This is a genomic window from Pseudidiomarina woesei (assembly GCF_001418345.1).
In the GTDB taxonomy this organism is placed as follows: Bacteria; Pseudomonadota; Gammaproteobacteria; order Enterobacterales; family Alteromonadaceae; genus Pseudidiomarina; species Pseudidiomarina woesei.
The window spans coordinates 1-115,343 of sequence record NZ_LIPW01000001.1 but is presented as its reverse complement, the minus strand read 5'-3'; the positions used below and the strand labels follow the sequence as shown (position 1 = coordinate 115,343).

Annotated in this window: 111 protein-coding genes, 1 tRNA gene and 3 pseudogenes (1 of these 115 running past the window's edge); 47 read left to right on the top strand and 68 right to left on the bottom strand. The window is 47.5% G+C overall.

The window, feature by feature from the left end:
* From cmk to gyrA, 5 genes are all read right to left on the bottom strand, one after another.
* On the bottom strand, positions 1–548 hold the 5' portion of the coding sequence (cmk, locus tag ASC40_RS00575; RefSeq protein WP_055437854.1) for a (d)CMP kinase. 160 nt of this gene lie to the left of the window's left edge; the window shows 548 of its 708 coding nt (coding positions 1–548); it begins with the start codon at positions 546–548; the stop codon falls past the left edge of the window.
* An 87-nt stretch (positions 549–635) separates the two neighbouring features.
* Positions 636–1,937, bottom strand: coding sequence for a 3-phosphoshikimate 1-carboxyvinyltransferase (gene aroA, locus ASC40_RS00570; RefSeq protein ID WP_055437853.1), 1,302 nt, complete (start codon positions 1,935–1,937; stop codon positions 636–638).
* A complete protein-coding gene (hisC, locus tag ASC40_RS00565) occupies positions 1,934–3,037 on the bottom strand; it encodes a histidinol-phosphate transaminase (protein ID WP_055437852.1) in 1,104 nt (367 codons plus the stop codon). Before hisC ends, aroA begins: the two co-directional genes overlap by 4 nt.
* Before the next feature lie 401 nt (positions 3,038–3,438).
* Positions 3,439–4,521, bottom strand: a complete 1,083-nt coding sequence (serC, locus tag ASC40_RS00560; RefSeq protein ID WP_055437851.1) for a 3-phosphoserine/phosphohydroxythreonine transaminase — start codon at positions 4,519–4,521, stop codon at positions 3,439–3,441.
* A gap of 4 nt (positions 4,522–4,525) precedes the next feature.
* Positions 4,526–7,177 (bottom strand): DNA topoisomerase (ATP-hydrolyzing) subunit A, encoded by a 2,652-nt coding sequence (gene gyrA / locus ASC40_RS00555; protein ID WP_055437850.1) that lies wholly within the window; start codon positions 7,175–7,177, stop codon positions 4,526–4,528.
* Positions 7,178–7,319: 142 nt separating this feature from the next.
* On the opposite strand from gyrA, the gene ubiG reads away from it, so the two are divergent.
* From ubiG to ASC40_RS00525, 6 genes are all read left to right on the top strand, one after another.
* Positions 7,320–8,030, top strand: coding sequence for a bifunctional 2-polyprenyl-6-hydroxyphenol methylase/3-demethylubiquinol 3-O-methyltransferase UbiG (gene ubiG / locus ASC40_RS00550; protein ID WP_055437849.1), 711 nt, complete (start codon positions 7,320–7,322; stop codon positions 8,028–8,030).
* Positions 8,027–8,689, top strand: a complete 663-nt coding sequence (locus tag ASC40_RS00545; RefSeq protein WP_055437848.1) for an HAD family hydrolase — start codon at positions 8,027–8,029, stop codon at positions 8,687–8,689. The genes ubiG and ASC40_RS00545 overlap by 4 nt, the downstream gene beginning before the upstream one ends.
* Before the next feature lie 379 nt (positions 8,690–9,068).
* Positions 9,069–11,408: a class 1a ribonucleoside-diphosphate reductase subunit alpha gene (nrdA, locus tag ASC40_RS00540; RefSeq protein ID WP_055438489.1), complete on the top strand. Its 2,340-nt coding sequence runs from the start codon at positions 9,069–9,071 to the stop codon at positions 11,406–11,408.
* An 89-nt stretch (positions 11,409–11,497) separates the two neighbouring features.
* Positions 11,498–12,628: a class Ia ribonucleoside-diphosphate reductase subunit beta gene (gene nrdB, locus ASC40_RS00535; RefSeq protein WP_055437847.1), complete on the top strand. Its 1,131-nt coding sequence runs from the start codon at positions 11,498–11,500 to the stop codon at positions 12,626–12,628.
* Positions 12,629–12,646: 18 nt separating this feature from the next.
* Complete coding sequence (gene yfaE / locus ASC40_RS00530) at positions 12,647–12,910, top strand: class I ribonucleotide reductase maintenance protein YfaE (RefSeq protein WP_055437846.1); 264 nt, start codon at positions 12,647–12,649, stop codon at positions 12,908–12,910.
* Positions 12,911–13,025: 115 nt separating this feature from the next.
* Positions 13,026–13,292 carry a GrxA family glutaredoxin gene (locus tag ASC40_RS00525; RefSeq protein WP_055437845.1) on the top strand — a complete coding sequence of 89 codons (267 nt, stop codon included), beginning with the start codon at positions 13,026–13,028 and terminating at the stop codon, positions 13,290–13,292.
* Here the strand turns inward: ASC40_RS00525 and hrpA are convergent.
* The 3 genes from hrpA to ASC40_RS00510 all read right to left on the bottom strand — a co-directional run bounded on the left by hrpA (position 13,278) and on the right by ASC40_RS00510 (position 18,547).
* Complete coding sequence (hrpA, locus tag ASC40_RS00520; RefSeq protein WP_245622148.1) at positions 13,278–17,012, bottom strand: ATP-dependent RNA helicase HrpA; 3,735 nt, start codon at positions 17,010–17,012, stop codon at positions 13,278–13,280. The genes ASC40_RS00525 and hrpA overlap by 15 nt on opposite strands.
* Positions 17,013–17,086: 74 nt before the next feature.
* Complete coding sequence (locus tag ASC40_RS00515; protein ID WP_055437843.1) at positions 17,087–17,506, bottom strand: CBS domain-containing protein; 420 nt, start codon at positions 17,504–17,506, stop codon at positions 17,087–17,089.
* 39 nt (positions 17,507–17,545) lie between these two features.
* Positions 17,546–18,547, bottom strand: a complete 1,002-nt coding sequence (locus ASC40_RS00510) for an isoaspartyl peptidase/L-asparaginase family protein (RefSeq protein WP_055437842.1) — start codon at positions 18,545–18,547, stop codon at positions 17,546–17,548.
* A gap of 320 nt (positions 18,548–18,867) precedes the next feature.
* Between ASC40_RS00510 and sbcB the strand changes: the two genes are divergently transcribed.
* Positions 18,868–20,301, top strand: a complete 1,434-nt coding sequence (gene sbcB / locus ASC40_RS00505) for an exodeoxyribonuclease I (RefSeq protein WP_055437841.1) — start codon at positions 18,868–18,870, stop codon at positions 20,299–20,301.
* Entirely contained in the window at positions 20,270–21,919 is a 1,650-nt protein-coding gene (locus tag ASC40_RS00500) for a GMC family oxidoreductase (protein WP_141656082.1), read from the top strand. Before sbcB ends, ASC40_RS00500 begins: the two co-directional genes overlap by 32 nt.
* On the opposite strand, the gene ASC40_RS00495 is transcribed toward ASC40_RS00500, so the two are convergent.
* On the bottom strand, positions 21,920–24,253 hold the full coding sequence (locus ASC40_RS00495) for an efflux RND transporter permease subunit (RefSeq protein ID WP_055437840.1): 2,334 nt from the start codon (positions 24,251–24,253) through the stop codon (positions 21,920–21,922).
* Positions 24,254–24,268: 15 nt separating this feature from the next.
* Positions 24,269–25,435, bottom strand: a complete 1,167-nt coding sequence (locus tag ASC40_RS00490; RefSeq protein WP_055437839.1) for a WD40/YVTN/BNR-like repeat-containing protein — start codon at positions 25,433–25,435, stop codon at positions 24,269–24,271.
* Between the two features lie 222 nt (positions 25,436–25,657).
* Between ASC40_RS00490 and ASC40_RS00485 the strand changes: the two genes are divergently transcribed.
* Positions 25,658–27,013: a DUF1329 domain-containing protein gene (locus ASC40_RS00485; RefSeq protein ID WP_055437838.1), complete on the top strand. Its 1,356-nt coding sequence runs from the start codon at positions 25,658–25,660 to the stop codon at positions 27,011–27,013.
* 63 nt (positions 27,014–27,076) lie between these two features.
* Here the strand turns inward: ASC40_RS00485 and ASC40_RS00480 are convergent, their stop codons facing one another.
* From ASC40_RS00480 to ASC40_RS00465, 4 genes are read right to left on the bottom strand one after another with little or no spacing between them, the layout of a single operon-like run.
* Positions 27,077–27,946, bottom strand: coding sequence for an NAD(P)-dependent oxidoreductase (locus ASC40_RS00480; RefSeq protein WP_055437837.1), 870 nt, complete (start codon positions 27,944–27,946; stop codon positions 27,077–27,079).
* A gap of 11 nt (positions 27,947–27,957) precedes the next feature.
* On the bottom strand, positions 27,958–28,851 hold the full coding sequence (locus ASC40_RS00475; protein WP_055437836.1) for a diacylglycerol/lipid kinase family protein: 894 nt from the start codon (positions 28,849–28,851) through the stop codon (positions 27,958–27,960).
* Complete coding sequence (locus ASC40_RS00470) at positions 28,844–29,626, bottom strand: methyltransferase domain-containing protein (RefSeq protein WP_055437835.1); 783 nt, start codon at positions 29,624–29,626, stop codon at positions 28,844–28,846. Before ASC40_RS00470 ends, ASC40_RS00475 begins: the two co-directional genes overlap by 8 nt.
* 26 nt (positions 29,627–29,652) lie before the next feature.
* Positions 29,653–30,408 (bottom strand): Nif3-like dinuclear metal center hexameric protein, encoded by a 756-nt coding sequence (locus ASC40_RS00465; protein ID WP_055437834.1) that lies wholly within the window; start codon positions 30,406–30,408, stop codon positions 29,653–29,655.
* A gap of 190 nt (positions 30,409–30,598) precedes the next feature.
* On the opposite strand from ASC40_RS00465, the gene ASC40_RS00460 reads away from it, so the two are divergent.
* The gene (locus ASC40_RS00460; RefSeq protein WP_055437833.1) at positions 30,599–30,985 is read left to right on the top strand and encodes a hypothetical protein; all 387 of its coding nucleotides are present in this window, start codon (positions 30,599–30,601) and stop codon (positions 30,983–30,985) included.
* A 62-nt stretch (positions 30,986–31,047) separates the two neighbouring features.
* Here ASC40_RS00460 and ASC40_RS00455 read toward each other — a convergent pair whose 3' ends face one another.
* From ASC40_RS00455 to ASC40_RS00410, 10 genes are read right to left on the bottom strand one after another with little or no spacing between them, the layout of a single operon-like run.
* Positions 31,048–31,584 carry a DUF3833 domain-containing protein gene (locus ASC40_RS00455; RefSeq protein WP_055437832.1) on the bottom strand — a complete coding sequence of 179 codons (537 nt, stop codon included), beginning with the start codon at positions 31,582–31,584 and terminating at the stop codon, positions 31,048–31,050.
* Entirely contained in the window at positions 31,584–32,132 is a 549-nt protein-coding gene (locus tag ASC40_RS00450; RefSeq protein ID WP_055437831.1) for a chalcone isomerase family protein, read from the bottom strand. Before ASC40_RS00450 ends, ASC40_RS00455 begins: the two co-directional genes overlap by 1 nt.
* Positions 32,132–32,659: a DUF2878 domain-containing protein gene (locus ASC40_RS00445; RefSeq protein ID WP_055437830.1), complete on the bottom strand. Its 528-nt coding sequence runs from the start codon at positions 32,657–32,659 to the stop codon at positions 32,132–32,134. The genes ASC40_RS00450 and ASC40_RS00445 overlap by 1 nt, the downstream gene beginning before the upstream one ends.
* A gap of 4 nt (positions 32,660–32,663) precedes the next feature.
* The gene (locus tag ASC40_RS00440; protein ID WP_245622147.1) at positions 32,664–33,914 is read right to left on the bottom strand and encodes an SAM-dependent methyltransferase; all 1,251 of its coding nucleotides are present in this window, start codon (positions 33,912–33,914) and stop codon (positions 32,664–32,666) included.
* An 11-nt stretch (positions 33,915–33,925) separates the two neighbouring features.
* On the bottom strand, positions 33,926–34,669 hold the full coding sequence (locus ASC40_RS00435) for a DUF1365 domain-containing protein (protein WP_055437829.1): 744 nt from the start codon (positions 34,667–34,669) through the stop codon (positions 33,926–33,928).
* Entirely contained in the window at positions 34,659–35,936 is a 1,278-nt protein-coding gene (locus tag ASC40_RS00430; protein ID WP_055437828.1) for an NAD(P)/FAD-dependent oxidoreductase, read from the bottom strand. The genes ASC40_RS00435 and ASC40_RS00430 overlap by 11 nt, the downstream gene beginning before the upstream one ends.
* Positions 35,937–35,949: 13 nt before the next feature.
* Positions 35,950–36,663 carry an SDR family NAD(P)-dependent oxidoreductase gene (locus ASC40_RS00425; RefSeq protein WP_055437827.1) on the bottom strand — a complete coding sequence of 238 codons (714 nt, stop codon included), beginning with the start codon at positions 36,661–36,663 and terminating at the stop codon, positions 35,950–35,952.
* Positions 36,660–37,100 (bottom strand): nuclear transport factor 2 family protein, encoded by a 441-nt coding sequence (locus ASC40_RS00420; protein WP_055437826.1) that lies wholly within the window; start codon positions 37,098–37,100, stop codon positions 36,660–36,662. Before ASC40_RS00420 ends, ASC40_RS00425 begins: the two co-directional genes overlap by 4 nt.
* A gap of 22 nt (positions 37,101–37,122) precedes the next feature.
* Positions 37,123–38,532 (bottom strand): deoxyribodipyrimidine photo-lyase, encoded by a 1,410-nt coding sequence (gene phrB, locus ASC40_RS00415; RefSeq protein WP_055437825.1) that lies wholly within the window; start codon positions 38,530–38,532, stop codon positions 37,123–37,125.
* A complete protein-coding gene (locus ASC40_RS00410) occupies positions 38,529–39,491 on the bottom strand; it encodes a YbgA family protein (RefSeq protein WP_055437824.1) in 963 nt (320 codons plus the stop codon). Before ASC40_RS00410 ends, phrB begins: the two co-directional genes overlap by 4 nt.
* A gap of 132 nt (positions 39,492–39,623) precedes the next feature.
* Between ASC40_RS00410 and ASC40_RS00405 the strand changes: the two genes are divergently transcribed.
* The 3 genes from ASC40_RS00405 to ASC40_RS00395 all read left to right on the top strand — a co-directional run bounded on the left by ASC40_RS00405 (position 39,624) and on the right by ASC40_RS00395 (position 41,605).
* Complete coding sequence (locus tag ASC40_RS00405; RefSeq protein ID WP_072243344.1) at positions 39,624–40,235, top strand: LON peptidase substrate-binding domain-containing protein; 612 nt, start codon at positions 39,624–39,626, stop codon at positions 40,233–40,235.
* 118 nt (positions 40,236–40,353) lie between these two features.
* Positions 40,354–40,935, top strand: coding sequence for a sigma-70 family RNA polymerase sigma factor (locus ASC40_RS00400; protein WP_245622146.1), 582 nt, complete (start codon positions 40,354–40,356; stop codon positions 40,933–40,935).
* Positions 40,928–41,605 carry a ChrR family anti-sigma-E factor gene (locus tag ASC40_RS00395; protein WP_055437822.1) on the top strand — a complete coding sequence of 226 codons (678 nt, stop codon included), beginning with the start codon at positions 40,928–40,930 and terminating at the stop codon, positions 41,603–41,605. The genes ASC40_RS00400 and ASC40_RS00395 overlap by 8 nt, the downstream gene beginning before the upstream one ends.
* A 45-nt stretch (positions 41,606–41,650) precedes the next feature.
* On the opposite strand, the gene ASC40_RS00390 is transcribed toward ASC40_RS00395, so the two are convergent.
* The 7 genes from ASC40_RS00390 to thrS all read right to left on the bottom strand — a co-directional run bounded on the left by ASC40_RS00390 (position 41,651) and on the right by thrS (position 48,582).
* A complete protein-coding gene (locus ASC40_RS00390) occupies positions 41,651–41,947 on the bottom strand; it encodes an integration host factor subunit alpha (RefSeq protein ID WP_055437821.1) in 297 nt (98 codons plus the stop codon).
* Between the two features lie 3 nt (positions 41,948–41,950).
* A complete protein-coding gene (gene pheT / locus ASC40_RS00385; protein ID WP_055437820.1) occupies positions 41,951–44,338 on the bottom strand; it encodes a phenylalanine--tRNA ligase subunit beta in 2,388 nt (795 codons plus the stop codon).
* Between the two features lie 17 nt (positions 44,339–44,355).
* Positions 44,356–45,336 (bottom strand): phenylalanine--tRNA ligase subunit alpha, encoded by a 981-nt coding sequence (gene pheS, locus ASC40_RS00380; protein ID WP_055437819.1) that lies wholly within the window; start codon positions 45,334–45,336, stop codon positions 44,356–44,358.
* Between the two features lie 115 nt (positions 45,337–45,451).
* Positions 45,452–45,805, bottom strand: a complete 354-nt coding sequence (gene rplT, locus ASC40_RS00375) for a 50S ribosomal protein L20 (RefSeq protein WP_055437818.1) — start codon at positions 45,803–45,805, stop codon at positions 45,452–45,454.
* Positions 45,806–45,821: 16 nt separating this feature from the next.
* Entirely contained in the window at positions 45,822–46,019 is a 198-nt protein-coding gene (gene rpmI / locus ASC40_RS00370) for a 50S ribosomal protein L35 (protein ID WP_055437817.1), read from the bottom strand.
* Between the two features lie 84 nt (positions 46,020–46,103).
* Positions 46,104–46,646, bottom strand: a complete 543-nt coding sequence (gene infC / locus ASC40_RS00365; protein WP_072243343.1) for a translation initiation factor IF-3 — start codon at positions 46,644–46,646, stop codon at positions 46,104–46,106.
* Positions 46,647–46,665: 19 nt separating this feature from the next.
* Positions 46,666–48,582 (bottom strand): threonine--tRNA ligase, encoded by a 1,917-nt coding sequence (gene thrS / locus ASC40_RS00360; RefSeq protein WP_055437815.1) that lies wholly within the window; start codon positions 48,580–48,582, stop codon positions 46,666–46,668.
* 84 nt (positions 48,583–48,666) lie between these two features.
* Between thrS and ASC40_RS00355 the strand changes: the two genes are divergently transcribed.
* Both ASC40_RS00355 and ASC40_RS00350 read left to right on the top strand, forming a co-directional pair.
* The gene (locus ASC40_RS00355; RefSeq protein ID WP_055438485.1) at positions 48,667–49,572 is read left to right on the top strand and encodes a DMT family transporter; all 906 of its coding nucleotides are present in this window, start codon (positions 48,667–48,669) and stop codon (positions 49,570–49,572) included.
* Positions 49,573–49,679: 107 nt separating this feature from the next.
* Positions 49,680–49,889, top strand: a complete 210-nt coding sequence (locus ASC40_RS00350; RefSeq protein WP_055437814.1) for a CPXCG motif-containing cysteine-rich protein — start codon at positions 49,680–49,682, stop codon at positions 49,887–49,889.
* Here ASC40_RS00350 and ASC40_RS00345 read toward each other — a convergent pair.
* A complete protein-coding gene (locus ASC40_RS00345) occupies positions 49,886–50,482 on the bottom strand; it encodes a riboflavin synthase (RefSeq protein WP_055437813.1) in 597 nt (198 codons plus the stop codon). The two genes, ASC40_RS00350 and ASC40_RS00345, sit on opposite strands and share 4 nt — an antisense overlap.
* A gap of 42 nt (positions 50,483–50,524) precedes the next feature.
* Here ASC40_RS00345 and ASC40_RS00340 point away from each other — a divergent pair, with 42 nt between their 5' ends.
* The 4 genes from ASC40_RS00340 to ASC40_RS00325 all read left to right on the top strand — a co-directional run bounded on the left by ASC40_RS00340 (position 50,525) and on the right by ASC40_RS00325 (position 54,183).
* A complete protein-coding gene (locus tag ASC40_RS00340; protein ID WP_082432414.1) occupies positions 50,525–51,580 on the top strand; it encodes a DUF3080 family protein in 1,056 nt (351 codons plus the stop codon).
* Positions 51,581–51,719: 139 nt separating this feature from the next.
* Complete coding sequence (locus ASC40_RS00335) at positions 51,720–52,097, top strand: DUF6746 family protein (RefSeq protein WP_055437811.1); 378 nt, start codon at positions 51,720–51,722, stop codon at positions 52,095–52,097.
* A 22-nt stretch (positions 52,098–52,119) separates the two neighbouring features.
* Positions 52,120–52,956 carry an AAA family ATPase gene (locus ASC40_RS00330; protein WP_055437810.1) on the top strand — a complete coding sequence of 279 codons (837 nt, stop codon included), beginning with the start codon at positions 52,120–52,122 and terminating at the stop codon, positions 52,954–52,956.
* Positions 52,957–52,971: 15 nt separating this feature from the next.
* Positions 52,972–54,183, top strand: coding sequence for a vWA domain-containing protein (locus ASC40_RS00325; RefSeq protein WP_055437809.1), 1,212 nt, complete (start codon positions 52,972–52,974; stop codon positions 54,181–54,183).
* Here the strand turns inward: ASC40_RS00325 and ASC40_RS00320 are convergent.
* Positions 54,125–54,574, bottom strand: a complete 450-nt coding sequence (locus ASC40_RS00320; RefSeq protein WP_055437808.1) for an RrF2 family transcriptional regulator — start codon at positions 54,572–54,574, stop codon at positions 54,125–54,127. The genes ASC40_RS00325 and ASC40_RS00320 overlap by 59 nt on opposite strands.
* A gap of 133 nt (positions 54,575–54,707) precedes the next feature.
* Here ASC40_RS00320 and ASC40_RS00315 point away from each other — a divergent pair, with 133 nt between their 5' ends.
* Positions 54,708–54,941, top strand: coding sequence for a hypothetical protein (locus tag ASC40_RS00315; RefSeq protein WP_055437807.1), 234 nt, complete (start codon positions 54,708–54,710; stop codon positions 54,939–54,941).
* 34 nt (positions 54,942–54,975) lie between these two features.
* Here ASC40_RS00315 and ASC40_RS00310 read toward each other — a convergent pair whose 3' ends face one another.
* Positions 54,976–55,263, bottom strand: coding sequence for a hypothetical protein (locus ASC40_RS00310; RefSeq protein WP_055437806.1), 288 nt, complete (start codon positions 55,261–55,263; stop codon positions 54,976–54,978).
* A 203-nt stretch (positions 55,264–55,466) separates the two neighbouring features.
* Between ASC40_RS00310 and ASC40_RS00305 the strand changes: the two genes are divergently transcribed.
* The 6 genes from ASC40_RS00305 (at position 55,467) to ASC40_RS00280 (ending at position 62,297) form a co-directional block, all read left to right on the top strand.
* Entirely contained in the window at positions 55,467–56,438 is a 972-nt protein-coding gene (locus ASC40_RS00305; protein ID WP_055437805.1) for a cytochrome P450, read from the top strand.
* 129 nt (positions 56,439–56,567) lie between these two features.
* Positions 56,568–57,188 (top strand): TetR/AcrR family transcriptional regulator, encoded by a 621-nt coding sequence (locus ASC40_RS00300; protein WP_072243342.1) that lies wholly within the window; start codon positions 56,568–56,570, stop codon positions 57,186–57,188.
* Positions 57,189–57,210: 22 nt separating this feature from the next.
* Entirely contained in the window at positions 57,211–58,872 is a 1,662-nt protein-coding gene (locus ASC40_RS00295; RefSeq protein WP_055437804.1) for an isovaleryl-CoA dehydrogenase, read from the top strand.
* Entirely contained in the window at positions 58,869–60,356 is a 1,488-nt protein-coding gene (locus ASC40_RS00290) for a class I adenylate-forming enzyme family protein (RefSeq protein WP_055437803.1), read from the top strand. The genes ASC40_RS00295 and ASC40_RS00290 overlap by 4 nt, the downstream gene beginning before the upstream one ends.
* A 191-nt stretch (positions 60,357–60,547) precedes the next feature.
* Positions 60,548–62,104, top strand: a complete 1,557-nt coding sequence (locus ASC40_RS00285) for an AbgT family transporter (protein ID WP_055437802.1) — start codon at positions 60,548–60,550, stop codon at positions 62,102–62,104.
* A gap of 116 nt (positions 62,105–62,220) precedes the next feature.
* Positions 62,221–62,297: transfer RNA gene (locus tag ASC40_RS00280), tRNA-Val, on the top strand.
* A gap of 235 nt (positions 62,298–62,532) precedes the next feature.
* Here the strand turns inward: ASC40_RS00280 and ASC40_RS00275 are convergent.
* Positions 62,533–63,150, bottom strand: a complete 618-nt coding sequence (locus ASC40_RS00275; RefSeq protein WP_141656081.1) for a hypothetical protein — start codon at positions 63,148–63,150, stop codon at positions 62,533–62,535.
* Between the two features lie 177 nt (positions 63,151–63,327).
* Between ASC40_RS00275 and ASC40_RS12070 the strand changes: the two genes are divergently transcribed.
* Positions 63,328–63,735, top strand: coding sequence for a DDE-type integrase/transposase/recombinase (locus ASC40_RS12070; protein WP_342666837.1), 408 nt, complete (start codon positions 63,328–63,330; stop codon positions 63,733–63,735).
* A gap of 18 nt (positions 63,736–63,753) precedes the next feature.
* Complete coding sequence (locus ASC40_RS11710; RefSeq protein ID WP_082432412.1) at positions 63,754–63,969, top strand: integrase core domain-containing protein; 216 nt, start codon at positions 63,754–63,756, stop codon at positions 63,967–63,969.
* A 217-nt stretch (positions 63,970–64,186) separates the two neighbouring features.
* On the opposite strand, the gene ASC40_RS00260 is transcribed toward ASC40_RS11710, so the two are convergent.
* The 10 genes and pseudogenes from ASC40_RS00260 to cadR all read right to left on the bottom strand — a co-directional run bounded on the left by ASC40_RS00260 (position 64,187) and on the right by cadR (position 76,454).
* Positions 64,187–66,520, bottom strand: a complete 2,334-nt coding sequence (locus ASC40_RS00260; protein WP_072243341.1) for a heavy metal translocating P-type ATPase — start codon at positions 66,518–66,520, stop codon at positions 64,187–64,189.
* A gap of 113 nt (positions 66,521–66,633) precedes the next feature.
* Positions 66,634–67,527: pseudogene (locus ASC40_RS00255) on the bottom strand (IS3 family transposase); the annotation flags it as partial.
* Between the two features lie 12 nt (positions 67,528–67,539).
* A pseudogene (locus tag ASC40_RS00250) lies at positions 67,540–67,920 on the bottom strand (IS30 family transposase); the annotation flags it as partial.
* Between the two features lie 45 nt (positions 67,921–67,965).
* Positions 67,966–68,424 carry a hypothetical protein gene (locus ASC40_RS00245; RefSeq protein WP_055437797.1) on the bottom strand — a complete coding sequence of 153 codons (459 nt, stop codon included), beginning with the start codon at positions 68,422–68,424 and terminating at the stop codon, positions 67,966–67,968.
* A 27-nt stretch (positions 68,425–68,451) separates the two neighbouring features.
* Positions 68,452–68,823, bottom strand: a complete 372-nt coding sequence (locus tag ASC40_RS00240; protein ID WP_055437796.1) for a cation transporter — start codon at positions 68,821–68,823, stop codon at positions 68,452–68,454.
* Positions 68,824–68,920: 97 nt separating this feature from the next.
* Positions 68,921–69,286 (bottom strand): hypothetical protein, encoded by a 366-nt coding sequence (locus ASC40_RS11945; protein WP_055437795.1) that lies wholly within the window; start codon positions 69,284–69,286, stop codon positions 68,921–68,923.
* Between the two features lie 99 nt (positions 69,287–69,385).
* Positions 69,386–72,511: an efflux RND transporter permease subunit gene (locus tag ASC40_RS00230; protein WP_055437794.1), complete on the bottom strand. Its 3,126-nt coding sequence runs from the start codon at positions 72,509–72,511 to the stop codon at positions 69,386–69,388.
* On the bottom strand, positions 72,504–74,030 hold the full coding sequence (locus ASC40_RS00225) for an efflux RND transporter periplasmic adaptor subunit (RefSeq protein WP_055437793.1): 1,527 nt from the start codon (positions 74,028–74,030) through the stop codon (positions 72,504–72,506). The genes ASC40_RS00230 and ASC40_RS00225 overlap by 8 nt, the downstream gene beginning before the upstream one ends.
* A 1-nt stretch (position 74,031) precedes the next feature.
* The gene (locus ASC40_RS00220) at positions 74,032–75,321 is read right to left on the bottom strand and encodes a TolC family protein (RefSeq protein WP_072243340.1); all 1,290 of its coding nucleotides are present in this window, start codon (positions 75,319–75,321) and stop codon (positions 74,032–74,034) included.
* Positions 75,322–76,046: 725 nt separating this feature from the next.
* A complete protein-coding gene (cadR, locus tag ASC40_RS00215) occupies positions 76,047–76,454 on the bottom strand; it encodes a Cd(II)/Pb(II)-responsive transcriptional regulator (protein WP_004364961.1) in 408 nt (135 codons plus the stop codon).
* 95 nt (positions 76,455–76,549) lie between these two features.
* Between cadR and ASC40_RS00210 the strand changes: the two genes are divergently transcribed.
* From ASC40_RS00210 to ASC40_RS00195, 4 genes and pseudogenes are all read left to right on the top strand, one after another.
* Positions 76,550–77,446 (top strand): cation efflux transmembrane domain-containing protein, encoded by an 897-nt coding sequence (locus ASC40_RS00210; RefSeq protein WP_055437792.1) that lies wholly within the window; start codon positions 76,550–76,552, stop codon positions 77,444–77,446.
* A gap of 3 nt (positions 77,447–77,449) precedes the next feature.
* Positions 77,450–77,962 carry a signal peptidase II gene (lspA, locus tag ASC40_RS00205; protein ID WP_004863699.1) on the top strand — a complete coding sequence of 171 codons (513 nt, stop codon included), beginning with the start codon at positions 77,450–77,452 and terminating at the stop codon, positions 77,960–77,962.
* Positions 77,963–77,983: 21 nt separating this feature from the next.
* A pseudogene (locus ASC40_RS00200) lies at positions 77,984–78,804 on the top strand (transposase).
* A gap of 328 nt (positions 78,805–79,132) precedes the next feature.
* Positions 79,133–79,879: a MauE/DoxX family redox-associated membrane protein gene (locus tag ASC40_RS00195; protein ID WP_055437791.1), complete on the top strand. Its 747-nt coding sequence runs from the start codon at positions 79,133–79,135 to the stop codon at positions 79,877–79,879.
* A 26-nt stretch (positions 79,880–79,905) separates the two neighbouring features.
* On the opposite strand, the gene ASC40_RS00190 is transcribed toward ASC40_RS00195, so the two are convergent.
* From ASC40_RS00190 to ASC40_RS00150, 9 genes are all read right to left on the bottom strand, one after another.
* A complete protein-coding gene (locus tag ASC40_RS00190) occupies positions 79,906–81,216 on the bottom strand; it encodes an APC family permease (RefSeq protein WP_055437790.1) in 1,311 nt (436 codons plus the stop codon).
* Positions 81,217–81,237: 21 nt separating this feature from the next.
* The gene (locus ASC40_RS00185; protein WP_055437789.1) at positions 81,238–81,672 is read right to left on the bottom strand and encodes a YybH family protein; all 435 of its coding nucleotides are present in this window, start codon (positions 81,670–81,672) and stop codon (positions 81,238–81,240) included.
* A 17-nt stretch (positions 81,673–81,689) separates the two neighbouring features.
* Positions 81,690–82,538 carry a copper resistance D family protein gene (locus tag ASC40_RS00180; protein WP_245622144.1) on the bottom strand — a complete coding sequence of 283 codons (849 nt, stop codon included), beginning with the start codon at positions 82,536–82,538 and terminating at the stop codon, positions 81,690–81,692.
* Positions 82,535–82,885 carry a copper resistance CopC family protein gene (locus tag ASC40_RS00175; protein WP_055437787.1) on the bottom strand — a complete coding sequence of 117 codons (351 nt, stop codon included), beginning with the start codon at positions 82,883–82,885 and terminating at the stop codon, positions 82,535–82,537. The genes ASC40_RS00180 and ASC40_RS00175 overlap by 4 nt, the downstream gene beginning before the upstream one ends.
* Positions 82,886–82,911: 26 nt before the next feature.
* Complete coding sequence (locus ASC40_RS00170) at positions 82,912–83,655, bottom strand: copper resistance protein B (protein WP_055437786.1); 744 nt, start codon at positions 83,653–83,655, stop codon at positions 82,912–82,914.
* A gap of 11 nt (positions 83,656–83,666) precedes the next feature.
* Positions 83,667–85,430 (bottom strand): copper resistance system multicopper oxidase, encoded by a 1,764-nt coding sequence (locus tag ASC40_RS00165; RefSeq protein ID WP_055437785.1) that lies wholly within the window; start codon positions 85,428–85,430, stop codon positions 83,667–83,669.
* Complete coding sequence (gene tatA, locus ASC40_RS00160) at positions 85,420–85,638, bottom strand: twin-arginine translocase TatA/TatE family subunit (RefSeq protein WP_055437784.1); 219 nt, start codon at positions 85,636–85,638, stop codon at positions 85,420–85,422. Before tatA ends, ASC40_RS00165 begins: the two co-directional genes overlap by 11 nt.
* Positions 85,639–85,640: 2 nt before the next feature.
* Positions 85,641–86,132, bottom strand: a complete 492-nt coding sequence (locus tag ASC40_RS00155; RefSeq protein ID WP_034732809.1) for a DUF411 domain-containing protein — start codon at positions 86,130–86,132, stop codon at positions 85,641–85,643.
* Between the two features lie 66 nt (positions 86,133–86,198).
* Entirely contained in the window at positions 86,199–86,543 is a 345-nt protein-coding gene (locus ASC40_RS00150) for a hypothetical protein (protein WP_055437783.1), read from the bottom strand.
* 75 nt (positions 86,544–86,618) lie between these two features.
* Here ASC40_RS00150 and ASC40_RS00145 point away from each other — a divergent pair, with 75 nt between their 5' ends.
* The gene (locus ASC40_RS00145; protein WP_006956255.1) at positions 86,619–86,819 is read left to right on the top strand and encodes a hypothetical protein; all 201 of its coding nucleotides are present in this window, start codon (positions 86,619–86,621) and stop codon (positions 86,817–86,819) included.
* Positions 86,820–87,057: 238 nt separating this feature from the next.
* Here ASC40_RS00145 and ASC40_RS00140 read toward each other — a convergent pair whose 3' ends face one another.
* Complete coding sequence (locus ASC40_RS00140) at positions 87,058–87,645, bottom strand: hypothetical protein (protein ID WP_055437782.1); 588 nt, start codon at positions 87,643–87,645, stop codon at positions 87,058–87,060.
* A 720-nt stretch (positions 87,646–88,365) separates the two neighbouring features.
* Positions 88,366–88,551: a hypothetical protein gene (locus ASC40_RS00135; protein WP_055437781.1), complete on the bottom strand. Its 186-nt coding sequence runs from the start codon at positions 88,549–88,551 to the stop codon at positions 88,366–88,368.
* A gap of 210 nt (positions 88,552–88,761) precedes the next feature.
* Here ASC40_RS00135 and ASC40_RS00130 point away from each other — a divergent pair, with 210 nt between their 5' ends.
* Genes ASC40_RS00130 through ASC40_RS00110 form a run of 5 tightly spaced genes read left to right on the top strand, consistent with a single transcriptional unit; the run spans position 88,762 to position 95,655 of the window.
* Positions 88,762–90,012, top strand: a complete 1,251-nt coding sequence (locus ASC40_RS00130) for a TolC family protein (protein WP_055437780.1) — start codon at positions 88,762–88,764, stop codon at positions 90,010–90,012.
* 3 nt (positions 90,013–90,015) lie between these two features.
* Positions 90,016–91,161: an efflux RND transporter periplasmic adaptor subunit gene (locus tag ASC40_RS00125; protein ID WP_055437779.1), complete on the top strand. Its 1,146-nt coding sequence runs from the start codon at positions 90,016–90,018 to the stop codon at positions 91,159–91,161.
* Positions 91,162–91,172: 11 nt separating this feature from the next.
* A complete protein-coding gene (locus ASC40_RS00120) occupies positions 91,173–94,370 on the top strand; it encodes an efflux RND transporter permease subunit (protein WP_055437778.1) in 3,198 nt (1,065 codons plus the stop codon).
* A 59-nt stretch (positions 94,371–94,429) separates the two neighbouring features.
* On the top strand, positions 94,430–95,317 hold the full coding sequence (locus tag ASC40_RS00115) for a cation diffusion facilitator family transporter (protein WP_055437777.1): 888 nt from the start codon (positions 94,430–94,432) through the stop codon (positions 95,315–95,317).
* 2 nt (positions 95,318–95,319) lie between these two features.
* Entirely contained in the window at positions 95,320–95,655 is a 336-nt protein-coding gene (locus tag ASC40_RS00110) for a YnfA family protein (RefSeq protein ID WP_055437776.1), read from the top strand.
* A 250-nt stretch (positions 95,656–95,905) separates the two neighbouring features.
* On the opposite strand, the gene ASC40_RS11940 is transcribed toward ASC40_RS00110, so the two are convergent.
* Positions 95,906–96,343, bottom strand: coding sequence for a site-specific integrase (locus ASC40_RS11940; RefSeq protein ID WP_281175469.1), 438 nt, complete (start codon positions 96,341–96,343; stop codon positions 95,906–95,908).
* A gap of 423 nt (positions 96,344–96,766) precedes the next feature.
* On the bottom strand, positions 96,767–97,306 hold the full coding sequence (locus tag ASC40_RS00095; protein WP_055437773.1) for a DUF7010 family protein: 540 nt from the start codon (positions 97,304–97,306) through the stop codon (positions 96,767–96,769).
* 172 nt (positions 97,307–97,478) lie between these two features.
* On the opposite strand from ASC40_RS00095, the gene ASC40_RS00090 reads away from it, so the two are divergent.
* The 3 genes from ASC40_RS00090 to ASC40_RS11975 all read left to right on the top strand — a co-directional run bounded on the left by ASC40_RS00090 (position 97,479) and on the right by ASC40_RS11975 (position 98,514).
* Positions 97,479–97,856: a MerR family transcriptional regulator gene (locus tag ASC40_RS00090; RefSeq protein ID WP_008950466.1), complete on the top strand. Its 378-nt coding sequence runs from the start codon at positions 97,479–97,481 to the stop codon at positions 97,854–97,856.
* Between the two features lie 65 nt (positions 97,857–97,921).
* Positions 97,922–98,311, top strand: coding sequence for an organomercurial transporter MerC (merC, locus tag ASC40_RS00085; protein ID WP_034823179.1), 390 nt, complete (start codon positions 97,922–97,924; stop codon positions 98,309–98,311).
* Complete coding sequence (locus ASC40_RS11975; RefSeq protein WP_072243337.1) at positions 98,299–98,514, top strand: GDCCVxC domain-containing (seleno)protein; 216 nt, start codon at positions 98,299–98,301, stop codon at positions 98,512–98,514. Before merC ends, ASC40_RS11975 begins: the two co-directional genes overlap by 13 nt.
* A gap of 1,067 nt (positions 98,515–99,581) precedes the next feature.
* On the opposite strand, the gene tehB is transcribed toward ASC40_RS11975, so the two are convergent.
* Complete coding sequence (gene tehB, locus ASC40_RS00080) at positions 99,582–100,151, bottom strand: tellurite resistance methyltransferase TehB (protein WP_055437772.1); 570 nt, start codon at positions 100,149–100,151, stop codon at positions 99,582–99,584.
* 118 nt (positions 100,152–100,269) lie between these two features.
* On the opposite strand from tehB, the gene ASC40_RS00075 reads away from it, so the two are divergent.
* Complete coding sequence (locus tag ASC40_RS00075) at positions 100,270–100,572, top strand: hexameric tyrosine-coordinated heme protein (RefSeq protein ID WP_082432410.1); 303 nt, start codon at positions 100,270–100,272, stop codon at positions 100,570–100,572.
* Positions 100,573–100,591: 19 nt separating this feature from the next.
* Here ASC40_RS00075 and ASC40_RS00070 read toward each other — a convergent pair whose 3' ends face one another.
* The 6 genes from ASC40_RS00070 to ASC40_RS00045 all read right to left on the bottom strand — a co-directional run bounded on the left by ASC40_RS00070 (position 100,592) and on the right by ASC40_RS00045 (position 108,162).
* A complete protein-coding gene (locus ASC40_RS00070; protein ID WP_055437771.1) occupies positions 100,592–101,485 on the bottom strand; it encodes a DUF7281 domain-containing protein in 894 nt (297 codons plus the stop codon).
* Positions 101,482–102,753: a hypothetical protein gene (locus ASC40_RS00065; protein ID WP_055437770.1), complete on the bottom strand. Its 1,272-nt coding sequence runs from the start codon at positions 102,751–102,753 to the stop codon at positions 101,482–101,484. The genes ASC40_RS00070 and ASC40_RS00065 overlap by 4 nt, the downstream gene beginning before the upstream one ends.
* On the bottom strand, positions 102,753–103,400 hold the full coding sequence (locus tag ASC40_RS00060) for a DUF4194 domain-containing protein (protein WP_245622142.1): 648 nt from the start codon (positions 103,398–103,400) through the stop codon (positions 102,753–102,755). Before ASC40_RS00060 ends, ASC40_RS00065 begins: the two co-directional genes overlap by 1 nt.
* On the bottom strand, positions 103,397–107,110 hold the full coding sequence (locus tag ASC40_RS00055) for an ATP-binding protein (protein WP_055437769.1): 3,714 nt from the start codon (positions 107,108–107,110) through the stop codon (positions 103,397–103,399). The genes ASC40_RS00060 and ASC40_RS00055 overlap by 4 nt, the downstream gene beginning before the upstream one ends.
* 100 nt (positions 107,111–107,210) lie before the next feature.
* Positions 107,211–107,717: an alpha/beta hydrolase gene (locus tag ASC40_RS00050; protein ID WP_055437768.1), complete on the bottom strand. Its 507-nt coding sequence runs from the start codon at positions 107,715–107,717 to the stop codon at positions 107,211–107,213.
* 28 nt (positions 107,718–107,745) lie between these two features.
* Entirely contained in the window at positions 107,746–108,162 is a 417-nt protein-coding gene (locus ASC40_RS00045; protein WP_055437767.1) for a hypothetical protein, read from the bottom strand.
* Positions 108,163–108,435: 273 nt separating this feature from the next.
* On the opposite strand from ASC40_RS00045, the gene ASC40_RS00040 reads away from it, so the two are divergent.
* From ASC40_RS00040 to ASC40_RS00030, 3 genes are all read left to right on the top strand, one after another.
* Positions 108,436–108,735, top strand: coding sequence for a type II toxin-antitoxin system HigB family toxin (locus tag ASC40_RS00040; protein ID WP_055437766.1), 300 nt, complete (start codon positions 108,436–108,438; stop codon positions 108,733–108,735).
* A 10-nt stretch (positions 108,736–108,745) separates the two neighbouring features.
* Positions 108,746–109,114 carry a helix-turn-helix domain-containing protein gene (locus tag ASC40_RS00035; RefSeq protein WP_055437765.1) on the top strand — a complete coding sequence of 123 codons (369 nt, stop codon included), beginning with the start codon at positions 108,746–108,748 and terminating at the stop codon, positions 109,112–109,114.
* Positions 109,115–109,247: 133 nt separating this feature from the next.
* On the top strand, positions 109,248–111,092 hold the full coding sequence (locus tag ASC40_RS00030; protein WP_055437764.1) for a hypothetical protein: 1,845 nt from the start codon (positions 109,248–109,250) through the stop codon (positions 111,090–111,092).
* A gap of 80 nt (positions 111,093–111,172) precedes the next feature.
* Here the strand turns inward: ASC40_RS00030 and ASC40_RS00025 are convergent, their stop codons facing one another.
* The 3 genes from ASC40_RS00025 to ASC40_RS00015 all read right to left on the bottom strand — a co-directional run bounded on the left by ASC40_RS00025 (position 111,173) and on the right by ASC40_RS00015 (position 113,406).
* A complete protein-coding gene (locus ASC40_RS00025; protein WP_055437763.1) occupies positions 111,173–111,595 on the bottom strand; it encodes a hypothetical protein in 423 nt (140 codons plus the stop codon).
* An 88-nt stretch (positions 111,596–111,683) separates the two neighbouring features.
* Positions 111,684–112,277, bottom strand: a complete 594-nt coding sequence (locus ASC40_RS00020; protein ID WP_055437762.1) for a hypothetical protein — start codon at positions 112,275–112,277, stop codon at positions 111,684–111,686.
* A 67-nt stretch (positions 112,278–112,344) separates the two neighbouring features.
* Positions 112,345–113,406, bottom strand: a complete 1,062-nt coding sequence (locus ASC40_RS00015; RefSeq protein ID WP_141656079.1) for an AbiV family abortive infection protein — start codon at positions 113,404–113,406, stop codon at positions 112,345–112,347.
* A 919-nt stretch (positions 113,407–114,325) separates the two neighbouring features.
* Between ASC40_RS00015 and ASC40_RS00010 the strand changes: the two genes are divergently transcribed.
* The gene (locus ASC40_RS00010) at positions 114,326–115,048 is read left to right on the top strand and encodes a hypothetical protein (RefSeq protein ID WP_055437760.1); all 723 of its coding nucleotides are present in this window, start codon (positions 114,326–114,328) and stop codon (positions 115,046–115,048) included.
* A 34-nt stretch (positions 115,049–115,082) separates the two neighbouring features.
* On the top strand, positions 115,083–115,343 hold a 261-nt coding region (locus ASC40_RS00005), incomplete at its 3' end, for a transposase (protein ID WP_055437759.1).

Below are 115,343 nucleotides of genomic sequence, written 5' to 3'. Positions count from 1 at the left end.
CGTTCACGAATCTCGGTGATTAATTGGTCAATTTTAGCATCAATTCCTTTTTCTCGCAATTGCTCAAAGCGACGACGGGCGCGCTCTTCAGGGCTTGCCGTCAAAAAGACTTTGGCAGCTGCGTCAGTAAACACCACAGTGCCCATATCACGGCCATCTGCCACCAAGCCTGGCAGCTCTTTAAAGGCCCGTTGGCGGCGCAATAACGCTTCGCGAACACGCGGCAATGCGGCCACTTTAGAGGCCATATTCGCCACCTCTTGGGTACGAATCGTCATGGTGACATCTTCGCCTTCCAAAATAATATGGGTTAGCTCTGGGTCTTCCTCTACGTCAAACTTAACGTCAAGCGCACCGGCTAATGCCACCAAACTTTCTTCATCGTCTGCAGCAAAGCCATGGTGAATGGCAGCTAAGGCTAACACACGATAAATAGCACCACTGTCAAGCAAGTGCCAACCGAGTTTGTCCGCTAAAATACGGCTTACGGTGCCTTTGCCTGAGCCGCTTGGGCCATCAATAGTGATTACGGGTGTGTTTTTGCTCATGCTATCCTCTACCAAAATAAAAGCGCCGCAATTATACGGATCTGGCAGAAAATTGCACCCTAAATTGCTGATCGTTCCATGATCTGTTCATGAATTTTGTGTGATATTACAAAACTCAGCAAAGAAATTGGGGTAGGTTTTGCTGGTACATTCAGGGTTTAAAATAGACACCCCAACATCGCTGAAGCCAAGTAATGCGAAGCTCATGGCCATACGATGATCATTGTATGTGGCAATCTGTGCATGGGTGAGTTGTTCCGGCGGCGTCACCGAAATAGCGTCTTCCGTTTCAACCACATGCGCCCCAACTTTGCGCAGTTCGGCTGCCATTGCGGTTAATCTATCGGTTTCTTTAATGCGCCAATTGGCGATGTTGCGAATATGCGTTGTGCCTTTTGCAAATAACGCCAGTGTCGCAAATGTCATCGCCGCATCCGGAATTGCATTTAAATCGGCATCAAGCGCTTTTAATGGCCCTTTACTGACGGTGATCGCATGCTTATCAACACGAACTTGGGCGCCCATTTGCGTCAAATAATCAGCAAACTGCACGTCACCTTGAATACTCTCACTACCTACGCCGTTTATGGTGAGTGGTCCATCGGCAATTGCCGCTGCCGCCATCCAATATGACGCTGCACTGGCATCGCCTTCCACCCAGTACTCGCCTGGACTTTGGTAATTTTGGTTGCCAGGAATCATAAACTCTTGGCGACAAATACGATGTATTTCAATACCAAAACGCTGCAACATAGACAACGTCAGTTCAATATATGGCCAGCTAACCACCTGCCCAGTTAACTGCAAAACACTATCACCTTGCAGCAACGGCAATGCCATTAATAACGCTGAAACATACTGGCTTGAAGCGCTTCCATCAATGCTTATCATGCCATGGCTCATTCCCCCACGAATTTCAACGGGCGGATAGCCTTCATGTTGCAAACAACTTAGATGAGCACCTGCCTGACGTAAGGTATCAATAAGCGCTGCCGCTGGACGCTCTTGCATTCGCGCGTCGCCAGTGAGCACACAATGCGGGTCATCATCGCGCTCGGCAAAGCTAGCGGCAAGCACAGCAATTAGTGGTCGCATAGCCGTTCCGGCATTACCTAAATCAAGTGCGCGCGGAATAGTTGCCCACTGCCCACCACAGCCAGTAACGGTTATGGTGGTCGCCTGTTCATCACTAACGTCAACTTGCACACCAAGGGCTTGCAAAGCTTCCAGCATGCGCTCGGTATCATCGCTACGAAGCACATTGGTGAGTTGAGTTTGCTGCCCAGGTTGGCACAACGCAGCCATGAGTAAAGCGCGGTTCGCAATACTCTTCGAGCCCGGTAAAGTGACTTCACCGCGGCAACTGCGTAGGCCTTGTAAAGTGATCATTTTAGTAACTTAGCCATAGCATCAATAAATGCTTGGTTTTCGGCGGGCAAACCAATACTCACCCGCAAATGATGCGGCAACTGATAACCCGCAACTGGGCGAACAATAACGCCCGCGCGCAATAACTGTTGGTAAATTTCCGCCGCTTCAGAGCCCACTTCAATCGTTAAAAAGTTGCCGTGAGACGGAATGTAATTTAAACCACTTTGTTCACAGAACCGCACCAATTGCGCCATGCCTTCTTGATTCACGCGAACCGATTCAGCAAGATATTCTTCGTCATCTAAGACCACTTCGGCGGCGCGTAAACTCAGGCTATTCATATTGAACGGCTGACGCACACGGTTCATTAAATCGGCGATATCTGGGTGGGTAATGGCATAACCTGCACGCAAACCTGCTAAACCGTAAGCTTTCGAGAAAGTACGGCTGACAATTAAGTTTGGATACTGCGCTACCCATTCAACCGACGGCGCGCGTTCGGCTTCACTCACGTACTCGTAGTAGGCTTCATCAAGCACCACCAACACATTCTGCGGCACCTGCGCAATAAACTCAGCCAGCTCTTCTTTGGTTAAGAAAGTACCGGTTGGGTTATTCGGGTTAGCAATAAAAATCATCCGTGTTTTCGGCGTAATCGCCGCTAACATCGCCGGTAAGTCGTGGCCGTAGTTCTTTGCCGGCACCGCGACCCCTTTCGCACCAATGGCTTGAGTTACCAGCGGGTACACAACAAACGCATGCTGCGCAAAGATAACTTCATGAGTTTCATTAACGAAGGTACGTGCCAATAGCTCTAACACGTCGTTAGAGCCATTACCTAAAGTGATTTGATTGGTGTGAACGCCAAACTTTTCCGCCAATTTGGTTTTCAAATAAAACCCATTGGCATCTGGATAGCGAGCGAGTCCACTCAGTGCATCTTGCAACGCACCTTTTACCTTAGCACTTAAACCAAGTGGGTTTTCATTTGACGCTAATTTCACAATATTTTTAATACCCAGTTCACGTTCAACTTCTTCTATTGGCTTCCCCGCTTGATACGGGCTTAACGTTCGAATACCTGGGTTCGCAAGTGCTTTCGCATTAAATTCAGTCATAGTTAAGTTCAAATTCGATATTAGTTATTAGATATTCGATATTAGTTAAAAGACTTCCAAGATATCGCATATGGTAACGCCCATATCTAATATCCAATATCTAATAGCTAATATCGCTCTTGTTGTTTGTATACGAGATATTAGCTAAAAGACTTCCGCGATATCGAATATGGTGACGCCGATATCCAATATCTAATAGCTAATATCGCTCTTGTTGTTTGTATACGAGATATTAGCTAAAAGACTTCCGCGATATCGAATACGGTGACACCGATATCCAATATCTAATAGCTAATATCGCTCTTGTTGTTTGTATACGAGATATTAGCTAAAAGACTTCCGCGATATCGAATACGGTGACACCGATATCCAATATCTAATAGCTAATATCGCTCTTGTTGTTAGGCTTTGCGCTCGAATTCGCGCATAAAATCGACTAACGCCTCAACCCCAGCCAGCGGCATCGCATTATAAATACTCGCACGCATACCGCCCACAAAGCGGTGCCCTTTCAAACCAATCAAACCGGCCTGTTCCGCTTGTTTCAAAAAGTCACCGTCAAGGCGTTCATCAGCAAGCAAGAATGGTACGTTCATTCGCGAACGATAGTTAGGGTGCACTGGGTTACGGTAGAAGTCAGAACTGTCAATAAAATCGTACAGCTTTGCTGCTTTGGCACGATTCACCTCGCCCATCGCAGCCACCCCACCTTGGCGTTTTAACCACTGAAACACTAACGCTGATAAATACCAAGCGAAGGTGTTTGGGGTGTTGTACATTGAACGCTCTTTGGCTTGTACGGTGTAATCCATAATGGTTGAGGTGTTGCCTTGCGCATGCCCAAGCAAATCGTCCCGAACAATGGTAATAGCAAAGCCTGAAGGCCCAATGTTCTTCTGCGCACCGGCGTAAATCACGCCAAACCGGCTTACATCAAGCGGTTCAGAAAGTATATTCGACGACATGTCGGCAACAATAGGCACCTGCACATCTGGAATGTCATGCAAGGCAATACCATCGACAGTTTCATTGGGGCAGTAATGAAAATACGCCGCATTGTCAGATAGCTGCCAGCGTTCACGCGGGACTAATGCTTTGCCCTGCTCAGTTTGCTCCGCAGCACCGACTACATTCACATGCTTGACGTATTTTTGCGCTTCGCGAATGGCAAACTCCGACCAAATGCCGCAGTTTAAATAGTCCACAGTGGCGTTAGGGCCCGCTATATTTTGCGGTACCGCACTAAACTGTCCCCGACCACCGCCGTGCATAAATAGCACTTGATAATTGTCGGGAACAGCCATTAACTCACGTAAGTCCTGCTCGGCCTGCTCAGCAAGGCGAATAAAAGCGGGATCACGATGGCTAATTTCCATCACCGAAATGCCCAGATTATTCCAGTTCAAGAATTCCTCTTGGGCTTGCTTCATCACCTCTGCCGGCAGCATTGCCGGCCCCGCAGAAAAGTTAAACGGGGCGCTCATGCAATTATTCCTCAGTTACGTCATCAACCGATGCGTCATCCGCATCATCGTCTAAAGGTTCGTTGTTATCTTCGCCTTCTACTGGCTCGTTAAGCAACGCATCTGTTTCATCGTCTTCATCCACTTCGTCAATGCGCTGCATACCAACTACTTTTTCGTCAGCGCCGGTGCGAATTAAACGAACGCCTTGGGTGTTACGTCCTACCACCGATACTTCATTAACACGGGTACGTACTAAGGTACCTTTGTTGCTAATAAGCATAATTTGGTTGGCATCGACAACTTCCATCGCACCGACAACCAGGCCATTGCGTTCACTCACTTTGATCGACACAACGCCTTTAGTCGCACGACTTTTCGCTGGATAATCAGTAATTGGTGTGCGTTTGCCGTAGCCGTTTTCAGTCACCGTTAATATAGTTGGCACTTCTTCTTCAATGGTACGCGGCACAATCAGTGACACCACGCGCTGCCCTTCTTCTAGGCGAATACCACGTACACCTGTGGCGGTGCGGCCCATTGAGCGAATTTGCTCTTCACTAAAGCGAACCACTTTGCCGGCATCAGAGAACAGCATGACTTCGTCACCCGCGGTGGTGACGTCAACACCAATTAACTCGTCGCCATCGTTCAGGTTCAACGCAATAATACCGCCGCTACGTGGGCGTGAATAAGCCTCCATTGGGGTCTTTTTCACGGTACCGTTACGAGTCGCCATGACAATATATTTATCGTCTGGGTAGTCACGCGTCGGCAAGATAGCGGTAATACGCTCATCGGCCTCAAGCGGCAACAAGTTCACAATCGGGCGGCCGCGCGAGGTGCGCGTTGCCAACGGCAATTGATACACCTTCATCCAGTAAATACGGCCGCGGGTTGAGAAGCACAAAATAGTGTCATGCGTGTTAGCAACCCATAACCGCTCAATGAAGTCTTCATCTTTCATCTTAGTGGCTGATTTACCCTTACCACCGCGACGCTGCGCTTCATATTCGGTTAATGGTTGATACTTCACATAGCCGTGATGCGACAATGTCACGACCACGTCTTCTTCGTTAATTAAGTCTTCCATGCTGATGTCGTGCGCAGCTGCAGTAATTTCTGTGCGACGCGCATCGCCATATTCAGCCTTAATTTTTTCCAGCTCTTCGCGAATCACTTCCATCAAGCGTTCTGCATTGTTCAAAATGTGCAGTAGCTCTTCAATGACTTGCAGAAGGTTCTTGTATTCTTCAAGAATTTTCTCGTGCTCAAGGCCAGTTAACTTATGCAAACGCAAGTCCAAAATGGCCTGAGCTTGTTCTTCAGTTAAGTAATATTGGCCGTCACGAATGCCAAACTCAGCGCTCAAGTGATCAGGGCGTGCTGCATCAACCCCAGCGCGTTCAAGCATGGCTGCAACGTCACCTAACTGCCATGCACGGCTGGTTAAGCCCGCTTTCGCGTCGGCGGCAGTTTGTGAGCGACGAATTAACTCAATAATTTCATCAATGTTAGCTAGCGCAATCGCTAGACCTTCTAAGATGTGCGCACGTTCACGTGCTTTGCGTAATTCATAAACCGAGCGACGTGTGACCACTTCACGGCGGTGCAAAATAAAGCACTCAAGCATGTCGCGCAGATTAAATAAACGTGGTTGGTTTTTATCCAAAGCAACCATGTTAATACCAAACACCACTTGCATTTGGGTGTTAGCATACAAATGGTTCAGAATAACTTCGGCAACTTCACCGCGTTTAATTTCAATAACAATGCGCATACCGTCTTTGTCAGACTCATCGCGCAGACCGCTTATCCCTTCAAGGCGTTTTTCTTTCACCAGCTCAGCAATTTTTTCAATCAGCTTGGCTTTATTCACCTGATAAGGAATTTCGGTCACGATAATGGCTTCGCGGCCATTGCTGTCTGTTTCTACTTCCGCTTTGGCGCGTAAATGAATACGGCCACGGCCGGTTTTGTAGGCTTCAATAATGCCTGCGCGGCCAGAAATAGAAGCCGCCGTTGGAAAGTCAGGGCCAGGAATGTATTCCATCAATTCATCAATTTGAATGTCTGGATTATCAATCATTGCCAAACAGCCGTTAACCACTTCCGTTAAGTTGTGTGGCGGAATATTGGTTGCCATACCTACGGCAATACCCGAAGAACCGTTAACCAATAGGTTCGGTACCCGGGTTGGCAATACTTCTGGAATTTGTTCAGTGCCGTCATAGTTAGGCACAAAATCGACCGTTTCTTTATCCAGGTCGGAAAGTAATTCGCTGGCAATCTTAGCCATGCGAATTTCGGTGTAACGCATTGCTGCAGCTGAGTCGCCATCAACGGAACCGAAGTTACCTTGGCCATCAACTAACATGTAGCGTAATGAGAATGGTTGCGCCATACGTACAATAGTGTCGTACACTGCGCTGTCACCATGTGGGTGGTATTTACCGATAACGTCACCGACAATACGTGCCGACTTTTTGTAAGGCTTGTTAAAGTCGTTACGCAATTCATTCATCGCAAATAATACGCGACGGTGAACCGGTTTTAGACCATCACGAACGTCCGGTAACGCCCGCCCTACAATAACGCTCATGGCGTAATCAAGGTAAGAGCTCTTTAATTCATCTTCAATATTGACCGGAACGACTTCTCTGGCGAGATCACTCATAATAGTTATATCCCTAAACGATCTGTCTTTCTTATAATTCGTACGATTGCGCATTGTACCCGTAGCGAGGCGCTATCGCATCTTTTTTTATCCCTGTAGGTTGAGTACACTGTACCGACTTTTAAGCCGTAGCAGAAGCCCTATGAACCCAAATTCGAACGTTGATCCAGCAGAAATTGAAAAATTTAGTGCCATTGCCTCACGGTGGTGGGACCCCGAAGGCGAATTCAAGCCACTTCATTTAATCAACCCGTTACGCCTTGACTATATTTTGCAGCATTGCAACGGCGTGTTTGAACAGCAGGTACTTGATATTGGCTGCGGTGGCGGTTTATTGGCTGAAGGCTTAGCTCGCGCGGGTGCACGGGTTACTGGCATAGATATGGCTGAACAGTCGCTGCAAGTTGCACGCTTGCACGCCTTAGAAAGCAAGCTCGACATTACCTACGAGTTTGTGCCAGCAGAACAATTTGCGGCCGAGCACTCAGAACAGTTTGACGTGGTTACCTGCCTTGAAATGTTAGAACACGTGCCAAACCCAGCCGCCATTGTAAAAGCCGCCGCACAAGCGGTGAAACCGGGTGGCTACGTATTTTTTTCAACCCTTAATCGCAATGCCAAGTCATGGTTGCTTGGTATTGTAGCGGCTGAATATGTTCTGGGTTGGGTGCCTAAAGGAACTCATGAACATGCCAAATTTATTCAGCCGGCCGAACTGCTGCGCATGACCGATGCGGCCAAGCTAGAAGCCGAAGCCATGACCGGCATGCATTACTTACCGTGGCGCGGCTTTTATCTTGATGATAGCAATGTCGACGTCAACTACATTGTCTGTCTGCGCAAACCGCTATGACGAATCCAATTCCACAGGCCGTCCTGTTTGATTTAGACGGAACACTACTCGATACCGCACCCGATTTAGGTGCGGCATTAAACCAGGTGTTAGCTAGCGAAAAGCGCCCACTGGTTAGTGCCGAGGAATATACCCCGTTGGCTTCCCATGGTTCCGCTGGCCTTTTGCGTTATGCCTATGGCGACGAATTTGATCAGCGCCGCGATGAACTGCGCAGCGCTTTTCTTTCGGCTTATGCGGCTAATATTGCTGCAAATACAAAACCATTTCATGGAGTGCGTGAATTACTCCAGCAATTACAACAGCGCTCCATACCAGTGGCCATTGTTACCAATAAGCCGCACGCATTAACGGCGCAATTGGTGCCGTTTTATCAAGAGTTTGCTCATATACAGGTGGTGATTAGTGGCGATACCTTAGCTGTCGCGAAGCCAAACCCCGAACCCTTATTGCACGCCGCCAACCTATTGCGAGTAGACGCTTCGAGTTGTTGGTACATTGGCGATGCGGAACGCGACATTGAAGCTGGACGACGTGCCAACATGTTCACGGTGCTCGCTCGATATGGCTATATAAGTGCCACCGACCAACCCGAAATTTGGGGCGCAAATGCCATGATTGACCATCCAGCTGAATTGCTCGAATTGTGGTCTGACTAACCTTTAACCACAAGATGTTGTGGCGAATGTCAAAATTTGCTGAACATCTTGTGAAACCCTTGTTAATCAACGCTTATAAATTAGTTATCTGAACATGTCGGTTAAAAGACAAAAAAATAATAAGAAAATTTTTTTCTGCTATTGATTTTCCTAAGCTGCTTTAATGGCAAGCGTTTTAGCGAAAGCCCCTACTTGCATTCACGTTTTTTCACCAATTTCGAGCGGTAAATTCTCTTGATCAGTGTGCGATAAGTGCTAGGATACAGGTCATTCGATTAACCCAAGATATTGTGTAAAAAACGCACGAGTAGCCCCCTGCTGCACCATATCTTGTGGCTACACAAATATTACATAACAACAACGAATATGGATGCGCCTCATGAATCAACAGCTCTTCGTAACTAAACGTAGCGGCGAACGTGAACCTCTGAATTTGGATAAAATCCACCGCGTTATCAGCTGGGCCGCCGAAGGCCTCAACGACGTTTCAGTCTCACAAGTTGAAATCAAATCTCACATTCAGTTTTATGACGGCATTAAAACTGAAGATATTCATGAAACCATTATCAAAGCAGCCGCTGATCTAATTTCAGAAGAAGTACCTGATTATCAGTACATGGCCGCTCGTTTGGCGATTTTCCATTTACGTAAACTTGCCTACAACCAGTTTGAGCCGCCACACTTGTATGACCAAGTTACCAAAATGGTGGCTGCGGGCCGTTACGACAAGCACTTGCTCGAAGACTATAGCCAAGAAGAATTTGAACAAATGAATGATTTTATTGATCATTCTCGTGACTTAAACTTCTCATACGCAGCAGTAAAACAGCTTGAAGGCAAATATTTAGTTCAAAACCGTGTCACCGGTGAAATTTACGAAAGCGCGCAGTTTTTATATGTTCTTGTCGCGGCCTGTTTGTTCGCAAACTACCCGAAAGACACGCGTATGGACTACATCAAGCGTTTTTACGACGCAACCTCAGAGTTCAAAATTTCATTACCGACACCAATTATGTCAGGTGTACGTACCCCGACGCGTCAGTTCAGCTCCTGTGTACTCATTGAAGCCGGCGACAGCCTTGACTCAATTAACGCCACTGCAAGCGCCATTGTGAAATATGTATCACAGCGCGCGGGCATCGGCATAAACGCGGGGCGTATTCGTGCACTGGGTAGCCCAATTCGCGGCGGCGAAGCCTTCCACACCGGTTGTATTCCGTTTTACAAATATTTCCAAACAGCGGTGAAGAGCTGCTCACAAGGCGGTGTTCGTGGTGGTGCCGCCACCCTATTCTATCCGCTGTGGCACCTAGAAGTAGAAAGCTTATTAGTATTAAAGAACAACCGCGGCGTCGAAGAAAACCGAGTTCGTCACCTCGACTATGGCGTGCAGTTTAACCGTGTTATGTACCAGCGTTTGATCAAGGACGATTACATCACACTGTTTAGCCCGTCTGACGTACCTGGTTTGTATGACGCATTCTTTGCCGACCAAGACGAATTTGAGCGTTTATACAAACAATACGAAGCTGATGACAACATTCGTAAAAAGCGCATCAAGGCTATCGAATTGTTTAGCTTGTTTATGCAAGAACGTGCCAGCACAGGCCGTATTTACTTGCAAAACGTTGACCACTGTAATACCCACAGCCCGTTTGATCCGAAAGTGGCGCCGATTCGCCAGAGCAACTTATGCTTGGAAATCGCCCTGCCAACCAAGCCGTTGGCACATGTAAATGACGAAGAAGGTGAAATTGCCCTTTGCACGCTGTCCGCCTTTAACTTAGGCGCGATTAACTCACTGGATGACCTTGACGAGATGGCCGAATTAGCCGTGCGCGCGCTTGATAGCCTACTCGATTACCAAGAATATCCAGTGCCGGCAGCGCGTAACGCCACCATGGGGCGCCGTACCTTAGGCATAGGTGTTATTAACTACGCTTATTACCTGGCGAAAAACGGTGTACGTTATTCAGATGGCTCTGCCAATGGTCTTACGCATCGTACCTTTGAAGCCATTCAGTATTACCTCATGAAAGCTTCAATGAATTTAGCCAAAGAAAAAGGCGCGTGCCCTAAATTTAATGAAACCACGTATTCAAAAGGCATTATGCCAATTGATACCTATAAGAAAGATCTCGACACCATATGCAGCGAACCATTGCAGTTGGATTGGGATAAATTACGTGAAGACATTAAGAAATACGGCATGCGTAACTCTACTCTGTCAGCATTGATGCCTTCAGAAACGTCGTCGCAAATTTCTAACGCGACCAATGGTATCGAGCCACCTCGTGGCCATATCAGTGTGAAAGCGTCAAAAGACGGTATTACTAAGCAAGTGGTGCCAGAGTACGAAACACTCAAAAACGCCTATGAATTGCTATGGCAAATTCCAAGCAATAAAGGCTACTTAGAGCTCGTTGGTATTATGCAAAAGTTTGTTGATCAAACGATTTCAGCTAACACCAACTATGACCCGAACAAATTTGAAGCTGGCAAAGTACCCATGAAGCAACTGCTACAAGACTTGCTGTATGCCTATAAACTTGGCGTAAAAACGCTTTACTACCACAACACGCGTGACGGTGCTTCAGACAATCAAGTCGATTTACGTGACAAAGTTGAAGCGAAAACTCGCGAACAAGAAAACCAACAAGCGACTGTTGCAGTCGTTGAAGAAGATGATGATTGCGCCGGCGGTGCTTGTAAAATCTAGTGAGGCCGTGCGAACTGAACTGTCGAACTATACGCCCGAGCTCAGCAACAGAGTTCGGGCAGTCCATTCAATACATGGTGCGCTAAATTATGAGTTATTCAACCTTTAATAAAAATCAGATTAACCCGTTAAAAGAGCCGATGTTTTTTGGCAACTCGGTGAACGTAGCGCGGTACGATCAACAAAAACATAGTGTTTTTGAAAAGCTCATTGAAAAACAAATCAGCTTCTTTTGGCGTCCAGAAGAAGTTGACGTTAGCCGTGATCGGGTTGATTTCCAGGCATTAACTGAAAGTGAAAAGCACATTTTTATTTCAAACTTGAAATATCAAACGCTGCTTGACTCGGTACAAGGCCGCAGCCCAAATATCGCGCTGTTACCTATTGTGTCAATTCCAGAGCTAGAAACCTGGATAGAAACATGGTCGTTCTTTGAAACCATTCACTCGCGCTCATACACGCACATTTTGCGTAACCTATTTACCGACCCGAGCGAAGTATTTGAAGACATCGTCATTAACGAAGAAATTCAAAAGCGCGCCAATGACATTTCGCAATACTACGACGACCTCATTTTCTATACCCAGCTGTGGCAAACCCATGGTGAAGGTGAATGGGAAGTTGATGGCGAAATGCACACCGTGAATATGCGCGAACTGAAAAAGAAATTATTCTTGTGCATTAACTCAGTGAATGCCCTCGAAGCGGTTCGTTTTTATGTCAGCTTTGCATGTACATTTGCCTTCGCTGAGCGTGACTTAATGGAAGGTAACTCAAAAATCATTCGTCTTATTGCACGTGACGAAAACCTTCACTTAGTGTCTACCCAGCAAATCATCAACTTATGGCAATACGGTCAAGACGACCCAGAAATGAAAGAAATTGCCGAAGAGTTGCGCGAAGAAGCACTGCAAATTTTCATGAATGCGGTTGAGCAAGAAAAACAATGGGCGCACTACTTGTTCCGCAACGGTTCAATGATTGGCCTCAATGAAGAAATGCTCTGCCAATATGTTGAATACATTGCCAACATGCGCATGGAAGCCATTGGCTTTGACGCGCCATTTAAGCAACGTAGCAACCCATTACCCTGGATGAACAAGTATTTGGTGTCTGACAACGTACAGGTAGCGCCGCAAGAAGCAGAAATTACCTCATACCTTGTTGGTCAAATCGATAGCGAAGTAAGCGCCTCCGATTTGGGAGACTTCGAGCTATAACTTGCCCTATGAGCGACAATGAGCCAAGTCTTTAAAGTTAAAGTCAACGGTCAGCACCAGCTGACCGTTGACGCTTCACAAGGTAACACTTTACTTGAAGCGCTCGAGCAAGCAGGCCTTGAGCCGCACTACCATTGCCGCAATGGTTTTTGCGGTGCCTGTCGGGTGCAACTTACCTCTGGCGATGTTACCTACATAAATGACCCACTTGCGTTTATTCGCCCCGGTGACTGCTTAGCCTGTTGCTGTGTGCCCGCTTCCGACATTGAAATTAATCAATAATCGACCAAATCGATAAGCGATATTAAACAAACCCATTGGAAACTCGCGCCTGTTTGTAGGAAAATACGCGGCAATTATTGTTCTTAAAAAGTATTTTCAAAAACAGGAGTTATTCATGTTTACTGTTATTTTTGGTCGCCCAGGCTGCCCATATTGCGTGCGCGCAAAGCAAATCGCTGAAAAACTGGCAGAAGATCGTGACGATTTTGAATTCCGCTATGTCGACATGCACGAGGAAGGCATTACCAAAGCTGACCTTGAAAAAACCGTTGGCGCCCCCGTACTCACCGTGCCACAAATTTTCGTTGACGAAACACACATCGGCGGCTGTACTGAATTTGAAGCCTACGCGCGCGAAAACTTGAATTTATACGCTAGTTAACGCTTGTCGCACCCGCTTTTCCGAAATGGGGTAGCGGGTGCCTAAGGTTTGCGCAAAAAAGCTCACGCGAAGCTCTTCAAACATCCATCGAATCTCGCTAATCTCTGCAGAAATAGGCTGCCCTTTTGGTATTTTAGCTAACAGTTTCTGGTAATCGCTCTGTAAATCAGTCAATACCAAGGTGTGTAACCGATCTTTGTTTGGATCAACCGGTAGCTTTTCTAAACGCCGCTCAATGGCTTGCAAATAACGCGGAATATCGCGCAATCGCTCAGCCCCAATATCGCTCACAAAACCTCGATACACCAAATGATCTAACTGATCTTTAATGTCGCCGTGGGCCTGAATTTGATCCAAGCTTACTTTGCCCTTTAAACGCTTACGAATGGCTTGGCTTTGCACTAAACAAGGCTCTACCTGTTGCGCAATGGTACTAACTCGTTCGTTTAATTCAGCGCGTGCATGCTCAAAAAGCTGTTTGAAGGCTTCGCTCGTTCGCGCTGGGTTGGCCGCTATAAACTCATCCAAAGCGGCCATAATGCAGTCGTGAATCAAGTCGTCAACTTTGCCCCACGGGTTGTAATACATGGCTAATTTGGCTTTATTTGACAGTGATTGCTGCAAATAACGTACCGGAGATGGTAATTGCGCCAGCAATAAATGACGCAGGCCCTGGCGGTGTGCCTCCTCAGCTTGAATGGCGGTATCAAACAACTCCTTGCGAACGCCTTCACCTTCAGGCACCAAGGCTGGATATGCCTTAATTGCATAACCGCGTTGTTGCTGCTCTAAAGTATGCGGTAACTCGCCAAACACCCACTCGGTTGCTGCTTGCGGTAGTTCGTCTGCTTGCTTCACGGCTTGGCTTAAAGCCTGCTTAACTTGCCCTTGCATGCTTTGCTGTAAAAACTCAAGGTCACGACTACTGCGCACCCGCACACCCTGCTCATTCACAGCAGCAAAATTCATTTGTAAATGGCGTGGAACTTGAGTGCTGTCCCATGCATCCGCGGGTATTGTCACACCTGTCATACGCCGCAGTTTACTTGCTAAGGCGTCTAATAGCGGTGTAGAAGCGATCAATTCAGCACTGCAGTCGGCCAAAAACGCCTCGGCGTAATTCGGGGCGGGGACAAAGTTACGGCGTAAGGTTTTCGGCAATGATTTAATCCACGCCACCACTAAGTCGTGGCGCAGAGCAGGAATCAGCCAATCAAAACCATCGGCTGTCACTTGGTTCAACAAAGCCAAGGGTATTTCAACCGTCACACCGTCGTCTTCTGCTGTAGGCTCAAATACGTAGCTAAGCTGCAGACGTATATTGCACTGCTGCCAGGTGTTTGGGTAATCCAACGCGGTCACATGGCTTGCATCTTGTGCCATTAAATCGTCACGCTCAAAGCGCAACAGCTTGGGCTGTTGTTTAACCGCTTTGTGCCACCAACCCGCTAATAATTGTTCGTTGTATATGCCTGCTGGAATATCGCGATCGTAAGCCGCATACAAGGCCTCGTCGTCTATCAAAATATCACGACGCCGTGACTTTTCTTCCAGCTCACGAACTTGCTCAATCAGCGCCAAGTTATGCGCGACAAAAGGTAACGGACGCTTCAGCTGGCCCTGCACGAGAGCTTCGCGTATGAAAATCTCACGCGCAGCAACAGGATCAACAGGACCAAACTGTACCTTGCGCCGCGGTACAATAATCAAGCCAAACAACGTAACCTGTTCGTCGGCCACAACCGAGCCTTGCTTTTTTGAAAAGTGCGGCTCGTAATAATTGCGTTTCACTAAATGTTCGGCCGCCGGTTCAATCCATTCAGGCTCTATACGCGCGTTGGTGCGCGCAAACAGCCGCGAAGTTTCCACCAATTCGGCCGCCATGACCCACTTCGGTGATTTTTTAAACAAACCAGAGCCCGGAAAAATAAAGAACTTACGATTGCGAGCACCAAGAAACTCATGGCCCTCTTGCTTTTGCCCAAGTTGCGACAACATACCCGTAAGCAACGCCCGGTGCACCGCTTCATAGCTAGCTGGCTCTTGATTAATACGAAAACCCAAACCACGTACAGTCTGCCGTACTTGGGTGTACACGTCCTGCCATTCTCGCACCCGCAAAAAGTGCAAAAACTCTTGTTTTAAGCGCTTTCTAAATTGCGTTTTCGATAAGTCGTGTTGCAGTTCGTTTAAATACGCCCATAGTTTGAGGTAGGCCGCAAAGTCAGAATCTTTGTCGTGAAAGCGCTGATGCAACTCATCGGCTTTCTGGGTGCCTTGCTGCGGCCGCTCCCGTGGGTCTTGTATACTCAGCGCGGCCACAATGACCATGACTTCTTGCATACAACCAAATTGGTTCGCCGCCAAAACCATTCGCGCCAACCGAGGGTCGAGTGGTAACTGGGCAAGCTGCCGCCCTATCGTTGTTAATTGTGGGCCATTGTAGCCCCGGCGTTTTTTTGCTTGCCCTTTGCGCTGGGGCGCAAGCGCGTGCAATTCTTGCAGTAAGTTTAAGCCGTCATTAATGTAGCGCTCATCGGGGCGCTCAATAAACGGGAACTTACGAATATCACCCAACTTAGCTGAAGTCATTTGCAGAATAACCGCCGCCAAATTGGTTCGTAAAATTTCCGGATCGGTATATTTGGGGCGCGCTAAATAATCGTCTTCACTATATAAACGAATACAAATGCCAGGCGCGACACGACCACAACGCCCCGCGCGCTGATTGGCGCTGGCTTGCGATATTTTTTCAATAGGTAGGCGCTGCACTTTAGTACGGTAGCTATACCGACTGATCCGCGCGGTACCGGGGTCAATAACATAACGAATACCCGGCACGGTAAGCGAGGTTTCCGCAACGTTGGTGGCAATAACCACGCGCCGCGAACTGTGGCTTTGAAAAATACGGTTTTGTTCGGCCGCAGATAGCCGCGCAAATAACGGTAAAATTTCAGTATTGGTTAGCTTTAAATCGCCAATGGCTTCAGCAAAGTCACGAATTTCTCGCTCGCCACTAGCAAATATCAACACATCGCCCGGCGCTTCGCGTTGCAGTTCAGTTAATGCATCACACACGCCTTGTACGACGTCTAAGTCGTCATTATCGGTGTCTGCGTCTTGCAGCGCGCGATAACGTATTTCAACAGGGTAAGTACGCCCACTCACGGTAATAATTGGGGCATTGCTGAAATGCTTAGAAAAACGCTCGGTTTCAATGGTGGCCGAGGTAATAATTAACTTCAGCTCTGGCCGCTTCGGCAAAATACTCGCCAACACGCCAAGCAAAAAATCGATGTTTAGGCTGCGCTCATGCGCTTCATCAATAATTAATGCGTCATAGCGGCTGAGCAAACGGTCGTTTTGTAGCTCGGCCAATAACATGCCGTCTGTCACTAACTTAATACGGGTGCCAGGCGCTGTTTCATCTTGAAAACGGACTTTATACCCCACCACACTACCAAGTTCGGTTTGTAATTCTTGGGCAATACGTGCGGCCACGCTGCGCGCTGCCAAGCGCCGCGGCTGGGTGTGACCAATCATGCGCCCTTGCTCTGGGTTGCCATAACCGAGCTCAAGCAACATTTTGGGTAATTGGGTGGTTTTACCTGAGCCCGTTTCACCCGCAACAATCACCACCTGGTGCTTGTTAATGGCGTTTTGAATGGTCTGTTTTTCTTGAACAACCGGCAATTCGGCTGGAAATTGAATGGCGTGCACGACAATCCTAATGGCAATAAAAAAGCTGACACTAGTTTAACAGCGTCAGCTTAGGTTGTTAACGGCATTTAACTCTAGTTATGACTATAGTTATCACCTAGGTGTGCATCTATAGCGCGTAATACATCGGTACGGGTAATCACACCAACAACTTGCTTGTCAGCGTCGATAACCGGGTAAATTTTAGGCCGGTTATTAGTCATATGCTGCGCTAAGTCGGTAATATTAGATTCAGCGTCAACGGTAACCACCTCGCCGCGGTACATACAGTCAGCTACGCTTGCCCCCTGCTCGTTGTGGTAGGTGTCACGCAACATTGCGGCTAAACAGTCTTGCTCCGATAAAAAGCCAACTAGTTTGCGCTCAGCATCAACCACAGGCCCGCCGCGTTGCCCCGTTTGCAGCAACAAATCAACCGCAGCTTCAATGGTCATCTCTGGCTTGAAACTCACAGGGTGACGATTCATATAATCAACAACTTTTAACGACTGCATAGACACCTCACAAGTTTTGAATCCATACAGTAATTATAGTCAATCTTTATAAATCGCAACTTCCGCTTGGCCGCCAGCTTGGCGTTTTGCTCGGTACATACCTTCCGTATTAAACGGCATATGAACATTGCCATCTTTATCGACAATAATCACACCGCCCGTACCGCCAGCCGGTAACAACACGTCATGAATCACCGTATCACCAGCTTTTACCACGTCTAATTGCTGATACTTCATGCGTGAACAGACATCCGCAGCCACATGGTAGCGAATAAAATACTCACCATGCCCAGTGGCAGACACGGCACAACTATCGTTGTCAGCCCAAGTACCGGCACCAATAATCGGCGCATCACCAATTCGGCCCCAACGCTTACCCGTCATGCCGCCAGTAGATGTGCCGGCGGCCAAGTTACCGTGTTTATCAAGCGCAACAGCACCAACGGTACCGTACTTAAAGTTATCATCCATGTGCGCCCACGCAGTTTTATCTTGCGGGTTGCCCACTTGTTTTTTCATGCGCTGCAGGGCTTTGAAGCGCGCGTCGGTGTTAAAATAACTGTTATCCACCAACTCAAGCCCTTGCTGCTTACCAAAAGCTTCCGCCCCTTCGCCGCTGAGCATAACGTGCACCGACTCTTCCATGACCTCTCGCGCCAACGCAATTGGGCTTTTAACGGTTTTAACGCTTGCCACAGCACCGGCTTCACGCGTCGCACCGTTCATAATAGAGGCGTCTAATTCATGGTGCCCTTCCCAGGTATACACGGCGCCACGACCGGCATTGAATAACGGTGAGTCTTCCAAAATTTGAATAGCCACAACAATGGCGTCCATACTGTCGCCACCTTTTTCCAACACGGCATAGCCGGCGTTTACAGCTTCTTGCAGTTTGGCTTCATACTGGGCTTCACGCTCTGGCGTCATGCTGTCACGGGTAATGGTTCCGGCACCACCGTGAATGGCGATGGCGAAATTATCTGCGGCAACGGCTTGCCCTGTGGCTAGTGCTAGTGCGGCTGTTAATAGTAATCGTTTCATTAAGTACCTCGTTGTTCGTTATTCGTGCGCTTCGCTGTTCGTCCGTGCTGCGCACTGTTCGTGGTTCGTGGTTCGTTATTCGTTATTGGTTAGCCTTGTTTTAGTTTGAATTGTTTTTCGAATAACGACAAGCGCAGCGGTCGACACACACATAACGTTCATCGTAACCACGAGCAACGAACAGCGAAGCGCGCGAACAGCGGAGCGGACGAACAGCGCAGCGGACGAACAGCGCAGCGCACGAATAACGCCTTTGCTCTAACCGCAAGATTCAGTTAAATTGAGAACATAATTTAACATACCGGAATCACGGACAATTCATGACTCAGCCAACGTTTTACTGGCACGATTACGAAACCTGGGGTGCAAATCCGCAAATTGACCGCCCCGCCCAGTTCGCAGGGCTTCGAACCACCCTTGATTTTGAACCGGTTGGCCGCCCGCTAACCATTTATAGCCAGCCAACGCCTGACTTTTTGCCACATCCACAAGCCGTGCTCATTACCGGTATTACGCCGCAACATGCCTTGGCACAGGGTATGTGTGAAGCGGCATTTGCTGAAAAAATTGTGGCGCAAATGAGTGAACCAGAAACCGTGATTGTGGGCTACAACAATATTGCCTTTGACGATGAAGTAACACGCAATTTGTTCTACCGCAATTTTATTCACCCTTATGCGCACACCTGGCAAAACAATAACAGCCGCTGGGACTTAATTGACTTAATGCGAGCCTGTTATGCATTGCGTCCCGAGGGTATCGAATGGCCCTTTCACGACGATGGCCGGGTGAGCATGAAACTTGAAGATTTAACCCGTGCCAACGGTATTGAGCATGGTCAAGCGCACGACGCGATGTCTGACGTTTACGCCACTATGGCGGTTGCAAAGAAAGTTAAAGAAGCTCAACCACGGCTATTTGATTACGCGTTCGGGCTACGACGCAAACAAGCAGTAAGCCAACAAATTCAATTAACCCAATTTACACCACTGGCGCATATCAGCCCATTTTATGGCGCCCATAATGGCTACCTTAGCGTGATTATGCCATTGGCATACCACCCGGAGCAGCCAAATACTGTGGTGTATTGGGATTTGCGCTGTGATCCAAGTACTATCGCTTCGCTCGACGACGCGCAGCTCATCGAACGGCGATTTACCCGCCGCAGCGAACTTGCCGACCAAGGCATAGAACCTTTCGGAGGCGGCCAATTTGCGGTAAACAAATGCCCGTTTGTTGCTCCCATCAAAGTAATAGACGAAGCTGCGCAACAGCGTTGGGCCATTGACTTTGAACAGTGCGAACGCCATCGCCAGCAATTAATAGCTGACCCAAACTTGCGTGAACGCATCATTAATGCGGCCTGTCATGCCCGAGAGTTTGAACCCAACCACGACCCCGATTTAATGCTCTATAGCGGTGACTTCTTCAGTGATCAAGACCGGTCTAACATGGCAATCATTCGTGCCACAGAGCCCGATCAACTAGCTGGTTTAGAACTTAATTTTGCCGACAAACGCGTACCCGAAATGCTATTCCGCTACCGCGCGCGCAACTACCCTGCCACCTTGAATGATAGCGAGTTACAGCGCTGGCGTAGCTTCTGCCAACAACGATTAATGTCACCACCAGCGAAAGCTCTCAGCGCCGAGCAGTTTATGCTTGAGCTTGAAAATGCTAGTGTCATGAACGCCGAAAACACCAAAGCCATGCGCTTGCTCAATGACCTGTACCGCTATGTTCAAAGCCTCTAACCTACATTTTGACTATGTCATTGTCGGCGGCGGTAGTGCCGGCTGCGTACTCGCTAATCGGCTTAGTGAGTGTGGTAATTATCGCGTAGCGCTTATTGAAGCTGGCGGTAACGGGCAATCATTTTTTAGCGACATGCCAGGTGGCGTCATTCGCTTTATGCATAGCCGCAAGTTTAATTGGCTATTTCGTAGCAAAGACCCCGCACCGCTGCGTTCTGGTAAGGGGTTTTATACCCCACGCGGCAAAGGCCTGGGCGGTAGTAGTATGATCAACGCCATGATTTATACCCGCGGTTTACCGAGTGACTATGACCATTGGGCGGCTGTTAGTTCGGCTGACTGGGCTTGGCAAAATATTCTGCCGCGCTTTAAAAAGCTTGAGAACAATCAGCGCGGGGCAAACGCATTTCATGGTGCTGAGGGGCCGCTGCATGTTAGTGACGTACCTACCCACTTTGCTGCCGCACGCTTGTTTGTTGACGCCGGCGTTGCTGCTGGCATTCCCTACAACGCCGACTTTAACGGTGAAACTCTAGAGGGCGTGGGCCCTTTTCAATTTACCATTCACAACAACCAACGTTGGAGTGTGCGAAAGGCTTTCTTACAACCTGCATTAGCACGTAAAAACTTAACCGTATTGACCAACAGCTTAGTAGAGCGAGTTGTGTTTGAACATCATGGCCAACGCCCGAAAGCCTGCGGCGTTCAATTCCGCCACAAAAACCGTAGCTATATTGCCACGGCTCGCCATGAAGTGATTCTTAGTGGCGGTGCCATCAATTCGCCACAGCTGTTAATGCTGTCGGGGGTTGGCCCAGCCAGCCACTTAGCTGAGTTTGGTATTCCTCTTGTTGCCGATAGCCCACAAGTTGGGCAAAACTTACAAGAGCATGTAGACGTGATGGTGCACTATAAAAACCGTAAGAAAGACGGTATTAGTCTGGCGCCTATTGGTTTAGCCAAAATGAGCGCCGCGCTGTGGCAATATGCGTTTAAAAAGCGCGGCGCGCTTGCGGTTCCCCCAGCCGAAACAGGCGGCTTTATTCGTAGCTCTGAGCAGGTAAAAGAACCCGACTTGCAACTGCATTTTGTATCTACACGGTTTAACGATAGCGGCTGGGATATTGGGCCTGCGCTAACCAACGGCTATGCATGCCATGTATGCGTACTGCGCCCACAAGCGCGTGGTGAACTTAAACTAAATAGCGCTGATGCCGCCGATAAACCTTACTTTACCTATAACTTTTTAGACAATGAAGCCGACCGCACTGCACTCTTAAACGGTGTAAAAAAAGTACGGGAAATTATGGCGCAGGCACCGTTGGCAGAACACAATGGTGGCGAAATTTGGCCTGGTCCAACGGCGAATGATGACGAGCTTTTGCAAAAAATAGAGCAGAACCTAGGCTTAATTTATCACCCCACCAGCACCTGCCGAATGGGTAATGACACAGACGCTGTCGTTGATCCTCAGCTACGCGTTAACGGTGTAGAAAGTTTGCGTGTTATTGATGCATCTATTATGCCGACGGTTCTTAGCGGCAATACCAACGCACCAACCATGGTGATAGCAGATGTGGGCGCCGACTTTATTTTAGCCGACGCCCAACAACACTAATTAGTGAATTTGCTTGCCAAAGCGCGCGAAAAAGCGCGCAAAGGCTGGAATCAGTATCATAGCTCCTAACATGTTCCATAAGAACATAAAGGTCAGCAAAATACCCATATCCGCTTGGAATTTAATTGGCGAGAAGATCCAGGTTGCCACCCCAATAGCTAGCGTTAAACCGGTGAAACCAACCGCTTTACCGGTATTTTCTAAGGCGTACTTATAGCTGTCGTTTAAGTGCATTCCCTGGGCTAGGCCTTCGCGAATTTTGGTGTAAATATAAATACCATAGTCCACGCCAATACCCACACCAAGTGCAATAACCGGCAAGGTCGCAACTTTCACACCAATACCCAATACGGCCATTAAGCCTTGGCTCATTACCGTAGTGAGCATTAGCGGCAATATAATGCAGGTTACCGTACGAATGCTGCGGAAGGTAATTAAACACAGCACAATAACTACGCCGTAAACCCACAACAACATTTTGGTTTGCGCGCCTTCAATAACCGAATTGGTGGCCGCTTCAATACCCGAGTTACCCGCTGCCATAAGCAGTTCTAGGCCCTCTTGTTGGTATTGCTGATTAAACGCATTTACTGAAGCAACCACAGTTTGCAGCGTTTCAGCTTTATGGTCATTCAGGTAAATAATAATCGGCGCCATTGAACAATCAGGGTTAATCAACCCTGGCGGCGTACGATTGGTATTTGCATTCAGCACGTATTGATTACGGTTTAAGCTAAACCATTTCAAGTTGCCTTCGTTCAAGCCGTAAGAGCCCATTTTCGCCACATAAACCACAGACTTCACGTCTTGTACGCCTGGGGTGTTTTCCATATGCCAACTAAAACGGTCCATGACTTCTAGATTGTCATAAGCAATACACTGGCTAGGCGCGGTTTCCGCCATAACAACAAAGATATCAGTACTTGAACTGTAATTATCAACAATGAATTTATTATCCAGGTTGTAACGGCTGTCTGGGCGCAACTCAGGCGCACCAGCGTCTAGGTCACCAATTTTCATTTGTTGGCTGTAGACCAAGCCCCAAGTTAAACCGATTAACGCCACAATAATGGCGCTATAGGCCCATTTAGGCTGCGAAAAACGACCAAAGAAAGCCAATACGGGGTGTTGCTCGCCACGAGCCTCGCCTGTGTAGGCAACGCCTTTGGCTGAAACGCCAGTATAAGACATTAAAATTGGCAACAGCCCCAAGTTGGTTAATACCACAACGGCAACACCAATACTGGCTGCAATGGCGAGCTCTTGAATAACTTCAATGTCGATAACCATCAGGGTAGTAAAGCCAATAGCATCAGAAACCAACGCGGTTAAACCGGCAATATAAAGCGAACGAAACGCTAAACGGCTAGCTGCAAATTTGTCATGGCCATCAACGCGGTTGTTACTAATCGCGTTGATGATCTGTACGCCATGGCTAACACCAATAGCGAACACCAAAAACGGCACCAGCATTGAGTACGGGTTAATACCTGAGCCAATTAGCTCAATAATACCCAACTGCCAAACAACGGCGATAATAGAGCACGACAATACCGCAAAAGCACTACGCCAGCAGCGGCTGTACCAAAACAGCATCAACAACGTAATGACAATCGCGATAACGAAAAATAAACCGACCTGGTAAGCACCTTCAATGAGGTCGCCAATAACTTTAGCGAAACCGGTAATATGAACTTTTACCGAGTCAGACTGATACTTGTCGCGAATTCGCTCTTCAAGCTGTTGTGAAAATTGCTGGTAGTCAAGCGCTTCACCCGTGTCTGGGTTCACTTCATTCAGTGGCACTAAAATAAGTGCTGACTTGAAGTTATTCGCCACCAAGTTCCCCACTTCGCCTGAACGCAGCACGTTGGTGCGTAGTTGTTCTAGAGAGCGCTCAGAAGCGTCCCAGTTGTCCGGTATGACAGGCCCGCCGACAAATCCCTCTTCGGTAACTTCGCTCCAGCGGACATTTGGCGTCCAAATACTTTTCAAACCGCTGCGGTTTACGCCCGGAATAAAGAACACTTCGTCGGTTATTTCTTGCAAGGTTTTTTGAAACTCAGCGGTAAAAATATCCCCTTCGGTGGTTTCAACCGCAATACGAACCACGTTACCTAAGCTGGCCAAGTCTTCTTGGTGCTTAAAATAATTTTGAATAAATTCATGCTGAGTTGGAATCATTTTGGTGAAGCTTGCTTCAGGACGCACCTGGCTTGCATGCCATGCCAAAAACGCAGTTAATGCTGCGAATATAACAAACCACAACGGGCGGAAGTTGAATAGCGCGCGCTCTAACCACACGCTGTTTGACTCAATCGACTTATCAGTCATACGGCTATAATTCCTTTATTCTTGAGCTTGTGCAGCTGCTTCGGTGGCAAAATCGGCAATTTCAAGCACACCACGTTGGCCAACCAACGTTAAACGGCCGTCGCCATGAGCAACTAGGTCAGTTAACGCGGCGCCAGAGCTATGGGTCATTTGTTCGATGTTGCCATTGGCATCAACCCAACCGATAACACCTGCGTTGCCAACCAAGTAGACGCCACCATTTGGCGCATCAACAATTGCGTTGATATTCACCGCGTCGTCTAACTTAATTTGAGTAAAGCTGTCACCTTGATCCGAGCTGACAAAGATATTACCGCGCAAACCAACCACCCATAAACGCTCGCTCGCATCTATGTGCAAACCGAAAAACGAGCCATTATATGGCGAGTCCATTAGCTCCCAGCTGTCACCTTGATCGGCACTACGAAAAATTTGCCCTGATTCACCTGCGATATAAACAAATTCGCCATCACTAGCTAACGCATTTAAATGGAAACCATCTGGATTTTCGACACGTTCATCAAGAATTTGCCAGCTCTCGCCACCATCGACTGAACGGATTAAAGTGCCATATGCTCCCACCGCCAGAATGACATCTTTACTTAATGCGCGAATATCTAGAAATGGTTTAGTTGGGCCATCTTCTTTAGCAAATGTTGCGGTATCCAATAAAAACAGAGCGTTGTCTAAAGCATACAGAATGTCATCTTCTGCGTCAGGGTCTGACCCATCAAACTGCTCTTGCTTGGCTGTGAGTTCGTCTACAAGTTGCTGAAAGTGTGCAATTTGTAAGTCAATAAACTGAAATCCATCTAATTGCAGTTGCCAAGTTTTACCGCCATCCGTTGTCCCGGCGATCACGCCATGGTGCCCTGCGGTCCAACCATGTTGGTCGTCAATAAAATCAACGGAGGTAAATAGTACGCTAGTTGGCACATCAGCTTGTTGCCAATCACTACTAGCATTATCGCGGTATAGAACCACGCCATAGTCACCCACGGCTATGGTAGAGCTAGATGTTTGGGTAATTTCAGTAAGCACTGTACGTGGTGCTTTTGCGGCTTTCATTGCCGGCGCATAAATCACCTCATAATCAGTGATTGTGTCGCTATTTGCGAGTGCCGGAGCGCCGTGCAAGGCAGCTACGACAAGTGCACCAGCGCAAGCTGTCGCTTTTATCATGGAACCCTCGTAAAAATTCTGAGTCTTATATCTTGTAAATAGTTGCAAATTTCCAATTCGCGATACATGCTATGGAAAAATAACTAGAGGTCAAACCAGCTGATACCTTACAACGAACAAGGTTGTAAGGCTAGTGTCAGATGGTGATTTAAATTTGTTTCGTTTTGATGTAGCTTTATGCAAGTAAAGCATGCATATGAAGAACAACAAGGAAAAAGCACAATGAATAAAATGATGCTAAAAGCCGGTATTTTTGCGCTATCGGTCGTGTCTGCAAGTGTCATGGCGAAAGTTAGCCCTGAAGAAGCAGCACGATTAGGAAATGATTTAACGCCTGTTGGCGCGGTTACCGCCGGTAACGCCGATGGCACTATTCCTGCTTGGACAGGTGGTTACAGCAAGCAAGCCGAAGGCGAAATCCCTGAGCGCCCTGCTGACCCATTTGCAGATGAAAAGCCGCTGTACACCATTACAGCTGCAAACCTAGAAGAATATAAAGATCTTCTTTCTGCTGGCCAAATGGCTATGTTTAAGAAGTATCCAGATTACAAAATGCACGTTTATCCAACGCATCGTACCGCTGCTTACCCACAAGAAGTGTATGACGTGATTGCAAAGAACGCCGTCAACGCTGAAATGGTTGCGGGTGGTAATGGCTTATCTAATTTTGATAAACACATTCCATTCCCAGTACCACAAAACGGCTTGGAAGTTATCTGGAACCACATTACTCGCTATCGTGGTGGTGCTGTACAGCGCTTAGTAAACCAGTTCCCAGTGCTAGAAAACGGTGACTTTGTACCGGTATTACTGCGCGAATCACTGGTATTCCCTGAGTACTTAAAAACTGGCCGTGAGTCTGCCGACGACAACGTGTTGTTCTATTTCTTACAAGAAGTATTAGCACCAGCGCGTATGACCGGTACCGTGTTATTGGTTCACGAAACGATTGACCAAGTCAAAGAAGCGCGTCGTGCATGGTTATACAACGCCGGTCAGCGTCGTGTTCGTAAAGCACCATCGGTTGCTTATGACGGTCCAGGTACAGCATCAGACGGTTTGCGTACTTCTGACGGCTTAGACATGTTCAACGGTGCCCCAGACAAATACAACTGGGAACTGGTTGGCAAAAAAGAAATGTTAATTCCGTACAACAACTACAAGTTGATGGACACTAACCTTTCGTATGACGACATCATTGGCCCTGGCCACATGAACCAAGACTATGTGCGTTACGAGAAACACCGCGTTTGGGAAGTAAAAGGCACATTAAAAGATGGCGAACGCCACATTTACGCAACTCGTCATATGTTTATTGATGAAGATACTTGGACAGCCTCAGTGATTGACCATTATGACGGTCGTGGCGAATTGTGGCGTGTAGCAGAAGCCTACAACACCCAGTTCTACTACCACGATACTCCGTGGATGGCTGCTGAAGCACTGTACGACTTAAACTCTGGTCGTTACATTTTGCTTGGCTTAGCTAACGAAGAAAGTGAATACATGGACTTCGACATTGAGCCAGAGCGTAGCGATTTCTCAACCGGTGCTCTGCGCCGTATGGGTATTCGTTAATCGTTTAATGAAAACAAAAAAAACCGGCTGTTAAAGCCGGTTTTTTTATGCTTAAAGATTAAGTTACTTCTCTAAGCGAGCCAACAAACTTGACGTGTCCCAGCGTGCCCCACCCATTTTTTGCACCTCAGCATAAAACTGATCAACCAACGCAGTAAGTGGCATACTCAAACCTTGGCGCTCGGCTTCGGTTAAGGCGATTTTCAGGTCTTTGCGCATCCAATCTACCGCAAAACCGTGCTCATAGTGTTGTTCCCACATTGTTTTGTAACGATTTTTCATTTGCCATGAACCGGCAGCGCCTTGGCTAATTGCATTAATTAACGTGTCTGGGTCTAAACCTACTTTGCGCGCAAGCTGCAGGCCTTCCGCTAAGCCTTGTACCACCCCGGCTATGCAAATTTGGTTGACCATTTTGGCCAACTGCCCGTGCCCTGCTGGCCCCATATACTCGCGCGTTTTGGCATAACAAGCTAACACGGCATCGGTGCGCTCAAGCGCCTCGCGATCACCACCGATCATAGCCGTTAATACACCATTTTCAGCCCCCTGCTGCCCACCAGAAACGGGCGCATCTAAAAAGCCAATCCCCTTTTCTTGCGCAGCTTGAGCTAATTCTTTGGCTAACTCAGCAGAAGCCGTGGTGTGATCAATCAATACACTGCCTTCGCGCATGGCTGCAAGCACACCATGCTCGCCAAACACCACTTGGCGAACATCATCATCGTTGCCGACACACAGCATTACAACGTCAGCATGTGCGGCCGCTTGCGCGGGCGTTTCAGCATACTTACCAGCAAATTGCTGTGCCCATTTTTCTGCTTTTGTGGTGGTGCGGTTATACACTGTGGTGGTAAACCCATTGCTTTGCAAGTGGCCTGCCATGGGGTAGCCCATCACGCCCAAACCAATAAAAGCACATGCTTGACTCATAACTTCGCCCTCTAACTTTTTTGCGCTGCAACCACTGGCAGCGTGACAACTAAGGCATTTGCAACAGCGCTAACTGTTGCTGGCCCATGAAAGTAAATATCGCCGTCTAATTCAATACGGTGCTCGGCATCACCCAAGCTAAACTGCTGGCCAATGGCATACTTTAAGTCGGATACCCTATCAACGTGACCACGCCACACATTAAATAAGGCTTTCAGTTGGCACCAACGTGGCATTTTCGGAATACCAATCCAGGCTAACTGCGTGTGTTGCCGTGTGGCCTGTGGGTACACCGTAATACCACCGCCAATACAGCGCCCTAATGCGACAATTTGGCCGTCATCCCAATGTGACGCGTGCCGTATGCGCGAGCGTAATGACTCACGGCCAAATAAATAGCGCAATAACGCGATTGAATAGCTTAATTTGCCAACCGATTGTTTCAGCCAACGTGGCTGCAAAGCCATGAGATCAACACTTAATCCGCACCCCACATGGTTAACAAAGTACTGCTCTTTCATGTGCGAGTTTGCGGGTTGCACACGACCTATTGCTTGTGTCTGCTGTATAACCTCATTGCGCATGCGCCAGCGCCAGTGTGTCAGCCCCTGACTGTATGCAAAGTCATTGCCGGTACCCATAGGAATGGCGCTTAGGGCGGTTGCCGTATGCGCCAACACATTGGCTGCAATATTCATACTGCCGTCACCGCCAATCACCACACACTCAGTGGCGTGTTTGCAGTGCTGACGTAGCTGTTTGATGTCGTGATGACGGCTAGCAGTGCTGGCAAGTGTTGTTACCTTATATTGCTGATGGTTAAAAAACCGTTCATAGGCCTGTGCATAACGCTTGGCAGGCTGGCACAACACATTGTAATAAATAACCACGTGCAACTTAGGCATGCCTGATCTGCCAGTGTAAATACCGACCGATATCGACAAATGGCGCTTGGCGGTTGTACTTCAATTCAAGTGCCAACAACTCATCAAAACGCTGTTGATCGCTGCGATTTCGAAGATAGTCATGAAAACAACGAACGCCGGTTTTGTCTGTAATCGTTAACCCCGTCGCGGTAATCCACTGTTCAACCTGCTGCGGCGACAACGGCTGCTGAGGGCTCATACGAACGGTTTTCTTCACAGTTAAGTCGGCTTGTACGTAATCAAAATTACCAAAAATAATATTGGCTAAAATTTTTGCGTCTCTGTTATAAAACATCAACGACAAATGCCCTTCAGGACTCATCAGTTGTTTCAAGGTAGCTAAAGCCTGCTGCGGCTCAATAAGCCACTCTAAAACCGCATGGCACAACACCAAGTCATAGGTTTGCTTAAGCCTTTCGGGCAGCTCTTGCAGCGGCGCCACCAAATAACGGTAGCGCTCGGCTACGCCGGATTGCTGGTGTGCTTGTTGCGCCGCCTCAACAATTTCATCGGAAATATCGGTGTGGGTTATCTCGCAACCTAATTTGGCAAAATGCATCGACAATTGCCCTAGCCCACCACCAACGTCGAGCACTCGCAACTTTCGCTGCTTAGCCACTTCAAATAAGGGTTGTAAATCACGTTCGAGTACCGCTAAACGCAATTTCCCCTTAGTGGTGGCATAAATATTCTTGGAAAACTTTTGCGTACGACCATCGAAACTGGTGTCTTTGCGCGCTTGTTTTTTCAACATGGGTTCTGCAGCCTAGAAAGCCCAGACTACGCTGGGTTGTCAATATCAATAAAATGATGTGTCACACCAAATTTTTCAGCCAGGTGCTCACCTAAAGCTTTAATGCCATAGCGCTCGGTCGCGTGGTGGCCCGCAGCAAAGTAAGCCATACCTTGTTCTACAGCGCTATGGGTTGTTTGCTCGGAAATCTCGCCACTTAAAAATGCATCGCAGCCAGCAAGTGCGGCTTGATCTATATAGCCTTGCCCGCCCCCAGTACACCAAGCAATGCGTTGAATAGGCTGTGGTGCGTCAATGCGAACGGTTAAAGGTCGCGCCAAACAAGCAGCAATATGCTCGCCCAGCTGCTGTGAGGTTACCGGCTTGGGTAATTCACACTGCATAACCACACCTTGGGGCTCAACACTAGCGAGTATTTGCGGTTGTGGCCAACCAAATACTTTTGCTAATTGTGCGTTATTACCAAGTTCGGAATGAACATCAAGCGGCAAATGGTAGCCAAATAAATTGATATCTGCTTGCAGTAACGCCTTTATACGACGCTGTTTCATGCCAGTGATAACTTCTGGTTCGTTCTTCCAAAAATAACCGTGATGAACCAATATAGCGTCAGCCTTCAGCGCTATCGCTTTATCAATGAGCGCTCGGCTGGCGGTAACACCGGTAACAATAGTATTAATTTGTTGACGCCCCTCAATTTGCAGCCCATTCGGACAATAATCACGAATACGCTCAACCTGCAGTAATTCATTGAGATACTGTTGTAATTCTGTACGTCGCACAATGCCCTCTTTTGTTCTATAAAATGCTAATTTCAGCCACCGTTTTAGCACATTTTGTGACTAATTTGCGCATAAAAGTGTCAGCGATTAGACAATGCTCATAAAAAACGGTATAAATTTGAAACACCTTAATTAAAACGCGTTCATTGTAACGCATTCTTTGTAACGCATGGCCGATAGGATTATATCCATGAGCAAACTTGATAAAGACCAAGTGCTTGCTGATTTTACTGCAGCGTACCAGCAAGCTCACGGTAAAAAGCCGACTATTGAAGCAAAAGGTGGTTGGTACAGTGTTAATGGCGGAAAGAATGTTCGCCTTGCCCAGTTAGCCGAGGAAGCCGAAGTGCTTGCCGGTGGCAAGTCGGCTGAAAAAGCAAAACCAGCTAAAAAAGCTGAGTCTGCCCCCAAAGCCGCCAAAAAAGCTGCACCAGCTAAAAAAGCTGCGCCAGCGAAAAAAACAGCGGCAAAAGCTAAAGTGGCTAAGTCTGGTGGCGGTTTAACCGCAAAAGAGCTTTGGCGCCAACGCCTAGAGCAAGACACGACATTGTCTCGTTTACCGCGCGGCTACGACTAACTTTAGTCGCTATTGAATAATAAAAAGGGAACCGTCTCACGGACCGTTCCCTTTTTTAATGGCTATTTTTTGCCAATGTACAAGGTGATTTCACCCACTTCGATACCAAATTTGTACATTTTGGTGCGATTGATCATGTTGCTTTCATCAACCAAGTACAGCCAGTCATCAAGTTTCACCTCAAAAGGCTCGCCGTCACGCTGAATTATCAGGGTGTAACTCCAGTTTAAAACATTGCCTGCTGTCGTTCCTACAGCCACATCAGCAACATCATCGGCACGACCTTCGTAGGTGTTTTCACCAGTTTTAGTAATGCGCCAAATGCGCTCTTGGGTGGTGCCGTCTGCGTAGTAAAACTGCTCGTCTAATACGCCATTATTACCGTCCCAGCTGCCTTGTAAGTCGGCTTTGAAGCGCTGAATAACTTTACCGCTATAATCTTGGACCATGCCGTAGGCAACCAATTCACCATTGAAAAACTCTTCAAGCTTTAACTCAGGCTGCTCACCTTGGTAGTCTTCTATTTGCGTAGAACACCCAACAAGCACAACGCTTGCAAGGCCAATAAGTAATCCTTTGAACCAAGTTGCCGCGGTCATTATTGTGCTCCTATTAGTTCGTTTCGTTCGCTTTTAAAGCGTGAGTTCTTGTCTAGCCAAATAGCTAGAAAATCATCGGTAAATTGCGCCGATTCAATAACGCCTAACTCGCCTTCTGGCCCAAAAAACTGGGCATGTCCCTCGTTGGTTTCTACCAGAGTAATACAGTCACCTTCAGTCACGTTAGGCCACATTTCCTGTAAGCGGTTTAGCCATTGTTGGTGGTCTGCAGTAATAGTTATTTGCAAGCGTTCCCACTCTTCTGCAGTAGTATCTACTAGATCTTTGGCTTTTATGTCGCGCAGATAGCTTAACTGCAACGCTCGTTGTTGCGCCTCATCAGTATAGGCTCCGGTTTCGGTGCGAAGCTCTGCATCGTAGACATCCCAAAACCATACTTGCAAGCGTGTTTTCCCTACAGGTTTTAGCTCGTTAAAAGGTGCCACTGCTGCGCATTGCGAAGCAAACGATGCCGCGGTGACTATCATAAAAAAGCCGGCGACAACAACTGTCAGCATAGTTTGAGTAATACGTTTCATGGTGTTCATTAAGCCTCCGAGCGAGTAAATCGCGGCATAACTAACGCGAATATCACCATATATACGGCCCAAAGCGCCGCATAGATTACCCAGAGTAACCATTCTTTTTCTAACAGCTCAGCAGCGCCTAAACGAATACCAATAGCATAAGTTAATGGCCCCGAGGCAACCCCCAATAAAGCAGCCCAAACGGGTCGTCCGGCTAAGTCGGCAAGGGTATTCATGAGCATAGCCACAAACCCTAACCACAGCATAATAAGCCACCAGGGTAAAAAACCGCCGTCGAAACGTAATATACCTAAACCAACGACGCTGGCTTCCAAAGCCATGCCCAACAGCACGAACAAGCCATAAACACGCCACGAAAACGGCCCGCTACGCAACGCTACTAGCACTTGTGCTGCAACCAATATGGCAGTAGCCCACAGCCACTCGCCGCGCCCAGCAACCGCACTAAACCAAACTAAATCAAACAAAAATAGGCCCACCAACTTGGGGGCCCATTTCTTCCATTGCGCGGGGTTCAAAAAACGCATACAACTAGCGACACTGCGGTTTGGTTGCAACCAACTGCACTGCAGAGACTGTCCGCTCTAAAAAACCACCTTCGCAATAGCACAGGTAGTAATTCCACAGGCGGCCAAAACGTTCGTCATAGCCGTATTGTTTCAGCTGTGGGTGTGCTCTGTTAAAGTTTATCCGCCAGTCTTCAAGGGTTTTTGCATAGTCAAAACCAATATCATCCACGTGGCGTACCACCATGTCCGTGTGCTTGGTAAACATTTCGGTCATCATGGTTAACGAGGGCAAAAAACCACCCGGGAAGATATATTTTTGAATAAAATCGACCGAGTTCGCGTAGCTACGCATACGTTGGTCGGCAATCGTAATCGCCTGTAACGCCATCTTGCCCTGCGGTTTTAACAACCGACTACAGGTTTTAAAGAAGGTCGCCATGTATTTACGGCCTACCGCTTCAATCATTTCTACTGAAACCAACTTATCAAATTGCCCTTCGAGATCGCGATAGTCTTTCTTCAGCAGGGTTATTTTGTCGCTCAAGCCTTCACGCTCTACAAGCTCTTTGGTGTAGGCATGCTGCTCTTCTGAAATAGTCGTAGTGGTGACTCGACAACCGTAATGTTTCGCGGCAAACACGGCAAGCCCGCCCCACCCTGTGCCAATTTCCAATAAATGGTCGTTTTCATTCAGCTCAAGGCTGTCACACAAGCGCTTCAGTTTATATTGTTGCGCTTCCGCCAAGCTTGCTTGCGCATTTGGGTAAACGGCACTTGAATATTGTAGGGCTGGGTCTAAAAACGCCTTGTAGAGTTCGTTGCCTAAATCATAATGCGCAGAAATATTTTCTTTCGCTTGGCGTTTTGAATTATTGCGACGCCAGTGCTGAAACTTTTGAATAGGCAGCAATATCCAACTTAACTTGGCTTCGGCCGCATCAAGCGCGGGTAGATTGCGCGCAAAAACTTGTATAACGTGGGTTAAGTTCGGCGTGATCCAGCTTTCATCCAGAAATAGCTCGGCGGCACCAATACTGCCCCCGAACAAAAAACGACGGAAGAAGCCTGGCTTTTGAATATCAATTTCGGCTGTCAACTCACTGTCGGGTTGCCCAAAACGGCCAACAACTTGGCCGCGCTCTTTCACCACCAAACAGCCCTCTTGCAGTTGTTTCAATAACCCCAAAACAATATTTCGAAATAGTTTATCCATGGTTGATAAATCACGACGTAAATCGCTTTGCATACCCGTTAACGCATTTTCTTCGTACATAACCCTTGTTCTCACTTATCAGTATTGGGATGCGAATACAGCGGCGTCCGTTTCAAAAATAGGCGTAAAGCTTGCCAATAAATCGCTGCCACGGTACCGAGTGTATTCACAGGATATCTAAGTAATACGTGACGAATGCTTTTCGAGTTCAATTCAACGCGGGTTAATTTCATGGTAGCGCTAAAGTCACGCTTATCACTGTGGCAATCCAAGTGCACTAAGCATTTGTGCCCAGGTTTCTGACGCGGTGGCCGCAACTGCCAATGGTAGGTCATGTCCATGGGGTTAAACGGCGACACATGAAATGCTTTGTCGTTAATCAATGCTTGTTGTAAATCCAACACATAATAATGCCGTTCATTCCAAGGTGTGTTGCTTACTTCTGCGAGCATATAGCGGTAGTCGCCCGCATTATCCGTTTGTATGAAGTAGCAATTAATCGGGCTAAAATACAACCCAAACGTGCGCAACGCGCCTAAGAAAAACACCCGACCATGAATCGGTGTCCCGACCAACTGCGAGGTTTTGTCAAGCACGGCGGTGGCGAGATCGCCAGTGGTACCGCGCATATAATCAGCGCGGCGGAACCACAGTGGCGCAAACCGCTTCAATGAAAACCAACGGCTCTGTGCCGCCACGTCTTCTACTTCGTCTAGCGCTAGCCACCACTGCGCTATGCTATATTCAAAAGCATGCTGGGTGGGCCGATAACGGGCGTGATGCACACGCCCGCGCAGAATTGCACTAGCTAACATGCCAGTTTGCTCCTAAACGGTTAGCAACATCCACCGCGCTGCGCACACCGTCTTCATGAAACCCGTTATACCAATAGGCTCCACAAAAATGGGTATGGTTGAGGCCGCAAATCGCTTCACGCTGAGCGCGCGCACGCATGGACTCTACGCTGTACACTGGGTGGGCATACTTGAAGCTGCGTAGAATTTTGTCGGGCTGAATAGCCGTCGTGTTGTTTAGCGTCACACAGAACACTTCAGGGGCCTCAAGTCGTTGCAGAATATTCATATTATAGCTAACCGAACTTGGCCTGGTGCGCGCCGCATGGTCATTGTGCAATAAATAATTCCAACTGGCCCATGCGCGTTTATTACGCGGCAACAACCGCACATCGGTGTGCAATACCACGTCATTCATTTGGTATGGAATCGCCCCCAACACTGCTTGTTCGGCAGCTGTTGGCTGTGCTAACAGCGCCAGTGATTCGTCGCTATGGCAAGCAAAAATAACTTCATCAAAGGCTTGGCTTGGGCCATCTTCAAACTCAATTAAAATGGCACCTTCTTCATGCTCGCGGCGATGAACTGCTTTAATCTTAGTTTGCGTATGAATGCGCTCAGCAAAACCTTGGGTTAACGGTTTAATGTAGGCACTGGAACCGCCATCAATGGTCGCCCACTGCGGCCGGTCGGCAACATTCAACAACCCATGGTTTTCAAAAAAGCGTAAGAAAAAACCGAGCGGAAACGCTTCCGCCTCTTGCAAACTCGCACTCCAAATAGCCGCAACCATTGGCAACAAGTAAAAGTCACTAACTAACGGCGATATGTGCTGTTCGCGCAGAAACTCACCTAATGTTAATTCGTCTAGGTTTGCCCCGCTTTGGTGCGCGTTCTTGGCGGCTTTATTAAATTTCAAAATGCCTCGAATTAAGCGATGAAAACGCGGTGAAAATAGATTTTTGCGCTGCGCGAATAGCGTGTTTAAGTTGTGCCCGTTGTACTCTAGCCCAGTGTCTGGGTCGCGTACGCTGAAGCTCATTTCGGTGTCTTGCCAGGTTACGCCTATTTCACGCATTAATGCACGAAATTTCGGGTAAGTGCGGTCGTTAAATACAATAAAACCGGTATCGACATTATAGGTCTGCCCATGCACCTCAACGGCGACAGTGTGCGTGTGGCCCCCCACGTAATCGTTCTTTTCAAACACGGTGACATCATGATTTTTGTGCAACAAATAGGCCGATGTTAAGCCTGCAATACCTGAGCCAATAATGGCTATTTTCATGCCGGTTACTCCGCTAAAAACGCTTAGAAATAGCCACTTGCCACGACTGTGGCAAACGCGACAGAAACTTCAAAAACAAACCAAAAGTGGTGGGAAAGGTAATGTCCGTCGATTTTTTCTGAATGCCTTTGATAATTCGCTCGGCAGCAAATTCAACCGTGACACGCATTGGCATTTCAAAATCGTTCGCGTCGGTCATCGGCGTTTCGACAAAACCTGGTGATACGGTTTGCACCACGATGCCACGCGGCGCTAGGTCAACCTGCAAACTACGCGCGATATATTGAATAGCAGCTTTAGAGCCGCCGTATGCTTCTGCCCGTGTAAAGGGCAGTAACCGCGCCGTACTGCCAACGAACACCAGTTGTGAGCCACTTTTCAAATTCGGCAATACCGCTTCAACGCAGCGCATCATGCCAAACACATTGACGTCGAAGACACGTTCAAACATCGCAGCTTCAAAGCGCTCTATGTCGACATACTCGCACACGCCTGCCGAGAGAATCACCAGATCTAAGTTGGTGAACGTACTTAACGTCTGCTGCGTTTGATCGGCGTCGCTAACATCGAGGCGTACGCCAGCAATCTGCTTTGGATACAACGCTTCAAGTTCGGCCAACGCGTCGGAATTTCGCCCACAGGCGATGACCGTATGGCCTTGCTGGGCATAACTTAACGCGACTTGCTTGCCAATACCTGATGTCGCGCCGGTAATTAAAATATTCATGACGATTTAACTCGCGTTTTGATTTTTTCAATCACATAGCCAAGTACCGGCACATGTTCGTACAACATTGCACCGGCGTCGTAATAATCGGTTTGCTGGTAAATTTTGTCTTCGGCAAGTTTTAAATGGCTGGTGCCCGGCACGATTATTTCGCGCCCCTGTGCGAGCTTCGGATGCTTTAAGCGCATTTGCCAAGTCACAAACACATCATCGCCCTGCCGAGCGCGCTCCGCAAACGCAAAGTGACAATAATCAATGCCCTTGATGGTGTTTAAAAAGTACTGTTTTAGGTTATCTAACCCTTCAACATGATGCAGAGGGTCAGTAAAGGTCACATCATCGGTATAGAGATCACCGAGTGCTTCAATACTTTGTTGGTCAAGATTGTCATACAACCGAATTAACTCATCTACAATATCTGCAACGTGACTTGACATGATTCCCTCCGGACAAATTCAGCTAAAGCGCCTTAAAGGCTGCTAATACGCGTTCTCGTGCCTGTTTATGGTCGACCATAGGCTGCGGGTAGTCCGTTCGTCCCTGTTGTTTTAACCAATTGCCCGGCGCATGAATGTGTTTCGTCGGACAGTCTTTTAACTCTTTGACCCATTTACGAATATAACTTCCGTCAGGATCAAACTTTTCGCTCTGCAAAGTCGGGTTAAACACCCGAAAATACGGCGCGGCGTCGGTTCCCGTTGACGCACTCCACTGCCAACCACCGTTGTTTGCAGCAAAACTACCGTCAATTAGGTTTTGCATAAAAAAGCGTTCGCCCCAGCGCCAATCAATGAGTAAGTCTTTCACCAAAAAATGCGCAACAATCATGCGCACGCGATTATGCATCCAGCCTTCCGCGGCTAACTGTCGCATACCCGCATCCACTATAGGAAACCCGGTGTTTCCCTCGCACCAGCGTTGAAAGCCGTCATCGTCTTGACGCCATTGCAGTGCATCTGTGTGGCGTAAAAATGCATGGCCATAACTTAAGCGTGGCACATGGTGCATAAGGTGCAAGTAAAACTCGCGCCAAATAAGCTCGGTAAGCCAAGTATCAGCGCCTTTGTCCAAGCCATAGGGAAAGGTTGGGCTTAACTCAGATAACACGGCAGCGGCCTGCCACGGCGACAACAGCCCTATTTCCCAATACGCTGACAAACGCGAGGTACTGTCTAAGGCCGGCATATCGCGTTCCGCTGCATAGTGCGAGCTTTGGTTGTTTATGTAATCGCGCAGTATTTGCTGGGCATTGGCTTCACCTACTGCCCAAGCTGATGAGTCACGACGCGGGTAGTCAATTTCAGGAATGACTGCCGGCGCAGCGGCCGCGCGCTTCGGTAATGGTGCGCAGCGCGGCACCCCATGCTGCGCCACATAATCGCGCCAAGCCCGAGCAAACGGCGTAAACTTCTGATAAACCTGACCGCTTTGGGTGGTCACCACCGGCGGCACAATGACACTACCATGATGCACCTTCAGGGCCACCTGCATAAGCTGTAATACGCCCTGCACAGCGCGATCGCGCCGTTGCTCATGCACTGGGTATTCAGCATTAATATGCACTTGGGTGAGTCCGTGCTGCTCAGCAAAACGTTTCACCGATTTACCGGCGGTACGCCAACTATCAATGACCTCTATGTGCAGCAGAACGCCCTGCTCGGCGGCTTCCGTCACAAAAGCTTCTAACTGGCGTAAATATAAATCCCATTTTATTGGCGCCCAGTCATGCTCATGCATTTGGGCCGGACAAATAAGCAACAAAGCTGGAACACAACGTTGTTCGCCATTTACTTCACTGGCCGCCGCCAAAGCGGGGTTTGCGCTAAGGCGTAAATCATTGCGTAACCAAACACCGGCGTAGTTACTCATAGTGCATACCTTAATTTCAAGTCAGCGGGGTATGGATTCAAATAGCGCTGGCCCTGCAAATAATCATTCGGAAACTCGCGCAAATAATGGCGCAGCAAAGTTAGCGGCGCCAACAAAGGCTGCACGCCGTCGTGGTAGTCCATAATAAGAGTGCTTAGTTCGGCTTTTTGGTCTTTGTTTAAATGGTTACCAAAGTAGCCTTGAATATGCTGTAGCACGTTGGTGTGATTCGCCCTAGTGGCGGGCTGACCTAACGCGGCCATAATGCCTTCTATGTATTGCTTAGCGAAGCCTTCATCAAGCTGCTGCTGGTCTGCCAGTTGCCGCCCAAGTGCGCGATATTGCGCCTGATTATGCGCCAGTAATAACAGTTTCAGTTCTGTATGAAACGCCAAAACATCAGCTTTTTTCAACGGCCGCGGTAATTGCTTCCAGCTATGGTAAACAAATACCCGCATAACAAAGTTTTCGCGCAACGGCGCGTCATTCAAACGCCCATCTTCTTCTAACGGCAACGCTGGGTGTAACTCACGCAGCCGACGCACAAAAATACCTTGGGCTTCTTTTTTGGCATGGCCAGTTGCGGGATTATAAAGTTTCACGCGCTCCATACCGCAACTGGGCGACTTGGCGCAAAGAACGTAACCACTTAATTGGCGTAAATGCGGTTGCGCCTTGTCGGCAAACTGGCTTAATTGCTCGGTAACATCCGCGCCCGTTTTGGGCACCACTGCGCGCACCTCACCCGCATGATTCTCTAAACGGATAGTTGGCCGCGGCACAGACATACCAATGCCAACCTCTGGGCACAATTTCACGAATTCAACATGCCGTATCAACTCATCAGCACAAAACGCTGAGCGTTTATGCCCTCCGTCAAAGCGTACTTCATCGCCCAATAAACACGCGCTAATTCCTACTTTTATGGTCACCGCTTTGCTCCTTTTAACTCGTTCCATTTAATTACGTTGTCTATTGCAGTTTAGATTGACGAAAAATCAAAGAATTTTCCATAAATCTGATTATGTATTAATCCGTTTCAGTTGCCACCGCGTAAACTCTAGCATGATGATTCAATAGGTACGTCAAACATGACTGATCGGCTAACAGATGCCCACTTAAATATGCCGTTATTCCCGCTGTCTGGGCACGTTTTACCGGGCGGCACCATGCGTTTACGCATATTCGAGCCACGCTATATTCGTATGGTAAAAGAAGCCTGTAACGGTACTTCGTGTAACCCAATTGGTATGTGCATGTTGAATGACCAGGGCCAAGTTGACAACAATACCCACATTCATCCTATTGGCACCGCAGCTACTATTGTTGACTTTGAACAACTTAAAGACGGTTTACTGGGTATTACAGTAGCTGGCCAAGGCCTATTTAAAGTGCAGCAAATTAACGTGCAAGAAGACGGTCTGCGTGTCGGTCACGTGTGTCGCTTAAGTGGCTGGGCGCCGCAACCCTTAGCCGCAGACGACCAGTTTTTAGCTTCTCAACTTGAAGAAATTTATAAAGCTTACCCCGAGCTAGCTGTTGAGCATTGTGCAGAAAATCTGCAACAAGCTGATTGGGTGTGTTTGCGGTGGTTAGAAATACTGCCAATTTCTGCCAATACGAAACAAGAACTGCTGCAACACGATGACTGCACCCCAGTGCTCGAATTTTTACGAAATTTAGTTCTCGAAAGTAAACAATGATCCGTTTCAACTTATGCTTCGTAATCAAGCTTAAGTATCGGAAAGTTCAGGTTGTATAACTCGGTGAGTATAGACTACTATGCAAACAGTAATAACACAGACTAAAAAACGAGAAACTATGCCCCCTGCGCAGCCGGATAATGCCGAACATGCTGCCGAATTACTCGCGAAAGTAGCTTCAGAGCAATCGCGGGCCGCTTTTAGCGAGTTATTTCGCTATTTTGCGCCACGTTTGCAAGCCTATGCCACGCGCCAATTTGGTAACGAACAAACCGCCATGGACTTGGTACAAGAAACCATGAGCAATGTGTGGCACAAAGCTCACTTATTTAAACCCGATCGCGGCTCTGCTGCGACCTGGATTTTTACCATTGCCAGAAATATTCGGTTTGATTTTTTACGCAAGAACAAATATCGCCAGTACGACTTAAGCGCTGACGACTTGTGGCCTGTTCTTGCCGAAACCAATGACTCGCTCGACGACGATTATGCATTGGACGACGATTTATTGATGCAGCAGCTGTCTGTTTTTTGTGAACAGCTGCCAGCAGCTCAGCGAACCGTTATTGAACTTATTTATATTGAAGGGAAATCTCAACAAGAAGTCGCGGATGCACTTCAGATTCCGTTGGGTACTGTGAAATCACGTACCCGCTTAGCCTTACAGAAGTTGAAAGAGTTGATAAAGCACGATGATTAAATTCCATCCTTCAGAGCAGCACTTGGTGCTATATACCGCTGGTGAATTGAGTCCTGCCATGTTGATGATGGTAGGTACCCACGTTGATATGTGCTCACATTGCCAAGCCCATGTACGCGATATTGAACAGCAATTAGCGCGTAAACTGTTGGGCGATGTCGAACCGCAGCCTTTAGCGCGCAATGCGGCGCTTGATGAGCAAGCCATGCTACAAGCCATTTTCAACTCGCAGCCAACCCCACAAACGGCCGCTGTTGCAGCCAATGACAGCTTATATCTGGAAGGCAATCATTTTAAATTGCCAGCAACCCTTGCACGCAATTCGCACCGCATTGGCGACTGGAGCCGCTTGCCAGGCAAATTGTGGCGTGCACCGGTAACTGTTGGCGGCGAAGAAATGCTTAACTTCATCTACATGGCGGAAAACGCGAGCTTACCTGAGCACACCCACAAAGGTAACGAAGCAACCTTAGTGGTCAACGGTGTGTTTAACGATGAGAATAACGAGTATCGTGACGGTGACTTTGTGTTGCTAGATAACCACCACAAGCACTCGCCAGCAACGCAAAACGAAGATTGTTTAACGCTTGCAGCACTTGAAGGCCCGCTACACTTTACCTCAGGCCTTAGCCGATTGCTGAACCCGTTTAGTAGCTTATTCTTTAAATAGAAAGCTTAAATGATAAAAAAGCCGCTCAATGAGCGGCTTTTTTGATTAATCAGCAACTTTTGCGTGACTAACGCGTTGTTTCAGCTTTTGCCCTGGACGGAATGTCACCACCCGTCGCGCAGAAATTGGAATATCTTCGCCGGTTTTAGGATTACGGCCTGGACGTTGGTTTTTAGTTCGTAATTCAAAATTACCGAAACCCGAAAGTTTCACTTCCTCACCACTTTCCAGTGCTCGTCGAATTTCCTCAAAGAAGTTTTCGACCAGATCTTTCGCATCGCGTTTATTTAAGCCAAATTTCTCAAACAAATGCTCTGCCATTTCTGCTTTGGTCAGCGCCATAGCTTACTCCCTTAGGGTTGCCCCGAACTCAGATGTTAGCATGTCAACAACCGCTGCAACGGCTGTATTAATTTCACTGTCTTCAAGTGTGCGCTCTGGGTTTTGTAGAATTAACGACAACGCTAAACTACGATGACCTTCAGTAACGCCAGCCCCTTGATATACATCGAATAAGTTTAGGCTAACTAAGTTATTTACGCCAATATTTTCAATTGCCGCCATAATTTCGCCTGCCGCAATGGTGTCTTTCACCACAATGGCTAGGTCACGACGAATTGACGGATACTTTGATACCGGCTGTGCTTGCGGTACCGCTCGTGCCGAAATAGCAGCCAGTTCAAGTTCAAATACAAAGGTACGACCGTTTAAGCCGAGCTTTTTCTCAAACTGCGGATGCACAGCACCTACATAACCAACCCGCTTGTTACCGCGGAAAATAGCTGCCGATTGGCCTGGGTGCAGCGCTGGGTGCTGATCAGCTACAAAACGGAACTCGTGTGCTGCACCGGTCAGTGCCAATATGGCTTCAACGTCACCTTTAATGTCGTAAAAATCAACCGCGCGCTCACCGTCCGACCAATGTTCTGGGGCCGCTTTACCAGCGCGAATACCAGCTATCATAGGTTGCTGCACCACACCATTTTCCGCGTTTTCGTCAGGTAGGAACCGTAACCCGGTTTCACAAAACGCAAGGCTCTGCTGCTGGCGTTTCTGGTTATGCGCCACCGCACTAATTAACCCCGGCCATAAGCTAACGCGCATTGACGACATTTCTACCGAAATTGGGAACGGCAACGTCAATGCAGCGGTTTCGTCAAATAACAGCGCTTGGTGTTTAGGGTCAACAAAGCTATAGGTAATTGCTTCTTGATAGCCACGGTCAAGCAAGGTGCGTTTGAAACTTGTGGTAGTTAGCTGTGCTTCCTGACGCGGAATCATACGCAGCTGTGCAGCTGGCGCCGCCGCTTGAATACGGTGGTAACCGTAAATACGCGCTACTTCTTCAATTAAGTCTTCTTCAATACTGATATCAAAACGGAACGTCGGCACGGTTACCTGCCAGCCTTCTGCCGTTTGCGTAACAGCAAAGCCTAAGCGCTGCAAAATTTCAGTGACTTCGTCGGCGGCAATAGTAATACCCAAAACGCGAGCCAAACGCTCAGCACGTAAGGTCACTTGCGCAGCTTGTGGCAACGCAGTGTCATCTTTCGCTTCAACAATTGGGCCCGCCTCGCCACCACAAATGTCTAGCAATAGCGCGGTTGCACGCTCCATGGCTGTGCGCTGCAGTTCAGGGTCAACACCACGCTCATAACGGTGCGAAGCATCGGTGTGTAAGCCGAAACGACGTGCACGACCAGCGATAGCGTCAGGGCTGAAAAACGCACTTTCTAAAAATACATTGGTGGTCGCCTCTGTAACACCACTGCCCTCACCGCCGAAAATACCGGCCATGGCTAATGGCTTTTGCTCGTCGGCAATCACCAATACGTCATTTTGCAACGTCACTTCGGTGCCATCTAGCAGCGTAAGCTTTTCTTCGGTATTGGCCATGCGCACATGCACGGCACCTTCTAGCTTGTCGTTGTCAAACGCATGCATGGGGTGGCCAAGTTCAAGCAGCACATAGTTGGTAATATCAACCACAGGGTCAATGCTACGAATACCGCTGCGGCGCAAGCGCTCTTGCAACCACAGTGGCGAGTCTGCCTTCACATTAACGTTGCGCACCACGCGGCCTAAATAGCGTGGGCACGCTGCTGGTGCATCAAGCACCACGGCACGTTGTTCGTCAGTTGTTGGTACGACAGCCTCAAACACTGGCTCGGTCACTTCAATACGGTTTAACACACCCACTTCACGGGCAATACCACGAATACCAAGGCAGTCAGCACGGTTTGGCGTTAAATCAACATCTAAAACTACGTCGTTTAAGTCTAAATACTCACGGTAGTCCATGCCCACAGGTGCGTCGGCTGGTAGTTCAATAATACCATCGTGGTCCTCGCTTAAACCCAATTCAGAGTTTGAGCACAGCATGCCGTGTGAAGGCTGGCCACGTAACTTAGCTTTCTTAATTTTGAAATCGCCAGGCAGCACAGCGCCAACCGTGGCAACAGCTACTTTTAGGCCTTGGCGACAGTTCGGCGCGCCACACACAATGGTGGTCGGCTCGTCGGTGCCTAAGTTTACTTCAGTCACTTGCAGTTTATCGGCATCTGGGTGCTGCCAGCACTTCACTACTTCACCCACAACCACGCCTGAAAACACCTCAGCAACCGGCTCAATGCCGTCAACTTCAAGGCCTGCCATGCTTAATTGCTCTGACAACGCCACGCTATCTAATGTTGGATTAACCCAGGTACGTAACCACTGTTCACTAAATTTCATTTGCTTACCTGCGGCTGTTAGTTAAATTGTTTCAAGAAACGCACGTCGTTCTCAAAGAACGCACGTAAGTCATTCACGCCGTAGCGGAGCATGGTTAAACGCTCAACGCCCATACCAAACGCGAAGCCAGTGTATTTTTCGCTATCAATACCAACTGCTTGCAATACGCTTGGGTGCACCATGCCGCAACCTAACACTTCAAGCCATTTGCCGTCTTTACGACGCACGTCTACTTCGGCTGAAGGCTCGGTAAACGGGAAATATGACGGACGGAAGCGTACTTCGAGTTCTTCTTCAAAGAAGTTCACCAAGAAGTCTTCCAAAATACCTTTCAGTTGCGTGAAGCTAACGTCGGTATCCACCATTAAGCCTTCTACCTGATGGAACATTGGCGTGTGAGTTTGATCGTAATCGTTTCGATACACGCGGCCCGGTGAGATAATACGCAGCGGCGGCTGCTCTTGTTCCATGGTACGAATTTGTACACCCGACGTTTGCGTACGCAACATGGTGGTTGGGGTAAAATAAAACGTATCGTGGTCAGCACGGGCTGGATGATTCGCTGGAATATTTAACGCATCAAAGTTATGAAAATCGTCTTCGACTTCCGGCCCTTCCACAGTGCGAAAGCCTAAGTCACCAAAAAATGCTTCAATACGTTGAATGGTTTTAGTTACCGGATGAAAGCCGCCTACTTGCGCTTTGCGCCCTGGCAAGCTCACATCAATACGCTCAGCGGCGAGTTTTTCAGCCAGCTCAGCTTGTTTTAATTCGTTGTTGCGCGCGTTAATAAGCTCTTGCACACGTTGCTTAGCTTCGTTTATCGCTTGTCCTGCCGCCGGACGTTCTTCGGGGCTTAACTTGCCGAGGCTTTTAAGTTGTTCAGTTAATTGGCCTTTTTTGCCCATATACTCAACGCGAACTGCGTCAAGTTGTTGTGGAGTCGTTGCCTCAGCAACGGCTGCTTGTGCGGCAGCAACAATGTCAGATAACGCCATGATCGTCCTCAGTTATGACTCACGCGAATGATTACTAAAAGAAAGTGCTCAATGATACCGAAAAAGCATAAAAAAAGGGAGCAGTTACGCTCCCTTTTTCGACATTTCAACTCGCTTACAGAGAGCCTTTCGCTTTCTCTACCAGCGCAGCAAAACCGTTTTGGTCGTGAACTGCGATGTCAGCAAGGATTTTACGATCGATTTCTACAGATGCTTTTTTCAAGCCATTGATAAAGCGGCTGTATGACAAACCGTTTTGACGCGCTGCAGCGTTGATACGAACAATCCACAATTGACGGAATTGACGTTTCTTCGCACGGCGGTCACGGTATGCATATTGACCAGCTTTGATAACGGCTTGCTTCGCTACGCGATAAACACGTGAACGAGCACCATAATAACCTTTCGCCTGCTTCAGGACTTTCTTGTGACGCGCACGCGCGATCACACCACGTTTTACTCGTGCCATTTGCTATCTCCTTCCCTTACGCGAATGGTAACATGCGCTGAATTAAGCCAACATCGGCCTCGTGCACCATGCTCTTAGCGCGCAGGTGACGTTTCCGCTTTGAACTCTTTTTGGTCAGGATGTGACGCAAATGAGACTGTTTACATTTGTAGCCGCCTGAAGCGGTTTTCTTAAAGCGCTTTGACGCGCTCTTTCTGGATTTCATTTTCGGCATGAAAATTACTCCGCATTGTTAATAAAAGTGTAACAGGGTGAGTTTGGTGTTGTTGCCAACAGCCGCCCTACTTGCAAACCACAGTTACTTCTTAGCAGGGGCCAGAACCATAATCATCTGGCGACCCTCAGCACGTCTTGGGAACGATTCGCAAGTTGAGATTTCTTCTAGATCGGTTTTAATGCGCTCTAGCAATTCAATACCCAACTCTTGATGTGCCATTTCCCGGCCACGGAAACGAATAGTGACTTTAGTTTTGTCACCTCCCTCCAGAAAGCGAGTCAGGTTGCGTAGTTTTACCTGATAATCGCCTTCGTCAGTTCCAGGACGGAATTTAACTTCCTTAACCTGGATCTGTTTCTGGTTTTTCTTTTGCTCTTTCGCGTTCTTAGCTTTCTCGTAGAGGAACTTGCCATAATCCATCAGACGACAAACCGGTGGCTCCGCATTCGGGCTTATTTCCACCAGATCAACACCAGCCTCTTCGGCTGCAGTAAGAGCTTCTTGAATACCTACGACGCCAATCTGTTCACCCTCGACACCAATGAGTCGTACTTCATTAACGCGAATTTCTTCGTTGATCCGATTTTTGTCACCAGCTTTCTGAGTTCTTTTTCCGCCTTTAATGGGTCATTCCTCCAATCAATTAACTAATCTTGCGGCTGTTTACTTCGTCGGTAAGTTCAGTGATAAATTGCTGTAGCCCTTTAACACCGTGGTCTTCACCGCGACGAGTACGCACCGCAACCGCTTGGTTTTCGACTTCTTTGTCGCCAACAACAAGCAAGTATGGTACACGTTTTAGAGTGTGCTCGCGAATTTTAAAGCCTATTTTCTCATTTCTCAAGTCAGCAATGGCTCTAAATCCAAGTTTATTCAATTCTTTTACCGTTTTAATGGCATAATCGCGCTGATTATCGGTAATATTCATCACCACAACCTGCGTTGGTGCCAACCAAGTTGGGAAATAACCCGCGTATTCTTCAATAATGATGCCCATAAAGCGTTCAAGTGAGCCCAAAATCGCACGGTGAATCATCACTGGCGTATGGCGCTCATTGTCTTCGCCCACATAGGTTGCACCGAGGCGGCCAGGTAAAGCAAAGTCAAGCTGTACGGTGCCACACTGCCATGCACGACCTAAGCAATCATGCAGGGTAAATTCAATTTTCGGGCCATAAAACGCGCCCTCGCCCGGCAAATATTCAAATTCAATGCCGTTATTTTTCAACGCATCAGCCAATGCTTGCTCAGCATGATCCCAAGTGGCATCGTCGCCTAAACGCTTTTCTGGGCGGGTTGATAATTTCACCACAATGTCATCGAAACCAAAGGTTTTATAGGTTTCGTACACCATTTTAATGCAACCGCTTACTTCTTCTTGTACTTGTGCGTCGGTACAGAAGATATGCGCGTCGTCTTGAGTAAAGCCACGCACACGCATCAAGCCGTGCAACGCACCAGAAGGCTCATTACGGTGACACGAGCCAAATTCAGCCATACGCAGCGGCAAATCACGGTAAGACTTCAAACCCTGATTAAAAATTTGCACGTGGCCAGGGCAGTTCATTGGCTTAATGGCATATTCACGGTTTTCAGACGCTGTTGTGAACATGAGGTCTGAGAACTTCTCCCAGTGGCCAGAACGCTCCCACAACACACGGTCCATCATCAATGGGCCTTTCACTTCTTGATACTGGTATTCACGCAGTTTTTCACGAATAAAGCGCTCAAGCTCTAAGAACACCGTCCAACCATTGTTGTGCCAAAACACCATACCTGGTGCTTCTTCCTGCCAATGGAATAAGTCTTGGGTTTTACCAATTTTACGGTGGTCACGCTTCTCGGCTTCTTCTAAGCGCTGCAAGTAAGCTTTTAGTTGCTTCTTGTCAGCCCAAGCGGTGCCATAAACCCGTTGCAACATTTTGTTGTCAGACTTACCACGCCAATAAGCACCCGCCACTTTCATAATTTTGAAATGCTGGCAAAAGCGCATATTCGGTACGTGCGGGCCACGACACATGTCGATATATTCTTCATGGTGATACAAGCCCGGACGGTCGTCACGGCTAATGTCGTCGTCTAAAATTTCAACTTTGTACGGTTCATGGCGGCTCACGAAGGTTTCGCGAGCTTCGGCCCAGCTGACCTTCTTTTTCACCACGTTGTATTCGGTTTTTGCCAACTCAAGCATACGTTTTTCAAGCGCTTGCAAGTCATCTGCAGTTAACGTGTGCTCCATATCAACATCGTAATAAAAACCGTTGTCGATAACCGGACCAATCGCCATTTTAACGTCTGGGAACATTTGCTTCAGCGCATGGCCTAGCAAGTGCGCACAGCTATGACGAATAATGTGTACACCGTCGTCATCTTTAGGCGTAATGATCTGAACCGAGGCATCATCGGTAATTAAGTCACAAGCATCTGCAAGCTCGCCATTAATACGCCCAGCAACCGTGGCTTTGGCTAAACCAGGGCCAATATCTTGGGCAACGTCGAGAATAGAAACAGGCTTGTCGAAACTACGTTTACTTCCGTCGGGGAGTGTTACTACAGGCATTTTTTTGTCCTTTTTACAGTGGTGGCACCTACCAAGTGTCACTTGTTATTTTGAAAGGCCACACTATAGCGTATGATGCCCGCCATGGAAACCCTAGCAACCACATTCATTGGGCCTTTGGCCGCTCTCACCGCTGCGCTTTTTTGGGCGCTGGCGACGTTGTTATATAGCCAAGCAGGCAGCTATTTGTCTGCTGCTCAACTAAACCTGGTAAAAGGCATTGTTGCATGCCCATTATTGCTGCTTGCTGGTTGGTTTAGTGGGCAGTTATTGCAGCTACAAGGCAACCTCGCCACCTACTTGCTATTAGCCAGTGGCGTTATTGGCATTACCCTTGGTGACACGCTTTATTTTGCCGCGCTGCGACGCTTAGGCCCTTGGCACACCATGTTGTTAGAGTACTTAGCACCGCCGTTTGCGGCGTTATTGGCGTGGATATTACTCGCGCAAGGCATGCACTGGTACGAAGTAGCCGCAGCCTTAGTGATTATTGCGGGTATTTTTGTGGTGATTAGCGAAAAACCACGCAGCGCCGAACGCGTTCAGCTTAGCGTAAGTGGTGTAGCTGCTGGAATTGGCGCGGCTTTGTGCCAAGCCTTGGGGTTGGTGATGTCATTTCATGCCCTGCAAGAATTCGACATGAATCCGCTCAATGCAGCCCTGCTGCGATTGCTCGCCGGTACTTTGGCTCTTAACATTGCGTTAGTTCTACTCAAACCCAGCTTAATCAAATCAACGCGCGCAGCACTGCGTCACACGTCAATTCCTTGGCTGCTCACGGCCATTGTCATGGGCACCTTTTTGGCCATATGGCTGCAGCAAACCGCCATTGCGTATATCAACCCGGGCCTTGCGCAAACACTTCTTGCTACCGCGCCGTTATGGTTAATCCCCATTCAGTGGTTACGCGGCCAACCACTTTCTGCGCGCAGCATCATCGGTGCCCTTATTGCGGTTAGCGGCATCGCGCTGTTATTTGGAATTCAATAAGTTAGCGGCCGGGGCGAATTAAAGCGTTAAATTCAGGTGAACCAACAGGCAAAATTTTGAATCTAAGCCATACTAAACTTAGTTACAAACAGCACTTGGAGGTTTTCATGAATGCCGACAAACTGTACGACGCCGGCTTACGCTGCCCACATTGCGGGCACCACATTCACGTGAGTATTGACGCCTCAGCGGGTGATCAAGACTACCAAGACGAATGCCGTGCCTGTGGTGCCGACATTCATCTGTTAGTTAAATTAGACCAAGTTAACGACAAGATATTTGTGCGCGTCGCAAGCGACGACGAAAACTTTTATTAACGTTGCGCAAGTACGCGTTCAACCGTTTCCACAATGGTCATGGTTTGCTGATCGAACTCTAGGTTCACCACATCGGCCGTCTCAATGTTGGTTAACCGCAAGGTTTCTGGAATTAAATGTAAGCTAAAACGGTTACTTTCTACCTGCCCCACCGTTAAACTAGCGCCATTAACGCTAATAAAGCCTTTGGCGAGTACATAGGCTTTGAATTGCTCTGGAAACTCAATCCATAAGGCCAAATTGTCAGCACTGCGCTCACGCTTTACTACCGAACCTGTACAGTGAATATGACCGGATACATAGTGCCCGCCCATTTCATCGCCCACTTTGAGCGAACGTTCAAAGTTCACGTTATCACCTGTGGTTAATGCACCAAGGTTGGTTAAGCGTAGCGTTTCGTCAATAATGTCAAAACTAACCGTATCAGCCGTAAAAGCCACCACGGTTAAACAACAGCCATTAATTGCAATACTTGCGCCTAGCGCCACGTGCTGCAAATATTCAGGGGCAACCTGCACGGTTAATTGACGAAATTGCTCGCGATCATTCAATTGGGCAACGCGAGCTTGGGTTTGTACAATACCTGTAAACATAATGTCTCTTTATGTCGGGGCCTTTCAGTGGCAAAACTTTCAATGGGAAAAATTGTAACGTTAAACGCTAAGTTTGACCATAGCTGTGCAGTGCTCAGGCAATGCTTGGCGCTGTGCTGCGTGGCACTCGTCATGCTCAGTGCCTGCAGCCCTGCCCCAGAAGGTTTAAGCCACCTGCATGACTATCAACAACGGGTGGCCAACACGCTAAATCAACCCGCAGTCAATTATCAGCCTGTGCCTCGCATTCAGCCCCCAAGCGCTCGTGATTTGCGTTTGTTGATTGAGCGCATTGAAATTTCATTACTCGACGCCATGCGCCTAGATGCCTGCGCCGCAGGGCCATTGATTGCTGAACGCAATAGCTCGCTAGGGCGCCTGCAACAAGGCGTGCTGCGATATTTTTATGATCGCCAATTAACCGAAGCTTTGCAGTTATGTGCGAAGCAATTGCACAACGAAAACCCAGAGCTCGCAAAACGCGTTCAACAACAGGCCGAAGCAAAACGCAAGCTCATGCCACAGCTACGCACTCAAGCGATCACTCAAGATTACGCTATACGAAATATCATCAGCATGGCTGACAGGCCGCTTGCCAAGCCCGACAGTAGTACTCTGGCGCCACTATTTAGCGCCATGAATACCCTTTTACAGGTTCTCGATGATCAAGCCCCATTACCTACTGAACCTGAATTAATCGCAGCTCTCGAGCGCTTAGACAAAGACGCCTACATTGCTCAGCTATGGCGAGCCTTGCATGACAACCATGCCTATATTCAACAGCTTGAACCGCTGGTAAGCAACCTCAGCCACAACGCTGGCTGTTTATCGGCTGGTGTTCCCAAACGTGCTCAGGTGTTGCGCCAGGTATTTATTGCGCGTTTTAGCGGGCCGGTGCAGCGCCACTTAAATGCATTAACCCACCAAGCTGCACAACTGGAGCCCTATATTCAAGCGTTAGACACGCCGCTTCCTGCTTGGCAAACGCATTTGCGACATATTGTCGCACTAGATGATCAGGTAAAAGCAATAACCCGTAATCATGTGCAGTATTGGCAACAGTTTTTCCGTGATTGTGAATTTACGCCGGGCGCTTAACTTAAGCTATGTATGGATAAAATTAAGCTTAAAAGTATGCGTAAAACCAAACGCCTATTGTACTTGGCTAAATGAACATTTAATGATACCTTATTGATAATAATTCTCATTTGTAAAAGTAATTCTTTTGGAGAACCCTATGAAAAAGTTATCTGTTATTTCTGCCGCCCTCGCTTTGGTTTTAGTTGCAGCGCCTTCATACGCAAGTGACGACAAACGCCCTGATCATTTCAAAGGCAAAAAGTCAGAAACTCTGCAACAAGCGCTTGATAACATGCGTGAATACAATAAAAAACTTGAAGAGCTTATGCATGGCGAGTTAACACCACAAAAAATGGCTGAAATTCACCAGCTCACCTACACCCTTGAAGAAGCCTTGCAAAAACTTGACGACGAAGTTGACGATTTACAAGAAGTACTGGAAGAAGTGCACTTAGGCTCTGAGCACATGGATTTTGGTAAAGTGAAGTCAAACGGGAGGAAATACCTCGAAAATTCTGGCAAAATCGTCAAATAAATCGACTACCCCAGAGGAATACATGAGCTTTACAAGTACCGATAATTACATCGTGGCCGATGACCTCGGCCTAGCTGTTAACGCCGCAGTAACCCTTGAAAAGCCCCTGTTACTTAAGGGCGAGCCCGGCACCGGCAAAACCCGTTTAGCTGAAGAGCTCGCCACTTCACTTGGCGTACCGCTTATTCGCTGGCAAATAAAGTCAACCACCAAAGCCCAACAAGGTTTGTACGAATATGACGCGGTGTCGCGCCTGCGTGACAGCCAGTTAGGCAGCGACAAAGTTCACGACATTGCCAACTACATTAAGCCAGGCAAGCTATGGCAAGCCTTCACGGCGCCTGAACGCCCGGTGCTACTCATTGATGAAATAGACAAAGCCGACATTGAGTTCCCCAATGACTTGCTGCACGAGCTTGATCAAATGGAGTTTCATGTTTACGAAACCGGCGAACAGGTGCGTGCCGAACACCGCCCTATTGTGATCATTACCTCTAATAACGAAAAAGAACTGCCCGATGCATTTCTACGTCGTTGTTTTTTCCATTACATTAAGTTTCCAGATGCCGATACCCTGGCGCAAATTGTGCAAGTACATTACCCAGATATTCGCAAAAACTTATTGAGCACCGCCCTTGAAGTGTTCTTTGACTTGCGCGCGGTACCTAACTTAAAGAAAAAACCCTCAACCTCTGAGCTTATTGACTGGTTAAAGCTACTGCTAGCCGAAGAAATTGCACCAGCTGAGCTACAAAAAGGCAACGGCCTTATGCCTATGTTTGGGGCCTTATTAAAAAACGAACAAGACGTGCAACTAGTTGAAAAACTAGCTTTTATGTCACGCCGCCAATCGTCTTAAGCGCATTGAGTTACTATGCTCATTGAATTTTTTCTATGCCTGCGCAAGCATGGTCTTAACACCAGCCTCACCGAGCTACTTGATTTGCTCGGTGCGCTTGAGCGCGGCATGGTGTTCGCTAATGTTGATGATTTTTACACTTTAGCGCGCTTGGTTTTGGTAAAAGACGAAAGCCAGTACGACCGCTTCGACCGGGCCTTCGCTGAATACTTTGAGGGGGTTGAGCAAGTCGACCTAGCCAGCGCAATACCAGCCGACTGGTTAGAGCGCAGCCTGCAACGGCAACTTAGTGACGAAGATAAAGCCAAATTACAAGCCCTAGGCGGCCTAGACGAACTACTAAAAACTTTCCGTGAACGTTTAGCTGAGCAGCAAAAACGCCATGCCGGCGGCAATAAGTGGATTGGCACCGGCGGCACCTCGCCCTTTGGCGCTTATGGCTACCACCCAGAAGGCATACGTATTGGGCAAGAAGGCAGCAATGCTCGCCGCGCAGTAAAAGTATGGGACAAGCGTGAGTTTCGTGATCTCGATGGTGACAGCGAGCTTAGCAACCGTAACTTACAGTTGGCCTTGCGGAAGCTACGTAAGTTCGCCCGCACCGGCGCCGCCGATGAGCTTGATTTAAACGCCACCATTCGCGCCACCTCACAAAAAGCAGGCTTGCTTGATCTGCAATGGCAGGCCGAGCGTCACAACGCGGTGAAAGTGCTGCTGTTGTTTGACGTAGGCGGTTCAATGGATGACTACATTTACGAGTGCGAACAGCTTTTTGCTGCCGCCCGCAATGAATTTAAGCACTTAGAGTTTTTCTATTTTCACAACTGTGTGTATGAGCACGTGTGGAAGGACAACAGCCGCCGCTTTGCTGAAAAAATACCGTTATTAGAAATAATTAACCGCTACGGCCGCGACTACAAATTAATTTTTGTCGGCGATGCCACCATGGGCCCTTACGAAATAGCCTACCCTGGCGGCAGTGTTGAGCACTGGAACGAAGAGCCCGGAGCGGTATGGATGCAGCGTTTGCTAAATCATTTTACCGACGCAGTATGGCTTAACCCGCAACCGACAGAACACTGGCGCTATTACCAGTCAATTGACTTAATGCGTCAACTGGTGAGCCAACGCATGTACCCCTTAACCGTTGACGGCATTAGCCAAGCTATTACGACGCTGTTGAAAAAATCTGCCGTAGCTGCGGTGCCTTCACCATCAAACTCTTAAGCGTGTATTGGCTTAAGTAATCGTAAAATAACTCTTTGCCGCGAGCGACAATGCCTTTTAGCTCGCACGCCGGCATAGCCACGCAGTATGGATTCTCACATTCAATCCATTTCTCATCGCCCTCTAACTGGCGAATAACAAAAGCAAGCGATATATCCTCCGGCTGTTTGGCCAATAAAAAACCGCCATTTTTGCCACGCCGCGTTTCTATAAGCTGCAGCCGACCAAGGTGGTGTACCACTTTATTCACATGGTTCGCAGAAAGATCAAAAGTGTCACAAATTTCCCGAATAGTTGCGAGCTTTGGCTCAGCACACTTGTCATCGGCGTCAAAACTGGCCAGATACATCAAGATTCGTAAGCCATAATCAGTATATTTTTTAAGCTGCATAACTATCTCAGTAGAATCTTAAGAGAATTCCAAAAGGTACATTTACAACGCATTATAGTACAGCAAACCTTGATCTCGCTCAAACATACATTCATAATGCATTTATTATAAACATGCATTGAGGATGTTTCTTATGAGCAACCCGCAACCCGGTCACAAATTACTCAAAGGCGCCAATTTGGCCATGGTGGTATTTTTGCTGCTGTTCTTGGTGGTGGCCTATTTAGCTTGGGGCTTAGAAGCCCAGTTTCCGCTTATGGTGATAGCGGTATTGCATTTTCTGCAAATATTGCTGGCAGGCTTATTTAAACTGTCTTATGTGGTCAGATTGATAGCGCAGCACCAGCTTGGCCAGCCACTGCGCTAAGGTCGGCTAAAGTTAGTTAGGCGAATAAAGTGCGCTAATACCCGCCGCTTTCAAGGGCTGCCATACCAATGCCACCAATAATCGCCATTAAGAAGAACAGTACGAATGCAACAAGCATCCAAATCAACATGGCTCGTGCCCAGTTGCGTTTGCTCAATGGCGTTGAGTGGCTAAACGCCCAAACCAGTAACAAAATGAAGTTCACCAACGGAATACTGGTTAAGAAAATGGTTAAAAACCAACTACCGGTACTCGTGTGCTCTTGATTAACATACGGCGCTTGCGGTTGGACGCTTTGGCCATTCACTGTTGTCTGCTCCATGGAATTATCCTTGTTGTTCTAATAAATACTTTGTTTGTTATGCAATTTGTTGTTGCTCGTTAAGATTATGATAACAAGCTTAAAAAGCAACCCCTTTGTAACTAAATACTACTTCTGGGCAATTGGTTTGACCAATATCAAAGAAATTGACAACCAAGGTGGTACCCTAATCCTGCCTAAATTTCTCAATACGGGAGGTTGTTATGTCCCCTGTCATTCGCAAACATGCCGATGTTATCGCCATTCTTCATGCGCCAGAAACATGGAGTAACCAGGTGTCTTCGCACCTGAACGTACCCAATGGTATGGATGCGCCAGAGCATACGCTGTACCGCAAGCTCATTGAACCATTTTTCGATGCACAAACACTGCACCGGTTTGAGCCGGTTCTTAAAGCTATCGTCGCCAGATTATTCCGTGAACTGCCGGAAGAGTTTAATGTTGAAAGCGATCTTGCTTACCCCTTTGCGTTGCAAGCGCAGTGTGCATTTATGGGCTGGCCGCGCAACCTTGAAGCGGCTTTACTGCAGTGGATACAGCGCCAGAAAAAAGCCAGTGCAGCAGGCGACAGAGAAACCATGCACCAATTAGCCGCTGAGTTTAGCCAACTGATGGTGGCCGAATTTGATCGCGCTCGTGCCGGTGAATACCCAGTTGATAGTGTAACTTCAAGGCTGGTTCATCTGCGTATTGAAGGCGAGCCGTTAACCGACGAATACCTAGTCAGCATTGTGCGTAATTGGACTGTTGGCGAACTTGGCACTATTGCCAATGCAGTGAAAGCCATTGTGAACTTCTTAAACACTAATCAAGTTGTACGTAAACAGCTCACCCAAGCACCTGAGCATATTGACCATGCCGTAGACGAAATACTTCGTTTTAACGCACCGCTAGCAAGTAACCGCCGCCGCGCTGTGTGCCCCATGCACATCAACGGCCAAGCGGTAAAAGCCGACACCGTGGTTACGCTTGACTGGGGCGCAGCCAACACCGACCCCGAGGTATTCGAGCAACCACACCAGTTTCGTTGGGATCGCGACCCGCGCGACAACTTATTGTACGGCGCCGGCATTCACGTCTGCCCCGGCGCACCGCTCGCGCGCTTAGAACTGCGCGCCTTTACTCAAGCCCTGCTCACCCACACAGCCCATAGCCCGGCCCACGCATCACCGTAGCCCGGCGTTTCACGCCGGGTAGCGCGCAGCGCTGTAACCCATCACCGTAGCCCTAAAAAAATAATCATTGATCCAAAAAATGAATCATGGTTCACTTCTTGCTATCGATAATTAGATAGCAAGAACACCATGGCCTATCGCGAAACAACTCAAATACGCCAGCGTAAGCAGGCAACCCAAGAAAACATTCTTAGCAATGCACTCACGTTGCTGAACGAAGTAGGATTCAGTGGCTTGCAAATGGCCTCTTTGGCCAAGCGCTGTAACCTAGCTACAGGCACCCTGTATCGCTACTTTGCCAACAAAGAAGCCTTATGTACCGCCGTATTTGAACACGCCACAAATATTGAGGTAATCCAAGTTCAGCGGCAGCTTAGCGCCCCCGAAAAACCGATACCCGAGCGCATTGCTAACGCATTAACCACATTTGCAAAACGTGCCCTTCGCGCACCTGTCACTGCATGGGCTTTAATTGCAGAACCCGTTGAGCCCGCAGTTATTGCCGCACGCTTAAAATATCGAGAACGCTACGCCGACTTATTCGCCCAAGCTATTGAACACGGCATTAGCGAACAAAGCTTACCACCACAAAATAGTGCGTTGAGCAGCCGCGCTTTAGTTGGAGCCATTGCTGAAGCTTTAATTGGCCCATTAGCCCATCAGCATGAGCTCGAACCGAATAGCGCAATTTTGGAAAGTGTACGCTTTTGTCTTCAAGCAATAACAGCGCGGCCTCACTCGTGTGTGTAAAACAAACATATGGAGAACAAAAATGACTATTCCAGACCAGTATCTCGCTCAAACCCACACGGTAGAAAACCAACCACCAGAGCTTGAAAACTATAACTTGTACGCCGAAGATAAAGCATTGCAAGAGGCAGTAAAGCGCGAAGGTGCAAGCTGGGCTGAACAAGACATTGCGCGCTTTGGTGCTGAATGCGGGCTACCTGAGCGCATAGCGCTGGGTTTTGCGGCTAACGTCAATAAGCCGCAGCTTGTTACCCACGACCGTTTTGGCAACCGCGTTGATCAAATCGACTTTCATCCCAGCTATCACCAGCTAATGGATATTGCGATAACTGAAGGTTTACATGCCAGCCCATGGGCTGCTCCCAAACCGGGAGCCCATGTCGCGCGTGCCGCCAAATACTACTTGCACACCCAAGTAGAGGCTGCTCATGGCTGCCCTATCACTATGACCTTTGCCGCCATTCCTGCCTTGCAACATCAACCCGATTTACTGGCTAAATTTGGTCCTAAAATAATGGCGCCCGAATACGATAGCCGAAACGTACCCGACAGCGTGAAACGCGGGCTCACCATTGGAATGGCAATGACTGAAAAGCAAGGCGGCTCAGACGTGCGCAGCAATAGCACGCGCGCCTACCCTATTGCAGCCGAAGGTTCTGGCGAAGCATATGAGTTAGTGGGTCATAAGTGGTTTGTTTCAGCACCAATGTGCGATGCCTTCTTAGTTCTGGCGCAAACAAACAAGGGCCTATCATGCTTTTTACTGCCACGCTGGCGCCCAGACGGCACCAAAAATGCACTACAAATTCAGCAATTAAAAAACAAGATGGGCAACGTCGCTAATGCCTCCAGTGAGTGCGAATTACGTGGCGCGTTGGCGTGGATGGTTGGCGAAGAAGGCCGTGGCGTCCGCACAATTATAGAAATGGTTTCTATGACCCGCTATGACTGCATGATTGGTTCATCGTCAGGCATGCGTCAAGCCACTGTGCAAGCTATTCACCACGCTAGGCATCGCCAAGCCTTTGGCGCTCACCTGGTTGACCAACCCCTCATGCAAAATGTGTTGGCCGACTTAGCGCTGGAAAGTGAAGCTGCCATGACCTTAACCATGCGCATGGCTCGCGCAATGGACCAGCAAAGCAATGAGCACGAGCGCTTACTAGCACGCATTGCCACACCTATCGGCAAATACTGGATTTGCAAACGAACACCGCAACATGCCTACGAGGCCATGGAAGTTATTGGCGGTATGGGCGTGATGGAAAATACCATGATGCCGCGACTATTCCGCGAATCACCCGTCAACGCGATTTGGGAAGGCAGCGGCAATGTGCAATGCCTTGATATGCTTAGAGCTATTCAAAAAGAACCTGAAGTGCTTGAAGCGTACTTTAATGAACTGGCGCGCGCCGGCAGTACCGATCAGCGCTTTGACGCCTTTGTAAATAACCTTAAAGCCAGCTTTAGCCGAACTCCGGCAGACCAATGGCAATATCAAGCACGTCATTTCGCCGACCATATGGCCTTGGCATTGCAAGGTGCGCTGCTGTTACAGCACGCACCGAACGAGGTTGCCGATGCGTTTTGTGCCAGCCGACTTAGCGCTCATACCACCGCCAATTACGGTTGCTTGCCTAGCGGCCTAAACTTAACAAATATTATTAACCGGAGCTTCGCATGATTATTCCAGCCTACGTTGCCCGCAATGCGCGCAAATACCCAAAGCATGAAGCCGTGATTGATGGCTCATTACGCGCTACTTGGCAACAACTTGAGCAACACGTCAATCAGTTTGCCGAGCATCTTGCCTGCGACCATCATATAAAAGCTGGTGATCGGGTATGTTTGGTATTGCCCAACAGCTACACCTTTATTGTGGCGCATTTCGCAGTTCAACGGCTAGGCGCTATCGTATCGCCGATAAACGTTAAATTAACCGCCTCTGAACTGGCATACATATTTGAAAATGCTGACGCAAGTTTGGTGATTACCTGCGATTTAACGAGTAGCCATGCGCTTAAAGCCTGCTCCGAGCTTAAACTAACTAGCCTGGTTATTAACAACATCATTGACCATGTAGCGCAATACAGCAGCGGTCGAACGTTTACTCAACTCGATCAGCAAGCATTGTTTGAACCAGCAACGCTGCTTTACACGTCAGGCACTACCGGGCGACCAAAAGGCGTATTGTTCAATCACAAAGCACTATTATTTGTCGGGATGATGTTTGCCACCGAAATGCACTACCGCCCGGAGAGCCGATTACTATCGTTAATGCCATTTACCCATTCAGCCCCATTAAACTTGACCTTAGTTGGCGGTACGCTAATTGGCAGCACGCATATAGTCGCCCCCACATTTACCCCTGATCTTTTGCTAAACCTAGTGCAACAAGAACGCGCCACCCACTTTTTTGGCGCACCTGTAGCCTACTTGCTCACCGCCCAACACCCTGCCATACAAAAAACTAATTTAAGCAGCATGACCCACTGGATTTATGGAGGTGGACCATTGGCCGGCGACCACGCCCGACGCGTACAGCAGGCATTCGGCAGCGACCAATTTTACTGCGTATATGGCCTAACCGAAGCGGGCCCAACCGGCAGTCTGTTGCTACCTAATGAGCATGCAGAAAAAGCCGGTTCTGTCGGCCAACGAGCGGCTGCTTTTACCGAGATACGGGTGGTCAACAAAAATGGTGACATTTGTGCTAACAACGAGCCTGGGGAAATTCACATTGGTGGTGAAGGTGTCATGACCGAATATTGGCGCAATGAGCAAGCCACTCAAGACATATTTACTAACGACGGATGGATACGTACCGGCGATATTGGTCTGCGCGACGATGACGGATTTTATTGGGTTAAAGATCGTATTAAAGATCTGATCATTAGCGGCGGCGTTAACGTGTACCCTCGTGAAGTTGAGGACGCTTTAGCAAGCCACCCTGCTGTGCTTGAAGCCGCTGTCATTGGCGTACCGCACGACGAATGGGGAGAAACCGTTAAAGCATGCGTGGTCTTGCGCGAAGCCATTGAAGAAGAAGCCTTGCGCGCGCACGTAGCTGAACGCCTCGCCGACTACAAATGCCCACGCGTATACGCATTTATGGACGAGCTGCCCCATAACGCCAACGGCAAAGTCCTCAAACACCAACTGCGCTAACCCGTAACCCGGCCCACGCATCACCGTAGCCCATCCCTCCATCACCGTAGCCCATCCCTCCATCACCGTAGCCCGGCGTTTCACGCCGGGTAGCGCGCAGCGCTGTAACCCTCGACACCACCACCAATCTTTAATACCATCCATAACCGATAACTAATAACTAATAACTAATAACCAACGAGGAAGTACTCGTGTCATCCAAACCAACCCCAGCCAACGAAACTGGCGGCTTTATCGCTTTTGTCGAACGCGCCGGCAAGCGTATTCCCGACCCCGTTATTATTTTTATCTATTTCTTAGCAGCAGCCCTCCTGCTCACCTGGGCCATTGGCGGCTTAAGCTTCACCACCTACGGCGGCGACGGCCAACCCATTGAATACGAAATTCGCAACATGCTGGCCACCGAAAACGTGGTGTGGCTTTTCGACAACGCGCTACTGGCTAACTGGCTTGGCTTTGGCGGCGGCGTCCTCGGCGTTATTTTAATTGTTATGCTTGGTGTCGGCGTTGCTGAAAACTCCGGTTTATTCGCCGCGATTTTGAAAAAAGTATCGCGCGGATTACCGCTAAATTGGTTGCCGCTGTTCCTCGTATTTATTGGCATTATGAGTTCAATCGCAACCGACGCCGGCTATCTCATTCTGATCCCATTGGCCGGCCTGTTATACGCCGGGCTTGGTAAAAACCCATTGATTGGTATGGCTGCCGCTTTCGCCGGCGTTTCTGCCGGCTTCAGTGCCAACTTAATTCCGGCCACGCCAATTGATGTCATTATTGGCGTAAACGCCAAAGTATTCGCTGAATCACAAGGCATTCCGTTTGTAAACGCCGCTGGCGAAGCCCTCAAACCAGCCACTATGAACTATTACTTCATTTTGGCCTCAACCTTTATTCTTGGCGGCGTTGGCGCGTGGGTTACCCTAAAATTTGTGCAGCCACGCCTAGAACAAAAGCCCTACACCATTCCAAAAGAGCTTGAATTAGGCGACTTCGAAGTCTCCCCAGCAGAAAAGCGTGGCCTACGTGCCGCAGGTATTGCATTAGTGGTGGCCCTCATTGCCATTTACGGCCTAGCTGTTGGCCCATTGGCGCCCTATGAAAACGCTCAAGGCGCCACGGTAACGCCATATTTAAATAACGTTATTTTGCTTATTACCTTTGTGTTTATTGCCGTCGGTGTGGCTTTTGGGGTAGCTAGTGGTAACTTCAAATCACTGCAAGACGTGGTAAAAGCCATGGTTAAGCAAATGGACACCATGGGCTACATTTTGGTGCTCACCTTCTTCTGTTACAACTTCTTGGGCGTATTAAGCCACAGTGGCCTTGGCGCATATATCACCTACCTAGGCGCCACGCTGTTGACCAACTTGGGCCTACAAAGCTTCCCGGTATTGCTACTTATTGGTTTTATTATCGTAACCGCCATTATCAACATCTTTGTTGGCGGCCTAACTTCAAAGTGGATGCTCTTAGGGCCAATTTTTATCCCGATGCTGTATTTGGTAAATAGTGAAATGACGCCTGACTTAGTCGCCGCGGCTTTCCGCGTAGCCGACTCGTCAACCAATATCATCACTCCTATGATGAGCTACGCTGGCATTATCTTAGCCTTCATGCGCAAGTATAATCCGCAGCTTACCTTTGGCGAAATGATAGCCATGATGGTGCCATATTCATTGGCCTTTATGGTGGTGTGGACAGCCCTCTTGGTCGCGTTCTTCAGCTTCGGCATACCACTAGGCTTTTAGTGGTTGGTTGAAACTTACGCAATTGAAACGCGGTGGCGCAAAAACCACTTGCACCACCGCAGCGTAATGACTAATATAGCGCCCGTTCGCATTCGTGAACGTCAGCAATACAATGTGCGTCCGTAGCTCAGTTGGTTAGAGCACTACCTTGACATGGTAGGGGTCGGTAGTTCGAGTCTACTCGGACGCACCATCTTTCTAAAGTTCCAAACCCTTTGAATTTATTGACTTGCAGCCGTATTAGTTGGCTTGATGCTTTGTGCGTTTTTGTGACCATTTTGGAGCTTGTGACCAAATGGTGACCAAACGGTGACCATGGTCGATTTTTAATATAAAAGCATTAAGTGTAGAACCTGAGTTCTGAAACACATCGTTTAGATGGTAACAAGTGAATAATTATTCAAAGCTACCTAGTTTGAATGATTTACTTATTCTTTTGAATCAGATCTTGAGCTCTCTGAGTCATCACGGGCTTGATTGTCTTCGGAGTCATTGTTCTGTCGAGCCTTTGCATTACGCAACATCCCGTTGCCGGCCTTATTTATTTCTGCCGCAAATTTTTGTGCTTGACCGACCAAGCCACTTTGAGATTCGCGAAATGCCCTCATTGAAGGGTTACTCTCTATACTAGCCATCTGTGCCGCTGTCTTTAAAATATCACTGTTCCAATATTTTTGAGCCTCTAGCATGCTTTGAAAACTAGGGTTAGCCTCGAGGGCTGCTAACTGGTTAGCGACAGAACCAGCTATTCCCGTACCATATAATTGGAAGTAATCTCGCAGTCTATCGGAAAGAATAAGTTGCTGCTCTTCTAAATTAATTTCATCTATTTCTTCACGTGAAAGCTCGATATCTAGATCAATACCGTTAACCTCAGCAAAATCTCGAATACCACCTAATGTTTCATCAAATACGAAAATCTGCGGCGAATTTGGTAACGCTTTGATTTCTTGCATTAGAAAAGCATTTAGAAACAAGGATTTTTCATGTTTTGTAGCAAAATCACTATCACTGGTTATCAGCCATAGTTTGGTTTTGCCACGCAATAGCACCTGTGGCAGAACGGAAAACCTGGGCACGCGAGTTGCAGGTGCAGTATAACGCGAGCGTTGTAAAGTGCTGTGATGTAGTTGGCATTAGCCGTACCGCTTACTATTACGAGCCAAAATTGACCGATGATGACGAAATCATTGATGCCTTGAATGCTTTAATCGACAAGCACCATCGGTGGGGGGTTCCCGAAGTGCTTCAAACGCCTTCGAAAGCTAGGCCACCGCTGGAACCACAAGCGTGTTTATCGTGTTTATACTGAGCTAAAACTGAACCTGCGACGCAAAGGCAAAAAGCGACTGCCGAACCGTAACCCAGAGCCGTTAGCTGCACCGAATGCACTGGGTAAGTCCTGGTCAATGGACTTTATGAGCGACAGCTTGCACAACAAAGTCAGGTTCCGCACATTTAACGTGATTGACGACTTTAATCGCGAAGTTTTAGGTATCGATATTGCGACCAGCATGCCGTCGTTGCGCGTCATACGCTATCTTGACCAACTTGCTGAGTGGCACGGTTACCCTGAGAAAATTCGGGTAGATAATGGCAGCGAATTCACCTCGGAAGTGTTTGTAAACTGAGCAAAAACGCATGACATTATGATTGATTACATCAAGCCTGGTTGCCCATACCAGAACGCATACATTGAACGGTTTAACCGAACGTATCGCGACGATGTACTCGATTGCTACATTTTCAACAACCTGAACGAAGTGAAGCAAATAACCGAAGATTGGATTGAGCTATACAACAACGAACGACCGCACGATTCACTCAATGACATGACGCCATTTGAGTACCGAAATGCGGCATAAATACTCTACGAGATGACTGTGTTAGAAATGGGGTATTTACATTTCTTCCACTATCCTCACACTCATTGTCATCCCGGTATTCTATACGCTGGTGAAACAGCATCGATTAAGGCCTCGTTAATCAACGGATGGTGGATGAGGGGGCACAAGCTGCTGAAACATCTGTTCTTCAGCAGCTTGTGTTATCAGAGCATCATTCCGTGGGTTATCGCCCCATTCAATCGCGTGAGCCACGAAGCCGGAGAGCGTTGAAAACCACCGATGCCGAGCTGAGACTCATTGCGAGTGCGGCGAACATGGGTGAGAGCAGAATACCCGTGAGGGGATACAACACACCGGCTGCGATCGGGACGCCAAGCGCATTGTAGATAAACGCGAAACCCAGATTTTGCTTCATATTAGCGACGGTACTATCGGAAAGGTGCCGTGCGGTGGAGATTCCACGCAAGTCGCCTTTGACCAGGGTTACCTGAGCGCTGTTCATGGCAACGTCTGTACCCGTCCCCATGGCGATACCTACGTTAGCCTTTGCGAGAGCCGGGGCATCGTTAATCCCGTCCCCAGCCATAGCTACAATACAACCTTCAGCTTGAAGCTGTGTGACGAGGTCAAGCTTGTCAGCAGGTTTGACTTCGCCGTGCACTTCGTCGATTCCCAATTCCTTGGCAACAGCGTTAGCCGTTGCAATACCATCGCCGGTTGCCATGATGATACGAATCCCCGCTTGCTGGAGATCTCGCACTGCTTCCAGCGTGCTCTGTTTGATCGGGTCGGAGACAGCCAACAGGCCTGCAAGTTGGCCATCCGAGGCGAGATACATGACACTCGCACCTTTTTCGCGCAATGAGTCGGCGATGTTTGTCAGGTGGGTAACATCAATCCCGTCTTGCTGCATCAGAGCTGTATTGCCCAGGACCAGCGACTTACTATCGACTTGGCCACGAACGCCGATGCCGCTACCTGATTCAAAATCGTCGACTGCACTGAGTGTGAGGCCGCGCTCGCGCGCCGCGTTCACAATAGCGTCGGCAAGTGGATGTTCACTGCCTTGATCGAGGCTCGCTGCAAGACGTAGTACTTCATCGGCAGTTATGTCACCTGCCGGAATTGCTTGTTCAAAAGCCGGACGTCCTTCAGTCAATGTGCCGGTTTTATCAACAATCAGAGTATCGACTTTGCGGAAGTTCTCAATCGCGGCGGCATCGCGAAACAGCACGCCTTGCGTAGCGGCTTTGCCGGTTGCCACCATGATGGACATGGGTGTGGCCAGCCCCAACGCACACGGGCAAGCGATAATCAGCACCGCAACAGCATTTATCAAACCGTACACCCAGCTCGGTTGCGGACCGAAGAATCCCCAAACGAACAGAGTTGTTATGGCGATGACCACTACAGCCATAACGAAGTAACCGGCAACCAAGTCAGCCATGCGCTGCATGGGAGCGCGCGAACGCTGCGCCTGCGCTACGAGCTGCACAATCTGAGAGAGCACTGTGGCAGAACCCACTTTCTCTGCCCGAATCACAAGAGCGCCTGAAGTATTCATCGTCGCGCCAATCACCTTGTCTCCGGGCCGCTTGCTTACGGGGAGTGGCTCTCCGGTCAACATCGACTCATCCAATGAGCTATTACCTTCCTCTACCGTGCCGTCAACCGGGACTTTTTCACCAGGGCGAACGCGCAAGCGATCACCTTCATGTACGTGATTCAAAGGCACATCTTCCTCAGTGCCATCCTTGTTGATCCGCCGTGCTGTCTTAGGCGCCAGACCGAGCAAGGACTTGATGGCAGCTGATGTTTTCGAGCGTGCCCTCAACTCAAGCATCTGACCCAACAATGTCAGCGAAATAATGACAACTGCTGCTTCAAAATAGACTGAAACGCGGCCCATCGACATGAAAGTTTCAGGGAATATGCCCGGTGCTATCGTCGCGATAGTGCTATAGATAAACGCCGCTCCAGTACCAAGGCCTATCAGCGTCCACATGTTCGGGCTGCGGTTCACTACTGATTGCCAGCCCCGTACAAAAAATGGCTGCCCTGCCCACAACACTACCGGTATTGAAAGAACGAGTTCGATCCATGTTTGCACGCTCATGCTGAACCAGCCAAGCTGCGGGCCGAACATAGCAAGTATTGTCACGATGACAGTAAACGGCAGCGTCCACCAGAACCTGCGTGAAAAATCTTTCAACTCTGGATTGTTATCATCATCCAGACTGGGCATCAATGGCTCAAGAGCCATGCCACACTTTGGACAGGTTCCCGGGTGATCTTGCAGGATCTCCGGATGCATAGGGCAAGTGTACGTCGTGCCGGGCTCATGCGGCGTTGTATGTTCCTCCGACTTGGTGGGATCGAGGTACTTTTCCGGGTCATCACGGAATCTACCCAAACACTTGGTGCTGCAAAAATAGAAAGACTTACCCTCATGCTCCATGTGATGGGATGAATTCTCTGTAACTCGCATGCCGCACACGGGATCTGAGAGCGGCGCATCTGTGTGCGACGGATCCACGTGGTGTGGATGTTCTGATTGATTCTGCCTCATAACAACTAATCCTCTCGAGGTATGTGCCAAATTCCGTATATGCGTGCGTATAGCCTCATGACTGCATACATTTACTTCTTTTCAGCACCACCTTAACCCATTGGATGTACTGGTCAACTAAATCCGGACACATTTTTAAACAATAATTCATGGTTAACTGGCGACCTGCCGCCGTTGGCCGAATGTAGTCGCTCCAGGTGGTAGTAACGGATGTAAGCGGCCACATCCCTTTTCATATGTTCACGTGTCGGTTGTGACACTTTAAAGAGCCAATCATGTTTCAGGCTGCCAAAAAATCGTTCAACAACTGCGTTGTCCCAGCAGGCGCCAACGTCGCCCATACTCGCTCGCATACCAAAACGCTGAAGCTGCTTCCGGTACCGCTTGCTGGTGTACTGCGACCCGCGGTCGCTATGGAACACCAGCCCCTTGCTCGGCCTGCGCAGGTTGTAAGCCGTAATCAGAGCCCGCAGCACCAAACTGGTGGTCATCGTTTTATCAATTGCCCAGCCCACGATGCGCCGCGAATACAGGTCCATCACAACCACTAGATACATCCAGCCTTCGCCGGTGCGGCAGTAGGTCACATCGCCCGCCCAGATCTGATTCGGGCCCACTGGGTTGAAATTCTGATTCAGCAAATTGCCCGCTACGCTGTCGCTGTGTTTGCGCTTGGTGGTTACTTTGTAAGCCACGCGCTGCGTCACCTTCAAGCCTATTTGATCCATAAGCCGGCGAACCCGGTATCGGCCAATTTCAAAGCCTTCCGCGCGAAGTGCCTTCATCATTTTCCGGCTGCCCAAGCTGGATCTGCTCGCTTTGAACAGTTCCTTGATCCGGCGGCGAAGCTGCAGCTCTTGAGCGCCAATCAGCTTGCCCGGGCGCTTGCACCAGTCATAGTAAGCCGACTTGCTGACCTTCATAACCCGACACAGAGCCCTGATTGGGTAGTTGCCAGATTCGACCTTGATGAATTCAAACTTTACTTTATTTCTTTCGCGAAGAAGGCTGATGTAGATTCAAGTCATCAACGCAACACCCTTATCAATCATGTGTGACGGTGTCATAAAGCTCAATGTTTTTCTCGGTCTCTCGTTTAATTGGGTCGCTACGTTGTTAAGAACTTCCTGTGAATGAACAGATAAATCAGTTTTTCTTGGGAAGTATTGCCGAACCAAACTATTAGTATTTTCGTTTGTGCCTCGTTGCCATGGTGATTGGGGGTCGCAAAAGTAAACGGGTATACCAATTTCTTTTGTTAGATCAGCATGCTTAGCCAGTTCCATACCGCGATCCCAGGTGAGCGATTTCCGGTATTCTGCCGGCATCTGCTTAAATATTTTTAACAGCGCCCGGTAAACCGACTCCGCGTCTTTGCCAGCTAATTTCAATAGGATAGTTACAAGCTATTTCCCGTAAAGTACCAACGATAAAACCGTCACTCACTACATATCCGAAAATCGATTCGCAGTGTGCACCATTCGTTTAATTTCATTTTCTTCAACGTTTTTTACTGTTTCTAACAGCTCTTTTGCGCTGTCTATACCAACACGGGAATATAGGTGTTCATACAACTCAATGACTTGCTCATGATGGTTTACAATGTTCTCCATAATGTGATCAGTATCTAACTCTTTAAAAGGCGAATCACAGTGTCCATGCTCAACGATGGGATGTTTCCCAATATAGTCATAACACCAAGTGTCTAATGCATTTCGGTTTGCTGTACTCAAAAAACCTTCGACCATTAGCTCTAAGCTAGCCTCATGACCCGACACGTAGTTTAGAATCATCCGAGCTCGTTCATCTTGGTTTTGTTTAGAGCAGTGAGTAACACACTCCTTCAGGTTTTTGTGGAAATCAACGGTCCAACTCAGCACATCTTTGATTGTTTCTATTTGCATTTTTTATTCCTTACCTATAATTAATCGTTACTTTCGTTTGCTTTTGTTAACTGGCGGACTTCTGTGACAACTCCACGGTGTATGTTCCGAATTATCTTTAATATTTTGGTCAATAAACTTGTAGTACTCTTCTTTCAGATGAGTCCACCACCCACTATTTATTTCAACACCAAACTTCCTGAGCTTTTCCTCTATAACATTGAGATCCACTTTAGAGGCATCATAAGCTACCAATAACAAGTTACGCTCAGAGTCATAGGCAACGCTATCGAGACCAACCAAGCGATCGATTTCGTTAATCGCTTCGCGAACTTTTTTCACACTCTCAGTGTTTAGCTTTAATGTGCGATTGACTAAGTTAATTTCCCGCACTCCGGCTCTATGATCGTTATTTGACATCAATACTGTCCTGTTAATTAAAACTACCAATACGTTTCAGGCAACATTTGCTCGGTGTTAACTTTGTAACGAAAGCTCTTTATTAGTGGCTGCTCGTTTATCGTGAACTGTAAATATCGAAGAGTATTTGCTTCACATCACCTTTATAAGACAAGGGATGTGGCAAGTTGCTAGGAGAGTTTATCGAGGTGTCGAATTGAATAAATACTAGAGGTGAGTTCGCAGAGTTACACTCTTCATCCATAGAGCATTTATCAACTACGCAGCAATAACAGTCGTCAATGATAGATTGCTCACTTTCATCGCAATGAAAGTTATCTTTGCTTTCGTTGCTAACATCCATATGGCTAACACTTTTTTCGTGCTGTACATTGGAAGCATTGTTATAAGGAGGAGCGGCTGGGAAGGATAGCTGTATCACTATTCCTAACATAAGCACAACTAAAAATTTTGCTTGAAACATATGTGCGCTCCTATTGCCATGCTATAAATTAGCATACTACCCCCTGCACATCATTGATCGAGATCAAAGATGCGCAGGTGATATTTACAGAGTAAGGTATCATCTAACCTTAACGTCTTTCTTTCGCCACAAATAGTAAACAGCAGGTAATACGAGCAAGGTTAAGATAACAGCGCTGATCATTCCTCCAACCATTGGCGCCGCTATTCTACTAACCACCTCAGCCCCAGTCCCTGTACTAAACATTATAGGCAATAAACCAGCAATTGTAGAAACGGCCGTCATCATGACGGGGCGAACACGAAGTCCTGCCCCTTCCATTACAGCAAGAGAGAGACCCTCTTTCGTTAATGCTTTACCATGCTCTAACTGACTTTTTTCATATTCATTATAGGACTGGTTTAAGTAAGTCAGCATTAGTATTCCTATTTCTACAGTGACACCTGCTAGAGCTATAAAACCAACCGCTACAGCAACTGAGAAATTATAATCTAAAAGATACATTAGCCAGATTGACCCCACCAATGCGAGAGGCAAAGTTCCCAATATAATGGCTATTTCTGTAACGTTTCGAAAGTTCATATATAAAAGAACGATAATAATCGCGAGCGTTAACGGAATCACGTAAGTCAGTTTTTCCTTTGCCCTTTCCATATATTCGTACTGCCCGGACCAGGTAACTGAATACCCTGCTGGCAACTCGAGTTCTTGTTCTACAACCTTCATTGCTTTTTCAACATAAGTGCCGATATCAACGCCCTCAATGTCGACAAAAGTCCAGCCATTAAGTCTTGCGTTTTCGCTTTTAATTGCCGGCGGTCCAAGTTCAACGTAGACATCAGCCACATCCGCCAAACTAATACGCTGCCCGTTTGGCGTAACTAAAGGTAGCTTCTTTAATTCTTCCGGCGAATCACGGTAATCTTGAGGGTAGCGCAAGTTTATTGGGTAACGTTCAAGCCCTTCAATGGTCTCTGAAACATTCATTCCACCAATAGCCGTGGCAACAACCTGTTGAACATCCTCAATGTTCAAACCGTAACGTGCAGCCTGCTCTCTTTTTATGTCGACTTTGACATAGCGTCCACCAGCCACTCGCTCTGAATAAACAGAAGCCGTACCATCGACATCATCAAGTATCGTTTCAAGCTGCTGACCGATCTTCTGAATTTCATTAAGATCAGCTCCGGCAACTTTTATACCTACCGGCGTTTTTATACCTGTCGATAACATATCAATGCGAGTTTTAATGGGGTATACCCACGCATTGGTCAGCCCCGGAAACTTTACAAGCGCATCCAGTTCTTTTTTCAGCTTCTCAGTGGTCATCCCGTCTCGCCACTGATCTTTCGGTTTCAGTTGAATAAAGGTTTCAACCATCGTTAGGGGTGCCGGGTCAGTTGCGGTATCCGCTCGGCCAATTTTGCCAAAAACCGTCTTCACTTCTGGTACTGTTTTTATGAGCTTGTCGGTTTGCTGCAACAGCTCCCTTGCTTTACCAATTGATAATCCGGGATAGGTAGTGGGCATATACATCAAATCGCCCTCATCCAAATCTGGAATAAATTCACTACCAATTTTGTCAATCGGCCAGACACCAACGGCCAGGATAACAAGCGCTCCGACAACTGCTGTCTTGGGGTATTTCAAAATGCCTTTTAAAAGCGGTTTATACCCGGCGATCAATAACCGATTAAGCGGGTTTTTCCCCTCAGGTGTTACCTTTCCTCTGATAAAATATCCCATCAACACGGGGATAACGGTAATCGCTAAGGCTGCACTGGCTGCCATTGCGTAAGTTTTCGTGAAAGCAAGCGGAGAAAACATCCGCCCTTCCTGGGCTTCTAAGGTAAATACCGGCATAAAGCTGACGGTAATAATGAGCAAGCTAAAGAAAAGAGCAGGGCCCACCTCTGAAGCAGAGGCGGCAACCACCCGCCAGCGGTTCTCTGCTGTCAGTGGCGTTTTTTCCATATGCTTATGCATATTTTCAATCATGACGATGGCACCATCGAGCATAGCGCCAATAGCGATTGCGATCCCTCCAAGTGACATAATATTCGCGTTAATTCCTTGCCAATACATGACAATAAACGCGGTTAAAATACCCAAAGGCAAGCTGATAACGGCAACCAGCGAGGAGCGGACATGGAAGAGAAATATCACACAGATAAACGCGACAATAGCGAGTTCTTCTACTACACTTTTCCAGAGACTTTCCACGGCATCCGAGATAAGCCCCGAACGATCATAGACAGTGACTATATCGACACCTTCTGGTAGCCCAGACTTTAATTCTTCCAACTTTTGTTTAACGCCATCAATCGTTTTTTGGGCATTTTCTCCGAAACGCATTACCACAATACCACCCACGGTTTCTCCCTCACCGTTGAGTTCGGCGATACCGCGTCTCATTTGGGGGCCCACACCCACATCAGCAACGTCTTTAAGCAATAATGGCGTGCCATTTTCATCAACGCCAAGCGGGATACTCTCTAAGTCTGACACACTATCAATATAGCCTGAGGCCCGGACCATATACTCAGCTTCCGCCATTTCAACCACCGACGCCCCCACTTCCCGATTGCCTCGCTGGATAGCATTTTGTATGTGAGCAAGAGGAATATTGAATGCGCGCAGCTTCTCCGGATCCACTTTCACCTGGTACTGCTTGACCATCCCGCCGAGGGCGGCAACTTCCGAAACCCCCTCGACCGTTTGCAGTTCATACTTTAAAAACCAATCCTGCATACTGCGTAACTCACTCAAATTGTGGTTACCCGTGCGATCAACCAAGGCATACAAATACACCCAACCAACCCCTGTTGCATCAGGGCCTAATTGCGGTCTTGCATTAGAAGGCAGTTTCGGAGCAACCTGAGACAAATATTCCAGTACTCGCGAACGCGCCCAGTAAGCGTCTGTATCTTCGTCAAAAATGATATACACATAGGAGTCGCTGAAAAACGAATATCCACGGACGGTTTTAGCGCCGGGGACAGACAGCATAGCGGTTGTTAATGGATAGGTTACTTGATCTTCTACCACCTGCGGCGCTTGACCCGGATAGCTGGTTTTAATGATCACCTGGACATCCGACAAGTCCGGCAGTGCGTCTACGGGCGTATTCTTAACCGCAAAAGCACCAACACCCACGAGGATTAATGTCGCCAGAAGAACGAAAAAACGGTTACTCACTGACCATCGAATGACTGACTTAATCATGGTTATGCTCCTGCTCTGTCACTTGTTTTTGCTCTGGAATATGAATCGATGTGAGCTGGTACTGTTGCTTCCCGACTTGCGTTATTTCCGCATGCAAGGATAACCCCGTGCTAAGCTGAGAAAGTTCAACATCCGAAGCAACATCGAAGTCCATCGTCATTGCAGGCCAGTCCCATTCAGAAATCTCACCGTGCTCCAGCGTAACCATCGAGTGCTGAGGCATAACATTTTTAACGGTTGCTTCAACCCAGACAGCTTGAGCTGCTGTGTCACTTGACATGCTGCCATGGCTCTCGTTATCAACATGCGTGTCATGTTGCATGCGCTTAAAGTCAGAGGACTTACTGGACTCAGAATCAATCAAAAACTGAGCTGAAGTAACGATGTCATCACCTGCCATGAGACCCGATAAAATTTCAACTCGCGAGCTCCCTAACCGCCCAACATCAACATTAACTGATTTAAATTTCCCATCACCCAGTGCCAGGACAACTCGGTTCGAATCACCCATTCGGATAAGCGCTTCTTTAGGGATGATTAAGTTTTTGTCGCCTAAACCAGCCTTAATGTTAAGATTCGCAAACATGCCCGGTTTTAAAAAACCATCTGGGTTGTCGAAGAGAATTCGAACTTGTCCCGTCCGAGTTTTAGAGTTAAGTGACGGATAGACATAATCAACCTTTCCTTGCCACTCTTTACCTGGAGCATACTCAAGGTTCATTTGAACGTCATTGCCTACCTCAACCTGGTTCAATTGCCGCTCAAAGACTTCTGCAATAACCCAAATTTTATCCAGTTGAGCAATGGTCATTAAATTCATACTCGGCGTTACAAACGCACCTTCACGCACAGTCAGTCTATCCAATACCCCGGACTGCTTTGCTTTTACCGTGATTGTTTTCTGAATTTTACGAGTTTCTTTTAACTTCTTAATCTCAGATTCAGAGACTTGCAGAGCTCTTAAGCGTTCTTCAGCGGCATCAATTAGCACCTGATTACCTCTTTGCGAGGCCAATACAAGCTCCTCTTGCGCATTAACCATTTCAGGAGAGTAAATACTGTATAAAGGCTCGCCGGCTTTAACCGAGTTACCAACCGCTTTTACGAAAAGCTTCTCAATCCAGCCTTCAACACGAGGACTTACTGTTAATACTCGGTCCTCATCAAACTGAACATAGCCAACTGTTTCGATATCTAGGTTGAGTCTCGAGGACGTGACGGTTGCAGTTGTAACCCCAAGGTTATTAATAACGTCGGGATCAATTCTCACCGTACCAGGTGAACTCTCTTCTGCATCATCGCCATAGTAAGGAATAAGGTCCATCCCCATTGGAGACTTTCCTGGTTTGTCTCGGCGATAATTGGGATCCATCGGAGCCACCCAATATAACGGCTCTTTTTCTGCATTGCCCGATGAACGATCAGACACTTCAGTCGATTGCATTACATAGCCAATAGCGCCAGCGCCAACTGCAAAGCCTACAGCTAAACTTATAAGAGATTTGGTGACTGTTTTCATTTTACACTCCTGAAAGTAATAAGTAGTTTGCTTCGGCAATCAATTTTTGGCGGTTGATGGCGATTGCTAATGCATCAATTTTTGCGTCGATTTCCGCAATCTGTGACCGTACCGCCTCGGCAAAGTCGCCATCATCATTGTTGTAGGCAGTCAATGCGGCTTCAGACTGGGCGGACATTTGTGGAAGTAGCTCTTCGTGATATAGGGCAGCACGTTCATTCAAACGGTTCAGTTCTACAAAGGTACTGCGTAAATTGGCTATTAACTGCCTGGCAACCAATAACTTCTCAGTTTTTTTTGCTTCCGTTTTAAACTTTGCTGAGCGTACCTGCTTATCCTGTTTGTTATCAGTAAATAAAGGGACATCGAACGTAACCCCGACTGACAGCAAGTCGGCACGATCATTGCCGCTTGGATCGTCGTTTCTATGGCCATATTTCAGATTGGCTGACCATTGCGGTTTATAACCTTGCTGAGCGAGCTCGACAGACGTCTCCGACGCCAAAATGTCTTGATCGATCGCTTGCAAAACCGGGTGTTCTTTTATCAATTCGTACAAGGCTTGTTTCGGTATTGTCGAAGGTGATAGCAATGTCTTCTTCAGCGTAAGACTCGGAAGGTCATCCGGTAACCTTGATTTCGCTATAACACCTATCCATTCCGACAGTTCGCTTAGAAGTCGCTCCTCTTTTTGTCGCAGTGACGTCAACCTATCATCCAGGCGTGTAAGCTCAAGTTGGGCTCTAATAACATCTTGCTGCCGTGCTTTTCCCTCGGTACTGGTATAACTCGCCTTAGCCGTCGACACTAACTGTTCAAAAAGCGCTCTATCCGATTCAATCAAGCGAATACTTTGCTGAGAGAAAAAAACATCTAACCACAACTTCGTGACCGTTGTTTTGACCTTTGCAATACGATCCGCTCTCAAAAACGGTTGTTTTTGAGCTAATTGGTTTTTCTGCTTACGAGACAACGATAAAGTGTCTCCTCTGGGAAATGCTTGTGAAACACCGACGACTAACTGGGTCATTCCTTCCTGTCTTGAACTAAAACTGTCAACCGGGAAACTGGCAGCCGTGAGCGATATTTGAGGGTCAGGCAAACTGGAAGAGGCTATCGCTTCACTCGCGAATGCCTCTTGGGTTTGCTTACTTGCCGTTAACCAAGGATCTTCTTGTACAGCGATACTCACTGCTTCTTGTAAATTCAAAAGTGGCTCTTGCGCACTAACAACATTTGGCACTACTGCAGTCAGAACACCTAAATAAGCCATTCTTCTTAAAAGTTTCATATTGTTACTCTCAAAAACTGTGAATTTTTAGATTCAACACAGACCAAGCTATGAATCAGAGCGTAACGAGGACGACGATCGGCGTCGTAACAACAATGAGCGAACCAAAGCTTATAGCTGTGCTTTTACCTGGACGATAAACGCGCCAGGAGCGAGAAATTTAGTACTTTTTAAGAGTAGATTGGGGGCCGAAATAGCACAAGAGAGTGCTTTTCTTTAATATTCGTATCTAAGAATGAGGAAGCGTTAAAAACCAGCTTCTCACTAGGCGGAACGGTGGATTGCTCAGAATAAACGACAGTAATTGACGGGCTGTAACAATGACGCATCATTGAATCAGAGCAACAGTTATCGGTAAGAGAATGTGACACTTCGCAATCTGCAAGATCGCAAACTTGCTCAGTAGGATCGTGCATACATGCCTTTTCCGTACTGATAGTTTGTGAAAATGACATTGTTGTTACTGCTAACAGCAGTAGGGCAATGATTAAACGATACATGCGAAGGTTCACTATAAAAACATGCTTGCATTGTATCTCTTTTGGCTGATAAAGATCAATCAATTAAAGGAAGTACCCATAACGAGGTAGTCAACCCAGATGGTGATACGACTTCTACATCACCACGCATATTTATTGGGGTAAGCGGATTAAATGGTTGATCTTACCTTTGCATGAGAGTGAGACAGACCGGCATCTCATCGGATTATCTGGTTGATGCTTCACCTACTGCTGGTGCATGTTTCCTTCGCTAATTCCAGCAAGAACCCCACACGCCTCAACTTCCCGGTCATCGTTGCAACTCGCTCTCAGTGAAACGAGTTGTTTCTCAAGCGCTTGCAGAGCGGTTATCTGCGACCGCACATGAGAGATGTGATCATCGAGCAAGGCGTTGACGGCGGTACAAGGCTGATGAGGGTCGTCCTGATAGCTCTGTAGTTCGTGAATCTCAGCCAGTGACAGGCCTAGGATTCTGCAGCGACGGATGAAGGCCAGCCCCTCACCATGCTTCTCGGTATAGACACGGTAACCGTTGTCCTGCCGATCAGGCGGCGGCAACAAGCCCTGCTGTTCATAGAAGCGGATCGTCTGTGTTTCGACCCCTACCAACTGCGCCAACTGACCAATGCGCATCAGCCTCCTCCCCAACGGATTCTTTACTCTATTGACCTTATAGTAGCTTTATAGTTTAAAATGGTACCACAACATTGTTCAAGTGGAGTCGTATCATGAGCAAATCCTGTGGTGGCGCCTGTGGCGGTGATGCAACGTCCGCAGCGGATACCGATATACAGGCCTCCTCCGAGGCGCCAGGGAGATGGGTCAGTGTTTATGCCGTGCCGAAGATGGACTGTCCATCAGAAGAACGAATGATTCGCCTAGCCCTGAACGGCTTTGAGGAGATTCGGGCGCTGTCCTTCGACTTGTCGAACCGCCGGCTGAAGGTCGTGCATGACGGCGAGATCGAGCCCGTCACCTCGAAACTGAAAACCTTGGGGCTAGGCGCCTCGCTTCAGGAAACCGTCACTGCAAATCCGGAGACCATCAAGGCCGCCGAGTTTTCGGCAGCTTCTGCTAAGCAAGAATCCGGGACCCTGCGCTGGTTGCTCGGCATCAATGCACTTCTGTTCGTGGTGGAAATGACTGCCGGTCTGATCGCCCGGTCCACCGGCCTGATTGGAGAATCCCTGGACAATTTTGCCGATGCGGCGGTGTACGGGCTTGCCCTTTATGCGGTTGGACATAGCGTGAAAATGCAGGTACGTGCCGCGCATCTTGCTGGTGTACTGCAACTGATCTTGGCTGTGGGCGTGCTCGTAGAGGTGGTGAGACGCTTTGTATTCGGTAGTGAGCCTGAATCGCTGGTGATGATGGCTATCGCATTCGTCGCATTGATTGCCAATACCAGTTGTCTGCTGCTCATATCCAAACATCGGGAAGGCGGGGCGCACATGAAGGCAAGCTGGATATTCTCGGCCAACGACGTGGTGATCAACCTGGGGGTCATCACCGCCGGCGCCCTGGTCGCGTGGACCGGTTCCAATTATCCGGATCTGATTATCGGCACCATCGCGGGGGGCATTGTACTTAACGGTGCCAGACGCATTTTGGCGTTGAAGGGTTAAATAATGCTCATTATTGGCAAAAAGCTCTCGCCGTATGCCCTATTGTCCATATCGGGCCTGCTGGCAGCGTCTGATCAGGCTGTAAAGTGGCTGGTGCAGCAATCAATGGCCTATGGCGAGTATGTTTCGGTGACCCCGTTCTTTAACTGGGTGCACCTATGGAACACCGGTGCCGCATTCAGTCTTTTTGCGAATGGTGGAGGCTGGCAGCGCTACTTTTTTATCGGAATCGCGGTAGTGGTCTCGATTTTTCTGATCAAGCTGATCCTTGAAAATCGTCATAAAGGAGAAGCCATCGCTTACAGTCTTATCCTCGGTGGCGCCATGGGCAACTTGATTGACCGGGTCTTTCGCGGCTATGTTGTGGATTCCTTTGATTTCTATTGGCGAGACTGGCATTGGCCGGCCTTCAACCTGGCTGATATTGCAATTGTCCTCGGTGCCTTACTTTTCGTTTCCAGCAGCTTGTTGGGTAAAAAAGCAAACACCAATGCCGAGCCGGATGGATCTGACTGACACCTACGCCTATACAACACCATGACCGAACTTCCCGACAACATCCTTCACCTGCCGCAATACCAAGTACTGGGCTGCAAATCAACCGACGACGAAATGCACTTCCAGGTGGACGTGCCCGATCCCATCGCCTGCGAGGAATGCGGCGTGCAGGGTGAGTTCGTACGGTTCGGCAAGCGTGACGTTCCCTATCGTGATCTGCCCATCCACGGCAAGCGGGTCACTCTCTGGGTGGTCCGCCGCCGATACACCTGCCGGGCCTGCAAGACAACATTCAGGCCCCAGCTACCGGAGATGGTGGACGGATTCCGTATGACACTGCGGCCAAGGGAGACCGGAAAATCCTGCTGAAACGCGCTCACGAAGTCTCAGACCGGGAGCGCCTCATCATGGAGACCTGGACAGGCGCGTTCCCGCAACTGCTGGCCGCCTACGAGCACAAGGAGCGCTTCTACGGCATCTGGGACGCCACCACACGGCTCCAGGCAGAAGCCGCCCTGGACGAGTGGATAGCCACCATCCCGAAGAGCCAAAAGGAAGTCTGGAGCGATTTGGTCAGGGCAGTGGGAAACTGGCGCGAAGAGACCATGACCTACTTCGAGACGGACATGCCCGTCACCAACGCTTACACGGAGTCCATCAACCGACTGGCCAAGGACAAGAACCGTGAAGGGCGCGGTTACTCCTTCGAGGTGATGCGGGCACGAATGCTCTACACCACGAAGCACAAGAAGAAGGCACCGACTGCGAAGGTCTCTCCTTTCTACAAGAAAACCATCGGTTACGGACTGCCGGACTTCGCAGAGGAACTCAACTACGGAGTCGATCTATCAACCATCTGAGGGTGGTATCAGATTGATGCGGTGAAGGTGCCCCATCAACCATTAAATCCGTATACCCAAAAAAACTAAAGTTGTATACAAAGCTCTTTAATAGCAGCGCTTGTAGAGCTTGTATATTCAACTTTTACCCCCCTTAAATATCCTAACTCTTTTAAAATTAGCTCTTATAAACGGTTAAAAAGCCATCAAAAAAAGTTGTCCAGTTTTTCAAAATTTAAAATATATTTTCAATTTTTATGAATTTTTAATCTCACAATTAGAGATGCTAATCCTCCAGCGACTATAATGCGTATATAGATGTACCATTTTTAAGTAAGGAGACGTCACTATGAGTCAATCAACTCAAAAAGCCACGCTTTACAGAATGTCGACACCTGACCACCAATGCCCTTTTGGTTTAAAAACCAGGCACTTACTTAAAGCCAACGGTTACGATGTGGACGACAACCTGTTGGAAAGCCGAGAAGAAACCGACAAATTCAAGAAAAAGCACGACGTCGATACCACTCCACAAGTGTTTATTGGTGATAAACGTATCGGTGGGTACGAGGAGGTTCGAGCCTTTCTTGGAAAGCCTCTTCCTGACCCTGACGCAACCAGTTACCGGCCCGTTATTGCATTATTTATTATGACGGCACTCCTCTCTGTAGCCACGTCGTGGTTGTCTTTTGGTCGCGTATTTACCGTACAAACCATCGAGTGGTTCATCAGTTTCTCTATGGTGGTTCTGGCCTTGCTCAAACTCCAGGACGTAGAGAAATTCTCTACCATGTTTCTCAATTACGATCTTCTCGCCAAGAAATGGGTGCCTTATGGCCGTATTTACCCCTACGCCGAAGGCTTGGCGGGTCTGTTAATGGCAGCGGAATTTGCTCATGTCATTTCCATCCCTATTGCGTTATTCATAGGCATCGTGGGTTCTGTCTCCGTGTTTAAAGCCGTTTATGTCGACAAACGCGAGCTAAAATGTGCCTGTGTCGGTGGCTCCAGTAATGTGCCGTTAGGCTTCATTTCGCTCACTGAAAACCTCATGATGGTCGCTATGGCTATCTGGATGTTTTTTACAATGAACTAGAGAAGGAGCGCTATGCGTTCTTTTTCTTAACGCTTTTTACGTAAAAACAAAATCTCACCAGCGGCAATCAATGCCATACTGATAAGAGACGCCCAAATAACCAGCGGATCGCTTGTCCATTTCACCCATATAAAAGCGGCTAAAACGATGACATCTAGCGTGATTGCGCTGACAAGTATGTAAATATTCGCATTCACTTTTTGTCTAAGATGTCGCAATACCCCCCAGTGGATCGCAATGTCCATAACGATATAAAAAATAGCACCAAGCGAAGCGATTCGGCTCAAATCGAAAAAAGCAGCTAAGATCATAGCCATAACAATGGTGTAAACTAGCGTGTGCTTCTGAATGGAACCTGGCATACCGAAATGACTGTGTGGCACAAGCTTCATATTGGTCAACATAGCTAACATTCTTGAAACGGCGAACGCGCTGGCAATCACACCGGACACTGTGGCGACAATCGCAAACCCAACCGTAATCCAGAGTCCAGTTTCACCGTAGACGGGTCTCGCTGCCTCAGCAAGCGCATAGTCTTTCGCTTTCACAATCTCATCTATGGACAGGCTCGAGCCAACCGCCAGAGTGACCAGAACGTATATTAACGCGCAGATAATCAGCGAAATAATAATGGCACGCCCGACATTTCTCTTAGGCTCAACAATTTCACCGCCACTATTGGTTATTGTTGTAAACCCTTTGTACGCAAGTATGCTTAAAGCAATCCCCGCTAAAATACCGCCACCCGTAGCTTCTTCTGGAATAGCCGATATCGATTCAAACTGAATGCCTGAGGCCCACAAACCACCAGCCGCTAAAATGACCAACCCTAAAGTCTTAACAAAGGCCATAAAAAACGAGAACGTTTGAATAAACTGATTACTCAAAATATTGATAAAAAACGCAAAGAGCAGCAAACCCACCGCCAACAAAGGGATAAGCCACTGCGCTTCAAAAGAAATTAACTGGCTGGTATAAGACGCAAATGTCCGAGCGACTAAACTTTCATTAATCACCATAGAAAAGTACATCAAGAGTGCGAATATCGCCGTCACACTTCCTTTTCCATAAGCTTTACTGAGGAACATCGCAATACCGCCCGCTGACGGATAGGCTTTCGCCAACTTAACGTAAGAGTAAGCGCTAAAGCCGGCAATGATACCGCCGCACACAAATGCCAGGACAAACCACTCTCTTGCCAGCTGAGCAACTTGTCCGGTCAGTGCAAAAATACCAGCGCCAATCATCACACCAGTCCCCAGCGACACCGCCCCCCAAAGACTCAGGCTGCTTTTCTGATAATCCTGATGTCCGTGTTCATGATCGTGTTCTGCCATAATCAGCTCCTGTGATTGAACTCAGTTGGACCAATGGATCCGGATAATTTTCCAGCCAGACTCAGTCGTATTTGATACGGTTACGGTTTCATTCATCGTTAAATCAACCTCACGCCCGTTATACTCCCCGGAAACGCTATACCGAGAAGTGATCACAGCAAGGCCATCGGCTTCTTGTACTGTCCTTTCAAGCAACTGTGAAGGAACCGCCTGGCTAAACTTAATATCTGACTTAAGGTGATGAGCACTGTATTCAGCCAGGGACCGTTCAACGCCACCACCTTCAAAGATAAGCACATCATCGGAAAGCACGTCTTTAACGACCTCCGTGTCACCTTCAGTTAAAGCAGTTCGAAATGCATCAAGCACAGCGGTCGGCTCAGATAGTTTTTCGGCGCTACTGGGCGCTGAAATAAACATTACCGAAACCATAAAAACACTCACAAGTAATTTCATTCTTCTTATTCCTTACATTAACCGGGGGAAAACGCGCTGCTTAGCGCAGAGGCTAGGATAAAAATAGTGACAGCCAATACCATTTCTACCGTTATCGATTGCTTCAGTCGCTTCGCAGCCGACTCATTATTCAACTGGGGTACCAGCTTTAATTTATGCCGTGCGGCAACAAGAAGAATCAACGCCACAAACACAAGCTTCGTCAGCAATACCGTGTCGTATGATGTTAATGGCAGCTCTGGTATCCACTGTCCGGTTGCACTTCGATACATAACCACCCCCGCAATCAGGAGTATCGGAACCGCTGCAGACATATGCACACCAAAACGCTCCATAATGGCTTTCGCTTTAGCAAGCGGTACCGACGTTGCCAGCTTTCGCAATGAGTTAAGACTGCCGAACCAAACCCAAGCGACTAACAAGTGTGTTAAAAGCGCTAGCTTTCCCCACCAGACGGCGTCACTGCCGTGACCAATACTTAAAAAGCTCCATCCCATGAGTCCAATGGCGACAACATATAGCACCCACTTTATACGTTTTGGCTTAACAACGGAGTAAACAATCCAAGCAATAGCAACCGCTATCTGAAGTTGGATGAACAACCCAACAGGGCCGGTCCATATAAACTGCATGTAGGTCTTGTCAATCATGCCGGCAAAGCCTTCAGCAGCAAAACTACCGACTTTCAGAAAAAAATACAGAAGGCTTGCCAGTAATAGAAGCCACGCAACAAGGCTATTCTTTCGTTCAGACTGCTTTTTTAAACCGGACAAATAAACGATATAAGGCGAGGCGGTCATCACCGCGTTAAGCCAGAATATAAAGGCCAACGTTAAAACGCTGGCCACACTCCAAAGGGTCATCATTTCACCTCAAAGCTAAAATCACCCGATATTTTATGACTGTCCCCACCCATTGCCGTCCAATAAACCGTATAACCACCTGACGCCAAATTGTTTTTAACAGCAATTTCGTACGCTGCTTTGGGAGTCATGCTCATCGAAAAGTCCAGCGGATGCATTTTACCATCATCTGAGTGCAGCATAATTTTAGCCAGACGAACATCACCGGAAAAATTCATCGTAATTTCCGCTGGTGACTCGGACAAAGTCGCACCGTCCTCCGGGCTACTGGATGTTAGGCCGACGTGAGCGCTGGCCCATGCACTAAAAAATAACGTGGTACCGAAGGCTAACTTAAGTATGTTTTTCATGTTGTTTCCTCTTTGTTAATTATCAATTAAAACCAAACTCTGGCCCCAAGGACCACGCCTGTTTCTGTGGTGTCCTCACTCATTCGTTTCATTTCATCTGCCGTGTTGCCTAACGCGCCGTTCCAATAAACACCAATGTAGGGTGCAAACTCACGACTGATTTCGTGACGATAACGCAACCCCACACGCAAGTTGCTCAAGCCACTTTGCCGTTCATATTTGTCTGAGTCTGTCAGGTTGGCTGTTAACTCAATGCGAGGCTGTAAGTACGATGTTTGCGTTAACTGCCACTCATATTCAGTTTCGCTGACAAACTGGACATCGCCTTCTTCGTTCACCATCAACGAGTTGTCCATTTCAAACCAATACGGAGCCAGCCCCATGAAGCTAACAACGGCATAATTTTCCATAGAGGCATCGGACGATAAGGAGCCTCGCGTACCGACACCGGCCTGAAACGACCAAAACGGAGACATCAGGTAGCCGTATAACAACTCAGCACTTTCCAAGTCAGTGGGCTCTCCGTCATCTTGAATATTTTCCCCCTCACTTTTGAAGACAAACCGATGATAATCACCACCGTACCAAGCCATCATGTCCCAAACGGCAACGTTCTCTTCCTCGTTGGTTCGCGTTAACTCCAACCGATCGAACAGTACTTGCCCGGTGTAATATTCTTTGACGGGTTCAGGCCAGTCCTCTTTCGCATGTCCGGCGACTGCTAAACCTGGCAACAACGCCGCACCCACTAATAATGATTTACCGTACATAATTGTCCTCCTTATGCGACATTGACCACACGGAACATACCCGCTTTCATGTGATACAACAGGTGACAGTGGAACGCCCAACTACCCGGCGCGTCTGCCGTTATCAATAACGACACTTTTTCGCTCGGCTTCAGGCTAATCGTATGTTTGCGTGGGCGTGGATACTGTCCGTTTTCAAGTTCCATCCACATACCGTGTAGGTGTATGGGGTGGTCCATCATCGTATCGTTTACCATCACCAACCTCAGTCGTTCTCCATGATGAAACTGAACCGGGCCATCCACTTCGGTAAACTTCTTCCCGTCGAAAGACCACATGTAACGCTCCATATTACCCGTTAAGTGCAGCTCTATCTGTCGTTCGGGCTCCCGCGTATCCGGCCATTCATGCGCGCCGACCAAGTCGGTATACACTAAGACTTTATGATCAACGTCTTCCAATCCAATCCCGGGTTCATGCAAACGGCTTACCGGGTTTGTAGCAATCATAGCCGCCCCGGCGCCATGTCCGGACTCACGGTGTTTGATTTTAATGTTTTCGACCGGGAGCTCTTTTTTATGTGTCATTTTATGCGTCATATGGCTGTTATTGCCGCCCATATGCTTCATATTCATGCTATTGCCTTTCATATCACCGGACATCGCCATCGCTCCCATGCCCATAGCGGCCATGCCACGCTCCACAGCAGGCCTCAAATCAGGAACCTCTGCTTCTAAACCAATTTCCGGTGTTAAGGTGCCTCTGACATAGCCACTTCGATCAAAGCTCTCGGCGAAAATGGTGTAAGGCTTGTTTTGCTTGGGCTGAACAATTACATCGTAGGTTTCCGCCACACCAATGCGGAACTCGTCAACTGGCACTGGCTTCACAGGCTGCCCGTCAGCGGCCACTACCGTCATTTCCAACCCAGGGATCCTCACATCGAAATAACTCATTGCTGAACCGTTAATGATACGAAGGCGTACTTTTTCACCAGGCTTAAACAATGCTGACCAGTTCATCTGTGAATCGCGGCCATTCATCAGGTAGGTATAAGTACTGCCCGTCACATCCGCAATATCACGGGGGCTCATTCGCATTTGCCCCCACATTTCTCGTTGCTTCCAGGTTTTCTCTAACCCTTGCTGTCGCACGTCCTCGAAGGTCTCAAATATCGTACGTTTTTGATAGTTATAGTACCCCTCCGCAACTTTCAAGTTACGAAACACGGTATCCGGATCTTCGAATGTCCAGTCGCTGAGAATAATGGTATGTTCTCGATCAGCACCAATGTCTCCGTCTTTCGGTTCAATCACTAACGGCCCCAGGTGTCCCAATTGCTCCTGTAAACCCGAGTGGCTGTGATACCAATAAGTGCCATTTTGCTCAACGTCGTAGCGATACTTATAAGTTCGCCACGGCTTTATACCTTCAAATGAAACCCCGGGTACGCCATCCATATTTTCAGGCAAAATAATCCCATGCCAGTGGATTGACGTGTCTTCAGATAGTCTATTGGTCACATTTAGCTTGGCTCGTTGACCTTCTTTCAAACGAATTAGAGGACCAGGCATTTGACCGTTAATCGTTATAGGTGTGCCAACCTTATTCCCTACTAACAAAGGAGACTTCGCGATGGTTAAATCAATTTCATCTTTCGTCAAAACTTGATCTTTAAATTTACGCCCTTGAGGTGTTGCCCATGTTGGGGCTACTTTGGCAATTGCTAAAGCAGACGCCACAGTGAATGCAGATTTAATAAACTTTCGACGCCCTTTGTTAAACTCATTGCTCATTATGACTCTCCTCTTTTGAGGTTAAATTTTGATAACGTTGAACGTCCTGTTCCTTATCAGACGGCTCATCAGAAACCGATGATTTAAACCCTTTAATCGCACTACCAAGATCGGAGCCCAGGGTTCGTAGCTTTTTGCTACCAAAAAGAAGGATGACAATAACTAGTAAAATTCCTAGCTGAACCATACTCAAGCCGCCAAAACCCATATCTAAAGCCCTCCATTTGAGAGTGCTTGCTGCTGCTCTAAACTTGCTATCTGCTTATAAGGTGTAATTGAACCGTCCTCTTTGATTTCATAGACCGTATACGGTTGAAACCGAGTACCCATTTCCATACCAACAGACCCTACCGGCATGCCAGGAACAGTTAATCCAATGCCATTGGCTGACTTTTTCCCAGCTAAATAATGAGAAACCAATGTAGGAGGAACGTGCCCCTCAAAGACATAGCCATTACTAGAAATAGCGGTATGACAGGATTGGACCTCGGCACTAATACCGGCATCACGTTTTCGTTGGGTCAAGTTGTTCGGATGTTGTACGGACACACTAAAGCTATCCGGTAAAGCTTGTAACCACTTTTCACAGCAACCGCAGTTGGGATCTTTTAGAACGGTTAGTTGCTGCTCTTCTACATCGGTTGCAGATACAGACACGGAAAACAGCATCGCCAAAACAGCGATATTGCGTTTGATAGACATAATTATTCACCGATTAATAAGTTTTAAGGGAACACGCCGAGCGTGAGTTAAATTTCTAGTAACTTATTAAGCGGTAATTATTGGGGGACGGAATAAATTAGACGCGTGTTTAGCACGAATGGAGGTGTCAACGGGCGCATCGACTTTGGCAGAGAGGTTAACTGCAGCGGCATTAACCGAAGAAGACTGTCCGACAAATAAAACCGAGCCGCCGGAGCAATGCCGAATGGGCATGTCAGCACAGCACGAGTTGTGCTTTTGCGTCTCATGCTCGCAATCGTTTGTGTCGGCTTCGTACATCATGCTGTGCTGCACTTGGCTGTTATCATGACATGCGTGAGCTTCTGCCGTTTGCGAAAACGACATCGACACCAATAGCACTGTCATTAATAACAGAATTCGAATTAGCACGAGCACCCTGCTTTTTGCAATTTAATAAACTACAGTCTAACGTCATTTTAACGCATGTCAAATAAGGAGCAGATAATGATGAATCACGAAATGTTCGCAGGTATGGGCTTTCTATGGATGCTGATTGTGGGAGCTATTTTTATTGTTCCCGCATGGCGTATCTGCCAACGAGTTGGCTACCCTGGTCCATTGGGTCTTCTGATTGTTATCCCTATCGCAAATATCATTCTTCTTTACTTTATAGCGTTCGGCCCATGGAAAAATGTTGATAAATAGCTAATTCACTTTAACCAAAGCAACAAGTATAGCTTTTCATCTCTGATCAGAAGCACGAATTTATTTGCCACTACACGTTCACAAGTTGCAGACCACTATAGCTATGTTCAACGTGTTAAGCGAGTATTGGGCATAGCCAAAAAGTTAAAAGATTCATTTGTGAAAAAGCTTTCAATCAAAAAACTAAAGCTGAAGTTTTAGTAACAAGGTAAGTAACACGCTTGAATCTTAATATTTTTTATCCACTATAAAACAATAAGTTATTAGATCTTATCGATTCGCCTCCGACACTTCGTAAACTCGCACGAGCTCGGCTAGACGCCGTAATTTTTAGGTAAGGAGGGTTTAAAATAGCTTTATTGAAAGTAGGAGTTGTCTTGCCGCTGGTTCGATCATTTATTATTTCTACGGCATGCTCGATAAAGTCTATTTGGTTTATATGTGACTTCCAAGCTACGCCGGATTCCTGGCTAGCTTCCTCACATAGGCCAAACGAATCCTCCAAGCGCTCCACTAAAACGTTCTCCAACTCCCATGCGTTGCCGCTAATTGAAGTTGGAGCGAACTCGGTCAACGCTCTCGCCACCAATGATGCAGTTAATGAACCACCACCAGCACCGGCGTCAAGGACCCGAACCTCACCATCTAGATTTCTAAACATCCCAGACAAGGTTTGAGCAACAGAAGCAGGAGTCATAAACTGACCTTTCTGCCCGCGTGTACTTTGGTCAAGCAACTGGTTAGCATCAGTCCTATACTGATCAACCGTGTCAACTAGACTTTCTAGGGCATTAGGCTGTAGCAACATGGCTGTATTATCTATCATATACACCTCTACTGTTCATTCATACAGTATACTCCTCCAAGAAAAAATCCCAAGACAAATCCTTAAAATTTTTGATTTTATCCTGATTTCTATTACAAAGAAGAATACTTCGATTGGATATCAACACAGTGATATATCTTTTAAATCATGATGACTAGAGGTACGCACTAGCTTTATATAACATCTACTAATTATCATTATCAGTTTCCTTCACCACCACTCTTTTGTGATGGCTGGTAGCTTCAGCTTGCCTAGCAGCTTCCTTTACTCTACAAAAATCTGCGTATTACCACGCTGGCGCTCAAAGTAGCATTCCATATGAAACCATCAGACTAGCTCCAAGGTGGTCCAAGTTTTTAGGCTCATCTTAACTTAGATCAACTTTACTCCGTTGGTAACAAAAGTAGCTAGTCAGCTTCACGGTATCCGGCTGTTTAAGCGCTTGTACTTCGGCCATGCCCGAATTCCTTTTTTTGCTGTAAAACGTGACTTTGAGTACTGAACAGGGTATAAAGGGGGAAATAGCCCGTTTTTAGGGGGGTTGCTTGTTCCCGTTATTGCATTTTGAGAACTTAGTAGTAATCAAAACAGAACGACTCTTGTTGATGATATATCTTTTAAATTATGGTGAGTCCAAGCTTTGATTGAGAACGGCTTTTAATTAATGTACCGTAGTGACGCCTTTTTAAACCGTAGGTAATAATGCTTAGACTGGGATTTTTAATACTGGTGCTTGTTGCTGTTCTGACTCAAATCAGTCAGGCGGTTGCTGACGTGCATCAATCTCACCAGTCCTCTTCTGAGCAACACTTCAATTTTGAGCATGACGAATCCCACATCGACAAACGTAGTCTTCCGAAAAATGGAGAAATCAGCTTTGATTGCCACCATTGCTGTCACTGCCATGGCTCATTTCACCTATACGCAATGAAGTCAGAAAAGTCACTGGCGTTACCCCGCTTGAATGTGACCCGCCCCGGTTACACCCAGTTTTACACTAATCCTCTGTCATCGCCGCTGTTCCGGCCTCCCATCTCCTCATAACTGCCTAATAAGCTGCGTTAGCAGCGCAAGAAATCATTATTTTACGCAGTAATATGACTGAGGAGTCTATCTATGGGTCCGTTTTCGACACATAGCAAACGCTTGTTTGTTGCCGTAAGTCTGGCAATAAGTTCAAGCTACGCCAATGCACAACAGTTGCCCGAGCAATGGCAAAAAACTGTGCAGCAACACCCCAGTGTTGAAGCCGCTCAACAGCAGGCTGAAGCGCTGATCCAACAGGGCAAACAATTAAATCAGCCTTTGTACAACCCTAGCTTATCGTCACGCTTAGAGCGCGAGGGTGACATCAATAATTACGCTGTTGGTCTAAGCCAGACGCTGGACTGGAGCACTCGCAATGAAGCAAGGGCCAGTCAGAGTGACGCCATGACGGCTATGGCAGTGAGTATTTATCGCCAGTCGGCGACATCGCATGCTAAAACTTTGTTGAATGCCTATGTGCAATGGCTGGACGCAAAACAGCGTTACGCACTGGCTGAGCAGCAAGAGAAAATCGTTAAACAGGCGATAAGCCTGGTTGCCGAACGACGTAAAGCCGGTGACTTAGGTGCCGTCGACGAACAACTGACGGTACTCGCGCTAAGTCGGCAACTGCAACAAACGGCAGCGGCTTATCAACAACTGCAATCCGCTGAAGCAGAGTTAAACGCTCTGCTAACAACGTCTGATGTCGGTCAACTCTCCATTAATGAGGAGCTATTTAACGTTGAACCTGCGTTAACGGCTCGTTGGCAACAACATCCAGCGTTAAAAGCCGCTTACCTGCAATGGCAATTAAAGCGCGCCGATGTCGACTGGAAACGCTCGTTAACCACCGCCAACCCAACCGTAGGCGTCGAAGCGGGCGAGAGCGATAACGAAACAGTAATTGGCTTATCATTCAGCATTCCACTACAGGTTCGCAATAACTACAGCGATGAGGTGCGCGCAGCCAATAGCGAAGCTGTTGCTGAAGAAAAACGTTTGATTGCACTAAGGCAACAATGGCAAGCAGCACTGAAATCGTCTCTTAACAATTATCGTTTTGTGAAAAAACAGTGGCAAAGCTGGCAAAGAGACTTTCAATCTCGGCAGGATGAGTCGATGCAGGTGATTGAGCAGTCCTGGCTCGCCGGTGACCTATCCACCACAGACTACCTCACCGCTGTGCAACAGCAGCTCGATAGCCAATTTGCAGGGATAGCGCTGCAAACACAATATCGGTTGGCCGCCATTGAATGGTTGTACCGTTCGGGCGAACTCAGTAAAGCACTGACGTTATCGCCGTTAAGCCAGCCAACAAACGCAGAGATTGGAGAGTAAACGATGTCAGTAAAACCTTTATACGCAGCAATAGCACTTGCGCTGAGCTTTTCGGTTATGGCGCAGGATGAACACGGACACGACGAAAAAGAAGATACCCACAAGGAAGAAGGCAAACACGAGCAAGGTGAACATAAGGAAAGCTCAGGCGTGGAGCTATCCAGCAAGCAGCTATCCATGGCAGATATCACCACGCGAACCTTGCAAACTCAAGTCATTGAATATCCGGTTTATGCCCCGGGCGAGGTGGTTGCTAACGACTTTAATAGCTATATCGTGAGTCCGCGCATCGATTCGACCGTTCTCAAACGTTTTGTCAGTATTGGCGATCACGTCGAAAAAGGTGAGCCACTGGCAACCCTCTTCAGCGCCACCATGGCGGAGGCGCAAAGTCAGTATTTGGTCACACTTAACGAATGGCAACGCGTGCAGTCACTCGGTGAGTCAACGGTGGGTGAAAAACGCTTTGTCGAAGCGAAAAACGCCTTTACCTCAGCGCAAGCGCAACTCAAAGCATTTGGTATGTCAGCCAGCGACATTAAGCGTTTAAGTAAAGCTAACTACCCTATCGGCGAATACCAACTGACCTCAGAAATTGGCGGGATTGTGGTTAGCGATAACTTCAAGCAAGGCCAGCAAGTTAATGCCGGTAATCACTTGGTTGAAGTGCTGCAAGAAGAAACCTTGTGGGTTAATGCTCGTCTACCAGGCTCAGCTGACCTTAGTGTGCAGTTTGGTGATCCTGTTACAGTGAGTGTCGACAATCAGCGCTTTGCGGCAAAAGTCATTCAGGAAGGCCACACAATAGACCATAAAACCCGCACCCGAACGGTACGACTTGCGGTAAATAACGAAAAGGACCAATTACACCCTGGTTTATTTGCGGATGTTTATTTCTCAGTCAAGTCGGATGGACCGGTGCTTGCAGTTAAGGACTCAGCCTTAATGCGGGCCCCTGATGGTGACTGGCAGATATTCATTGAGCACGAACCCGGAAAGTTTGAACCGAAGAAAGTCGAATTGGTTGATGAAAAGGGTCCGTGGAAAGTTATTCGAGGCGTTAACGAAGGCACAAAATACGTAGACAACGGCGCGTTTTTCGTTCGCTCACAAATCGCTAAAGGCGGTTTTGACCCACATAACCACTAACAGGAGGTTGTATGTTTCAGCGCATTATTCAGTTTGCTGCCGCCAATCGCCTGTTATTGGTATTGGCTTTATTCAGCATCAGCATTGCGTCATTTTTTATTATTCCCAAACTTAATCTGGATGCCTTTCCCGATGTTACCAACGTTCAGGTAACGGTAAATACGGAAGCACCAGGATTAGCAGCGACCGAAGTCGAGCAGCTTATTACCTATCCGATAGAGTCGGTGATGTATGCCCTGCCCGACGTCAAAGAAGTTCGGTCAATCTCAAAAACAGGTTTATCGGGCATTACCGTGGTATTTGACGAGAGTGTCGATATCTACTTTGCCCGGCAACTGGTATTCGAGCGGCTGCAAGCGGCAAAGGAGTTGATTCCAGAGGGAGTCGGCACGCCCGAAATGGGCCCTAACTCTTCCGGTCTCGGCCAGGTTTATCAGTATCTGCTACTTGCCGAGCCGGGCTCTGGTGTCAGTAGCATGGAGCTACGCAGTCTTAACGACTATGTGGTTAAACTGCTACTGATGCCCGTTGAGGGAATTACCGAAGTCTTGTCCTTTGGCGGTGAAGTTAAGCAATATCAGGTTAACCTCAATCCCGCCAAGCTGCTGTCTTACGACCTTACCCAGCAAGACGTCATGGGCGCGGTCAACAAGAATAACGGTAACGTTGGTGGTTGGTATATGCCCCGCGGTCAGGAGCAGTTGGTTATTCGCGGCACCGGCTGGTTGGATAGCGGTAAAAAAGGCCTGCAACAAATACGACAAATACCGCTCAAAACCGTTGACGGCGTTTCCGTAACACTGGGACAGGTTGCCGACGTCGAAATCGGCAGTGAAATTCGCCAGGGGGCGGTCTCAATGTCGCGTAAAGTCGACGGCGAGGTCAACCAGTTGGGCGAAGTGGTGTCGGGTATTGTGCTCAAACGCATGGGCTCGAATACCAAAGCCACCATCGACGGTATTAAAAAGCGCATTCCGCTTATTCAGCAAGCATTACCCGAGGGTGTTACCTTTGAGCCGTATTATGATCAGGCCGATTTAATACAAAAAGCCGTATCTACGGTCGCGTATTCACTGCTCATTGCCTTTGTGTTTATTATCGCAGTATTAGCACTGTTTTTGCTCAACATACGCGCTACTTTTTTAGTGTTACTGTCCATTCCCGTTTCTATCGCCATTGCCCTGATGGTAATGTCCGCGATGGGCATGTCGGCTAACCTGATGTCGCTGGGCGGGATTGCTGTTGCCATTGGTATGCTGGTCGACGGCTCCGTGGTGATGGTTGAAAATATCTTTAAGCACTTAAGTCGTCCGGATAGTGAACACCAAGACGACGCCGAGCAACGCACAGAGCACCGCGACCCGGATCCTCAGGCAGCCAAACTCGATAGTCATGGTATCAAGCTGCGAGTTAAGGAAGCGGCTAACGAAGTGGCACGACCGGTATTCTTTGCCGCCATGATTATCTTGGTGGTCTTTATGCCACTGTTTAGTTTTCAGGGTGTTGAAGCTAAATTATTTGAGCCCATGGCTATCAGTATTATGCTGGCCATTATCTCCGCGGTTTTTGTGGCCATCATGGTTGTACCGGCATTAGCCAGTTACTTTTTCAGTCGGGGTATTAAGCCTCGTGAAAATAAGCTGCTTAAACCACTAGATAATGGTTATAAAAGACTATTATCGGTGGCGTTACGCAGTAAAAAGGCTGTTATTGCCCTGGCCGGTGTGCTGTTTGTCGGCGCTTTGGTGTTAGTGCCTCGTCTCGGCACAGAGTTTGCGCCCGAACTGGAAGAAGGCACGATTAATATTCGCGTGACATTAGCCCCCTCCTCTAACCTTGAAACGGCCTTAGAGGTGGCTCCGAAGCTTGAAAAAATCCTGATGTCGTTCCCGGAAACCACCTACGCACTCAGCCGCATTGGACGAGCCGAAGTGGGCGGCGATCCAGAGCCTATCAGCAACATCGAGATATATGTGGGTCTTAAGCCGCAATCCGAATGGACAACGGCATCCGATCGCTACGCCTTACAAGAAAAAATGGAGGCAAAACTCGATGCTCACCCAGGCTTGTTGTTTAATTTTTCACAACCTATTGCAACACGGGTTGATGAACTGCTCTCAGGTGTAAAATCGCAGCTAGCCATCAAACTATTTGGACCCGAGCTTGACGTGTTGGCCCGTAAAGGCCAGGAAATAGAAAGTGCCGTCAAGCAGGTTGACGGGGCCGTTGCAGTAGCGATGGAGCAAATAAAAGGTGAAGCACAACTGGTGGTTTCGCCGAAACGCCAACAACTCTCACGCTACGGCTTAAATGTCTCCGATGTACTTAGCGTTGTCGACAATGGCTTGGGTGGCGCTTCGGCAGGCCAGATCATTCGCGGTAATGAGCGCTATGATATTTACGTGCGGTTGGCCAAGCAATTCCGCGATACGCCGGAGTCTATTCGCTCGTTACGCTTGTTAACTCCCTCGGGGGCCTGGGTAACCTTAGGCGAAGTCGCCAACGTTGCAATTGAATCAGGACCACCGCAAATCCGTCGTGATGATGTACAGCGTCGCGTTGTAATTCAATCGAACGTTCAGGGTCGTGACATGGGCAGCGTGGTTGCCGATATTAGGAAGGCGATTGACGAGAAGGTGGATTTACCAACCGGTTACTCAGTCGACATTGGTGGCCAGTTCGAAAGTCAACAAAGAGCACAGAAGCGCTTGTCCATTGTCGTTCCCATATCGCTGGCACTCATCGCCCTGCTGCTTTATTTTGCTTTCGGCACCATGGGTCAAGCCATGTTGATTTTGGTGAATGTACCGTTGGCAGTCATCGGTGGTATTGTGGCACTCTATGTGTCAGGACAGTACTTATCGGTGCCCAGCGCCGTGGGTTTCATCACACTGTTTGGTGTGGCGGTACTAAACGGTGTGGTTCTGGTCGAAAGTATAAACCAGAGAATAACCGATGGGCATGCAGTTAATGATGCCGTGTTTGATGGCGCATGGTCTCGACTACGCCCGGTATTAATGACGGCAATAACCTCAGCGTTAGGACTCATTCCCATGCTGTTTGCAACCGGCGCAGGCGCTGAAATTCAGCGTCCATTGGCCACCGTCATTGTTGGCGGTTTGGTGTCTGCGACATTGCTAACACTGGTTATCTTACCCGTGCTCTATCCTTGGTTTTCGAAACAAAAAATTAAGGATCTGAGCCGTTAGGGTTCAGCACTTAAGGGGGCGGTTATTGCCGCCCCTTCTACTACAAAGAGGAACGTATTATGGGGCATCACCATAACCATGATCACTCAAAGGACATGCCGTCCAACCGATTAGGGTGGGCATTTGTTCTTAACTTTGTTTTCACCATTATCGAGTTTATTGGTGGCTTTCTTACCAACAGTACCGCCATTTTAGCTGATGCCGTTCATGATCTTGGCGATAGCTTGTCGCTTGGCCTGGCGTGGGTACTTAATAAGCTGGGCAAAAAACAGGCTAACCAACACTTTACCTACGGTTATAAGCGACTCAATCTTGCCGGTGCATTTATTAATGCCGTTGTTTTAATCGCAGGCTCTGCCTGGGTACTTGTGGAAGCGATTCCCAGGCTCTGGAACCCTCAAATGCCCATCGCTGATGGCATGATTGCGTTGGCGGTACTTGGCATTGTGGTTAATGGATTTGCCGCTTACAAATTGTCAGAGGGCAAAACGTTAAACGAACGCGTTATTAACTGGCACTTGCTGGAGGATGTTCTCGGCTGGGTTGCTGTACTTATCGTTGGTATTGTTTTGTTGTTTGTGGATTGGCCAATTCTCGATCCGCTACTGTCGATTGGTTTTACGATGTTTATTTTAGTGAATGTACTGCGCAACCTGTGGGCAACGCTGAAACTCTTCATACAGGCCACGCCAGACAAAGACACCTACAGACAAGTCGCTGACGCTTTACTGGAGCTACCTCATGTTGCTGACCTACACCATTTGCATTTTTGGTCACTAGACGGCGAGGAGCATGTATTAACCGTTCATTTGGTGTTAACTGAAAATCTTGATATCGAGGCCCGTAGCGACTTAAAACAGCACATCGATAACGTCCTTGCGCCCTATGCTCTAAGCCATACAACGGTAGAACTCGAAGATCCTGATGAAGCGTGCCGGGACAACTGATAATGAGTGCATTATTTTTATTAAAAACACTCGGGTTATTTATTGCCACCGCAGTTGCTGAAATTGTCGGTTGCTATTTACCCTACTTATGGCTCAAAGAGGGTCATTCTGTTTGGTTACTCATTCCGGCGGCAATGAGCTTAGCCTTATTTGCTTACTTATTAACACTTCATCCAGCGGAAAGCGGGCGCGTTTACGCAGCCTACGGCGGTATTTACGTATTAACTGCCATAGTCTGGCTGCGAATTGTCGATAAATCGCCTTTATCCAGCTTCGACCTGATTGGGACGGCGTTTGTGCTCACAGGCATGGGGATCATTGTATATGGTTGGCGTTAGACTGGGCTGAGATTTAGTAACACGCTAAGTCACACGCTTTTTATTCCGATTGATTTTAATCTTTAAAAACAGGTTTTTATCAAAACTTTTCGATTCCCGCCTCCGCACCATTATTGATAAGGCCTCGCTAGAAATAGCGGGGCTTTTCTTTTTCTGGCTTTGTACCAGATTTGTACCAGTTGTACCATCCACATTGCCCGCCACCCGTTTCAAATGATGACTCGCAAGGTGAGCGTACCGCAGTACCATCTCATACGATGACCAACCGCCAAGCTCCTGCAACTCTTGTAAGCTTGTGCCGCGTTGATTGAACATGCCAGCTTGCCCATGTATGGCGTAAATCGTGCCAACGAAAATTTTCAATACCCGCTCGTTTTAACGCTGCATGCCATGCTTTGGTTGATGTGCGCTCAACTAGTTTGCCTTGATACACAAAACAATAGTGAACATCGTCGCCCTGCACTTCTTGCAACACCGATAAAGCATCGTTATTGAGTGGCACGTTTATCGCCTTTCCTGATTTTGATTGATCAGGATGAATCCACGCAAAACCACGTTCTAAGTCCACTTGATCCGACCGTAGATAACTCACATTCGACTGACGCAAACCTGTAGCCAGTGAAAATTGAGCCATCAACCACAGATGCTTAGGTAACTCATTCAATAAACGTTGTGCTTCATCTGTAATCCCCCCGATTTTTCGGGGGGATTACACATTGGCTGTAGGAAAAAGATTACGGATAAAGTTAGCTTAGTATGTGCTCGTTGATTTAGGCTGCAAGGTTAACGTTAAACCAAGTGCAGATGTCACCTTAGCGATAGTTGAAAATGTCGGATCTCCATCAGATTCCTCCACGCATGCATCCAAGTATGCTTGAATGGCTTCGTCATTATCGAGGTGTTGTGTGTATGTAACTACCCCGGGGTTTGTCAACTGCAGTTAACAACCTGTGCGTTGACACGAGGTTTGAAGAGTATGGTTAGTTGGTAAAAGTGGCAAACGTAATATTGTGTAGGATAAAAACTTAATAGTTAAAATTCGACGAAGCTATGTCCGCTGTGTGCCAGGAGCGGACGCAAAAGTGAGCATCTCAGACGCTTGCATTTGTTCTCAACTAGCCGAGCATTCTTTACTTTTCCTATAAATAATTAGTGCAAACGCTATCTCAATAAACCCGCCCACAAAAGCTGCAAGAGTAAAAGCCGAGGGGAAAATAGCAAGATAAAATCCAGAAATCATAAGTACACTACCCAGAGCCCAGTACACTTTCAAACCATAAAGTGTTTGAAAGGTTAAGTACCTGGCACCAATAATCACTAACATGATTGGATAAAACAGTAAGCCATTAAGCTGTGCCACAATGACAGCAATAAATAGGCCACCGAATAAAATACCCAGATTTTCTATAGCCAGTTTACCAAGCACATTAGTCGCCCCATGTTTACCGGTGGCCCCTAATAATCTTGAAAGTAAAAGGGATATGGGAAATATAAACATACCCCCAATAAGCAATGCTAGCATGCTGTTAAAGGGAGACGAATAAAGGCCAATCAGTCCAGCCGATAACCAAACTATTCCAGAAGCCAACGCTCCGGTTGCACCGCCATAGTAAGCACGAGACATATCTTTTTGTGATTCATTGAAATCCATTTTCTTTGCAAGCCGCTTTTTAATATCTGACTGAGTGTCTTCGATGATAGCCGAGTCGCGCGAAGAGATAAATGGTCCGCTGTTCGCTCGAAGCGGTCATTATTAGTTCGAGAAATTTTATATCGTATTGATATACTAATGTCATGAAGTAGGCTGATTTTGTGGTTATACGATGAAAACAATAGGCAAGTTGGCTAAAGAACTTGGTTTAGGCGTAGAAACTATACGCTTTTATGAGCGAGAAGGCTTGATAAAACAACCTCAAAAACCTCAAAATGGTTATCGTGTGTATGACGACTCAATCACCAAGCAATTACAATTCATTTGTAAGGCTAAAGCACTTGGCTTTACTCTAAAGGAAGTAGCGTCTTTGATGTCAATGGATGGCGATTGTGCCAAAGTTGAATCTCTAGGTTTGCAGAAACTGAGCTTAATTCAAAGTAAGATAGCTGACCTTCAACGCTTAGAAGTCGTCATAAAAGAAATGACTAATTCATGCCGCAACAATAACGACCAATCTCACTGCCCAATAATCGATTCGCTAAAATAGCATTGACTCCGTACCTATCTACGGAGTTTACACTCAAGCCATTCAAATAATGTTAGGCGTTAAAAATGATTAATAAGATTTTAGATAAAGTTGGCTCAGGTGGTGTTTGGCTTGCAGCCCTCAGTTGTACGGGGTGTTTCCCTGCTCTCGGTTCATTAGCATCAGCATTGGGATTAGGCTTTCTCTCTCACTTTGAGGGGATTGCTGTAAATACCTTGTTACCTATATTTGCAACTTTGGCGTTGTTGGTAAATTTGTATAACTGGTATAAAAACCAAAATCATACGAGAGGTACTCTTGGAGTTATTGGGCCTATAGCTGTTTTGTTAACCCTCTATCCACTATGGCAATATGACTGGAGCACTTATTTGTTCTATGTGGGTATTTGTTTGATGATTGTAATGTCCGTATTGGACATTGTTAAACCTTTGAAGGAGCAAACATGCGAGGTATAGAGTTAAATTCTACCATTACTTGCCCTGAGTGCGGTTTCAGTAAAACCGAAGAAATGTCAACCAACGCTTGCCAGTGGTATTATGAATGTGAATCTTGCAAAGTTCTCCTAAAGCCTTTGAAGGGCGATTGTTGTGTATACTGCTCTTATGGAACAGTGAAATGCCCACCAATTCAAGAAGGCCAAAGTTGTTGTAAGAGCTAAGTGAATGTCTCTTAATGGCACAAAGCCGAGATCCGACGAAGTGGTACTTTCCGTGAAAGTTGTGGTGCGATTAATTTGCAACACGTGGTAAGGAGCGGTTGCAATGTGGTGGTAAATTAAGTGCAATTAATCAAGAAGGTGATTCAATGAGTGAACAACTGAACTGTCAAAGCCGCATGGATGCGGCGACAACTCTGTACTTGCCGCAAACAACTATCCCCGTCCTGCTAAACCAATGACGTAAACTCCTATCTCTCCCGACTTGTTGGAACAAGTCGCACTCACAAGGTGCAATTAAACACTGAACAAAAATTCATGGATGAATGGTTACCGCCGAAGGACTCGGCGCAAATAAAAAACGTACATACCATTATACACAGTATGTACGTTTGAAATAAAAGCCGCTGACCTTATATGTAAAGCCCTGTCACTCACTCACGCGCGAATAGACACTGTTTTTACTATATACTCCGTTTTCGCCTCCGTTTTTATTAAATTCATTACCGAAGCTATGACGTTGCCTTTTGGCGTTCAATGACTTCGTTCTGTGCCTCAATTGCTTTATCAATTACCCGAGCATACACACGCTTCTTCTCGCGCGATTTTGCATTTCGCACGAATTCTGACAGGTTCGAATTATAAGTAGTCCTCGGTTTTAGCAACCGACTAAACATGACAAAATCCTCCTTCTCATCGTTTAGGCTTGCGCTAATTATAGCACTTCACAACGAACCAAACGCCCTCTAAAAACTCACTAAAATGCATATCTATGCACACACCAAAATCCCAAATAGCATGAAATCATGCTTTTTTGCCGCTCAAAATAGCATGATTTCATGCCAAGACCATGTGACCAAGTTGGCGGTGACCATGCTAATTTACCTTAATGGATTTTAAGCGACGCTGAGGTGATGGATAGCGGGACCCCTTATGTATCAAGGGTTGTAAAGAAATGTACATTGAGGTATAAAGATAAAAATTACCCCAGGCTACCTTGACATGGTAGGGGTCGGTAGTTCGAGTCTACTCGGACGCACCATCTTCCTAAAGTTCCAAACCCTTTGAATTTATTGACTTGCTTTGCGCGCCAACATAGTCGCAAACTTCAATCGCGCCCCATTGTGCATAGTGCCCACATCTTCGTTGTATTTCACAAGCTCCCAACCTTGGTAAGCATCACGTAATTCACCTTCATCAAAGGTGAACGGAAATGGCATAGGACAAGGATAATCGGCTGTGTTCATGGCGCATACAATGAGGTTATAGCCGCCGGGTAGCGTGTGCGCTTGCATGTCAGCAATAACCGCTGCAACACAAGCGGGATCTAAAAACATTAAGGTCACTGTGCAGGCAATAAAGCCGAAATCTTCGGTTAATTGCGCGTTGTTAATGTCATATACCTGCGCGTTAATATTGGCAATGCCCTCTTCGTTGACAATTTGCTGCAACATGGCAATGGCATTGGGGTTGTTATCCACAGCTGTCACATTAAAGCCCTGCTGACTCAAGTACAGCGCGTTACGCCCATTTGAACAACCCATATCAAGCACTTGGCACGGTTCAACGTGCGAACAGGCTTCAACTACTTCGCTGTGAGCTGGGTTCAAACCATACCGAATATTTAAATCAACTGACATACTATTTCCTGCCCTGCCTGACGAATAACGAGTAACGAATAACGAATAACGCGCATTATACTTGCGGTTTTTAACTTAACAATCATAATAAATGCATGTTCAAAAAGGAGGACAATTTATGCGCCAGTTATTACTTATTAGTTTATTCAGCGTATTCATATTTGCGGCAGCAACACCGGCGCAAGCGCAAGACAAACCTCAGCCATGGTTACCTAGTTTAATTACCGAAACCCCACAGCAAGGTTTTGAACTTGCGGTCAAACTGGCTCGCAAAGGTGTGACTAGCACCCAGTCAAACAAAGAAGTGCTATTTCGAGAACGTGATAAATACTCCAACGATGCCGAACACTTAATGATGGCATCACAGGTTATTGCCCTGCACTATCAAACCATCGCAGCGGCTAATAATTATTGGCGTTAAAACACTTAGAAGCGACTAACTAGCGCCCAGTAAAGGTGCGGCGCCAAGCTAAAGGTACATGTTGCAGCCACTGCTGCAAAACAGCCTTTTGTTGGCGTTGTACGAATTGAACGTATGGGGCGAGTTCGCCGCTCGCATCTAGCAACCGAGCAGTGTCGTGCTGTTTGGCAGGGTAAGCTTGGGCGGTGGCATGCTCACAAAACCATTCATATGCCGGGGCGGCAATATGGGTGAAGCCTTCGCTTTGGGCTATGTGGAGGCCTTTTGGGTCTAGGTCGCCGAAGTAACGTAACGGTCTGCTATTGCTGCCCTTCCATCGATTAATCAAAGCCGCGCGGCCTTTGCTGTAATGGCTGTCACCGCGGTAAACAATTAAGCTTTGCGCTTGCTTGTGACCTTTCTTGTCAACTTTCTTGTTAACTAAGCACGGCAACTCAAATTGGTGTAATTCGTAAAAACAATCCAGATTTTCCACCACTACCAAATCAGCAAATTGGCTTAAATCGAGTTCACGCTGATCAACATCAACCACCTGCCCGGCGCCATCGCCAGCGTCAAAAACATAGCGTAGCACGCGGTGGTCACGCGGCTTTTCGCGCACCGATTTATGCTCGGCGGCGCCCTGCTCGGCCTGCGCTAAACTTGAGCCTTTCAAATCAGCGGATAACGGCGCTAAAGCTAGCTGCGCGAGGCGTTGCTCAATGGCTTGAACAAGTTGAGATGTATAGCCGAACACCTTAGCACCGGTCACGGGAACAGGCAGAAGATCATGCTCTGAGCACCACGCCAAAATGCGTTTATCAGTCGCTTTTAGTGTGCGCTCAACGCGTGACTGAAACCGCAGTTCAGCTTGAATACCCTGCAGCACTTTGCGCTCGCCTGGGCTTAAATCACGGCTTAAATCGCGCGTCATGCAGCCTGAAACCTCACCGCCAAGTCTTCAATAATGTGCACGTGGTTAAACGTACTTATGCGGCGCTCGTCACGGGTTATGGTGAATAACTTTTGCTCGTGACGCGGTAGCGCGTTGTACTCGCCCAACACTTGAAACAGCCACACTTCGGGCGGCCATTGCAGCTCTTCCGCGGCTAAAAACGCCAACGCTGACGGCGGCTCCGGTGCTTCGCACACGTGAATAAAATAGCGCATGGCGTCTTCTTTTAGTTGCTGCTGGCGAGCCTCTACCGCTTGTTGCTGCGCAGAGCTTTGCACTGATCCCTGCAGCGCGTCGGCCGACACACTCACGCTGTCGGTTTTGCGTTTTAACGCAAGCTCTTGGTACAACGCATGCACCAACGCAGTGACATCACTTAGTTGTTCGTTTTTGTCTAGCCCCACCGCTGCGGCCGGCACAATGGGCGCCGCGTGGTTCACCAACGCTGGCACTTGGCTGCGGTACGAATAATCGCCCACCATAAAGCCGGGGTGTTCACGCAAAAACCCGGCCATGTTTAACACCAACAAACTGCGCTCTTGTTGCTCACGGAAACGTGTCATGAGTTCAACCAAGCGCTTTTGCACTTCCAGCAAACTGCCGTGGTGGGCGCTCATTTGCTGCTGCAAACGGCTAACCAAAATCTTACGCAATGTCGGGTGGCCTTCCGCCAGCTCAATCAACTCGTCAAAGTCAATTAACGACATGCCGTCAATAAGGCGTTTAATTTGCTGCTGAGCACGCTCGTTTTCGCGAATTTTATCGCTTAAATTGCTAACAAAGCCAAAATTACTATTTAATCGGTGCCACAGGCTATAAATGGCCTCTTCAAACTGCGCGGTTAAGTCGTACACGGCCTCGTCAATGCGTAGCATTTGGCTATCAACACGTAAGCTATCGCCCATGCGTTGGGCCTCGCGTAGGCCTTCCACAAAGCCCCGTATAGCCACTAATTTATCCGCAATGTCGGCGTGAATAGCGCGACGACTTTCGTCGGTTACCAAGGCGGCAATTAGCTGCGTCACAGGGTGTCGCAACTTTAATTCATGGCTATCATCGGGCTGGTACAGCACGCGTGCGCTAATTAAGCGGCGCAAAGTACGCTCATTTACCGCAGCGGGGTCAATACCACCGGTTAAATACCCCTGCATGAGCACCTTGGCATTGTCGCCAATTAACTTCAAACGCTCAGCGCCTACCTCAAACAGGCCGCTTAAGTGTTGCTTGTCGTTATCATGCGTGGCCATTACAGCAACTCCGTTTGCGCCTGGCTATTTTGGTAATCATCCAGCGGAATGTTTTCTTCGTCTTTAATAAATCGAACCAATTCAAGTAGATAATCAATTTTACCCGTTACGGTAAAGTACAAACGGCTGCTATGCGGTTGCTGCAAATAGCCGTGCTCGACCAAACGTTTGGCCACCTGCTTGGCCTGCGCGTCAACCGAATCAGCACTTGAGCCAAAAAACTTATCGCTGGCAAGGTTTTGCAAGCGTTGGCGTAAGCTTGGGTTATCTTCGGTTTTCACCACCAACTCTTGCAGCTTCAAGGTGTCGCCGGCTGTTAAAATGCCGTCGCTGCCCATGGCCTCTTGCACGTAAGTTAGCCACTCTAGCAGCGGCAGCAACGAGCTCATGACCACCGCCAGCTGCTGTTTTAAGTGCTCTCGTGCTGGGTCATCAATGTCTCGGTACGCCAGAAAATACACGCTATTGTCGTCATTGCTGGCTACACGGCGGTTCAGCGGCTTCAAATAGTCATCAATGCTTTCACGCACGTCGTCACGCTGCAGTTTTGCGAAAAACTCTTCGTTGGTAATGGCGCAAATAAACTGCCCCGCCAATAACAGCTCAATTAACGGGCCATGCACGCTCATGTGAGAACTGGTACTCATGCTTGCGCCTCCTGCGGTTTACGTTGCAAGTCTTGCAGCTTGCGTGACAGCTCAGACACCCGTGGTTTAATGCGTTTCAGCTGACCCTTGTTGGGCAGCTCGGCATGGGGCTCAATTAAATAGCGGTGCTTAAATAGCAATAATACGTCCGACTCAGGGTTCGGAAACGCCCCAACAATATCAATGTGATTGTGATCACAGGCATCAAACAGTTTCTCGACGTTGTGGTACGCCAGGGTACCAATCTCGTCAATGGGCCAGTGAATGGTCACGCCAGCCTGCTCGGGGCGTAGCAACCGCGTAAATGCCAACAAGAATTTGCACAAAATTAAGTACGCCATACCGTGGCTCGACGAGTCGGTTAACTGGCGGTCGTTGCGTATCACCACCGGTTCGCCGTTTTCAATCAGGTTTAGCTGTAATTTCAGCAGCGACTCAATACTGTAATCTTGGTTGGCCTTAATTAAATTAGCCACCTCGCTTAAGTGCTCTAGGTAGTTGTCGGGCGGAATAGCCTCACCCGAAGCCTGCCACTGACGGTATTCGTAAGTCATGTCTTTAAGTGGCTGCCAGAAGCTTAACTCGTCAATGGTGGAGCTAATTTTCACTTCGGCTTTATCAATTCCGTCTAGCTGCAGCTCGTCGCCCACGGCGTGGGTTAAGCGGCGGCTGTAGTCACTCACACGTTTGTGAATATCATTGAAAACCGTGAAGAATTTCTCAAGCTCGGTACCAATGGTGCGGCCTTGCGCCAAAATTTGGTGCTGCTTGGCTTCCAGTACTTCTACTAACTCGGCAAGCTTGTGCACCCGTGCTTGAATATCTGGTGCTTCGCCTAAATCGGCAAACGACTTGTCAATAAAGCGCACCATGTCTAAGTCGGAGTCTTTGCGCAGCTCGGCTTCCAGCGCGTTTAAGGCATCTTCTAATCGTTTGTCAGCTTTTTGCTTGTCATCCAATAGCTGATTGGCACGGGCAATGCGCTCGCTCACGTCGCCCTGCTCAAGGCCTTGCACGGTATCGGCTGGCGGCTGTTGTGTGGCCACCGGCAACTCTGCCATGCGGTTAGCCAAGCTATGCAAGCTCTGCACGTGCTTTTCTGCTTTATCCAGCAGTTCTTTCAGCTTAGCTAACTCTGTGCTATCGGTTTGGCGCTTGGCTTTGTAGTCAGCCTCGTGGCGCTCAAGCGCGGCGGTGGCGTCGCGTAAAGCAGCCTTGGCTTGCAGCTCAGTTTGCAGCCATTGTGGGCGCAAATTCTCCCACGTAACCTTGATAAACTGCTGATAACTCTGAAACGTATCGCGCTGGCTTTCGGTATCACGAATATGCGTTTCAAGGGTGCCAATTTTTTGCTTAATGTGTTGCAGCTTTTTCTCGTCTACACCCTGTTCAGCTAGCTTGGCGCTAAACGCCTGCTCGGCCTCTTTAATTTGCTCTTTGGTGATTGCTTGTTTGCGCGCAAGCTCACTGTTTAAGTCGTCAATGGCGTCTTGCAAAATCTGAATTTGCTCTTGAAACTCAGCGGTTTGCTCAAGCGCACGGGCGTGGTGATCTTGTTCTAACTCTTGCAATGCGTTTTGGCGCTGCTGCTTGGCTTGCGCCACCAGTTGCTGCAATTGCTCAAGGCGTTCGTGAATCGATTTTTTGCGCGCTTTGTCTAGCTGGGCATGCTCGTGCGCCAAGCGCTGCTTGTGATCACGGGCAAAGGCCACATCGTTTTCAAAGCTTTTTTGCTGTTGTTGCGCTTGCGCAAAGGCTTGTTGCTGCTGTTTCGCCTCATCAACCGCCTTGGCGAAAGCTTTTTCAGCCGCTTCTAGCTGAATTTTCTGCCGCTGCCACTGCTCAACCGCCTGTTCTAACTGCTCTTGCAGGCGCGCTTCGGTAAGCGCGTACTCGGGCAGCTCAATGCTGTGTAGATCAAGCTGCACGCCAAACACAGTGTTTGCGGCAGATTCCGCTTCGGCTTGTTCGGGCTCGGCAGCAAGCTGCGGTGCCAAATCTGTGCGCTCTAACAGCGGCTCCGCCAACACACGGCCAAAACTATGTTGCCAGTTCTCCACGTTCTGCGACAAAAACTGTCGCAACGTACCCGCAGCCGGCTCTAGGCGCTTACGCAACTGCTCAATCAACTGTTCGCCATGGGCCGCAGCACTGCGCGCTTCTTTCGCTTTGCTATCAGCCTGCTCGCGGGCGCGCAACGCCGTATTCAGCGCATCTTGTTGCTTGCCCGTTAACTGGCGCTGGTGCTCTAAGTGCTCTTGCGCTTTGTCTAAGCGCAATTCAGCCAAATTTCGCTGCTCAAGCTCTTCGCTATTAAGCATCGACAAATCTTGTTGAGCACGCTTGGCGGCAAGTTCGCTTTGCAGTTTTTCTAGCTGCTCATCGTATTGCGCGCGCACTTTTTCTTGTTCGTGCTGCAAGCTTTGGTTCATGGCCTTGGTGGCATCAAGCTCGTGCTGACGAATACGGTTTTGCTGCTGATTTTTGTCGTTAATTTTCGCCTGAATTTTCTCTTTGGCCTGCTCAAGCTGCTGGGTTAATTTCAGCTTATGCGCATCCAGCTCTTGCTCGGCACCCCGGTGCGCGTCCATCATCACCCGGTAGTGCTGATCAAGTTCCTGCAGCTCGTCGCGGCGTTCTGGCAACTGCTCAAGTTCGCGACCAATGCGCTCAATGTCGGCGTCACGATAGTCGTCATACTGGCGCTGCGCCTCATCTAACTGTTGCTGGCTTTTATCTAAGTCAGCTTGGGCATCGTTTTTCTTGTCGCGCAAGCTACCACGGCGCTGCTCATACGCTTCTTGCGCCTCGGTCATCGCCCGTTTTAAGCCTTGAATGGCCTCTTCGGTGTCCGCTTTATGGCGTTTTTGCTGGCTAAAATCGTTATCAATTAAGCCCTTTAAATGCCACAAAATAGCTAAGTTTCGCGACCGTTCGGCGCTATTTCGTTCAATATCGGCCAAAGATTTTTGCAGTTTTTCAACCTTCATAAACTGCTTCATGTCGCGCAGCCAGCTACGAATTTTCTCGCCAGTCATGGTATTGGCTGGGCGCTGGTAACCGTCTTCTTCCAAAATGGCCGCCAACATACTCTTCAGCGTATCCATTTTGCCTTCTTTGGCATGCACGGCAGACACCAACTTTTCCATATGGCGCAAATGGTATTTATCATGCGCCAAGCCATAGCGCGACGCCAACTGGCGGTACTTCAGGCTTTCCGCCCTATTGCTGCGGTCGTTTTTAATGTCATTCAGAATAATGTTGCGGTACTCGGTGGTGTTGGAAATTTTCGCTGACATATCCACGCCACGGGCGCGCATTTCTTGCGCCCAGTCGTTGTATTCGCGCGCCACCACGGTGTCTTTCTTTTCAACAAGGTAATGTTCAGCTTGGTATGGGGCATCAACAAAACGGTAGTCCACACCATCGGCGCGCTTGGTCAACACCACCTGCGCCACTCCGTTTTGCGGGCGCTCGTACTCGTAAATGACATAGCTGTTTTTGTGCGGCAGGTAATATTTATCAAAATTCAACCGGGTGCGCGGCACTACTTTGTTGGGCAACTCGCCATAAAACACCGGAATCATGCGCTGCAGCGTGGTTTTGCCCGAAGCATTGCTGCCGCAAATATTGGTGTGGCCATCCAGCTCCAACTCCACCACACCCGGCAAATGGCCGTGAATCATAATTATTTTGAGTAGCTTCGCCATTTTGTTCCTTTCTTGGCACGTGTTCGTATGCAATGAATTCTTATGCACAGGATAATATCAGGGGCGTTGGCGTGGGGCTACTGTTCGCTGGTGGTTTACTTTATGACAACCGCTGCAACATGCCCACCAATAACTGACCCACGGTGTGCACCTCGCTATGCAGCGAATGATTGTCGTTAACCAGCACCAAACGCACGTGGTGCTGACGCGCCCATGCAATGGCGTTATCTACGGGCACCACATCGTCATGCCAGCCGTGCACAGCCGCAACTTGGCTAGCGACTGGGGTTGGGTAATTATTAGGGTAATCGGGCAAGCCAAAGGCCGGCGCCATCAACAACAAGCCATCGGGCTTTAATTGCGCCGACGCTGTCGCGCTGACATAACCGCCCATACTCGAGCCCACTAAAATCAAGCCATTGTGCGCAGGCAGCTCGGTATTCAGCAGTATGTTCACGCGCTCGGTTGGGTCATAGGTTGACGTGTAATCCACGCTAATTGTCTGCGCGCCCTGCGCTTCTGCAATTTCTTGTAATTTGCGAATTTTACGGCCTTGCGGGCCGGTTTCCTTGCCGTGGCTGAATACCACGAGTGGTTTTGCTGGCATGAGAAGTCCTTATGTAGTCATGAGGAGTTTACTGGGTGGGGGTGACGGATTGTGTCGCGAGCTTCCAAGAACCAACCGTAACTAGAGGAGCAGCGAGCATTGTCATCACGGCCCATTTGTCCATTTCACCAATCCACATAGCGGCGAAAAACAATCCGCACGATATGCCCAAACCAATGATTAACGCCTGGGCAAGCGATGTTTCGGAACGGTAATATTTACGGCTGATAAATAACGCCAAAGCAATAACTGAAACAAAAGCGACCGGCTGTGCAACTGCCTGGGCAAATTGAGAAATGTCGCTGGGCGATTCGCTAAACCAGGCGTAAATGGTAATGACGAGCGTTGGCGCTAAAATGCTGACAGCCACGCTGGCAATCGCAATGAATGGCATGACTTGAAGCAATTGTAATAGCTGTTTTGCGCCCTTGCGGTTTTGGTTCATTGACTACCCGTTAAGTTGTGAATTGCTGCGGCAAGCCTCAGGCTTCGGAACATGTTCGTCTAGCAAGCATTATGCGCCAATGATTTATGGTTGAGAATAGATTGGTGAATTTTGTGCTTGGCCGCCTTGAGCGTGTTTTTTTCTTACAACTAAATAAGCCACGCAGCGCCTATGTTTAGGAGATATCAAAGCGATCAAAATATATTTATTTGATACCTTCAGCATCTTGACTAAATTACCATCATTTCCCATAATGGGAAACAAGAGAGCCTTATGCGCATTATTTCAAGAGCCACTTTGAGGGGTTTTTGGCAGCAGCCTCACCATGCAGATTCTGAGCAGGCGTTGAAAGCTTGGTATGACGAAGCAAAAGAAGCCAACTGGCAAAATCCACAACAAATAAAAACGCTCTATAGAAACGCATCTTTTGTTGGAAATAATCGGGTGGTGTTTAACATTCACGGCAATAAATACCGTTTAATAGTGGCAATTAATTACAAGTATTCTGTAATTTACATACGCTTTTTGGGGACTCACGCAGATTATGACAAGGTCAATGCCGCAACTATATAACGAGGTTTTTATGCATATTAAACCGATCAAAACCGAGGCCGACCATCGGGCTGCATTGGCGCGTATTGACGAGCTTTGGGAAGCTGAACCCAACACCCCCGAAGGTGATGAATTAGAAGTGCTAGTGACGCTCGTCGATGCATATGAAGAGACGCACTTTCCTATTGACGTTCCAGATCCAATTGAAGCCATTCGCTTTCGAATGGAACAACAGGGCCTAGAAGATAAAGACCTCGTCGCATTTTTGGGCCAACGAAGCCGTGTTACCGAAGTGATGAATCGCAAACGCGGTTTGTCAATTACCATGATTCGTAAATTGCATGAAGGATTGAAGATACCGTTAGAGTGCCTGGTGAAGGAGTATCAGTTGGTTAAGTAGAACGTCTTATCGTTCAGGGTAAATTAACGACGCTTTGTTTACTAGTGAGCAGCACGAACCGCCAGATTTGCAATCTGCCAACTTTGGAGTATGTTGTTTGTATAAAAATCAAACAATCCAAGGAGTGGTACAAATGAAACTTGCTAACGTGCTCTCAGCAGTTAATCAAATTGAAAAGTCAAAGTTTGTTAATTTCCTCGACCGCGTTTGCTCTGAAGCAAGCGAGCAGGACAAAGAACTCGCCAAGCGAATCCGCAATATAGACGGTCAGATTAAAGACGCCTCAAGTAGCGAAGTCACTCAACTATTTAAATTAGCAATGCCGCTATTAACGAGAGAAGTTAAGCATTTGCTTGCTTTAAGCGGAGCGCAAGCCGCCCTGCTTGTTAATATTTTAAGCCGCGATGGTAACTGCGTAACACAAATATCATGGATAGAGCGTTTGTATGCGAAAGAGTGGAAGAGCATTAACGACCATTCAAAAATTATTAAAGAGCTATTAGACAAAGAAGCCGAACCTGGGGTTTTTGACGAGAATCGACGCTTAGGCATATATTTCCGTTGTTTATATGAAGCATTTCATAATGACGAACTCATTAATCGCGAAGCCAAGATTACGGACGAAGAACGCGGGATTTTGAACGTATTGGCTTATCAGCTCGATGTGACAGCAGAAGACAAAGTTGCCATTGAACATTTGGTGCATCCAATACCAAAGAATGGCGTTCAAGATTGCCTGAACCAATTACGGGAAATTGGTCTTTTATTCATCAGTAAAAAAGAACAAACCGTTTATGTTCCTGATGAAATTGTTGCAATGTTACACCGTATTCAAGGTAAGCAAATTGCCGACAAACACCTGCTCAGAATTTTACGCACCCTCTCGGATGCTGAACTTTCAAATATTCTTAAGGCTCATGACAAGAGAATTCGAGGTATTGAACGCACGGAGAAAATCAGCTCAATATTCAAAATGGGTCTGTCGGTCACACAAATTCTAGCGCATGACCTTCATGCCGAAAAAACACAGCTGAACGAAAAGAAAGAACGTCTGAAAACGCTCGTTGAGAACCTTCAGCTCACACTCGACAAGCTTGGAACCACTCTAGAAGAGCGAATTAGCCTGATTATCGATACGCTCAATAACTCAGCAGACAAAGAGTTTAATGTATTATCTGCCGCCGGCTACAAAGCCTTGTTCGAAACAATTGCAAAGCACAATCCAAAGATTGTGAAACTGCTGCGCGAAGAATTTGAGCTCGAGGACAATATCGAAATCGATATCGAACGCCTTCGTGCGCTGTCGATAACCCCGTTTGATATTTTGTATGCGCTTACGAATGACGAGGTTAAAGAGCTAAAAACTGCGATGGGTATAACCCGCCGCGGAGATCTTCGCCAAGTTATTGTTGAGGCCTTTGCAAATGCGACCGACAAGCTTATCGATAACTACGAAGCTCTTGCTAAACGAGATTTGGCGACTTTAAAACTAAACAATATTGAGATATCTGAAGCCGATATTGGCGTTAAATTTGAAGAGGTGACCAAAGCAATTTTCGAAGAACTTGGGTTCGCCGTTGATGAAGACCTACGACGCTCCATCAATACGACAAAAGACAAAGCCGACATACTTATATCGCTTAGTGACGATGACGTTATTATCGGCGAAGCAAAGACTTGCAAGAACGGTGATTTCGCCAAATATTCAACGACATCGCGACAGATAAAAGCATACGCCAATCGATGTGAAGCCGCCGGAAAACGTGTTTCGCAAGTGCTAATTATCGCACCAACCTTTTCGACCGACTTTATCGAGTCAGCCGAACTAGACACCGAGGTTAATATCTCCTTACTTGAAGCTGCCGGGCTGAAGAAGATTCTCGAGGCTTTTAAAGCCCGTAGAAACCCAAACTTCTCAGCAAAGCTGTTAACCAAAGGTGGGTTACTTAAGGCTGATTTGATTGCTAAGCGGATATAAAGTGTCTGCTTAGTGCCAGGAGCGGACGTTAACGCCCTCAACAGCGGAATATTTTCCACCTGATTGCGATTGTTATGCATCTACTCCACTTTAAGCCGCCCCTTGAACACTAGATCTATTTGTCTTAGTTGAGCACCTAACCATTTTAGTATTTCCGCTTCATCTTCGTGCCGTTGCTGATTTTGATAAAGATGAAGCTCTGTTGATTTATCATGTAATGTTTTTAGATAGTTAACAATTTTATCATCAAATAATACAAAAGCACCTTTTGTATTTTGTAGAAACGTCACTCTTTCAACATCATCCATTTTAGCGGTTCGGATAAGCTGCCCGAGATAGAGTAAGGTTGCCTCGTATATAGCATATCGCTTCTCGAACAATTCATGCCTAAGACGCGAGCGGTTTATTCGCCACTGTAGAATAGCAATACCGATACCAACAATTGCAATTACTGGCGTTAAAAGTGCTGATGTAATATCGACCCAATCTCTCTCACATGACATTGCTTAGTCTCGAATTTTGCATAACGCTCGCATTTGCGGCTGGTTTGGAGGCAGCAGAAAAGCAGTCCGACAACATGCGTTTGTTATATTAGTGTCCTGTACCTATTGGGTTAAAATTATAGACATAACCCAAATACATAACGACAGAAGCTATCGCCCCCATGAAAATGGTCAATCCAGTGATAAATTTTCCATGTTCTTCCTTTAACTTAGCTAAATCAGTATTGAAAAATGGGCTTGCTGATAAACAAATTATTGAGAAGACAATATTTGCTAAGTAAATAAATATGACTTGAAGTAAAACAATAAAGTCGAAGTGGTTTTCTATTGAAACTATAAAATACCAGCCTACTGTAGATCCTGCAGCCATAGATAGCATATGCCCTGATATATTGAGAGCCGGAATAGTCACATACTTTCTAAATATTAGAGCAACGGCTGCACCTTCAAAAAACAATGTTACAGCAAGCAATAACATACTAGAGGTTGTCAGAAAAAGGATACTTATGGAATCTTTTCCATAATGGAGTAAAGCTGATAACGCAGAATCGAAGGCAGAGGCCTTTCCATCCAGCAGCCACACTACTACTTGGCAAACAAGCAAAACAACAAAAATTGAAGCTGAATTTACCAGGCTTTCTTTACCGATACAAAAATATTTTTTGATTGGTGCTTGGTCCAAAATACTACTCTCTATTCTATTTAAAATATAACGTCGCAATCACGCGCTTGTCGCGTGCATTGCCTTGTTAGTCAGTATTTGCGAGTTTCGGAAAAATATTGTTGAACTCGCTCTTGGAAAGATTGTTTTGCCCATAGTGGATCATAAGTTTGAACATACAAAATGCACGATAGACAAACTGCGGCAAAACCTCACCAGTATCCATGCGAGCTTCTAGCTCACCCACCACTCCGGCCAAAATTACCTCACGATTTTCGGTGGTTAGGCCGCAAACTGACTCCATCTCCGGAGTGAAGCTGTAGTAGTCTGCCACCCCGCCAGATGATCGATAGCATGCTAGCCGGATAATATCCGCCTGAACTTCCTTGGGAGTAAAAGTGCTAGCCCATCCATTGAGCGAAGTTACCCCTGAATCAGCGAGAGCACCACTCCCCAAGAAAGACTTGGCTTGCCTGGTGGTAACTTCAAAAAAAGTCACGTTGCGGTCAACTGAGGAATGCCAGGAACCAAACGTGTCTATCCTCTCGCTCACAAAGCCATATAGCTCTGCAAGAATTTCTTTGGTCTTGTCGTCATTTTTCGGGGCGACAAACTTTCCGTCAACGAAATCGACATAAAAATTCTTCTGTTTCGCTTTGTCCAAATGCCCAAACGTATCGTCTGAAAAGTATGACTTATAAGGTAATGGATTGCTCAAGCCATTGACTTCTCCCGCAACGCCTCTGATCACATTTCCGTATGCCGTGGCGCGTTTCTGCTTTGGCTTGTGATAGTTAAACTCTTTCCAGAATGCGTTCCAGTCCACGGCATCCGAGGACAACTGGCTTTCAATTGCCACTCGGTACAATTCGGAGATTTTCGCCAATTCCTCTAACGCCAGTACCGTAACGGAAAGCGCTCGGCATAGACGGCCTTCCTTGGCCAGAATCCGCGCGTCAATAAGCAATTCATTCGTATTCACGAAGCATAAATGAGCACCTTGAGCCGCCTGCTTTGGGGTCAATGCGTTCTTCGGGTTGGCACCAGAGACATAGCGAGCCAAGTAAGCGGCGAACTCGTCTTGGTCATTGTTTGATATCGGCACGGCGATTCCTGTGAAAGTTAACATTGGTATATTGTGCGTGCGCACTCCAGAACTCGTTTAATTAATCGTTTTCGGTTCTTAAGTTACTGATCAAACTAGCATTCCTGCCTTGAAAGATTCCGAGTTAGTAAACGCAAGTTGAGCATACTCATTTTCGCACTACCTAACGCACAATATCTAACCTTTATTTTTTGTTATGTCATTGACAGTAAACGACTTAAATAAACAACACAATAATAAAACGCGCAATCTTGCGTAGATAAGTGTGTCGTGCCTGATTGGCGTTATCCACACTTGCTAATAACAGGGAGGCGAGTCACTAGTTAAGTTAGGCAGAAAACCCGACGGTCCGCTTTTCGCTCTTAACGGACGTCAATATTCTTAACCCCAATTCATTTCTGTTCAAATTATGAACTATAATGAACTCATTGACTTTGTAAACAACAAAAGAGGAAAACGATGATGGCAGTTCGACACACTCCACCAAGCGGGTCTAGCGTAGTTCACAAAGGGCAAAAAGGCGGTACAACAGGTTGCGGTATAGATACCAATAAAAACCCTTCGCATTGGTCAAATACCCACGACAAAATAACTTGTGACAAAAACGGTTGTAAGAATTAGTACGTAAACCATTTATTAAGCAAGTTATTTACGTTATTGAGGGGCGGCAAATCGTCGTCTCTCGCTAACCTTCTATACACAATACAAAGATCACCACAAAACCAACGCTTTACTTCCCCGAAAAATTCAAGACACTTTAGCCATAACACAACGGTACTTCACAAACGTACTAGCCTTAGTGCGCCGTATCTTGCAGAAATACAAGTATCGACACAACCGCACTTGCGGCTGTCGAACTTATCTTAAAGCAGGCTGAAGTGCTTTCGAACGTTTGGATTGTTTAGGATTAAATTTATAAATTATATCTGTCGAGTTTGTCGACAGTCACAACAAGGAGAGTGTTATGAGTAATTTAATAAAGGCCTTTTTTATAATCTTAGTACTCAGCGGTTGTCTTGGGGAGCGCGAATTAACGCCTGAAGAGTTGCAATTAGTTGCTCAGTTAAAAACCGAGTTAACGAGTACAAATAAAGATATTGAAGACGCTAAAGTCGAAAATAACAAGTATGGCGGCGGGCTAATTAAGACTTTAATTGCATTAAAATTAGAAATTCTTCAGACCAATAAGGCACTAATTGAGCAACGCATTTATGCTATTGAGTCTGGTGCGCCAATTACAATTTCGGTTGCAGCATATCAACCCGATCTAGCTCGCGCAGAAGAGCTAGAACAAGAAATTACCAATTTGCAACAAGAGATTACTTTGGCGCGCAATGATGCAGCCAGATACAGTGGCGGACTGGTATTAGCTTTAAAAATGTCCGGAATTGCTACTCAAGAACAAACTCTCGCGACGTTGAAGCTTCACCTTTTATCTGCAAAATATGGACTGCGCTTGCCCGCTCCTAATTTAGAAACGGGTAAAAATATTGTCGAAACTGGAAATCAACCAGTTGAAACGGTTGAATCCGAAACTAAATCATCACCACCTGCAATGCCTGCCGGAGATGGTCCTTTCGGTTTTGAAAAAGGCTTATCGCGTGCTGATGTAGAATTAATAATCGGCGAAAAACTAAGTTTAGCTAACGGTGTAATCCCCCCGAAAAATCGGAGCAGTTATAAGTAGAAAATTCCGTTAAACTAAAACGAAGGAGTTTTCTATGCGCAAATCACGATACACAGACAGTCAGATCTTAGCGATTCTGAAACAAAACGAGAACGGTATACCGGTTCCAGAGCTTTGCCGTGAACACGGTATGAGCTCAGCTCAATTTTATAAATGGCGCGCCAAGTTTGGCGGCATGGACGCATCGATGATGAAGCGTCTCAAAGAGCTTGAGGACGAGAATAAACGCCTCAAAAAAATGTATGCCGAAGAGCGACTCAAAGCTGAGATCCGCAAGGAAGCCCTTGAGGGAAAG

Excerpts from the sequence above, each read along its gene's own strand:
- aroA (WP_055437853.1), bottom strand. The coding sequence starts at position 1,937 with ATGATCACTTTACAAGGCCTACGCAGTTGCCGCGGTGAAGTCACTTTA.
- hisC (WP_055437852.1), bottom strand. The coding sequence starts at position 3,037 with ATGACTGAATTTAATGCGAAAGCACTTGCGAACCCAGGTATTCGAACG.
- serC (WP_055437851.1), bottom strand. The coding sequence starts at position 4,521 with ATGAGCGCCCCGTTTAACTTTTCTGCGGGGCCGGCAATGCTGCCGGCA.
- gyrA (WP_055437850.1), bottom strand. The coding sequence starts at position 7,177 with ATGAGTGATCTCGCCAGAGAAGTCGTTCCGGTCAATATTGAAGATGAA.
- ubiG (WP_055437849.1), top strand. The coding sequence starts at position 7,320 with ATGAACCCAAATTCGAACGTTGATCCAGCAGAAATTGAAAAATTTAGT.
- ASC40_RS00545 (WP_055437848.1), top strand. The coding sequence starts at position 8,027 with ATGACGAATCCAATTCCACAGGCCGTCCTGTTTGATTTAGACGGAACA.
- nrdA (WP_055438489.1), top strand. The coding sequence starts at position 9,069 with ATGAATCAACAGCTCTTCGTAACTAAACGTAGCGGCGAACGTGAACCT.
- nrdB (WP_055437847.1), top strand. The coding sequence starts at position 11,498 with ATGAGTTATTCAACCTTTAATAAAAATCAGATTAACCCGTTAAAAGAG.
- yfaE (WP_055437846.1), top strand. The coding sequence starts at position 12,647 with ATGAGCCAAGTCTTTAAAGTTAAAGTCAACGGTCAGCACCAGCTGACC.
- ASC40_RS00525 (WP_055437845.1), top strand. The coding sequence starts at position 13,026 with ATGTTTACTGTTATTTTTGGTCGCCCAGGCTGCCCATATTGCGTGCGC.
- ASC40_RS00515 (WP_055437843.1), bottom strand. The coding sequence starts at position 17,506 with ATGCAGTCGTTAAAAGTTGTTGATTATATGAATCGTCACCCTGTGAGT.
- ASC40_RS00510 (WP_055437842.1), bottom strand. The coding sequence starts at position 18,547 with ATGAAACGATTACTATTAACAGCCGCACTAGCACTAGCCACAGGGCAA.
- sbcB (WP_055437841.1), top strand. The coding sequence starts at position 18,868 with ATGACTCAGCCAACGTTTTACTGGCACGATTACGAAACCTGGGGTGCA.
- ASC40_RS00500 (WP_141656082.1), top strand. The coding sequence starts at position 20,270 with ATGACCTGTACCGCTATGTTCAAAGCCTCTAACCTACATTTTGACTAT.
- ASC40_RS00495 (WP_055437840.1), bottom strand. The coding sequence starts at position 24,253 with ATGACTGATAAGTCGATTGAGTCAAACAGCGTGTGGTTAGAGCGCGCG.
- ASC40_RS00490 (WP_055437839.1), bottom strand. The coding sequence starts at position 25,435 with ATGATAAAAGCGACAGCTTGCGCTGGTGCACTTGTCGTAGCTGCCTTG.
- ASC40_RS00485 (WP_055437838.1), top strand. The coding sequence starts at position 25,658 with ATGAATAAAATGATGCTAAAAGCCGGTATTTTTGCGCTATCGGTCGTG.
- ASC40_RS00480 (WP_055437837.1), bottom strand. The coding sequence starts at position 27,946 with ATGAGTCAAGCATGTGCTTTTATTGGTTTGGGCGTGATGGGCTACCCC.
- ASC40_RS00475 (WP_055437836.1), bottom strand. The coding sequence starts at position 28,851 with ATGCCTAAGTTGCACGTGGTTATTTATTACAATGTGTTGTGCCAGCCT.
- ASC40_RS00470 (WP_055437835.1), bottom strand. The coding sequence starts at position 29,626 with ATGTTGAAAAAACAAGCGCGCAAAGACACCAGTTTCGATGGTCGTACG.
- ASC40_RS00460 (WP_055437833.1), top strand. The coding sequence starts at position 30,599 with ATGAGCAAACTTGATAAAGACCAAGTGCTTGCTGATTTTACTGCAGCG.
- ASC40_RS00455 (WP_055437832.1), bottom strand. The coding sequence starts at position 31,584 with ATGACCGCGGCAACTTGGTTCAAAGGATTACTTATTGGCCTTGCAAGC.
- ASC40_RS00450 (WP_055437831.1), bottom strand. The coding sequence starts at position 32,132 with ATGAACACCATGAAACGTATTACTCAAACTATGCTGACAGTTGTTGTC.
- ASC40_RS00445 (WP_055437830.1), bottom strand. The coding sequence starts at position 32,659 with ATGCGTTTTTTGAACCCCGCGCAATGGAAGAAATGGGCCCCCAAGTTG.
- ASC40_RS00440 (WP_245622147.1), bottom strand. The coding sequence starts at position 33,914 with ATGTACGAAGAAAATGCGTTAACGGGTATGCAAAGCGATTTACGTCGT.
- ASC40_RS00435 (WP_055437829.1), bottom strand. The coding sequence starts at position 34,669 with ATGTTAGCTAGTGCAATTCTGCGCGGGCGTGTGCATCACGCCCGTTAT.
- ASC40_RS00430 (WP_055437828.1), bottom strand. The coding sequence starts at position 35,936 with ATGAAAATAGCCATTATTGGCTCAGGTATTGCAGGCTTAACATCGGCC.
- ASC40_RS00425 (WP_055437827.1), bottom strand. The coding sequence starts at position 36,663 with ATGAATATTTTAATTACCGGCGCGACATCAGGTATTGGCAAGCAAGTC.
- ASC40_RS00420 (WP_055437826.1), bottom strand. The coding sequence starts at position 37,100 with ATGTCAAGTCACGTTGCAGATATTGTAGATGAGTTAATTCGGTTGTAT.
- phrB (WP_055437825.1), bottom strand. The coding sequence starts at position 38,532 with ATGAGTAACTACGCCGGTGTTTGGTTACGCAATGATTTACGCCTTAGC.
- ASC40_RS00410 (WP_055437824.1), bottom strand. The coding sequence starts at position 39,491 with ATGGAACGAGTTAAAAGGAGCAAAGCGGTGACCATAAAAGTAGGAATT.
- ASC40_RS00405 (WP_072243344.1), top strand. The coding sequence starts at position 39,624 with ATGACTGATCGGCTAACAGATGCCCACTTAAATATGCCGTTATTCCCG.
- ASC40_RS00400 (WP_245622146.1), top strand. The coding sequence starts at position 40,354 with ATGCCCCCTGCGCAGCCGGATAATGCCGAACATGCTGCCGAATTACTC.
- ASC40_RS00395 (WP_055437822.1), top strand. The coding sequence starts at position 40,928 with ATGATTAAATTCCATCCTTCAGAGCAGCACTTGGTGCTATATACCGCT.
- ASC40_RS00390 (WP_055437821.1), bottom strand. The coding sequence starts at position 41,947 with ATGGCGCTGACCAAAGCAGAAATGGCAGAGCATTTGTTTGAGAAATTT.
- pheT (WP_055437820.1), bottom strand. The coding sequence starts at position 44,338 with ATGAAATTTAGTGAACAGTGGTTACGTACCTGGGTTAATCCAACATTA.
- pheS (WP_055437819.1), bottom strand. The coding sequence starts at position 45,336 with ATGGCGTTATCTGACATTGTTGCTGCCGCACAAGCAGCCGTTGCTGAG.
- rplT (WP_055437818.1), bottom strand. The coding sequence starts at position 45,805 with ATGGCACGAGTAAAACGTGGTGTGATCGCGCGTGCGCGTCACAAGAAA.
- rpmI (WP_055437817.1), bottom strand. The coding sequence starts at position 46,019 with ATGCCGAAAATGAAATCCAGAAAGAGCGCGTCAAAGCGCTTTAAGAAA.
- thrS (WP_055437815.1), bottom strand. The coding sequence starts at position 48,582 with ATGCCTGTAGTAACACTCCCCGACGGAAGTAAACGTAGTTTCGACAAG.
- ASC40_RS00355 (WP_055438485.1), top strand. The coding sequence starts at position 48,667 with ATGGAAACCCTAGCAACCACATTCATTGGGCCTTTGGCCGCTCTCACC.
- ASC40_RS00350 (WP_055437814.1), top strand. The coding sequence starts at position 49,680 with ATGAATGCCGACAAACTGTACGACGCCGGCTTACGCTGCCCACATTGC.
- ASC40_RS00345 (WP_055437813.1), bottom strand. The coding sequence starts at position 50,482 with ATGTTTACAGGTATTGTACAAACCCAAGCTCGCGTTGCCCAATTGAAT.
- ASC40_RS00340 (WP_082432414.1), top strand. The coding sequence starts at position 50,525 with ATGGGAAAAATTGTAACGTTAAACGCTAAGTTTGACCATAGCTGTGCA.
- ASC40_RS00335 (WP_055437811.1), top strand. The coding sequence starts at position 51,720 with ATGAAAAAGTTATCTGTTATTTCTGCCGCCCTCGCTTTGGTTTTAGTT.
- ASC40_RS00330 (WP_055437810.1), top strand. The coding sequence starts at position 52,120 with ATGAGCTTTACAAGTACCGATAATTACATCGTGGCCGATGACCTCGGC.
- ASC40_RS00325 (WP_055437809.1), top strand. The coding sequence starts at position 52,972 with ATGCTCATTGAATTTTTTCTATGCCTGCGCAAGCATGGTCTTAACACC.
- ASC40_RS00320 (WP_055437808.1), bottom strand. The coding sequence starts at position 54,574 with ATGCAGCTTAAAAAATATACTGATTATGGCTTACGAATCTTGATGTAT.
- ASC40_RS00315 (WP_055437807.1), top strand. The coding sequence starts at position 54,708 with ATGAGCAACCCGCAACCCGGTCACAAATTACTCAAAGGCGCCAATTTG.
- ASC40_RS00310 (WP_055437806.1), bottom strand. The coding sequence starts at position 55,263 with ATGGAGCAGACAACAGTGAATGGCCAAAGCGTCCAACCGCAAGCGCCG.
- ASC40_RS00305 (WP_055437805.1), top strand. The coding sequence starts at position 55,467 with ATGTCCCCTGTCATTCGCAAACATGCCGATGTTATCGCCATTCTTCAT.
- ASC40_RS00300 (WP_072243342.1), top strand. The coding sequence starts at position 56,568 with ATGGCCTATCGCGAAACAACTCAAATACGCCAGCGTAAGCAGGCAACC.
- ASC40_RS00295 (WP_055437804.1), top strand. The coding sequence starts at position 57,211 with ATGACTATTCCAGACCAGTATCTCGCTCAAACCCACACGGTAGAAAAC.
- ASC40_RS00290 (WP_055437803.1), top strand. The coding sequence starts at position 58,869 with ATGATTATTCCAGCCTACGTTGCCCGCAATGCGCGCAAATACCCAAAG.
- ASC40_RS11710 (WP_082432412.1), top strand. The coding sequence starts at position 63,754 with ATGATTGATTACATCAAGCCTGGTTGCCCATACCAGAACGCATACATT.
- ASC40_RS00260 (WP_072243341.1), bottom strand. The coding sequence starts at position 66,520 with ATGAGGCAGAATCAATCAGAACATCCACACCACGTGGATCCGTCGCAC.
- ASC40_RS00245 (WP_055437797.1), bottom strand. The coding sequence starts at position 68,424 with ATGCAAATAGAAACAATCAAAGATGTGCTGAGTTGGACCGTTGATTTC.
- ASC40_RS00240 (WP_055437796.1), bottom strand. The coding sequence starts at position 68,823 with ATGTCAAATAACGATCATAGAGCCGGAGTGCGGGAAATTAACTTAGTC.
- ASC40_RS11945 (WP_055437795.1), bottom strand. The coding sequence starts at position 69,286 with ATGTTTCAAGCAAAATTTTTAGTTGTGCTTATGTTAGGAATAGTGATA.
- ASC40_RS00230 (WP_055437794.1), bottom strand. The coding sequence starts at position 72,511 with ATGATTAAGTCAGTCATTCGATGGTCAGTGAGTAACCGTTTTTTCGTT.
- ASC40_RS00225 (WP_055437793.1), bottom strand. The coding sequence starts at position 74,030 with ATGAAAACAGTCACCAAATCTCTTATAAGTTTAGCTGTAGGCTTTGCA.
- ASC40_RS00220 (WP_072243340.1), bottom strand. The coding sequence starts at position 75,321 with ATGAAACTTTTAAGAAGAATGGCTTATTTAGGTGTTCTGACTGCAGTA.
- cadR (WP_004364961.1), bottom strand. The coding sequence starts at position 76,454 with ATGCGCATTGGTCAGTTGGCGCAGTTGGTAGGGGTCGAAACACAGACG.
- ASC40_RS00210 (WP_055437792.1), top strand. The coding sequence starts at position 76,550 with ATGAGCAAATCCTGTGGTGGCGCCTGTGGCGGTGATGCAACGTCCGCA.
- lspA (WP_004863699.1), top strand. The coding sequence starts at position 77,450 with ATGCTCATTATTGGCAAAAAGCTCTCGCCGTATGCCCTATTGTCCATA.
- ASC40_RS00195 (WP_055437791.1), top strand. The coding sequence starts at position 79,133 with ATGAGTCAATCAACTCAAAAAGCCACGCTTTACAGAATGTCGACACCT.
- ASC40_RS00190 (WP_055437790.1), bottom strand. The coding sequence starts at position 81,216 with ATGGCAGAACACGATCATGAACACGGACATCAGGATTATCAGAAAAGC.
- ASC40_RS00185 (WP_055437789.1), bottom strand. The coding sequence starts at position 81,672 with ATGAAATTACTTGTGAGTGTTTTTATGGTTTCGGTAATGTTTATTTCA.
- ASC40_RS00180 (WP_245622144.1), bottom strand. The coding sequence starts at position 82,538 with ATGATGACCCTTTGGAGTGTGGCCAGCGTTTTAACGTTGGCCTTTATA.
- ASC40_RS00175 (WP_055437787.1), bottom strand. The coding sequence starts at position 82,885 with ATGAAAAACATACTTAAGTTAGCCTTCGGTACCACGTTATTTTTTAGT.
- ASC40_RS00170 (WP_055437786.1), bottom strand. The coding sequence starts at position 83,655 with ATGTACGGTAAATCATTATTAGTGGGTGCGGCGTTGTTGCCAGGTTTA.
- ASC40_RS00165 (WP_055437785.1), bottom strand. The coding sequence starts at position 85,430 with ATGAGCAATGAGTTTAACAAAGGGCGTCGAAAGTTTATTAAATCTGCA.
- tatA (WP_055437784.1), bottom strand. The coding sequence starts at position 85,638 with ATGGGTTTTGGCGGCTTGAGTATGGTTCAGCTAGGAATTTTACTAGTT.
- ASC40_RS00155 (WP_034732809.1), bottom strand. The coding sequence starts at position 86,132 with ATGTCTATCAAACGCAATATCGCTGTTTTGGCGATGCTGTTTTCCGTG.
- ASC40_RS00145 (WP_006956255.1), top strand. The coding sequence starts at position 86,619 with ATGATGAATCACGAAATGTTCGCAGGTATGGGCTTTCTATGGATGCTG.
- ASC40_RS00140 (WP_055437782.1), bottom strand. The coding sequence starts at position 87,645 with ATGATAGATAATACAGCCATGTTGCTACAGCCTAATGCCCTAGAAAGT.
- ASC40_RS00135 (WP_055437781.1), bottom strand. The coding sequence starts at position 88,551 with ATGGCAGTGACAGCAATGGTGGCAATCAAAGCTGATTTCTCCATTTTT.
- ASC40_RS00130 (WP_055437780.1), top strand. The coding sequence starts at position 88,762 with ATGGGTCCGTTTTCGACACATAGCAAACGCTTGTTTGTTGCCGTAAGT.
- ASC40_RS00125 (WP_055437779.1), top strand. The coding sequence starts at position 90,016 with ATGTCAGTAAAACCTTTATACGCAGCAATAGCACTTGCGCTGAGCTTT.
- ASC40_RS00120 (WP_055437778.1), top strand. The coding sequence starts at position 91,173 with ATGTTTCAGCGCATTATTCAGTTTGCTGCCGCCAATCGCCTGTTATTG.
- ASC40_RS00115 (WP_055437777.1), top strand. The coding sequence starts at position 94,430 with ATGGGGCATCACCATAACCATGATCACTCAAAGGACATGCCGTCCAAC.
- ASC40_RS00110 (WP_055437776.1), top strand. The coding sequence starts at position 95,320 with ATGAGTGCATTATTTTTATTAAAAACACTCGGGTTATTTATTGCCACC.
- ASC40_RS00095 (WP_055437773.1), bottom strand. The coding sequence starts at position 97,306 with ATGGATTTCAATGAATCACAAAAAGATATGTCTCGTGCTTACTATGGC.
- ASC40_RS00090 (WP_008950466.1), top strand. The coding sequence starts at position 97,479 with ATGAAAACAATAGGCAAGTTGGCTAAAGAACTTGGTTTAGGCGTAGAA.
- merC (WP_034823179.1), top strand. The coding sequence starts at position 97,922 with ATGATTAATAAGATTTTAGATAAAGTTGGCTCAGGTGGTGTTTGGCTT.
- ASC40_RS11975 (WP_072243337.1), top strand. The coding sequence starts at position 98,299 with ATGCGAGGTATAGAGTTAAATTCTACCATTACTTGCCCTGAGTGCGGT.
- tehB (WP_055437772.1), bottom strand. The coding sequence starts at position 100,151 with ATGTCAGTTGATTTAAATATTCGGTATGGTTTGAACCCAGCTCACAGC.
- ASC40_RS00075 (WP_082432410.1), top strand. The coding sequence starts at position 100,270 with ATGCGCCAGTTATTACTTATTAGTTTATTCAGCGTATTCATATTTGCG.
- ASC40_RS00070 (WP_055437771.1), bottom strand. The coding sequence starts at position 101,485 with ATGACGCGCGATTTAAGCCGTGATTTAAGCCCAGGCGAGCGCAAAGTG.
- ASC40_RS00065 (WP_055437770.1), bottom strand. The coding sequence starts at position 102,753 with ATGGCCACGCATGATAACGACAAGCAACACTTAAGCGGCCTGTTTGAG.
- ASC40_RS00060 (WP_245622142.1), bottom strand. The coding sequence starts at position 103,400 with ATGAGTACCAGTTCTCACATGAGCGTGCATGGCCCGTTAATTGAGCTG.
- ASC40_RS00055 (WP_055437769.1), bottom strand. The coding sequence starts at position 107,110 with ATGGCGAAGCTACTCAAAATAATTATGATTCACGGCCATTTGCCGGGT.
- ASC40_RS00050 (WP_055437768.1), bottom strand. The coding sequence starts at position 107,717 with ATGCCAGCAAAACCACTCGTGGTATTCAGCCACGGCAAGGAAACCGGC.
- ASC40_RS00045 (WP_055437767.1), bottom strand. The coding sequence starts at position 108,162 with ATGAACCAAAACCGCAAGGGCGCAAAACAGCTATTACAATTGCTTCAA.
- ASC40_RS00040 (WP_055437766.1), top strand. The coding sequence starts at position 108,436 with ATGCGCATTATTTCAAGAGCCACTTTGAGGGGTTTTTGGCAGCAGCCT.
- ASC40_RS00035 (WP_055437765.1), top strand. The coding sequence starts at position 108,746 with ATGCATATTAAACCGATCAAAACCGAGGCCGACCATCGGGCTGCATTG.
- ASC40_RS00030 (WP_055437764.1), top strand. The coding sequence starts at position 109,248 with ATGAAACTTGCTAACGTGCTCTCAGCAGTTAATCAAATTGAAAAGTCA.
- ASC40_RS00025 (WP_055437763.1), bottom strand. The coding sequence starts at position 111,595 with ATGTCATGTGAGAGAGATTGGGTCGATATTACATCAGCACTTTTAACG.
- ASC40_RS00010 (WP_055437760.1), top strand. The coding sequence starts at position 114,326 with ATGAGTAATTTAATAAAGGCCTTTTTTATAATCTTAGTACTCAGCGGT.